The organism is Mesorhizobium sp. B2-3-11 (genome assembly GCF_006442215.1).
Classification (GTDB): domain Bacteria; phylum Pseudomonadota; class Alphaproteobacteria; order Rhizobiales; family Rhizobiaceae; genus Mesorhizobium; species Mesorhizobium salmacidum.
This window is the reverse complement of record NZ_VFVS01000023.1, coordinates 1-86311: the sequence shown is the minus strand read 5'-3', so window position 1 is coordinate 86311 and position 86311 is coordinate 1. Positions and strand designations below refer to the sequence as shown.

General features: G+C 60.8%; 78 protein-coding genes and 9 pseudogenes. 51 read left to right on the top strand and 36 right to left on the bottom strand.

Translation table 11 applies throughout. From position 1 onward, the window contains the following. The first annotated feature begins 103 nt into the window (after positions 1-103). Together glgX and FJ960_RS25875 are read left to right on the top strand one after the other, a co-directional pair. A complete protein-coding gene (gene glgX / locus FJ960_RS25880; protein WP_140717796.1) occupies positions 104-2101 on the top strand; it encodes a glycogen debranching protein GlgX in 1998 nt (665 codons plus the stop codon). After that, entirely contained in the window at positions 2102-3736 is a 1635-nt protein-coding gene (locus tag FJ960_RS25875; RefSeq protein ID WP_181174322.1) for an alpha-glucosidase family protein, read from the top strand. It begins immediately after the preceding gene. Between the two features lie 28 nt (positions 3737-3764). Here the strand turns inward: FJ960_RS25875 and FJ960_RS25870 are convergent, their stop codons facing one another. Together FJ960_RS25870 and FJ960_RS25865 are read right to left on the bottom strand one after the other, a co-directional pair. Further along, positions 3765-5522, bottom strand: coding sequence for a TadG family pilus assembly protein (locus FJ960_RS25870; protein ID WP_140508015.1), 1758 nt, complete (start codon positions 5520-5522; stop codon positions 3765-3767). Beyond that, a complete protein-coding gene (locus FJ960_RS25865) occupies positions 5523-5969 on the bottom strand; it encodes a TadE/TadG family type IV pilus assembly protein (RefSeq protein WP_140508017.1) in 447 nt (148 codons plus the stop codon). A gap of 282 nt (positions 5970-6251) precedes the next feature. Here FJ960_RS25865 and FJ960_RS25860 point away from each other — a divergent pair, with 282 nt between their 5' ends. The 4 genes from FJ960_RS25860 (at position 6252) to FJ960_RS25845 (ending at position 11683) form a co-directional block, all read left to right on the top strand. Further along, complete coding sequence (locus tag FJ960_RS25860) at positions 6252-7844, top strand: peptide ABC transporter substrate-binding protein (RefSeq protein WP_140508019.1); 1593 nt, start codon at positions 6252-6254, stop codon at positions 7842-7844. A 164-nt stretch (positions 7845-8008) separates the two neighbouring features. Further along, complete coding sequence (locus FJ960_RS25855) at positions 8009-8932, top strand: ABC transporter permease subunit (protein ID WP_140508021.1); 924 nt, start codon at positions 8009-8011, stop codon at positions 8930-8932. Beyond that, a complete protein-coding gene (locus tag FJ960_RS25850; protein ID WP_140508023.1) occupies positions 8925-10046 on the top strand; it encodes an ABC transporter permease subunit in 1122 nt (373 codons plus the stop codon). The genes FJ960_RS25855 and FJ960_RS25850 overlap by 8 nt, the downstream gene beginning before the upstream one ends. 17 nt (positions 10047-10063) lie before the next feature. Then, positions 10064-11683: an ABC transporter ATP-binding protein gene (locus FJ960_RS25845; RefSeq protein WP_140508025.1), complete on the top strand. Its 1620-nt coding sequence runs from the start codon at positions 10064-10066 to the stop codon at positions 11681-11683. Between the two features lie 28 nt (positions 11684-11711). Here FJ960_RS25845 and FJ960_RS25840 read toward each other — a convergent pair whose 3' ends face one another. The 5 genes and pseudogenes from FJ960_RS25840 to FJ960_RS25820 form a co-directional block, all read right to left on the bottom strand. Continuing rightward, a complete protein-coding gene (locus tag FJ960_RS25840; protein WP_140508027.1) occupies positions 11712-12056 on the bottom strand; it encodes a hypothetical protein in 345 nt (114 codons plus the stop codon). Positions 12057-12210: 154 nt separating this feature from the next. Beyond that, positions 12211-12654 carry a hypothetical protein gene (locus FJ960_RS25835; protein WP_246672956.1) on the bottom strand — a complete coding sequence of 148 codons (444 nt, stop codon included), beginning with the start codon at positions 12652-12654 and terminating at the stop codon, positions 12211-12213. Further along, positions 12651-12881 (bottom strand): hypothetical protein, encoded by a 231-nt coding sequence (locus tag FJ960_RS25830; protein ID WP_140508029.1) that lies wholly within the window; start codon positions 12879-12881, stop codon positions 12651-12653. The genes FJ960_RS25835 and FJ960_RS25830 overlap by 4 nt, the downstream gene beginning before the upstream one ends. A gap of 492 nt (positions 12882-13373) precedes the next feature. Continuing rightward, a complete protein-coding gene (locus FJ960_RS25825; protein ID WP_140717794.1) occupies positions 13374-13658 on the bottom strand; it encodes a hypothetical protein in 285 nt (94 codons plus the stop codon). Positions 13659-14230: 572 nt separating this feature from the next. Beyond that, a pseudogene (locus tag FJ960_RS25820) lies at positions 14231-14572 on the bottom strand (helix-turn-helix domain-containing protein); the annotation flags it as partial. A 202-nt stretch (positions 14573-14774) separates the two neighbouring features. Between FJ960_RS25820 and FJ960_RS25815 the strand changes: the two are divergent. Further along, complete coding sequence (locus tag FJ960_RS25815; RefSeq protein WP_027143995.1) at positions 14775-15050, top strand: hypothetical protein; 276 nt, start codon at positions 14775-14777, stop codon at positions 15048-15050. A gap of 158 nt (positions 15051-15208) precedes the next feature. Here FJ960_RS25815 and FJ960_RS25810 read toward each other — a convergent pair whose 3' ends face one another. Next, on the bottom strand, positions 15209-15616 hold the full coding sequence (locus FJ960_RS25810; protein WP_140717792.1) for a lysozyme inhibitor LprI family protein: 408 nt from the start codon (positions 15614-15616) through the stop codon (positions 15209-15211). A 470-nt stretch (positions 15617-16086) separates the two neighbouring features. On the opposite strand from FJ960_RS25810, the gene FJ960_RS25805 reads away from it, so the two are divergent. Continuing rightward, complete coding sequence (locus FJ960_RS25805; protein ID WP_140508035.1) at positions 16087-17121, top strand: YihY/virulence factor BrkB family protein; 1035 nt, start codon at positions 16087-16089, stop codon at positions 17119-17121. A 445-nt stretch (positions 17122-17566) separates the two neighbouring features. Here FJ960_RS25805 and FJ960_RS25800 read toward each other — a convergent pair whose 3' ends face one another. Then, complete coding sequence (locus FJ960_RS25800; RefSeq protein ID WP_246672955.1) at positions 17567-18877, bottom strand: tyrosine-type recombinase/integrase; 1311 nt, start codon at positions 18875-18877, stop codon at positions 17567-17569. 576 nt (positions 18878-19453) lie between these two features. Between FJ960_RS25800 and FJ960_RS29620 the strand changes: the two genes are divergently transcribed. The 13 genes and pseudogenes from FJ960_RS29620 to FJ960_RS25735 form a co-directional block, all read left to right on the top strand. Next, positions 19454-19612 carry a hypothetical protein gene (locus FJ960_RS29620; RefSeq protein WP_181166072.1) on the top strand — a complete coding sequence of 53 codons (159 nt, stop codon included), beginning with the start codon at positions 19454-19456 and terminating at the stop codon, positions 19610-19612. Between the two features lie 216 nt (positions 19613-19828). Next, positions 19829-20803 (top strand): glycosyl hydrolase family 8, encoded by a 975-nt coding sequence (locus tag FJ960_RS25795; RefSeq protein WP_140717790.1) that lies wholly within the window; start codon positions 19829-19831, stop codon positions 20801-20803. A 385-nt stretch (positions 20804-21188) separates the two neighbouring features. After that, a pseudogene (locus FJ960_RS25785) lies at positions 21189-21404 on the top strand (flavin reductase); the annotation flags it as partial. Between the two features lie 4 nt (positions 21405-21408). Then, positions 21409-21617: pseudogene (locus tag FJ960_RS25780) on the top strand (IS3 family transposase); the annotation flags it as partial. 203 nt (positions 21618-21820) lie between these two features. Continuing rightward, entirely contained in the window at positions 21821-22834 is a 1014-nt protein-coding gene (locus FJ960_RS25775) for a LacI family DNA-binding transcriptional regulator (protein WP_140717786.1), read from the top strand. Positions 22835-22979: 145 nt separating this feature from the next. Next, complete coding sequence (locus FJ960_RS25770; RefSeq protein ID WP_140717804.1) at positions 22980-24629, top strand: ABC transporter substrate-binding protein; 1650 nt, start codon at positions 22980-22982, stop codon at positions 24627-24629. Between the two features lie 32 nt (positions 24630-24661). Next, complete coding sequence (locus FJ960_RS25765) at positions 24662-25645, top strand: ABC transporter permease (RefSeq protein ID WP_140717784.1); 984 nt, start codon at positions 24662-24664, stop codon at positions 25643-25645. Beyond that, positions 25642-26532 carry an ABC transporter permease gene (locus FJ960_RS25760; RefSeq protein WP_246672954.1) on the top strand — a complete coding sequence of 297 codons (891 nt, stop codon included), beginning with the start codon at positions 25642-25644 and terminating at the stop codon, positions 26530-26532. The genes FJ960_RS25765 and FJ960_RS25760 overlap by 4 nt, the downstream gene beginning before the upstream one ends. Beyond that, on the top strand, positions 26529-27344 hold the full coding sequence (locus FJ960_RS25755; RefSeq protein WP_140717802.1) for an ABC transporter ATP-binding protein: 816 nt from the start codon (positions 26529-26531) through the stop codon (positions 27342-27344). The genes FJ960_RS25760 and FJ960_RS25755 overlap by 4 nt, the downstream gene beginning before the upstream one ends. Next, positions 27341-28276: an ATP-binding cassette domain-containing protein gene (locus FJ960_RS25750; RefSeq protein WP_140717780.1), complete on the top strand. Its 936-nt coding sequence runs from the start codon at positions 27341-27343 to the stop codon at positions 28274-28276. The genes FJ960_RS25755 and FJ960_RS25750 overlap by 4 nt, the downstream gene beginning before the upstream one ends. A 94-nt stretch (positions 28277-28370) precedes the next feature. Next, entirely contained in the window at positions 28371-28814 is a 444-nt protein-coding gene (locus FJ960_RS25745; RefSeq protein ID WP_140717779.1) for a RidA family protein, read from the top strand. A 15-nt stretch (positions 28815-28829) separates the two neighbouring features. Next, entirely contained in the window at positions 28830-30029 is a 1200-nt protein-coding gene (locus tag FJ960_RS25740; RefSeq protein WP_140717776.1) for an aminotransferase class V-fold PLP-dependent enzyme, read from the top strand. Positions 30030-30356: 327 nt separating this feature from the next. Beyond that, positions 30357-30575 (top strand): annotated as a pseudogene (locus FJ960_RS25735) (ArdC-like ssDNA-binding domain-containing protein); the annotation flags it as partial. Positions 30576-30647: 72 nt separating this feature from the next. Here the strand turns inward: FJ960_RS25735 and FJ960_RS25730 are convergent. The 9 genes from FJ960_RS25730 to FJ960_RS25690 form a co-directional block, all read right to left on the bottom strand. Further along, positions 30648-31448, bottom strand: coding sequence for an IclR family transcriptional regulator (locus FJ960_RS25730; protein WP_246672953.1), 801 nt, complete (start codon positions 31446-31448; stop codon positions 30648-30650). A gap of 75 nt (positions 31449-31523) precedes the next feature. Beyond that, the gene (locus FJ960_RS25725; protein ID WP_140717773.1) at positions 31524-32723 is read right to left on the bottom strand and encodes an aminotransferase class V-fold PLP-dependent enzyme; all 1200 of its coding nucleotides are present in this window, start codon (positions 32721-32723) and stop codon (positions 31524-31526) included. Positions 32724-32748: 25 nt separating this feature from the next. After that, positions 32749-33240, bottom strand: coding sequence for a RidA family protein (locus FJ960_RS25720; RefSeq protein ID WP_140717771.1), 492 nt, complete (start codon positions 33238-33240; stop codon positions 32749-32751). Between the two features lie 15 nt (positions 33241-33255). Then, positions 33256-34251 carry an oligopeptide/dipeptide ABC transporter ATP-binding protein gene (locus tag FJ960_RS25715; protein WP_140717769.1) on the bottom strand — a complete coding sequence of 332 codons (996 nt, stop codon included), beginning with the start codon at positions 34249-34251 and terminating at the stop codon, positions 33256-33258. Beyond that, entirely contained in the window at positions 34248-35255 is a 1008-nt protein-coding gene (locus tag FJ960_RS25710; RefSeq protein WP_210242192.1) for an ABC transporter ATP-binding protein, read from the bottom strand. The genes FJ960_RS25715 and FJ960_RS25710 overlap by 4 nt, the downstream gene beginning before the upstream one ends. Before the next feature lie 8 nt (positions 35256-35263). Next, complete coding sequence (locus FJ960_RS25705; protein ID WP_140717767.1) at positions 35264-36481, bottom strand: amidohydrolase/deacetylase family metallohydrolase; 1218 nt, start codon at positions 36479-36481, stop codon at positions 35264-35266. Continuing rightward, positions 36481-37344 carry an ABC transporter permease gene (locus FJ960_RS25700; RefSeq protein WP_140717766.1) on the bottom strand — a complete coding sequence of 288 codons (864 nt, stop codon included), beginning with the start codon at positions 37342-37344 and terminating at the stop codon, positions 36481-36483. Before FJ960_RS25700 ends, FJ960_RS25705 begins: the two co-directional genes overlap by 1 nt. Further along, positions 37344-38285: an ABC transporter permease gene (locus FJ960_RS25695; RefSeq protein ID WP_181174321.1), complete on the bottom strand. Its 942-nt coding sequence runs from the start codon at positions 38283-38285 to the stop codon at positions 37344-37346. The genes FJ960_RS25700 and FJ960_RS25695 overlap by 1 nt, the downstream gene beginning before the upstream one ends. A 105-nt stretch (positions 38286-38390) precedes the next feature. After that, complete coding sequence (locus FJ960_RS25690) at positions 38391-39920, bottom strand: ABC transporter substrate-binding protein (RefSeq protein ID WP_140717764.1); 1530 nt, start codon at positions 39918-39920, stop codon at positions 38391-38393. Positions 39921-40957: 1037 nt separating this feature from the next. On the opposite strand from FJ960_RS25690, the gene FJ960_RS25680 reads away from it, so the two are divergent. Further along, positions 40958-41269: a DUF736 domain-containing protein gene (locus FJ960_RS25680; protein ID WP_140717762.1), complete on the top strand. Its 312-nt coding sequence runs from the start codon at positions 40958-40960 to the stop codon at positions 41267-41269. A gap of 98 nt (positions 41270-41367) precedes the next feature. Here the strand turns inward: FJ960_RS25680 and FJ960_RS25675 are convergent, their stop codons facing one another. Further along, positions 41368-41895, bottom strand: a complete 528-nt coding sequence (locus FJ960_RS25675) for a MucR family transcriptional regulator (protein WP_140717760.1) — start codon at positions 41893-41895, stop codon at positions 41368-41370. Positions 41896-42315: 420 nt separating this feature from the next. Here FJ960_RS25675 and FJ960_RS25670 point away from each other — a divergent pair, with 420 nt between their 5' ends. Beyond that, complete coding sequence (locus FJ960_RS25670; RefSeq protein ID WP_140717758.1) at positions 42316-43527, top strand: DUF932 domain-containing protein; 1212 nt, start codon at positions 42316-42318, stop codon at positions 43525-43527. A gap of 214 nt (positions 43528-43741) precedes the next feature. Here FJ960_RS25670 and FJ960_RS25665 read toward each other — a convergent pair whose 3' ends face one another. Then, on the bottom strand, positions 43742-43957 hold the full coding sequence (locus tag FJ960_RS25665; RefSeq protein ID WP_140717756.1) for a helix-turn-helix transcriptional regulator: 216 nt from the start codon (positions 43955-43957) through the stop codon (positions 43742-43744). A 107-nt stretch (positions 43958-44064) separates the two neighbouring features. On the opposite strand from FJ960_RS25665, the gene FJ960_RS25660 reads away from it, so the two are divergent. The 9 genes and pseudogenes from FJ960_RS25660 (at position 44065) to FJ960_RS25625 (ending at position 51111) form a co-directional block, all read left to right on the top strand. Then, on the top strand, positions 44065-44343 hold the full coding sequence (locus FJ960_RS25660) for a DUF2285 domain-containing protein (RefSeq protein WP_140717754.1): 279 nt from the start codon (positions 44065-44067) through the stop codon (positions 44341-44343). 134 nt (positions 44344-44477) lie between these two features. Next, a complete protein-coding gene (locus FJ960_RS29615) occupies positions 44478-44687 on the top strand; it encodes a DUF6499 domain-containing protein (protein WP_181174320.1) in 210 nt (69 codons plus the stop codon). 196 nt (positions 44688-44883) lie between these two features. Then, a complete protein-coding gene (locus FJ960_RS29610; protein WP_181174319.1) occupies positions 44884-45276 on the top strand; it encodes a DUF2285 domain-containing protein in 393 nt (130 codons plus the stop codon). A 133-nt stretch (positions 45277-45409) separates the two neighbouring features. Next, complete coding sequence (locus tag FJ960_RS25650) at positions 45410-45691, top strand: helix-turn-helix domain-containing protein (protein WP_140717750.1); 282 nt, start codon at positions 45410-45412, stop codon at positions 45689-45691. Between the two features lie 23 nt (positions 45692-45714). Beyond that, positions 45715-46239 (top strand): annotated as a pseudogene (locus tag FJ960_RS25645) (replication initiator protein A); the annotation flags it as partial. A 161-nt stretch (positions 46240-46400) separates the two neighbouring features. After that, positions 46401-47165 (top strand): ABC transporter ATP-binding protein, encoded by a 765-nt coding sequence (locus FJ960_RS25640; protein ID WP_140717746.1) that lies wholly within the window; start codon positions 46401-46403, stop codon positions 47163-47165. A gap of 51 nt (positions 47166-47216) precedes the next feature. Further along, on the top strand, positions 47217-48275 hold the full coding sequence (locus FJ960_RS25635) for a porin (RefSeq protein ID WP_181174318.1): 1059 nt from the start codon (positions 47217-47219) through the stop codon (positions 48273-48275). A gap of 103 nt (positions 48276-48378) precedes the next feature. After that, positions 48379-49554 carry a serine hydrolase domain-containing protein gene (locus FJ960_RS25630; RefSeq protein WP_140717742.1) on the top strand — a complete coding sequence of 392 codons (1176 nt, stop codon included), beginning with the start codon at positions 48379-48381 and terminating at the stop codon, positions 49552-49554. A gap of 75 nt (positions 49555-49629) precedes the next feature. Continuing rightward, a complete protein-coding gene (locus FJ960_RS25625) occupies positions 49630-51111 on the top strand; it encodes a M81 family metallopeptidase (RefSeq protein WP_140717740.1) in 1482 nt (493 codons plus the stop codon). Between the two features lie 115 nt (positions 51112-51226). Here the strand turns inward: FJ960_RS25625 and FJ960_RS30020 are convergent. Both FJ960_RS30020 and FJ960_RS25615 read right to left on the bottom strand, forming a co-directional pair. After that, positions 51227-52298, bottom strand: a pseudogene (locus FJ960_RS30020) (IS3 family transposase); the annotation flags it as partial. A gap of 4 nt (positions 52299-52302) precedes the next feature. Beyond that, positions 52303-52884: an amino acid synthesis family protein gene (locus FJ960_RS25615; RefSeq protein WP_140717738.1), complete on the bottom strand. Its 582-nt coding sequence runs from the start codon at positions 52882-52884 to the stop codon at positions 52303-52305. A 162-nt stretch (positions 52885-53046) separates the two neighbouring features. Here FJ960_RS25615 and FJ960_RS25610 point away from each other — a divergent pair, with 162 nt between their 5' ends. From FJ960_RS25610 to FJ960_RS25575, 8 genes are all read left to right on the top strand, one after another. Continuing rightward, a complete protein-coding gene (locus tag FJ960_RS25610) occupies positions 53047-54843 on the top strand; it encodes a helix-turn-helix domain-containing protein (RefSeq protein ID WP_140717736.1) in 1797 nt (598 codons plus the stop codon). Positions 54844-54998: 155 nt separating this feature from the next. Continuing rightward, entirely contained in the window at positions 54999-55976 is a 978-nt protein-coding gene (locus tag FJ960_RS25605; protein WP_140717734.1) for a flavin reductase family protein, read from the top strand. Positions 55977-55998: 22 nt separating this feature from the next. Beyond that, complete coding sequence (locus FJ960_RS25600) at positions 55999-57510, top strand: aldehyde dehydrogenase (RefSeq protein ID WP_140717732.1); 1512 nt, start codon at positions 55999-56001, stop codon at positions 57508-57510. Between the two features lie 32 nt (positions 57511-57542). After that, positions 57543-58619: an LLM class flavin-dependent oxidoreductase gene (locus FJ960_RS25595; RefSeq protein ID WP_140717730.1), complete on the top strand. Its 1077-nt coding sequence runs from the start codon at positions 57543-57545 to the stop codon at positions 58617-58619. Between the two features lies 1 nt (position 58620). Continuing rightward, positions 58621-59448, top strand: coding sequence for an alpha/beta fold hydrolase (locus FJ960_RS25590; protein ID WP_140717728.1), 828 nt, complete (start codon positions 58621-58623; stop codon positions 59446-59448). 262 nt (positions 59449-59710) lie between these two features. Then, positions 59711-60544, top strand: a complete 834-nt coding sequence (locus tag FJ960_RS25585; protein WP_140717726.1) for a transporter substrate-binding domain-containing protein — start codon at positions 59711-59713, stop codon at positions 60542-60544. Between the two features lie 52 nt (positions 60545-60596). Beyond that, positions 60597-61571, top strand: a complete 975-nt coding sequence (locus tag FJ960_RS25580; RefSeq protein WP_140717724.1) for an amino acid ABC transporter permease — start codon at positions 60597-60599, stop codon at positions 61569-61571. After that, positions 61568-62311, top strand: coding sequence for an amino acid ABC transporter ATP-binding protein (locus FJ960_RS25575; RefSeq protein ID WP_140717722.1), 744 nt, complete (start codon positions 61568-61570; stop codon positions 62309-62311). The genes FJ960_RS25580 and FJ960_RS25575 overlap by 4 nt, the downstream gene beginning before the upstream one ends. 426 nt (positions 62312-62737) lie before the next feature. On the opposite strand, the gene FJ960_RS29605 is transcribed toward FJ960_RS25575, so the two are convergent. Next, complete coding sequence (locus tag FJ960_RS29605; protein WP_181174317.1) at positions 62738-63061, bottom strand: hypothetical protein; 324 nt, start codon at positions 63059-63061, stop codon at positions 62738-62740. Between the two features lie 556 nt (positions 63062-63617). On the opposite strand from FJ960_RS29605, the gene FJ960_RS25565 reads away from it, so the two are divergent. Both FJ960_RS25565 and FJ960_RS25560 read left to right on the top strand, forming a co-directional pair. After that, positions 63618-63881: a hypothetical protein gene (locus FJ960_RS25565; protein ID WP_140717720.1), complete on the top strand. Its 264-nt coding sequence runs from the start codon at positions 63618-63620 to the stop codon at positions 63879-63881. After that, the gene (locus tag FJ960_RS25560; protein ID WP_140717717.1) at positions 63881-64558 is read left to right on the top strand and encodes a nucleotidyl transferase AbiEii/AbiGii toxin family protein; all 678 of its coding nucleotides are present in this window, start codon (positions 63881-63883) and stop codon (positions 64556-64558) included. Before FJ960_RS25565 ends, FJ960_RS25560 begins: the two co-directional genes overlap by 1 nt. A gap of 41 nt (positions 64559-64599) precedes the next feature. Here the strand turns inward: FJ960_RS25560 and FJ960_RS25555 are convergent. Continuing rightward, a pseudogene (locus tag FJ960_RS25555) lies at positions 64600-64938 on the bottom strand (tyrosine-type recombinase/integrase); the annotation flags it as partial. Between FJ960_RS25555 and FJ960_RS25550 the strand changes: the two are divergent. Together FJ960_RS25550 and FJ960_RS25545 are read left to right on the top strand one after the other, a co-directional pair. Continuing rightward, a complete protein-coding gene (locus FJ960_RS25550) occupies positions 64909-65718 on the top strand; it encodes a DUF1403 family protein (protein WP_140717715.1) in 810 nt (269 codons plus the stop codon). The pseudogene FJ960_RS25555 and the gene FJ960_RS25550 overlap by 30 nt on opposite strands. Positions 65719-65720: 2 nt before the next feature. After that, positions 65721-66415, top strand: a pseudogene (locus tag FJ960_RS25545) (SMC-Scp complex subunit ScpB). A 42-nt stretch (positions 66416-66457) separates the two neighbouring features. On the opposite strand, the gene FJ960_RS25540 reads toward FJ960_RS25545, so the two are convergent. From FJ960_RS25540 to FJ960_RS25510, 7 genes are all read right to left on the bottom strand, one after another. Further along, positions 66458-66982, bottom strand: a complete 525-nt coding sequence (locus tag FJ960_RS25540; RefSeq protein ID WP_140717713.1) for an RES family NAD+ phosphorylase — start codon at positions 66980-66982, stop codon at positions 66458-66460. Further along, on the bottom strand, positions 66979-67365 hold the full coding sequence (locus FJ960_RS25535; RefSeq protein WP_140717711.1) for a DUF2384 domain-containing protein: 387 nt from the start codon (positions 67363-67365) through the stop codon (positions 66979-66981). The genes FJ960_RS25540 and FJ960_RS25535 overlap by 4 nt, the downstream gene beginning before the upstream one ends. 219 nt (positions 67366-67584) lie before the next feature. Next, on the bottom strand, positions 67585-68049 hold the full coding sequence (locus FJ960_RS30015) for a DNA methyltransferase (protein ID WP_246672957.1): 465 nt from the start codon (positions 68047-68049) through the stop codon (positions 67585-67587). Further along, entirely contained in the window at positions 68049-68348 is a 300-nt protein-coding gene (locus FJ960_RS30010) for a hypothetical protein (RefSeq protein WP_246672951.1), read from the bottom strand. The genes FJ960_RS30015 and FJ960_RS30010 overlap by 1 nt, the downstream gene beginning before the upstream one ends. A 374-nt stretch (positions 68349-68722) precedes the next feature. Next, the gene (locus FJ960_RS25525; protein WP_140717709.1) at positions 68723-69004 is read right to left on the bottom strand and encodes a hypothetical protein; all 282 of its coding nucleotides are present in this window, start codon (positions 69002-69004) and stop codon (positions 68723-68725) included. 690 nt (positions 69005-69694) lie between these two features. After that, complete coding sequence (locus FJ960_RS25515) at positions 69695-70645, bottom strand: OmpA family protein (RefSeq protein ID WP_140717707.1); 951 nt, start codon at positions 70643-70645, stop codon at positions 69695-69697. Further along, the gene (locus tag FJ960_RS25510; RefSeq protein ID WP_140717705.1) at positions 70549-73737 is read right to left on the bottom strand and encodes a DUF6212 domain-containing protein; all 3189 of its coding nucleotides are present in this window, start codon (positions 73735-73737) and stop codon (positions 70549-70551) included. Before FJ960_RS25510 ends, FJ960_RS25515 begins: the two co-directional genes overlap by 97 nt. A 235-nt stretch (positions 73738-73972) precedes the next feature. Between FJ960_RS25510 and FJ960_RS25505 the strand changes: the two genes are divergently transcribed. After that, the gene (locus FJ960_RS25505; protein ID WP_140717703.1) at positions 73973-74986 is read left to right on the top strand and encodes a glycosyltransferase family 2 protein; all 1014 of its coding nucleotides are present in this window, start codon (positions 73973-73975) and stop codon (positions 74984-74986) included. Between the two features lie 38 nt (positions 74987-75024). Here the strand turns inward: FJ960_RS25505 and FJ960_RS25500 are convergent, their stop codons facing one another. Both FJ960_RS25500 and FJ960_RS25495 read right to left on the bottom strand, forming a co-directional pair. Continuing rightward, a complete protein-coding gene (locus tag FJ960_RS25500; protein ID WP_140717701.1) occupies positions 75025-75315 on the bottom strand; it encodes a hypothetical protein in 291 nt (96 codons plus the stop codon). 145 nt (positions 75316-75460) lie between these two features. Further along, the gene (locus tag FJ960_RS25495) at positions 75461-78142 is read right to left on the bottom strand and encodes a DUF6212 domain-containing protein (RefSeq protein WP_140717699.1); all 2682 of its coding nucleotides are present in this window, start codon (positions 78140-78142) and stop codon (positions 75461-75463) included. 230 nt (positions 78143-78372) lie between these two features. Between FJ960_RS25495 and FJ960_RS25490 the strand changes: the two genes are divergently transcribed. Both FJ960_RS25490 and FJ960_RS25485 read left to right on the top strand, forming a co-directional pair. After that, positions 78373-78888: a hypothetical protein gene (locus FJ960_RS25490; protein ID WP_140717697.1), complete on the top strand. Its 516-nt coding sequence runs from the start codon at positions 78373-78375 to the stop codon at positions 78886-78888. 275 nt (positions 78889-79163) lie between these two features. Continuing rightward, entirely contained in the window at positions 79164-81653 is a 2490-nt protein-coding gene (locus FJ960_RS25485; protein WP_140717695.1) for a sulfatase-like hydrolase/transferase, read from the top strand. Positions 81654-82004: 351 nt separating this feature from the next. Here FJ960_RS25485 and FJ960_RS25475 read toward each other — a convergent pair whose 3' ends face one another. Beyond that, entirely contained in the window at positions 82005-83069 is a 1065-nt protein-coding gene (locus FJ960_RS25475; protein ID WP_140717693.1) for a UDP-glucuronic acid decarboxylase family protein, read from the bottom strand. Positions 83070-83559: 490 nt separating this feature from the next. Between FJ960_RS25475 and FJ960_RS29600 the strand changes: the two genes are divergently transcribed. Beyond that, positions 83560-83718, top strand: a complete 159-nt coding sequence (locus FJ960_RS29600; RefSeq protein ID WP_181174316.1) for a hypothetical protein — start codon at positions 83560-83562, stop codon at positions 83716-83718. 302 nt (positions 83719-84020) lie between these two features. Beyond that, positions 84021-84254: a NepR family anti-sigma factor gene (locus FJ960_RS25470; RefSeq protein WP_140717692.1), complete on the top strand. Its 234-nt coding sequence runs from the start codon at positions 84021-84023 to the stop codon at positions 84252-84254. Positions 84255-84279: 25 nt separating this feature from the next. Here FJ960_RS25470 and FJ960_RS25465 read toward each other — a convergent pair whose 3' ends face one another. Then, the gene (locus FJ960_RS25465; RefSeq protein WP_246672950.1) at positions 84280-85017 is read right to left on the bottom strand and encodes an alpha/beta hydrolase; all 738 of its coding nucleotides are present in this window, start codon (positions 85015-85017) and stop codon (positions 84280-84282) included. A gap of 222 nt (positions 85018-85239) precedes the next feature. Between FJ960_RS25465 and FJ960_RS25460 the strand changes: the two genes are divergently transcribed. Together FJ960_RS25460 and FJ960_RS29595 are read left to right on the top strand one after the other, a co-directional pair. Continuing rightward, on the top strand, positions 85240-85494 hold the full coding sequence (locus tag FJ960_RS25460; RefSeq protein WP_140717690.1) for a helix-turn-helix domain-containing protein: 255 nt from the start codon (positions 85240-85242) through the stop codon (positions 85492-85494). Positions 85495-85660: 166 nt separating this feature from the next. Beyond that, entirely contained in the window at positions 85661-85903 is a 243-nt protein-coding gene (locus FJ960_RS29595; RefSeq protein WP_181174323.1) for a recombinase family protein, read from the top strand. A 51-nt stretch (positions 85904-85954) separates the two neighbouring features. On the opposite strand, the pseudogene FJ960_RS30005 reads toward FJ960_RS29595, so the two are convergent. Further along, positions 85955-86269: pseudogene (locus FJ960_RS30005) on the bottom strand (PAS domain S-box protein); the annotation flags it as partial. Positions 86270-86311 lie beyond the last annotated feature (42 nt).

The following is an 86311-nucleotide window of genomic DNA, read 5'->3' as shown; positions in this document are numbered from 1 at the left end:
GAAAAGCCTCCAAAGCAACGAAAATGGCCGCCCTCAATCCTCACAACAAGCCTCCCGCAATATTGCGCAACGGGCCCACAAGGGGAGAAGGGAAGGCGCGCGCATGACGCCGCTCGGCGCCACCATCACCAGCGAAGGCATCCGCTTTGCCGCATGGTCCTCATCGGCCCATCGCCTCTGGGTTTCGATCTTCGACGAGCAGGGAAACCGTGAACTCGACCGGCTGGAGCTGACGCCGGATGGCGACGGCATGCATGCGCTTTTCGTCTCCGGCCTGGCCGTGGGCGCGCGCTATGGCCTGCGAGCCGACGGCGACTATGCACCCGAGCGTGGGCTGTGGTTCGACCCCGACAAGCTGCTGACCGATCCTTACGCCGTCGAGATCGACCGGCCCTATGCCTATCACTGGCGGCTCGCCGCGCGGCGCAATGAGGGCGCCGACACCGCGTCGGTGATGCCCAAGGCCGTGGCCAAGGCCTTGCCCGCGGCCCCACCGATCCTGCCGCCGCTGTTTCGTCCGGGCGGCCTGATCTACGAATTGAATGTCCGCGCCTTCACCAAGCTCCACCCGGATGTGCCCCAAGAACAGCGCGGTACGATCGCCGCACTTGCCCATCCAGCCATCATCGAGCATCTGCAAAGGCTCGGTGTCTCCGCTGTCGAACTGATGCCGGTGACGGCGTCGATCGACGAGCGGCATCTGCCGCCGCTGGGTTTAAGCAACGCCTGGGGCTACAATCCCGTGACCTTCATGGCGCTCGACCCGCGCCTCGCGCCCGGCGGCCTGACGGAATTGCAGGATACAGTCGCTGCGCTGCGCCGGGCCGGCATCGGCACCATTCTCGACCTCGTCTTCAACCATACCGGCGAAAGCGACAGGCTGGGGCCGACGCTCTCGCTACGCGGCCTCGACAACCAGGCCTACTATCGGCACCGGCCGGATGGCGTGCTGGTCAATGACACAGGCACCGGCAACACGATCGCTTGCGACCATCCGGTGGTGCGGGAAATGGTGCTCGACACTCTCCGTCATTTCGTGTGCCAGGCCGGCGTCGACGGCTTCCGTTTCGATCTGGCTCCGGTGCTGGGCCGGGTCGATGGCATGTTCGATCCGGAAGCGCCGCTGCTCCGGGCCATCATCCATGATCCGGTGCTCTGCGACCGCGTGCTGATCGCCGAGCCTTGGGACATCGGGGCAGACGGCTACCAATTGGGCAATTTCCGGCCGCCGTTCCTTGAGTGGAACGATCGCTACCGTGACGATATCAGACGCTTCTGGCGCGGCGATGCCGGCATGGTCGGTGCTCTCGCCACACGCCTTGCCGGTTCGTCCGACGCGTTCAACGTGGCACTGGGGCCGGCAAGCCGCAGCGTGAACTTCATTGCCGCCCATGACGGCATGACGCTGGCTGATATCGTGTCCTATGAGCGCAAGCACAACGGCGCCAATGGCGAGCAGAACCGTGACGGCCATAACGAAAACCTGTCCTGGAACAATGGCACCGAAGGCGAGACGCACGACGCGGCGATCACCAAGGCGCGCTTCGACGACCAGTGCGCACTGCTCGCCACGCTGTTCGCCTCGCGCGGCACCATAATGCTGACCGCAGGCGACGAGTTCGGCCGCACCCAGAAGGGCAACAACAACGCCTATGCGCAGGACAACGCCATCACCTGGCTTGACTGGCCAGCCCGCGACCAGGCGCTGGAGCGTTACGCATCGGCGCTCGCAGCTCTTCGCCAGGCGGTGCCGGCATTGTCGGACACGCGTTTCCTGACCGGGCAAGCGGTTGACGGTTCCGACATCCCCGATGTCTCATGGCTGACCGAGACGGGCGCTCCGCTCAACGAGAGCGACTGGAACGACTCCAGCCGGCATCGCCTCGTCATGCTGCTTGGCGGCGACGATGGCAGGCTTGCCGTCATGATCAACGGCGACCGCCGCCAATGCGTCTTCACCTTGCCAGCGCGAGATGGCTTCCTTTGGCGCCCGGCAATCGAGACGCAGGCGATCGACCTTCTACGCCCGCTCCCGGGTCGCGGCGTCAACTTCATGATCGAGGGCCGGACCGGAAACGGTGGCGCCGGGAAGGGTTCGTAAATGTCCGACGACAATGCCATGCAGAGGCCCGAATGGTGGCGAGGCTGCGTCATCTATCAGGTCTATCCGCGCTCTTTCCAGGACACCACCGGCGACGGCAGCGGCGATCTCAAGGGCATCACGTCACGGCTCGCTCATATCGCCTCGCTCGGCGTCGACGCTGTCTGGCTGTCGCCGTTCTTCAAGTCGCCGATGGCCGACATGGGCTATGATGTATCCGACTATCGCGACGTCGACCCGATGTTCGGCACGTTGGCGGATTTCGATGCGCTGGTTGCCGAAGCGCACAGGCTCGGCCTGAAAGTCGTCATCGACCAGGTGCTGTCGCATTCATCCGACAAGCACGAATGGTTCATCGAAAGCCGCGCCAGCCGCGACAACGCCAAGGCCGACTGGTACGTCTGGGCCGACGCCAGGCCGGACGGCGGCGCGCCCAACAATTGGCTGTCGGTCTTCGGGGGGCCATCCTGGGAATGGGACGCGACCCGTCGGCAATATTACATGCACAATTTCCTCGCCTCGCAGCCGGACCTCAATTTCCACAATCCGGAGGTCCAGGATGCGTTGCTGGGCACGGTGCGGTTCTGGCTAGAGCGCGGTGTCGACGGCTTCCGGCTCGACACGGTCAATTACTATGTCCACGACCACTGGCTGCGCAGCAATCCGCCCTTGGCTTCGAGCGTTGCCGGCACCAATACGGAGACCAGCACCTACCTCTATCAGGAGCATCTGTTCGACAAGACGCAGCCGGAAAACCTCCATTTCCTCAGGCGCTTTCGGGCATTGCTGGACGAGTATGAAGGCCGCGCCGCCGTCGGCGAGATCGGCGATGAAGGCCGCTCCTTGCAGACGCTGGCCGCCTACACCTCCGGCGCCGACAAGCTTCAGATGAGCTACACTTTCGACCTGCTCGGCTCGCAATTCTCCGCGGCGCATGTACGTGGCTGCGTCGAGGCCTTCGAAAATGCGGTTGCCGATGGCTGGGTCTGCTGGGCATTCTCCAACCATGACGTCGTGCGCCATGTCAGCCGCTGGACGAGGCCGGGTGGCGATCCCGATGCGGTGGCCAGATTCTCGATCATGCTGCTCGCATGCCTGCGCGGTTCGATCTGCCTCTATCAGGGCGAGGAGCTCGGCCTTGAGGAGGCGGAGCTTGCCTATGAGGATCTGCGCGATCCCGTCGGCATCCGCTTCTGGCCCGGCGTGAAGGGCAGGGACGGCTGCCGCACGCCGATGGTCTGGGAGGCGGGCGCCGACAATGCGGGCTTTTCCACCGCGAAACCCTGGCTGCCTGTGCCGGCAGGCCATCGCGCCCGCGCGGTCGATGTGCAGAACGGCGAGGAGCAATCGGTGCTGTCGGCCTACCGCTCGGCGCTCGCCTTGCGCAAACAGCATCCTGCGCTGGTCGGCGGCTCGATCCGCCTTCTCGATGCCGAGGACGACGTGCTCGCCTTCATCCGCGAGGATGGTGGGGAGAGGCTGCTCTGTGTCTTCAATTTCGCCGGAGAGCCGGCGACTTGGCCGTTGCCTGAGGATATCGGAACTGCCGCGGCTGTCCTGGGCGGCACTGCTTCCGTCGAGGAAAACGCGCTTTCGCTGCCGGCCCTCGGTTGCTTCCTCGGTCGGCTCGACTGATTGGCGCTTCGATTGTGGCCAAGCGGTCCTACTGAACGAGCACTGCCCGTCCGCAGGTCGCGCCGGTGACGCGCACGTCGGCCTGGCCGACACCGACGCCCAGGGCTGACAGCACATTGTAGAGCAAGTCGTCCACGGGCGCCGTTACAGTGTTGAGCAGGGCCACCACGGCTGGTTTGACCGTTCCGAGCAGGGTGGTCACATCGATCCCAAGACCAAGCAGATTGACCGAAAGCGAGAGGTTGTTGACCAGGGACGTGGTGAGCGACTGCGTGATGTTTCGCGTCGAAACGGTCTTCACCGTCTTGCTGGCGATGTCGGTCGCGTTGAAGGTCAGAGTCTGCGGGTTGTTGTTGGTGATCGCGGGCGCGGCCGAACCCATCACCTGGATCAACGGTATCAGCAGCAGCTTAACATCCGCAATGTCTGCATCCGTAAAGGTCTGCGGCTGGCTGAAATCGGCGAAGCCGGAAGGATTGTTGCTGTTGGCCAGGTTCAACTGGGCAATACCGGGGTGCGCGGCGATGGAAACGCTGATGCTGGACGGCCCTGTCGGGCAGGTGATGTCGGTCAACTTGGCCTCGGCATAGGCGACTTCCACATTGAGCGGCAGATTGACGGCCAGCAAGCTGATGCCGCCGGCCAGGCCGGGCGTGCCGATACCGACGGAGGCCGTCAGCTTGATGCGCGTCTGGGCGGTCCGCACGACAGTGCCGATACCATCGACCGCCAGCCAGGGCGAGGATTGCATCGGCTCCCCGATAGCGATGTTGAGCTTGGTGGAAAGCAGCCCCGGTATGGTGGCGCCGAGATCGATCGCGGCCTGGTTGGTGCCGTTTGCAAGTACGGCCGCCGCCGTCAGCATCCCCATGGCGCTGGCGTCCAGGCCAAGGCCGGACGGCTGTTGCCCGAGACCCAGGCTGCCGACGGAGCCAAGGTCGACAAGTCCGCTGAGTGGGATCTTGACGGTGCTGGTCGACTTGGAGGCGATGGTCTGCAAGGCGACCTTGGCGGCGTTGCCGAGGCCAGGAACATTGGCCATGGCAGTGGCGATCTGGCCGACGGTCGCCTTCGATGCCAGAACGTCGGAATAGGTGCCTGCCGTGACGTTCAGTTGTGTGCCGAGCGCACTGATGAAGGAAAGCACGCTGACATCGGCCGAGATCAGCCCGTTGTAATCCATGACGCTGAGCGAGATGTTGCCGCCGAGAAGTCCGCTCAAAAGTGCGTTGAGGATGCCGCCATTGACGCTAAGCAATCTCGACCCGACCGAGAACGTCGCCTGCGGCGTCATGCTGGCAGTGGCTTGGGTGTCGATGACGGGAGTGGGGATCAGCGAGCTTGCGAAGTAGCGCTGGGGAATTTTCGCCAAAGTCACCCGCGCCGCATTGTAAGGCGTCACGCCCGCCTGAAAGCGCTGGCTGACATTGGCGGTCGACGAGGCATATCGGCCCCGCGTGACCGTCACCACCGTCTTTCCGGCGGCCGCTGGGATGGTCTGGCCCGAAGCTTGAACAACGACACCCGGCATGCCGTTGTCGGTGAGCGTGGTGACGACCGCTGTGTTGACGTTGTTGATGTTCGAGGCGGCGGTGATCGCTGCCAGGTCGACCATCGCCTGGGCTTCCCGGCGCTCGGTATAGATGGAGGCCTCGTCTATCGCCACCGCGGCCAGCGCCAGCGCAACCGGCGCGCTCAATGCGGTCATGACGGCGAAGTTCGCCTTCTTGTCTCCCATCATCGACCGTGCAAGCCGGCCGATGCCCTTGCCCGCCCGCTGCAGCATTCAGATACCCCCGACCCTGATCGTTGACTGACGCTTGATGGTCGTCCCTGGCATGGCTATGCCCGGGAACAGATTCCAGATCGGCAGGTTGCGGGCATCATACGAGATGGACACCACGAACTGGCTTCCGTCGGCCACGCTGTCATTGGCCTGGTAGGTCAGCTTGCTAGCGTCCACGAAAGGGTAGCCGCCGGCGTTGTTGGTGAGATAGCTGGCCACGAGCGTTTGCCGCTCGGTCTGGTTCACCCCGGCGATAGCCGTCCGGGCGGCGTCGGCTGCGATTTGCTGGATCGAGTTGGCGGCACCAAAATAGATGCCGTAGGCAACCATTCCGAGCAAAAGAAGGATGAAAAGCGGTGACAACAGTGCGAACTCGACCGCTGAAGTTCCCGAATTGTCTGTTCGGAACTGGCGCCTTCGGGCCTTGGAAATGAGGTTGTGGACCATGGCACAAGCATGCTCAAGTTCGCATGCAGAAAGCGGAAACTCCGGGTGCAACCAAGGGATGTGCTCGATTGAAGCGTCTTTCTAATTTAGCCGTTGCTTCTGCGATAATGAGGATTGACTTAGGGTCAATCAGTACTCAGTTGAAAAGAGCTTACCTCCTGTCTAGTCTCCTGCCACCAGCCGCCGGAGGGAACCGGTGGCGCGCTCAAAGGAACCAGACATCGGTTCCGGGGCGTCAACACGCAAAGGCGCGCCGATGGCAGCGCCGACAGGGAGAACTTCATGCTGAAAAATATGCTGAAGGCGACGGTACTCGCCACGACCATGACCTTGGCTGCCGGCACGTTCTTGACGCCAGCCTTTGCCGAGACCGTCTATAACAGGGGCACCGCCGCTGAATCGGAGTCGGTCGATCCACACAAGACCTCGACGGTCTATGAAGCCAACGTGCTGCGTGACCTGTTCCAGGGACTGGTCATGCAAGATGAGAAGGCGAACCTCATTCCGGGCGCCGCCGAAAGCTGGACGGTGTCGGATGACGGCACCGTCTACACCTTCAAGCTGCGCAAGGACGGCAAGTGGTCGGATGGCAGCCCGGTGACGGCGGACGACTTCGTCTACGCCTTCCACCGGCTCGAGGATCCGGCGACCGGCGCGGAATACGCCTCGATGCTCTATCCGGTGAAGGGTGCGGAGGACGTCAACACCAAGAAGGGCAAGCCGGAGGACATGGGCGTCAAGGCGATCGACGCCAACACCCTGGAAGTGACTCTGAAGGCACCGACGCCATACTTCCTGGAGATGCTGACCCATCAGGCGACTTATCCGGTCAGCAAGGCTTCGATTGAAAAGCTCGGCGCCGACTGGATCAAGCCCGGCAATCTGGTTTCGAACGGCGCCTATACGCTGGCCGAATGGGTTCCCAACGACCACATGAAACTGGTCAAGAATCCGAAATTCTGGGACGCCGCGACCGTCAAGTTCGACGTCGTCAACTACATCCCGACCGAGGATCGTTCATCGGCTATGAAGCGCTTCGAGGCCGGCGAACTCGACAGCTATGATGATCTGCCGACCGAACAGCTCGCCGACCTCAAGACCAAGTTCGGCGACCAGATCCATGTCGGGCCGTATCTCGGCACCTACTATTATGCGATCAAGACCGACAAGGCGCCGTGGAACAACCCCGAGCTGCGCAACGCCATCTCGATGGCGATCGACCGTGACTTCATCGCTGAAAAGGTCTGGCAGAACTCTATGCTTCCCGGCTATTCGATGGTGCCTCCCGGCATCGAGGGCTACACGCCCGCAATGGCCAAATACGCCGACATGCCGCAGATCGACCGCGAGGACGCGGCCAAGAAAATCCTTGAGAAGCTAGGCTACACGCCCGAGCATCCGCTGAAGATGGAGATCCGCTACAACACCTCGGAAAACCACAAGAACACCGCTGTGGCGATCCAGGAACAGCTGAAGCCGCTTGGCGTCGACGTCACGCTGCTCAACACCGACACCAAGACCCACTACTCCTTCCTCGAGCAGAAGGGCGACTATGACGTGGCGCGTGCCGCCTGGATTGCCGACTACAAGGATCCGGAAACCTTCCTCGGCATCACGCGCAAGGCCAGCGGCAACAACTATTCGAACTACAACAGTCCGCAATACGAAGCGGCAATGGACAAGGCCGCGGCCGCCGGCGGCAAGCCCGACGAGCGCATGAAGGACCTCTCCGCGGCCGAGCGCATCCTCATCGACGATGTCGGCCAGATTCCGCTTCTCTACTACAGCTACCACGACATCGTTTCCTCGAAGCTGCATGGCTTCGTCGACAATGTGATGGACGTGCATCCGTCACGCTTCGTCAGCAAGGACTGATCCCTAGCCAAGCCGCCGCGCAAACGTATGCGCGGCGGCGCTGGTTTGCCATCGCATCGGCCCGGGAAGCGGAATCGATTCTCGGAAAGTTCGGTGCGAAGATTTGAAGGCTGGAGCGCAATCGTCCGGGTGGACGGGCGGGCTCCGGATCAAGCGGGGCACCGATGCTGCGATACGTATTCCGGCGGCTTTTGACCGCCATCCCGACGCTGTTCGTCATCGTGACGATGGCGTTCTTCCTGATGCGCGTCGCGCCGGGCGGTCCATTCAACCAGGAGCGGGGACTTAGCCCCGAGATCAAGGCCAATCTTGAAGCCCAGTTCGGTCTCAACGATCCGCTCTGGCTGCAATATGTCCACTATCTCGGCAATCTGCTGCGCGGCAATTTCGGCCCGAGCTACAACATGCCGGATTTCACCGTCACCGAACTGTTTGCCAAGGGCCTACCCATTTCCGTCCAACTCGGTGCCTCGGCGCTGATCCTGGCGCTGCTGCTCGGCAGCGTGCTCGGCACCATTGCCGCGCTCAACCAGAACAAGCTTGGCGACTATACGGTGATTGCGCTGGCGACCGCCGGCAGCACCATCCCCACCTTCGTCATCGCGCCGGTGATCCAGCTCCTGTTCGGGCTGACCTGGAGGCTGTTGCCGATCGGGGGATGGGGCGATGGCGCTTTCATCAACAAGGTAGGTCCGGTGCTGACGCTCGCCTTGCCGCAGATCGCCATCGTCGCCCGCCTGATGCGCGGCTCGATGATCGAGTCGCTGCGATCCCATCATATCCGAACGGCGCGAGCGCTCGGCCTCTCCGACTGGTCGGTGGTGGTCAAGCACGCCTTGCGCGGCGCCATCCTGCCTATCGTCTCCTTCACCGGCCCGGCGGCGGCGGCACTGCTGACCGGCTCGGTCATCGTCGAGACGATCTTCTCCATTCCGGGCGTTGGCCGCTATTTCGTCGATGCCGCGCTCAATCGCGATTACACTCTGGTGATGGGAACGGTGGTGGTGATCGCCATTTTCACCATCGTCTTCAACCTGATCGTCGACGTCATGTACGCGATCGTCGACCCGAGGGTGCGCTATGACTGACATCGCAGCCACCGCTCCCGCCATCGTCGGTCGCTCGCTTTGGGGTGATGCCTGGGCGCGCCTCAAGGCCAACCGCGCCGCCATGTTCAGCCTCTACTATCTCGTTCTGATCGGGGTCGTCAGCGTCTTTGGCCCGTGGTTCGTGCCGCATCAATACACGACCATCTACGCCGATTATGTGCGCATGCCGCCAAGCCTGTCGGCCTACCCGAAACCCGATATGATCGAGACCGCGCTCACCGAAGCGATCAAACGCATGCGCGTCGACATCAAGGAGTGGCACCAGGAGGGCAATCAGGTTTTCGTCACGGTCAAGTCGGCCAAGCCGATCGACGACCGCAACATCCGCTACCTCGACCGTTCTGATGCCTTCGACGACACCAAGATCGAGAGCAAGTCGCCCGACGGCCTCGAAGTGACGATGATCGCGTCGGTCAAGCAGCAGTATTTCCTGTTCGGAACCGACAACACTGGCCGCGATCTCTTGTCGCGCACGCTGATGGCCGGGCGCATCTCGCTTGCCATCGGCCTGCTCGCGGGCATCGTGGCGGTGGTGATTGGTGTGATTTATGGCGCCGCCGCCGGCTTTTCCGGCGGCAAGGTCGACGAGGTGATGATGCGCATCGTCGACGTGCTCTATTCCTTGCCGTTCATCTTCTTCGTCATCATGCTGGTGGTGTTCTTCGGCCGCAACTTCGTGCTGATGTTCCTGGCGGTCGGTGCCGTGCTTTGGCTCGACATGGCGCGCATCGTGCGTGGCCAGGCGCTGTCGATCCGCCGGCAGGAATATGTCCAGGCGGCGGAAGCCATGGGCATCGGCCAGCGCGGCATCCTGCTGCGCCATGTCATCCCCAACCTGCTTGGCCCCGTGGTGATCTACATGACGCTGCTGGTGCCGCAGGTCATCATCCTGGAGAGCTTCCTGTCGTTCCTCGGCCTTGGCATCCAGGAGCCGATGACCAGCTGGGGCGTGCTGATCTCGGTTGGCGCCAAGAACATCGGCACCGCCAACTGGCTGCTCCTGTTTCCCGCCTTCTTCCTCGTTTCGACGCTGTTCGCCCTGAACTTCGTCGGCGATGGCCTGCGCGACGCGCTTGACCCAAGGGATCGATAAAGATGGGGAACGCTGACATGGCCACTCCCGAAACGATCCTCAGGGTCAAGGACCTCCGCGTCCGCTTCCGCACGCTCGACGGTGCGGTCGAAGCGGTCAAGGGTATCAACATCCACGTGAATGCGGGCGAAACCGTTGCAGTCGTCGGCGAGTCCGGCTCCGGCAAGAGCCAGATGATGATGGCGGCGATGAGCCTGCTGGCCTCCAATGGCGAGGCGTCGGGCAGTGTCGACTATCGCGGCCGCAACCTTTTGACGCTGAGCAAATCCGAGCTGAACAAGGTCCGCGGCCGCAAGATCAGCATGATCTTCCAGGAGCCGATGACCTCGCTCGATCCGCTCTATTCGATCGGCAACCAGCTGATCGAGCCGATCCGCCGGCATCGGGGCCTGAGCGCCACGGAGGCGCATGATGAGGCGCTCAAGCTGCTGCGGCTCGTCCATATTCCCGATCCGGACCGGCGGATGAAATCTTATCCGCACGAAATGTCCGGCGGCCAGCGCCAGCGCGTGATGATCGCCATGGCGCTCGCCAACGACCCCGACATCCTGATCGCCGACGAGCCGACGACGGCGCTCGACGTGACCATCCAGGCGCAGATCCTGATGCTGCTGGCCGAGTTGCAGCGCAAGCTTGGCATGGCGATCGTCTTCATCACCCACGACCTCGGCATCGTCCGCCGCTTCGCCGACCGGGTCTATGTCATGCGCCAGGGGGAGGTCGTCGAGGAAGGGGAGGCGGAAGCGATCTTCGCCAACCCGCAGCATGCCTACACCAAGATGCTGCTGGCGGCCGAGCCGACGGGAACCAAGGCACCTCCGCCCGCCAATGCGCCCGTGGTGCTCGAGGGCAGGAATGTCGAAGTCACATTCAGGATCGGTGGCGGGTTTTTCGCCGGCGAACCGCTGATGCTGCGCGCTGTCGATCACATCTCGATCCGGTTGCAACGCAACCAGACCATCGGCATCGTCGGCGAATCCGGCTCGGGCAAATCGACGCTCGGCCGCGCCTTGCTGCGGCTTTTGCCGAGCGATGGGCTTATTCGGTTCGGCGATCGCGACATTTCCACTGCCAACCGGCAGCAGATGCGACCGCTGCGGCGCCAGATGCAGCTCGTCTTCCAGGATCCCTTCGGCTCGCTGTCGCCGCGCATGACCGTCGGCCAGGTCATCACCGAAGGGCTGCTGGTGCATGAGCCGAACCTTTCGGGAAAGCAGCGCGACCAGCGCGCGGTCGAGGCCCTGCGCGAAGTCGGTCTCGACCCCAACGCCCGCAACCGCTACCCGCACGAATTTTCCGGCGGACAACGGCAACGCATCGCCATTGCCCGCGCCATGATCCTGAAGCCGAAGATGGTCGTGCTGGACGAGCCTACCTCGGCGCTCGATCGCTCGGTGCAGAAACAGATCGTGGAACTGCTGCGCAAGCTCCAGGCCGACCACGAACTGTCTTACCTGTTCATCAGCCACGATCTCGCGGTGGTGCGCGCCATGGCCGACTACATCATCGTCATGAAGCAGGGCAAGATTGTCGAGGAGGGGCCGACCGAGGCCATCTTCAGCAATCCGCAAGCCCCTTATACACAGACGCTGATGAACGCCGCGATCGACGTCACGCGCTTCCGGTTGAGCGCGTGACAAGTCACTGTAGGTGAGGCCTGTTCGCTCAGCCGGCTGAGCTGGCGCACTTGCGTGCGCGCACGGCGACAACGGCATCCTGCTGTTGCTTCAACCGGTCGATCCTTGCCGTTTCACGGTTGGCGACCGCCATCTTCACGCGCGATCCGCCAGGCAGCCAGCGCGGCACTCTGGTGTTGGCGACTTTGCCGCGGGTGATCGCGGTTTGCGAGATGTCGCTCGCGCTGCTTCCCACGGCGCTGTTGAGCTCGGTGCAGCTCATGCTCTCGTATTTGGCCGGATCGGCCGTCCTGCCGATCGAGGAGCATCCGGCAACAAGAAACACCGTAGCCAGAAGAACCGGTGCCGATCCGGTCGTTGAGATCAAATTCATGTCCGCGTCCGGTTCGCCGTTTTACCGGCTCCCTCATATTCATCGATCAAAACTAGGGGCCGATGCCCATCTCGTCAAAGGTTGAGGGGCCGATAGCCCAGTGCTCGCGCTCTGCACTGGGGTATCGGCCCGTTTATTCAATGTCATCGAAATCTTACGCTGCTTCGGCGTCCAATCCGGTCATGGGGACACAACCACCACCGAGCACCATTTGGGCGACGTCCGTGGCATTCTCATCGACATGGGCCGTCACCAGCACAACTCCTTCGTCGACGCCTCTACGCTCAAACCTTCTGGCGCCCGCGGCCATGGCTCCGAACAACCCGCCGAGGATGCAGCCGCAGCCTATCAGGGCCGTCGCCGGCAGGCCGGTCGCAAAAGGATTGATGCCGTGGACAGCAAAAGCGCTCAGGCAAGCCAACAGCCCGGCGGCGGCGCCAAGCATGACAGCGGGAGATTTCAGGACACCGATTTCGTCATGGTAGGGCCCGATAATCGCGATCTGTACGCGAGGAACCCCGGCCGCCAAAAGGTTGCCGGCGATCCGGGCTGCTTCAGAATGGGATTCAAAAAGCCTGCTGATTGTTGGCATGGTCATTCAGGGCGCGTCGTGTCCGTCAGCACGTCGGTAACGAAGGATGCGGCGATCAAATCGTCGCCATAGATCCGGCCTTGACCGTCCTCCATTACGGCCGCGACCTTTTGGAAGGTCTTGATTTCGCTCTTGGTGATCCGCGCGTCGCGCATCCTGCTCCTGAGGTCTGCCACGCGCAGCTGCAAGGCATCGGATCTTGCGTTGTCACGATTCGAGATTGTCGTGGTCATCTACGTCCGCTTCTTTTTTGATGGTCCTCGCGCCCAGCCAACCGAACTCTGGAGGGCGGGCAAACGTTCCAGGGCTGGGCTTCGGTCTGGCGCGGTGCGGGACTTAGGTCTTGCCCCAAGACGTAATGGTCTTGCCGGCCGCGGCGCCCGGAACAGCCGCTGTTTGCCACCGTTTGTCCGCTACGAGATTATGGGAGGAAGCCGATGGAGAAGAGTGTTGGCCAGGCGCGCTGGTTGCTCGCACCGATCTTCGCTGTGGCTATTACCTTCATGGTGGCTGGAGTAGTCCTCAGCTGATTGATCACCAAGTTCCCCTTTGGTGCAGCAAGCCCCCTACAGGCCCGTCCGGCGTAGGATACGACGAATTGCCTGGGCTCACGGACCCAAGTTCGCGCAATTTAGTTCCGGCGATGACGAGATATCAGAATTGGCCCGGTTCTCTTTCGCAGCTGGTGGCCAGGCTTGATCGAGAGCCGGGCCACCAGTCGGCGATCAGTAGCCGCTGTTTTCCATCACCACCGGGTGATGATGACGGTGGTGAGTGGAGACGGAGCCGGTGACAACGACCGTATTCCGATGGTGGTGCCGGCGGCCATTATCGTAGAACGCGATCTGTCCATGGTAACGGTGATGAAGGCGCTGGCCCTCCTCATTGATGATCCTGACGTGGTTATGATGTCGATGATGGGTCTTGATGATAACGTCAGTCTGGGCGGCCGATGCCAAAGCAGGGAACCCCAGCGAAAGCGCCAAAGCGCAGATGGCCACTGTTTTCATTCCAATTTCTCCATTGCCTTGATTAGCCCTTCGTCGGGTACAACTGCCGCTGATCCCTTTGGTTCCGGGCTTCCCGGGACAGCTGGGACGTATGGTAAATCGAAGGGTTGGCTATCGGACGCGCGACCAGACCTGGAGAAAATTCGCAATATTGGCGACGGACTCCCATGAGTCCTCACCCGGGATGTTCGCGACATCGGCTCTTCTACAATTACGGTTGGTTCTCCCGGGCAGCTACGCCGCCGCATCGTCCGTCGTCCGGGCGGGCAGGCCAGCGCAACTGCCGCTGTGAGGACCAATCTGTCTCTGTCCCACAAAAGCAGTTTGCTTAGCTATTTCGAGATCCTGTCAGGCTACGGAACATTAGATAAGCCTAATGGTTTTATCTCCACAGCAGGCATCACAGTTTGAGGTCCGCTGAAGATCAGCAGGCAAAGGCTGATCGGCCCGCGTCCTCCGCCAGAGGCGCGGGCTCACCAGGCAGGCAACAGGAGAGAGATCATGAACAATATCATTTGGCTCATCGGAGCGGTGGTCATCGTGATAGCGATATTGAGCTTTTTCGGCCTCCGCTAGGCGGCGTGCACCGTGCCCTTGGGGGTGACGTTGGAGGAGCGAGGCGCATTATTGCCCATGTTCAGCAGCTCGTCCTGCTTTAGAATTTCGATGCTGCGCAAGCCGAGCAGGCGAATGACGCTTTTGTCCTTGAGGCGGGTGAAGACCCGCGACACAGTTTCGATGGTGAGGCCGAGATAGTCGCCAATATCCAGTCGCGACATCCGCCACTCAATCTTGCGCAGGCCTCCTTGGCGTTCCGTCATGTCGACCAGCAAGGCTGCGACCCGTTCGATGGCATTCTGGCGGCCAAGGACCAGGAGGTGTTCTTGTGCTCTGGTCAAACCCGTGAGTGCCAGCGCAGCAGGCGAGACATATCGGCGGCTGAGGTAATCCGAAAAAGGCAGTCCGCCGCGCGGCGCCATTCGTTTCAAGGATGTGATCGACTTGTGAAGCGACATCCCAACATTCGCCGTTTTTTAGATGTTGCTTATATTGCGTTAGAAACCGCACCTGATCGCAAACGACGGTCGGGGCACAAAAATAGGGAAGGATAATTTCATGAGCTTCAAAACTGCCTGTTTAGGCGCACTTGCTTTCACGATTGTTGGCGGCGCGGCGCTTGCCGGCGCGCTCGATGAACCCAAGATGATGGCCCCGTTCTTCACCGACGCGAGCATGAAGACGATGAAGCCCGACGCCGATATGAAAAAGGCTTGGGCTGCGATGGCCAAGGCTGATCAGGACAAGATGATGAAGGAATGCAACGACGCGGCGATGAGCAAGCCTCATGCTCAGTTCTGCGAGAAATTGAAGGCACTTGGCGGCTCCAAATAGGCCATCGCCTTTGCCAACAACCTTTGTGGCGGGTTATGCCCCGCCACCAGGCGCACCCCATCAGGCGAATCCAAAACGGCTTTTTTGAACGAAATTGTGCCGCAAAACCCAGCGAGTTTCTGGTTCCCGCTGCATTGTGATCAAACCAATTGTGGGCGTCAGTTCGCTGTTGGAACGGGGCAGCTCGCATCGCCTTCCTGGCAATTCAGGTAACCCTCGAAATTCTTGACACGGGATTGCGTCAAGCTGTCCATGCACATCGAGATGAGCATCGGTGCCATGCTTCCTCCAGCCGCCCCCGCAGCCTGGAATTGGCACTCCGCATCGCGAAATTTAACCCAGCCCTGCTGCGCTTGAACGAGAAGCTTCTTGGCATCCGCATCGTCCTTGAGGCGGGTTTCGATCTGCTTGTAGAGCTCGTTTAGCTCCTTGTCCGATTTCTTGAACGAAGCATCGGCGCACTGGTTCATGGTGACCTGATCCTTGGCGTCGGCGCATTTGTCCTTGGCAGAGGCAAAACACGGCATGGCCAGAACCACGGCGGCAGTCAGAATTGCGGTTTTCATCGATTGTCCTCCTGTTTGCCTGTGGGCGTCATCTCATTCCGCAACGGTTCCGGCGAAGCAGCTGGTCAGCTTTTTTCGATTTTTGCAACGCCACCGCGTGTTCCGCTCGTCGATCGCGTGAGCGATTTTCGCGGCGTTGAGGTGATGCTCCCGGAAGGCCCGCCGCCCACGCACCAGCAATTGAGAGCCGGATCAATGCTCTCGCCGCTCGCATCTGTGCCGGTGGCACCGAAGCAGTGATCCTGCGATGCCGGCACAAACAGCAGGCGTCAATGTGCTGACCTTTTCCTTCGAGCCCGCCTTGGGAACGCGGAGTTACGTCGCGAGTTGAAGCAAAGGGAGGATCGTGAGTGAAGCGCATGGAAGTGTGGACGGTGCCATGGTGACGAAGGTCATAATCCGTCCGCAAGATTGTCCGCCGGTGTTGCGGCGAACTCTCCAGCCGAGCTGCGAAAGTCTTGAGGCTAACAATGTCACGGTCGCTGATTGCGTTTTGGCACCTGCTGAGCGAGAGCATCCGCGGCTTCGTCGACGACAATTGCTTGAGCCACGGGGCGGCGATGGCTTTCTATGCGACCACTTCGCTCGCTCCAATCCTGCTGATCGTTGTTGCCATCGCCGGTCTGGGCTTCGGGAATGATGCCGCTCAGGTCGCGTTGTCGGCACAGATTTCAGGCGTCATGGGTCCTCAAAGTGCCGACCTGCTGCAAGCAACGATCGAAAGCGCCTCCCAGAGAACCGCAGGGACCTTGGCGACCATCTTGGGCTTGATCACTCTGTTTGTCACCGCATCCGGGGTGTTCGGAGAGATGCAGCTTTCACTGAACCAGATGTGGAAAGTGCCACCCACCGGATTTTCCATTTCGCGCTTGGTGCGGGCTCGCGCGGCAAGTCTGGGCTTGGTGGGAGCGCTGGGCTTTCTACTTCTGGTTTCGCTGGTTGCGAGCGCGGCGATATCGGCGCTTGCCCAAGTGATCAACGCTCACCTGCCTTTTGGCGAGTTTATCCTCGCCTCCATAAATACCATCGTCTCCTTTGTTCTGATCGCACTGATGTTTGCTGCCATCTACAAAGTTCTGCCGGACCGTTCACTCGAATGGCGTGATGTGGGCGTCGGCGCCGTGATCACGGCGCTTTTGTTCACCATCGGAAAGTCGTTGATCGGCTGGTATATTGGCACAAGCGCGGTTGCCTCCTCATATGGCGCTGCCGGGGCGCTGCTTGTGGTGCTGCTGTGGGTCTACTACTCATCGGAGGTCTTTCTACTCGGCGCGGAAATTACCCGCGCCTATTCGATCCGGCATGGCAGCCGGGCCGATCTGGCGCAAATCGTCCATTCGCGGACGCCACCGGCAACAGGCATCAAACATGATCGAAAGATATCGGAAAAAGAGATAGTTGGCTGGATCGTTTTCAGCAGCTTGGTCACAGCCCTGATTTCTATCGCGCCCTATCTCAAGAAGTCGGCTCTTCGCCACGGCAACGATCAAGGCACTGATAAATGATGGCTCGATTCGCAAAGCCATGCACGGCTCTCGAAAGGGCCGGGTACGCCCCCCGGAGCCTCGCCGATCCGGCTCGTCAGACGTGGAAAACCCGGTACCACTCGACGAACCACCTAACTCCTCGATGACAGAGGTGCGGTGGCGGTAGCCGATGCCGCTTGCAGCGCGAAGTGTCGGCGGAGATGTCGGCATGGCGCCGGCCTGCAGCGGCAGGATTTCGACGGCGGGGCGTGCGCCCTCTGGCGGGGACGCGCCCCGTAGACACATAGCTATTTCTGTCGGGATATCTGTGGGGTAGCCATCGTCGCGGCGCTAACCCATTGTTGTTTCTGGTCGGAGTGGCAGGATTTGAACCTGCGACCCCCTCGTCCCGAACGGGCGGGTTGGCCAGCAAAAGCCCGGATTTCCGGCGTTTCTCATCACGCTGGAGGGCCAATGTTCACGTTTATTTCCGGTATATCTGTGGGGTAACTGTGGGGTAGGCGGAAATGTTCTCTTTCTGTGCCGCGCGCATCCTGACTGTGTTTTTGGGTATGTTTGACAAGCGTGACTTGGAGACGATTGCCTCGGCGGCTTGGGCCTGAAAATCGGGGTGGTGATGACCATAAGTCTGAATGAGCACTTGGACGCTCATGCCCAGGTATCCGGCCGCCGCCCAGGGGTCGGACCCCCGCTGCATCAGCCAGGTCGCGGCCGTGTGGCGGAACACGTGCGGGGTGATGTCGGTGCGGAAGACGCGCCGGACGCTACCGTGCGGTGTCGCAACCTCCTCATACCAGCCCAGTCCGGCCGCCTCGACCACCGAGCGGAAGGCCTTCTTGATCGACTGCACCGGTTTGCCGTTCCACTCAACCACGTAGTCATGGGCGATCATGCGGCCAATGCTGGCGCTTTTTCCTCGGCCCTTGGTCTTGATTTCCAGCGGTGTGCTCGCCCAGCGGCGCACATGTGCCACGACGCGATCAGGCAACCTGACGGGCGGTTGACGCTTCTTGGTCTCGCGGCGACCGCTGGCGCGGCGGTAGAAAACGCCGCGTTCGATATCCACATGCCCCGCGCCTTCTGTTCGCCGGACGGCCGCGCCGCAGATCGCGGCGGAGCGCGTGCCAGTATAGAGAGCGACCAAGATGAAGCGCGCGACGTGGCATGCGGTGCGACGATCGCTTGGCCTTCCCTTCCACGACTGGCGCATGCGCCATGCAGCGCGAAGCAGGGCGGCTGCCTCGTCGCGGGTCAGCCAGCGGTCGCGCGGTGCTGCTTTCGCGGGCAGCACAATTGCTGGCGCAGAAGTTGCGTAGCCTTCGCGGTGATAATTGTTCAGCGCCGCTCGCAAATCCTCCAACTGACGCCTTGCGGCCGCGCCATTGCCGTGTGCCCTGGCGTAATCGCGGCACATTTTTCCATCGATGTCGCCGATCTTTGTGTCGCCAAACCACGTTAGGACAACGATCAGCCGGTCGGCGGTTTCTTTCGGCTTCGCGTGCGAAGGCGCGACGTCGGTAAGGTATACGTTTACTGCGTCAGCTAACGGGACCGTGGCGGGATCACGACCGCGCTCGCGGGCCGGCCGGTATTTTTCCGTGATGTGACTGGCGAGACGCTTTTCAGCGCGTTCGCGGTCGCGAGTGCCGCCACAAGCGCTGATGAAGGTTGCGCCATCGCGGATGAACCAGCCGGCTCCGCTGCGCAGCTTTCCGTCCGCTCTTCTGCTTTCGGCGCGCCAGACGAGGCGCGCCCCTTTCGACGTCCGCGGCATAGCTCTCTCATTTTTGCGATCGCTGCCAAAGTGACGTATTCCTTGCCTGCGATCAACTCTGTCTGAAGACGGTCAGCATCTCGCTCTTTTCGCAGACCTGCCGCACTCATAGAGCCGTCCGGAAAGGCGATTTCGGCAGCTATGTTGAGTCGTAGGGGCGTATGGTCGTCCAACTGCTCTGAAATGCTCATTGCTTGCCTTTCGGGAGACATTGGAGAAGAACCTGAACGTCATCGCATAGGGCTTACTTAAGCGATCATCCGATTGGAATGTACGGATCCAAGGGCGATGTGTGAATGACATCAGATCTATTCTGCGGTGATTGGGACACTCTGGCGTAGAAAACGGCGGTGCGCACAATAACCATCGTCAATCTCAGATCGGATGAGTATTCGCTCGAATGTGAATATATCGGCTGCGTCGCAGCCAAAAAGTTGGGTCGGCGACAAGGGACTCGAAGGAGCGCAAATATTGCGGCCGACTATCATCAGACAAGAGAGTGAGAGTTTGGATGAGCTTCCGTGACGGGCTGATAGCTGGGAGAGTGGCTCCCGGCGCCCGTCATGGAGACGACCCATGACGGTCTTTCAGACGCTGTTCCATAGCAGAACCAGACTATTACCCCCGATGATTCCCCCGCAAGAGAAAGTCGACGATATTGTCGTCATCGTCGCCGGGCAGATCCGCGAACGCGGCCTCCAGTTTGAGGCGATCAGTATTTATGGCTATTGGTGATGTTGCGTTGATATTTGGCGTTGTCCGGGATCGACGGCATATCATTCCCATTTCAATTGTTTAGACTGGACCTAACGCAGCGCCGGGGGACTGCTTCGTTGCCGGCATGTCACCAAAGGCGACTCGGTGGATTCTGGACGGCGCAGATGCAGACAGTCGCATCTCGCCATCGACGCGCTGCTCTCATGCGGGGGCACACCAAAAGTGGAGATAATCATGCGGTTCATGCATCTTACAGCGGCAGTTGGCACCTTGGCGATGGCAGGCGCAACGGTGCCCTCCGTGAGAGCAGCTGATTTCGCCCCTGTCCCTTACGTATCGGGCACCATCAAGCCAAATCACCGGAGCCAGACCGAACTCGACAAGGCGCTGGTCGATTTTTACAGGGCCTGGAAGTCGGTCTATGTGGTTCAGGACTGCGGGCCCGGACGCTATTTCGTCAAGGTGGATGCCGATCACAAACCGGTGGCGGGCGGAACTGCAGCGGGCACGATCACAGTTTCGGAGGCGCATGGCTATGGCATGCTGATCACCGCGATGATGGCGGGCGCCGACCCGCACGCGCAAAAGATCTTTGATGGCATGGTGCTGTATTTCAGGGACCATCCGGCCCGCAGCGACGCAAACTTCCTGGCCTGGAACCAGGTGGCCGGGTGCGAAAATGCAGGAGATGACGTCGGCGGCGACAATACTGCCACGGACGGCGACCTCGATATCGGCTACGCCCTGCTTTTGGCCGACGCGACGTGGGGCAGCGACGGAGCCATCGACTACCGCGCCGAGGCCGACAAGGTGATGACTGCCATCTTGAAGCACGAGGTCGATCCGACGTCCGACTTTCTGTTGATCGGCGACTGGGCCGGCAGGGGCGATGACGCTACCTATGCCGCCACGACACGCTCGTCCGACTTCATGATGTCCCACCTGGCCGCCTTTGCACAGGCGTCTGGCGACCCGCGTTGGCTTAGTGTTCGCGATCGCACCTATACCATAATCAATGCCGTGCGCGCGGGCTTTAGCCTGCGGACCGGCCTGATGCCGGACTTCATCGTCGGCCTGCCCCAATCTCCCGCACCCGCGCCGTCGGGCTTTATCGAGGGCGAAAGCGACGGCGATTACTCGTGGAATGCCGGACGTACCCCTGGAGGATCGGCCTCGACTATCTGCTCAATGGGGACCAACGGGCGCTGAACGCCGTCCGGCCGCTCAATGCCTGGGCCCGGCGGGCCACCGGGGGCGTTCCGCAGGAATTCGCCGATACCTATCGCGTGGATGGGAGCGTCCCGCCGGGGCACGGCAAGAATTCAATGGCCTTCGTCTCCTTGTTGGGAGTATCGGCAATGGCCGAGCCAGGCAACCAGCGGTGGCTTAACGCCATCTGGGACACGGTGACGGACAAGACTGTGTCGGATGAAGACTATTTCGGCAATACACTCAAGCTCCTGGCTATGATCTCGATGTCTGGCCACTGGGCCAGGCCCTAGGTTTCGTTCAGCCCCGGCGCGCTGACAAAGAACAGCGGCGCGTTGCTGGTCGCGGCTCCAGCGCTTTGGTCACACCAACAGGAGATCCTCCTATGGAGGAACTACCCGCTTCTCATGCCTATCGGCTGGTGGAACCTGGCCCCATCGTTCTCGTTGCGACAGCTCATGCTGGCAAGCCAAATGTCATGACGATGGGTTTCCATATGGTGGTCCAGCACAACCCGCCCATCTTGGGTTGCATCGTTGGTCCTTGGGATCACAGCTTCAAGGCTTTGCGCGCGACAGGCGAATGCGTGATTGCGATTCCGACCGTCGGGCAACGTCTGGAACAATGCTGCGATGGAGAGCTTCTTCTCCTCGCTGAAAACCGAGCGGACCGCCCCGCAAGGTCTACAGGAGGGACGACACCAGGGCCGACGTCTTCGATTACGTCGAGCGCTTCTACCAACCCTCTGCGACGGCACTCGACACTGGGATATATGAGCCCCCTCGAGTCCGAGGAGAAAGCTATGCTACCTTAACCTGTTGTCCGAAAAACCGGCAGCAGGCCAGGGAGTCGGTCTCTCGCGTAGGCGTCCCACGTATCCGATCGCTGGCCCAGAGGCTCGTCGCGATAGGCATGAGCAACCAAAGCGCAAATTCAGCGGCTGAACAATAGGGGCTTGACTTGATGTAACCAATAGCTCTTAAATGGGGGAACGTTCCCCTATGAGGCTTTTGTGCCGTGGCTGCGACAATTATCGACGTTTCAAAGCGGGCCAAGGTGTCGAAGTCGACTGTCTCTCGTTACCTCACAGGCCGTGGTTACGTGTCCGACAGCACAAGGGAGATAGTAGAGGCGGCCATCCGGGATCTGGGCTATCGCCCCAACGAAACGGCGCGCGGACTGCAGTCTAGTCGAAGCAACATTATTGGCGGAGTCGTTACCAACCTGACAAGCTCGTATTACGCGCGACTGGTGAGCGGAATACAGCAGGCATGCCGGTTTGCTGGTAAGGGGCTGCTGCTTGGAAGCGGCTTTGGTTACCCGCAGCAAGAGGAGCGGGCGACGCTGGATATGGTTGGTCGATCCTGCGACGGCCTGCTACTGAATCTCGAGTTCCCGCTTAGCGCCAGCGCGCGCGATATCCTGGAAAAGAGCGGGATTCCGGTGGTTCTAGTTGGATCTAGCGAGGGCGCCAGCGCCGCAGGCTCGGTGACGCTCGACAATACAGGCGGAGCAAAGGAGGCGATGAGGGTTCTTCTGCGCGCCGGGCATTGTCGTATTGTTCATATTGGCGGCATTCCAACCCATCACGATACGCATGCCCGCGTCGCGGGGGTCGCGCTCGCTTTGGCCGAATTTGGCCTGTCGTTGGACGACATAACAATAGAGTACGACAGCTTCACGGAAGAACATGGGTATAACTCGGTGAAGCGGCTGATCGCTCAGGGCCTGGACTTCACAGCTGTCTTTGCTGGCGACGATGAAATTGCTGCCGGCGCGATCGCAGCGCTCAAAGAGAGTGGGAAGCTAATACCTGAGGATGTCTCAGTCATCGGCTTCGATGATAGCTTTCACGCTCGTCACTTGGCACCAGCACTAACAACAGTCCGATTGCCGATCGACACCGTTGGGGAGCTGGCAGTTCAGATGCTCCTCGAGGTTATCGAAGGTGCACCACCTGCCGCCACCCACCTCGTGGTACCTGCCAAACTAATACAGCGCAATTCGGTGGCCAACGCGAGGGTCGCCTAGAATTCCGGCACGTAATGCCAAACGTCGTTCAGGTAAGGGAACGTTCCCACATGGCAACACAAAGAGGAGGAGGAAATAGAGCATGAAGAGAGATACCAAAGTTGGTGCGCAAGGCACCGAGCTGTCTCGCAGGACATTCCTGGCAATGACAGGGACACTGGCGCTAGGCGGTGGTGGTTTGCTGTCGAAATCTGCCAGCGCTGCAGCCGGAAATGCGCTTACGGTTCACATCGAGGAGCAGACCGGTTGGGTTAGAAACTTCAATCCGTTCGACGCGGCAGGGCGGCGGGCGAGTACTACTGACTTCATCTATGAGCCGCTGGTCATCTTCAATCAATTCGACGGCGGCAAACCGGTATTCCGCCTGGCGACCGCCTTCAGCTTCTCCGATGACCTTCTCGCACTTATCTTCACTATTCGCGACGGGGTGAAGTGGTCCGATGGGCAACCGCTCACGGCAGAGGATGTCGTTTACTCGCTTGAGCTTGCTCTCAACAATGCCGCGCTCGATCTAGTTGGTCTGAAGACAGCAGTTTCGGGGGTGGAACTGGTCGGCAGCTCTGACGTGAGGCTTACACTCAAGGCGATCAACTCGCTGCTTCCCGAAGCGCTGGGTGGCTTCTCCGTGGTTCCCAAGCACATCTGGAAGGACATTGTGGATCCTGCGACGTTCGCCAACGAAACGCCGGTGGGCTCTGGTCCGATGACCGAGATTCTGCGCTTTACCCCGCAGCTCTACGAACAGGCCCGCAACCCGCACTATTGGGATGCGGCCTCGCTCAAGGTCGACGTCATGAGGTTTCCACAGATTTCGGGCAACGATCAGATGCTTGCGGCACTGCCGACTGCCGGCCTCGATTGGTTTGGGTCGTTCCTGCCCGACATCGACAAGACCTTTGTCGCTCTCGATCCCGTGCACAATGCCTATTGGCAGCCGCCGGGCGACACCGTGTCGTTCGACGTGAACTGGAAGGCCACGAACCCGGGCAACAACGAAGCCTTCACCGACCTGAATTTCCGCCACGCATTCAGTTTGACGCTGGACCGAAAGTCCATGGTCGATATTGCGGGCTTTGGTTACCCTACTGCTAATAGCAGTGCGACGGGCCTTCCGCCGACGTTTGAGAGCTGGCGGAACGCCGATGTCGGAAAGGATGCCGACAAGTGGGTGACGTTCGATCTGGACGGTGCCAACAAGGCGTTCGATGCCGCGGGTTACGACAAGCGAGATGCCGAAGGGTTCCGGCTGACCAAGAGCGGCAAGCCCATCAAGTTCGCCATCATCGTTCCGACCGGATGGACGGACTGGATCGACGACGCGCAGATCGCAATCGAAGGCCTGCGCAAGGCCGGCATAAACGCCGACGTCGCGACGCCGCCGTTTACGCAATATGTCCAGCAGCTCCTCGATGGCAGCTACGACGTTGCCATGCATGCCCGGCCTGACGGTGCGACCCCCTTTGATGCCTACTACGGGGCTTATTCGAGCGACCTCGTTGGCAAGACGCGGCACAGTGGGTCGCGCTATGCTAACCCGAAGCTGGACAGCCTGTTTGCCGACTTCCGCGGAACTGCGGATGATGCGAAACGGCACGCCATCTTCAATGAGATCCAGGTCGTGATCGCCAATGATTTCCCTGTCATTCCGGCGTTCAACAATCCTATCTGGTACCAGTACTGCACCAAGCGCTTTTCCGGCTTCGTCAGCAAGGACACGCCGACGATGAATCCGGAAAATCACGACAACAACCACATGCGGCTGATGCACCTGCTGCAGCTGTCGCCGGTCGCCTAGAGCTAGTGTCGTTAGTTAGGATCATCGGGTCGATGCAGGCATTTCTTCGGCGGGCAGGCACGTATTGCATTGCACTTGTGATCGCGATTGCAGTGAATTTTGTGTTGCCCCGCCTGATGCCGGGAAGTCCGGTCGACTCGATGATTGCCCAGCTTGGGCAGCGGGCAACACCCGAGGTCGTTGCGGCTTTGCGTGCCAGGTTCGGCCAGATCGATCAGCCTCTCTGGGTCCAGTTCGGAAGTTACCTCAAAGGCCTTGCGACCTTCGATCTCGGAGTGTCCACGAACTATTATCCGATGACGGTCCTGGACGTGCTCGCCCGGCCGCTGATCTGGACGTCGTTTTTGATCACCACGACGGTCGTGTTCTCCTTCGCGATGGGAACGGTTCTGGGGGCGATGTCAGCATGGCGCCGCGGCGGCAAGACAGACTCGATCCTCTCACCGCTGGCCTTCGTCGTGAATGCCGTGCCTCCGGTGGTTTTCGCGCTGACGACCCTGTTCGTTTTCGGTGTCCTCTACCGCCTGGCTCCAGTGAGCTATGCTTATGACCCGAATCTCGATCCGGGGCTGAACGCAACCTTCCTCCTTAGTGTCGCGGCCCATGCCGCGCTGCCGGTGTTGAGCCTTGCGCCATATCTGATCGCCAGCTTCCAGAGCACGATGCGGTCGTCGATGATTTCTGTTCTGAACGAGGACTACGTGACGCTTGGGCGGGCCAAGGGCCTCTCGAACGCCGCCGTGATGTACAGCTACGGCGTCAGAAACGCCATGCTCCCGATGCTCACACATCTGGCGCTCATGTTGGGCGCCATATTCGGTGGATCGATCGTTGTCGAAGTCGTTTTCAACTACCCGGGTCTTGGGCTGACTCTCTTCACGGCAACTCTCGCCCACGACTATCCGGTGATCCAGGGCCAGCTGATGTTGATGACGGTGATAACATTGGGAGCCAACCTGCTGGTGGACATCATCTATGGCCTCGTTGATCCGCGTCTAAAAGGAGCATCACGTTGAGTTTTCTGTTTCACCAGAAGAAGGTCGTCGTCGGCGCCGCTATTCTCCTCGTCCTGGCCACGTTGGCGATCTTTGCACCGCTTATCGCGCCATACAGCCCCGAATACCGCGTGGCCCGCTCTCATCAGGCGCCGTCCGTCGAGCACTTCATGGGAACCACAAAAATGGGGCGCGACGTTTTCAGCCAGTTTGTCTGGGGCGCGCGGTCGACATTGTCTGTCGGCGTCGCCGCCGGAGTTGCGATCACAATGCTCGGCACGGTCGTCGGGCTGATCGGCGGCTATATGGGCGGTCGAGTCGATCGCGGTCTCGATCTGTTGACCAACGCCGTTCTCGTCATACCGAACCTGCCGCTGCTCATCTTCCTCGCGGCATTCGCAGGCACCGTTGGGCCAAGCGTGATCATCGTCATCATAACGCTGACGTCGTGGCCCTGGGGCGCCCGCCTGACCCGTTCTCAAACCCTGGCGATCAAGAATCGGGAGTTCGTCCTTGCGGCGCGAATGGTTGGGGAGTCGAAGCTCCGGGTGGCGTTGGTCGAGATATTGCCGAACCTGTTGCCGCTGATCGGAATCAACTTCGTCGGCAGCATTATCTTCGCGATTGTGACGCAGACGACACTTGAGTACCTGGGATTTGGAGACCCCCTCCACGTGACGTGGGGGACAATGCTCTACAATGCGCAGAACTCCTCGGCGATCCTGGTTGGGGCGTGGTGGGATGTTGCCGCCCCTTGCGCCGGCGTGGTGCTCGTCGGTCTGAGTCTCGCCTTGATCAATTTCACCCTTGACGAGATTGCCAATCCCCAGCTTCGGTCCGGGCCAGCTCTGAGCCGATGGTTGCGATGGACCCGGCTGCGGACCAGGGCGCTGCAGGTGCGGCGCTGATGGAGCCTCTGCTCGACATTAGAAATCTGAGCGTGGATTACCTGCTCGATCGCGGGAGCTTCAAAGCGGTCAAGTCGGTCAGCCTTAGCATTTCACGCGGCGAGATCTTGGGGCTGGCGGGCGAATCGGGGTGCGGCAAGAGCACAATCGCTTATGCAATCGCCCGGCTGTCGAAACCGCCCGCCTGGATCGCGGAAGGTCAAATCCTCCTCGAGGGGAGCGATCTGCTGCAACTGACAGAATCTCAGATACAGAAAGTGCGCTGGCGTCGAATTGGCATGGTATTCCAAAATGCGATGAACTCGCTCAATCCTCTCATGCGGATTGAGGGCCAGTTCCACGATGTTCTGCACCGACACCTTAACGCGTCTCGCGCTCAATCGCGGGAGATTGCAGCAAGCATGCTTCGTCTTGTCGGTATCGCCCCCGACCGACTTTCTGATTATCCACATCAGTTCAGTGGTGGGATGCGGCAGCGGATCGTCATTGCGATCTGTCTGGCACTCAATCCGGACCTCATAATCATGGATGAGCCAACCACGGCGCTCGATGTCGTCGTGCAACGGGAAATCCTGGAGCAGGTAGCGGAACTGCAAAAGGAACGGGGTTTCTCGATCCTGTTCATTACGCACGATCTCCATCTGATGGCGCAGATTTGCCACCGCATGGCGGTCATGCTGCGCGGAGAGGTGGTGGAGCTCGGCGACGTCGACCAGATGGTGAATAGCCCACGTCACAGCTACACAAAAGCGTTGTGGAACGCCGTACCAAGATTGCCTGCGGGTCGCGCGGAGACGGGGGCGTTCTCATGACCATATTTGATATCTCGTCGCACGCTGTCACGGACGGCCGGCCGCCGGTCGTGCAGGTGAGGAATGTAACCAAGAGCTTTGGATCGTTCGATGCACTGCGCGGGGTGTCCTTTGATCTAAGGGCGGGCCGCGGGTTGGCGCTGGTGGGGGAGTCAGGTTGCGGGAAATCCACTTGCGCGAACATTATTGCACGGACCATTTCGCCGACCAGCGGAGAGGTTCTGTTGGACGGCGCACAGATCCCATCATCGTTGGACGCGAAGAGTGAGAAAGCCTTTCGAAAGAAGGTTCAGATGATCTTCCAGGACCCGTTTGCATCGCTGAACCCGGCCTTTACCGTGCGCTATCAGATTTCGCGCGCCCTCAAGATACACGGCTTCGGTGGGAACGGCGCAGAACGACATGCACGGCTGCTGGAGTTGCTCGATTGGGTAGGTCTGGACGGCGAGACAACAGCGTCGAAATATCCGCACCAGCTGTCGGGAGGGCAGCGGCAGCGCGTGAATATCGCTCGTGCATTAGCAGTGCAGCCGGAGGTGCTGCTGGCCGATGAACCCACATCAATGCTCGATGTCTCCATCCGGCTAGACATCCTCGAGCTCTTGACGCGGGTAAAGCGCGAGCGCCAAGTGGCTTTGCTCTACATCACTCATGACATCGCCACAGCCTATCAGGTTGCCGAGAACATCGTGGTGATGTTCGCGGGCCAAATGGTTGAGTGGGGCAGCTCACTCACGGTTCTGTCAGATCCGCGCCATCCCTACACCAAGCTCATGCTTTCTGCTGTCCCCGAACCGGCAAAGCGCTTTCAGGTCGGTGGAAGCGCAGCCTTCTTAAGCGAAGCCAGCCGGATCCGGGCGATCAGTCGTCCATACTCAGAGGATGTCGTTACAATCGGAAATGATCACTTCGTGCGAAACATCGCAGCATGAATAGGGGGCCATTCTTGTCGCTCCTGGGCCGCCTTGATCTCGTCGGATGTTCCAACGGTCTATCGCACATGGCCGAGATTCACGGGGCATGCTGATGTCCTATCTGGAGCAGCTAAGAGCGCTCGGTTTGGATCTCCTGCCGGTGCCGACGCCGATCGGAAATTTCCGCAATGTCATTCGGATTGGAAAGCTAGTCTATGTATCGGGGCAGGGCCCTCGCGAGGTCGATGGCCTCGGTCGTGATGTACTGACGCAAGATGCATACCAGCATGCTCATCTTGTCGGTCTCAATATCCTGTCTGTTCTTGCGGACGCTCTGGGCGATCTTGGTCGGGTCGGGCGTGTTGTCAAACTGCAAGGATTTGTAAACGCAGACTCCGATTTTACGGAGCATCCCGCTGTGGTCAACGGCTGCTCGGATCTCTTTATTGCGGTCTTTGGAGATAACGGTCATCACGCCCGATCCGCTGTTGGCGTGGCCTCGTTGCCGAACAACATTACAGTCGAGATCGAAGCGATTTTCGAATTACGCCATTAGAAGGGGCCACGAGTGATGCTGTCGGATATCAACGAGCGGCTGTCGATCCGGGAGCGGCTGGGGCTGCGGCCAATCATAAATGTGTCGGGCACGATGACTGCATTGGGCGCCTCCATCATGGTGCCGGAAGCGATCCAGGCCATGGCTGAGATTGCTCCGGAATTTGTAGAAATCGACGATCTGCAGCGGAAGGCGAGCGACGTGATTGCCCGCCTTACAGGCGCCGAGTGCGGCTTTGTCACCGCTTCGGCGGCCGCCGGCATCGTCATGACAGTCGCCGGAGCAATGACGGGTCAGCGATTGCTTGCCATCGAACGTTTGCCCCTCGACACCGCAGGCCTACGAACTGAAGTCATCGTGCAGTGGGGGCACGTGGTTGGCTACGGCAATTCCATTGATCAAGCCATACGCCTGTGCGGCGGCAAGCCGGTACTGGCCGGGGCCGTAAGCTCCACTCAACCTTACCAGGTGGAGGAGGCCATCAACGAACATACCGCAGCAGGCATCTACGTGGTGGCCCATTCGACCATCGCCTACGGTATGCTCGCGCTCGCCGACTTTGCCGCCATCTGCCACGCCAAAAGTGTTCCGGTGATCGTGGACGCAGCATCCGAGTACGACTTGCGGTATTTCCTTGCCCAGGGCGCAGATGCCGTCATCTACTCGGGTCACAAGTTCCTCGGTGGCCCCACCACTGGTGTGGTTGCAGGGAGGACGGACCTGATACGTGCTGCCTATCTCCAAAATCACGGAGTGGGTCGGGGCATGAAGGTCGGAAAGGAGAGCATTGCTGGGGTCATGGCGGCACTTGAGGCGTGGGCCGTACGAGACCATGAGGCAATCAGAGCCCGCGAGCGCGCGGTGCTCGAACTGTGGCTGGCGTCTTTCAAAGAATTAAGAGGGATTGAAGCCCGTCTGGTGCCGGATCCCACGGGCAATCCTCTCGACCGCTTGGAAATCGGGGTGAAACCCGCCAGCGGATACTCGGCCGCGGGCCTAGCGATAGCGCTGGCGTCGTGCTCGCCCCCGATAATGGTGCGAGCTCACCAAGCCGAACTCGGCATTTTCTTCCTAGACCCGTGCAATCTGCATCCCGGCGAGGAACAGATTGTCGCCGATCGACTAGTTTCGCTTATCGACAGGCCTAGCTCAACCGCTGATGTAAAAGGCAGCCCAGAGAACTCGCCGGCTGGGAATCTCCGATGGCCCGACTAGGAACGAGCTGCGATTTCCAACGAGTATGTCGAGGCACCGATGTTCAATAACCGCTTCAGGCTCCAGCCGCAGAATCTGTTGATAAGGCGCGCTACCCCCGTCGGTCGCCGATCTCCACACGGTTCTGAAATCCTGACTTACGCATTTGCTCCTCTTCAGTTTCGCGGGGGAAGGCCTTCCCCTGCGGCCGATCCAAGATCTCGGCCGACCCTTATCTAGCGGGGAGACCGCGCAATGCCCCTAGAGTGCGGACCGAATTTGCCTGACGGGTTGAGAGCTGGAGGAGAGGCCTCCGGCGCCCGTCGCGGAGAGCTCCGATGTCCAGACATCACCGCCAAGCCTCGCGCCGGCACCGACCGGGCGAGGCTCTATGACGATATCACCGACAAGATCATCGCCGACCTGGAGGCCGGTCGCGTGCCCTGGGTGCAACCCTGGGGAACGGCGGCGGCGAAGGCGCCGCTCGCCATGCCGAGGAACGCCGCCACGGGCCGGCACTATTCGGGCATCAACGTGCTGCTCCTCTGGGGCGCCGCGGTCGAGTACTTAGTCCAGGTCGAGGCGCGGTTGCCAGCAATGACGGACGCGCGTGGAATGCCGATCGGTCGCCGTTGTTGGTCACCTTACACTGCGCCAGCCTAACCGGGATTCGATGCGCCTGGCGCTAGCTTTGACCAGATGGACCAGATCCGGGTTCTTCTGTTTCAGCTTGATATCGGGAACCACGATAGAGATCGTCGCCCTGCAAGCCCCCTCGCCGTCGCATATGGGGGCGGCGATGCAGGCCACAGAGAAGTCGGATTCACCGGCCTGAATCGAGAGGCGTTGTTCGAGCGCCGCGGCGGCCGTGCTCGCCAGCACCTTGTCATCCGTTTCGGCTCGGCCGGTCGGGGAAGCCGTTGCGGAGCGCGCAAAAATGGCGCGGCGTTCCTCTTCCGGCAAGTGGCCGACCAGCATGCGGCCCGAGGCGGTCCAGTTAAGGGGGCTGCGAGTGCCTACGCGCGAGGTCACCTGGAAGTGGTCCTTGCCCTCCTTCATGGCGAGCACCACCATGTGATCGCCATCGCGCCCGCAAATCTGGATGGTCTCGCCCGAGCTCTGGGCGAGCTCGTGCATCTCCTGGTTCGCGACGTTGAGCAGATCAAGGGTGCGCGCATAGGTCAAACCATAGTGGTAGAGGCGAGGCCCGAGCCACAGGAGGCCGTCCTGCCGGTCGAGCAACTCCTTCTCCACAAGGTCCTCAACGATCACATAGATGGTCGACAGCGGCGCGCCTATGTCGCGGGCGATCTCGTAGGCGGTCGCCGGTCGCTCCACCTTCTGCAGACAATCGAGGATCTGCAGCGCCCGGTCGATGCCGCTGGTGCGCGAGCGGCGCGGCTCAGGCGCCGCAATTGGCGCCGCTTCGATTTGGGCCACTATTCTGGTCATTGGTTCGGACATCTTTCTCAAGGCGAGTGTAGAACGGGATGGCTGTTTGCGATACCTGATATATCAATCCGGCCATTTCAGGATTGCCGCTTCCCGTGCGCGCAGGCGCTCCTCAAAGGACGTGGCGGCCATCACGTTCGACTTGCGCGCCTGATCCAGTCCCACGGCCAGCCGCTTTGCCACGACAAGCTCCTCACCCGGATGCAGATTGCAGGGGTCGAGGAAGAAATAGCCGTGCTCGACCTCATGGTCGCGCACGATGACCGGAGGGTCCCCGGCAGCCAGGCGGTCGGCCAGATCCCAGGCGGCAATGCGGGCTTCAGCAGGGTTGACCGAAACTTTCAGGCGATCGAGCGGATTTTTGGTCGGATCCGGGGCGATCTCGGCGATTATACCCGGTCGGCCATCGAGTGCCTCGACCCAGCAGTCGAGCGCCTTGCGTTCGCGGGCGCGGATGCCGTCATGGTCACGTGTTTTCCATGCCTGAAGTGCCGCCACAGCGCCGACGATGCCTTCCTTGCCCACCTTCATGCCGCGGCCAATGCCGCGATTTTGCAGATAGACGTCGCGCACCCTTGCCTTGGATCCGGCAACGATGCCCGAGGTCGGGCCGCCGAGAAACTTGTGACCGGAATAAAGAACCAGGTCGGCTCCATCGGCCAGGAAGCCCTCCAGGTCGTATTCCGACGCCGCATCGACGATCACCGGTACGTTGCGCGCATGGGCCACTTCGGCGAAAATCTTCAAGGGGATTTGCGCGTAGCCCACCACGTGGTGTGACACGACGTAGACGGCTGCCGCAGTGTTTTCGGTAAGAGCGCCGGCGAGTTGATAGGCCGCGGCACTTGTCGCCTGCCCGACCGGCACGACCTTGGCTCCGGCAATGCGGATCGCCTGCTCGATGGGCGCGCCGTAGCTCACCATATGGCCGGACTGGATGACCACCTCGTCCTTCAGCCCGGCCGTGTCGGGCAGTCGTTCGATCGCGACCAGATCAGGTCCGGTCATGCAGGCTGCCACCGCCAGGCTGATCGCCGCCGAGCAGGACGCCGTGACAAAGCCGGCTTCGGCGCCGGTCAGATCGGCGATAACGGTGCTGGCGCAACGTTGTAAGTCACCCATTTCGACGAATTCGGTCAGGATCGCCGCCACTGCTTCGACGGCATCCGGCACCACGATGGAGGCGCCGAGCCCAGTCATCGTGCCGGAAACATTGATGACCGGTCTCAAGCCAAGGCGGCGACGAATTTCCTCAATCGGCATGGCGGTGGTGCTCCTTAGTGGGAAGTCAATCGATGGCGATGATGGCCTCGATCTCGACGGTGATTTGGCCAGGCAGCGAACCGTGCCCGACGGCCGAGCGTGCGTGAATTCCGGCCGGACCGAAGACGTCGATGAACAGATCCGAGCAGCCATTGATGACGGCAGGATGGTCGGCGAAATCGGGCACGGCATTGACCATGCCGAGCAGTTTCACCACACGCCGCACACGGCTCAAGTCGTGAAGCGCGGATCGCATCACGGCAAGCAGGTTAATGCCGGTCAGCCGTGCATGTGCATAGGCCTGCTCCACCGTCACGTTGCCGCCGACCTTGCCGGTGTGCTGCATGCCGTCAGCCTCGATCGGCCCCTGACCGGACAGGAATAGAAGCTTGCCTTCCTGAACGTGGGTGACAAAATTGGCGATTGGAGGTGGTGCCTGGGGCAGGGTGATGCCCAGCGCCTTCAGTCGGTCATTGGGCGAGTTTTCCGATCGCTTCATCGGCTCGGAAAAAGTCATGTAAGCGAGCTCCAGTCAGTCATTTCTTTGGTCGTGGCGAATGCAGGCCACATGATGTCCGCCGCCGATAGGCGAAACCGGCGGGATGACCGCGGCGCAGGCTTCGATCGCTTCCGGACAGCGAGTGCGAAAGACACAGCCTGATGGCGGATCAATCGGGCTGGGAATATCGCCCAAGAGCGGGACCCGAACGCGCATGCGCGTTGGATCCGGCACCGGTGCGGTTGCCAGTAACGCCCTGGTGTAGGGATGCCGTGGCGCCGCATAGACCAGCCTGCTTGGCCCACGCTCCATCACCCGGCCGAGATACATGACGACGACTTCGTCGCACAAATATTCAACCACCGACAGGTCATGCGCGATGAACAGCAGCGTCAGGCCAAGCCGCTTTTGCAGATCGCCAATCAGGTTGAGCACTTGCGCCTGCACTGAGACGTCAAGCGCCGAAACCGGCTCGTCGGCAACAATGAATTCTGGTTCCACCGCAAGTGCCCGGGCAATGCCGATCCGTTGACGCTGGCCACCTGAAAATTCATGCGGGTAGCGAGAGGCATGATCGGATGAGAGGCCGACAAGGGCAAGAAGCTCGGCAATGCGGTCCTGCCGCGCCTTGCCACGCAAATAGCCGCGTGCGTCGAGAGCTTCGCCGAGTATCGCGCTGACACGCAGGCGCGGATTGAGGCTGGAGAAAGGGTCTTGAAAGACGATCTGCAGCTTTTGCCGATAAGCGCGCATCTCGCGTGCCGACAGCGAGAAGAGATCGACGCCATTGAACAGGGCTTTGCCGCTGGTCGGCTCGATCAGACGCAAAATGGCGCGACCGGCCGTGGTCTTGCCGGATCCGGATTCACCGACCAGACCGACCGTCGAGCCGCGCTTGACCTCGAAACTGACGTCCTCCACGGCGTGCACCACACGGCCGTTGCGCGCGGGAAACCGCTTCGTCAGTGCCTGGACGCTGAGCAGGGGGGCTGCTTGTGTCGTGTCGTTGGTTTCAGCGTCGGCAATCATAGTTCGGCGCTCCGGATGCAGCGGGAGAACCCTGCCGAGCCCGCCGGCATCAACGGTGGCGGGGCGGCCCGGCACGGGGCGATTGCGTAGTCGCAGCGCGGCTCGAAGGCGCAGCCGGGCGGCAGGGCGGTGATCGCCGGCACGCTGCCGGGGATGGAGTAGAGTATTTTGCGCTCGCCGGCCGCATCGACGTCGCGCGCTGCATTGGGAGTGCAGGCAAGCAGGCCGCGCGTATAGGGATGGCGCTGATGCGCGAACAGATCGTTGACGGGCGCCTGCTCGACGACGCGGCCGGCATACATGACCACGACATTGTGCGCGATCTCGGCGACCACACCGAGATTGTGAGTGATGAACAGGATCGACATCCCGATCTGCTGCTGCAGCCGTCGCAAGAGATCAAGAATTTGAGCCTGGATCGTCACGTCGAGCGCCGTCGTCGGCTCATCGGCGATCAGCAGCGAAGGATTGCAGGCAAGCGCCATCGCGATCATCACGCGCTGGCGCATGCCTCCTGACATCTGGTGCGGATAATCATCGAGACGCGATGCGGCATCGGGAATTTCCACATGCCGCAGCATCTCCAGCGCCCGCTTGCGCGCTTCCTGCCGGCCGACCGGTTCATGCAGCGCGATCATCTCGCCGATCTGGTCGCCGACGCTATAGAGCGGGTTGAGGCTGGTCATCGGCTCCTGGAAGATCATCGCGACCTCCTTGCCGCGGATGCGGCGGAAATCCTTCGCCGTGAAGCCTGCGAGATCGTCGACTTTGCCGGCCCGGTTGCGAAACAGGATTTTGCCGCCGGCAATACGGCCCGGCTTCGACAGCAGCCCCATGATCGACAGGCTGGTGACCGATTTTCCCGAACCGGATTCGCCGACCACGGCCAGCGTCTCGCCGCGCTTCAGGTCGAAGGTGACGCCGTCGACCGCCTTGGCGGTGACGCGCCGGGTCACGAACCAGGCCTTGAGGTCCTGGACCGACAGGATCGTGTTCTGGGCCAGCGCCTCGCTCAAGCTTTCCATCCGCAATGAGGACAAGCGCCGTCGCCGGCATGCGCCGATGGCACGTGCCGGTGGGCTTCTATCGCATTCGCTCCCAGGATCGCGTAGCGCGGTTCGAACAACTGGTTGAGCACGCTCGTCGCACCCTGGGAGTCTTTCACCGTCAGTTCGGCATCGACCAGTTCGAACAATGTGAATTCCGCCGGCTTGCCCTTTTCCAGCAAGCTGTCGGCTGGCAGTCGGATGGCCCGGCGTGGTGCCACAGTCGATGCCGTCACTACGTCCTCGAACGCCATGCCCAGCGACAGCAGTTTCGACATGGTCGTCGCCATGTCCCAGACGGAACCGTCGAGCGAGCGGTTGTGCAGATCGGTGGAAATTGTCTTCGGCGGCAGGCCGCGTTCCAGCGCCGCCTTGGCGACATCGAAGGAGAAGGATGCGCCGCCATGGCCGACGTCGAGCACGACGCCGCGAGCGGCCGCGTCCTCGGCCAGGCGGTAGAGATCGTCATCTTCGAGGATCGAACCGCCGGCCTTGCCGTTGAAGCAATGGGTGACGATGTCGCCCTCGGTCAGCAGCCCGAGAATGTCGTCATAGAGCGGCGGCGGCTCGCCGACATGCACCATGACAGGCAGCTTGACGATGCGGCCCAGCTTCTTGGCCAGCCTGACCGGCGTCAGGTCCCAACCGCCGGTGATGACGTGGCTTGCCCGCACCTTCAAGCCCACGATGACGTCGCGATTGGCCTCGATGGTGGCGATGGTGCGATCGATGTCGATCGAACGCATGTCGATCAGCTCGCTCACCCGGTTGCAGGCGACGAGGCCGATCGAGCCGATGTTGAGGAAGGCATAGACGTTCTCCTGTGCGGGCTCGATGACGAACTCGCGAAAGCCGTGGAAATTGGCCTCCCCGGCGGAACCGGCATCGACCATGGAGGTGACGCCGCGCGCCGCCCCGCATTGTTGCGGCCGGATCGAAATGTCGGTGCCGCCATACCAGACATGGACATGCAGGTCCGTCCAGCCCGGCGACAGGAAGGCGCCGTTCGCCTCCACCACCTTGACGTCGTCGCCGACGGCGATCCTCGAGCCGATCTCCGCGATGCGACCATCCTTGTCGACAAGCGCGTCGATGGCGGGACCGAAACGATCGCCGAAGGCGACCGGCCTGGCGCCCTTAATCAGCAATGGCTGTTTGGCCGCGTGAAAATTGTTGCCGAACATCAGATGTCCTTTGCCAGACGGGGATCGAGAAGGTCGCGCAGGCCGTCGCCGACCAGTTGCAGCGCCAGCACGGTGATGACGATGGCAGCGCCCGGGAACATCATGATCCAGCCGGCCTGGTCCATGTACTGGCGGCCGACCGCAATCATGGTGCCCCAGGTCGGGATATCGGGAGAGATGCCGACGCCGAGGAACGACAGGCCGGCTTCGGCCAGGATGGTGTTGGCGAAGATGAAGGTGCCCTGCACCAGGATGGGCGAGGTGACGTTGCGCAGCACGTGACGCACTAGGATGACCGGCGTCGGCACGCCGAGCGCGCGTGCCGCCTCGACATAGGGCAGTTCGCGGATCACCAGCGTCGAGGCCCGCACGACGCGGGCCAGCCTCGGTGCATAGACGATGCCAAGCGCCACGACGACGTTGATTGGCGTGGCGCCGAGTGCCGCCACCAGGGCAATGGCGAGCAGGATGTCGGGAAAAGCCATCATGGCGTCGATCAGCCGCGAGACCGGCGTGTCGAGTTTGCGGAAGAAGCCGGCCGTCAAGCCGAGCACAATGCCGACCACACCGGAGAAGACGACCACTGCGAAGCCGACCGAGAGCGAGGTGCGGGCGGCATAGAGCATGCGCGTGAACACGTCGCGGCCGAGATCGTCGGTGCCGAACAGATGCTGGAGATCAGGCGCATGCAGCCGCGCGGCGATCGAAAGTTTTGTCGGCGAATAGGGTGCGATCACGGGCGCCAGGATCGCCATCACGGCGATGATGACCAGAACAGCCAGCCCGGCCGCCGCCGTCGGGCGGCCGAGCAGCTGCGAGAAAAGGTTCGGCTCCTGCTGCAGCGGGGTGGCGATCGCGGCCATCAGTAGCGCACCCGCGGATCGATGAGGATATAGAGCATGTCAATGACGAAATTGACCAGCACATAGAGCCCGGCGATGACCAGCAGCGCGCCCTGGATGACCGGATAGTCGCGCCGCAGCACCGCCGAGACGACCAGGCTGCCGACCCCCGGCAGGCCGAACACGGTCTCGGTGACGACGGCGCCGGAAATCAGCAGCGCCGCCGTCAAGCCGATCACCGTGAGGATGGGGATCAGCGCGTTCTTCAGCGCGTGTTTCAGCACCACGCGCCATTCGCGCATGCCCTTGGAGCGGGCGGTGCGCACATAGTCGTCACTGAGGACGTCCAGCATCGAGGCGCGGGTGAAACGCGTGATCAGGGCCGAGCTGACCAGCCCCAGCGCCAGCGCCGGCAGCACCAGATGAGCGATGCGGTCACCAAAGGAGGCGCCGGGACCGCCATAGCCCGACGTGTCGAACCAGCCGAGCCTGACGGCGAAGAACTGGATGAACAGCAGGCCGAGCCAGAAGCTCGGCACGCTGGCCGCGAACATGGCGATGGTCGTTGCCGCCTGGTCGAACAGCGAGCCGCGCCTATAGGCAGAAAGGATGCCGACGGGCAGCGCGATCACGGTGGCGATCAGCAGCGAGAAGACGGTGAGAAAGAAGGTCGGTTCGGCGCGCTGCGCAAGTGCCGCGGTGACCGGTTCGTTGAGGAAGATCGACTGGCCGAAATCGCCCTGCACGACACCGACGACGTAGCGCCAGAACTGCTCGGGGATCGAGCCGTCGAGCCCGAGTCTGGAACGAAGTGCCGCGATGTCGGCGGCGGTGGCGTCGGGGCCGAGCATGACAGCGGCCGGGTCGCCCGGCGTCACCCGCACGATGACGAAGACGATGGTGGCGACCAGGGCCATCACCACGATCATGCCGAGAAGCCTGTTGAGAACCGAGCGCAGCATATGTGTTGATATCTCCTGTCCTGGCGGGCGGCCTGATCGCGGCCCCGCCCGGATCATGCCAGGTTGCCTTTCCCGCAAGCATAGCGGGAAAGGCAGGGGTTGGGCCTATTTGCCGTCGAGGTAGGCGTTCCAGAAATAGGGCCAGGGTGCCGGCGTGACGCCCTTGAGGTTCGGCGCTTCGGCGGCGAGCGCGTTGAAGTCGCCGACCTTGTAGATCGGCGCTTCGTCGTAGATCACCTTCTGCACATCCTCATAGAGCTTGGCGCGCTTGGCCGGGTCGCTCTCGGAGTTGAAGGCGTCGAGCACCTTGTGCTTGGCTTCGCTCGACCACCAGCCCGGCGTGTTATCCGACATGAAGCCGTTGAGCGACGGCTCGGCCAGGAACGGGCTGTGGGTGATGTAAATGTCCCATAGCGCCGGATCCGTGCGGTTCTTCGTCAGCGTCGCCCATTCGACGACGTCGAGTTCGACCTTGAAGCCGGCCTGTTCCAGATAGGCCTGAGCCACCTGCGCCATCTTGTAGTGGAATTCATACTGGCGGCTGGTCAGGATGCGCAGTGGCTTGCCGTCGTAACCGGCGTCCTTGAGCAGTGCGGCGGCTTTCTCGGTGTCGCCGTCGGGCTTGTAGGCCTCGGTGCCGACGTCCGAGTGCCAGATGAAGCCCTCCGGGTACATGGCGCCGTCGACGGCAAAGAAGTCTTTGGAACCGAAGGCAGCAAGCAGCATATCGCTTGGGGCCAGCGCGGCCTGGATCGCCCTGCGGATACGGATGTCGGAATTCAGCCCCTGTTTGGTGTTCATCACGAACACCGGCCAGCCGAACGGCTTCAGGATAAGCGGCTTGGTCTTGCCGGCGGAAACCTTGTCGTAGGATTCAACCGGAAGTGAATCGACATAGGCGAACTGGCCGGCGACGGCGCCCTCGACGCGCGTGTTGGCATCGGGCACCGGCACGAAGCGGATCTCGTCCAGATATTGCTTCCTTGCCCCGCCATAGCCGTTCGGTTCCCCGCCGCGCGACTTGTAGCCGTCGAAGCGGGTGAGCTGGATGAACTGGTCGGGCTTGCGCTCCTTGAGCATATAAGGCCCGGTTCCGATGAACTTGGTCAGCGGATCCTCGCCGGCGTTTTCGGAGGGGATGATGATCGCGGCGGCGTTGTTCAGCGAGAGCAGCGACAGCAGCGGCGCATAGGGTTTCTTCAGCGTGATCTTGACCGTGTCGTCGTCGACCGCGTCGATGGCGCTGATGACTTCCGCCGCCTGCTTGCCGCGTGTCGCCACCTTCATCCATCGGTTCAACGAGGCCAGGACGTCGGCCGAATTCATGTCGGAACCGTCGTGAAACTTCACGCCGGTTCTGAGCGCGATCGTGTAGGTCAGGCCATCAGGCGAAATCTTTGGCATGTCGGCGGCCAGAAGGGGCGTGATGCCCCATTTGCTGTCGAAAGTGTAGAGCGTCTCGTAGATGTGCTGGGTGATGATGCCGACCAGATCGGCGGTCGATGCCATCGGATCGAGCGTCGGCGGTTCGCCGATCGTGGCAACGTCGATCACGCCTCCCTTCTGCGGTTCAGCCCAGGCCAGCGCCGGCAACAATGCGGCGAGCGAGGCGACGACTTGCAATAAGCGCTTCATCCGTTCTCCTCCGGGTTCCATTTTTATGGAATATATAGCTTAGTTACGAACTAAGCTTACGCTGATGACTCGACGCGTCAAGCGGCGAAGCCCGACTTTGAAGGCGGCGACGGCTGGCGATCCGCTGAATATCGAAGCCGTGGACGCTATGGCGGACGAGCCTTCCGCAGCGGACCAAGTATCCTTGGTCGATGCAAATGCGGCCTCTGCCGAAGGCGGCGGTGCGAGCGAGGCAGCTGGGGGCTTCGACGTCGGCGCCGAATGAATGGCAGAACCCGGAGCCGCAAGGCGGCTCCGGGTTCTGCTCAATTTTCCGGCCACGCTGTTCAGCGTGGCCTGGGACCTCGACTGCACGACATAGGGGACAGAGCAAGGTATGGCAGCTCCTCTCATGGCGATGCCTCGTCCACCACATGTCTGTGTCTGCTTGAGGCGAATGGCACGACAGTCCATCGGTTCAGCTTGACGCGTATTCGCCGTGTTGCTGATCTCGACTATGCCCGCATTGCGAAATTCGGATGAGTCCCTTGGGTTGTTGAGAGGTTCGAAGCTGGGATCGTCTGACCCTCAGGGATGCCGTGTCTGCTCTTCATGCCGTGACTGACGGAGGAACCGCCAAGGCTGGTGTCTAGCCTTGGTTTTCATCCTCCAGGGGCGAGGGCAATCGCCGTCTTGCCGGCAAAGACGAGGTAGGTTCAGATCGGCCAAGGAGCGTGTGCGGTCCGGATGAGAAGCGCGACACGTGCCCATTGCGGCGCTTCCTCCTCATATGCGGCGGCCACGCCCACTGCGTCCTCGAATGGATTGGGTCTGACCGAAGACCGGCTTCGCCTCGATCGTCTTCCTGCAACGTCCAGCGCTAACTTTTTTCCGCCGCCGGCCCAAAGGCCGGCTTTGCATCGCGAAACAAAAAAGCCATCGCTTCCCGCCTTCCACTTCGTTCCAGCCCGGTGGGTGCAGGCCGATCGTCTCCGGTCTCAAGACCTCCATCGAGGTCGCGATGGGCGCGGCCCGATCAAATGGAAGGAACCCCCACAATGGCTACGATCGGCATGTTCACCAGCACCGCCAAGGGCTTCAAGGGCTCGGTCAAGACCCTCAACCTCAACGTCAAGGCGGTCGATTTCGTCCCCGCCGAAGGCGACAACGAAAAGGGTCCAGACTACCGCATCTTCGCCGACGCCACCGAGTTCGGCGCGGCTTGGAAGAAGACTTCGCGAGAGGGCCGCGACTACCACTCCGTCAAGCTCGATGATCCGAGCTTCCCCGCTCCGATCTATGCGAGCCTGGTCGAGACGGAAACCGAGGGCGAGTTCTCCCTCATCTGGTCCCGCCGCGCCGCCGAGTGAAATCGGCTCGAAGCAAAGAGAAGCCCCGTCTGCTGGACGGGGCTTCGCCATGTTCAGATCCGCCACCGTCCGAGAGATAGGCGATGCGACGAGGCCGACTAGCCCTTGGCAGAACTTTTGCGCGGTTTCTTTACGGGCGACTTCGCAGCCACCGGCGTGATCGCCGCGGCGGCCGCGCGAGGTGCACGTTTTGCTTTGGGCGCCGGTGCAGGCTCTGCAGGCTTGCGGCCGAGCCCAGCTGCCTTCGCCATAGCCGAGCGCGCAGCAGCATAGTTGGGCGCCACCATCGGATAATCGGAAGGCAGGCCCCACTTTACCCGGTATTCCTCAGGGCTGAGATTGTAGTGGGTGCTGAGGTGTCGCTTCAGCGATTTGAATTTTTTCCCATCCTCCAGGCAGATGATGTAGTCCGGCGTCACCGACTTGCGGATCGATACCGCTGGCTCCAGTTTCACCACAGGCTCGGCCGCAGGCGTTCCGATCCCCCGCAGCGCAGCATGAATGTCGCCGATCAGCTTGGGCAGTTCCGCGACCGGCACCGGGTTGTTCGCCACGTAAGCGGCGACGATATCAGCAGCGATGGAGACGAAATCAGCTTTGTCCTGCTGCTCGTTTGAAATGGTCATGGATCTCTTTCCTCTTGGTCATCCGATAGGCAAACGTGTTGGCGAAAAGGTCTATTCGTCAAACAAGAAAACAATTCGTTAGTCTCCCAACACTGCCCGTCACATTGTGAGATTTCAAGGCGGCAAGCTTCGCTTCCTTTGTTGGGATCGGCAACGGACGAACCTCACCCACAGCCTTCCGGGAAGCGAGGGGACTTTCCCTCGCTTCCCCGCCATTGCCGTCTGTTGCAGAGCAGGGCCGCCGGCTCGCAAAGCGGCTGACGGATCACACAACTCTCAATCAATTCCATCCGCTTCGCTCGACGGCGCAGCCCGGCTCCGCGCGACCGCACTGGCCCCCATCACTCCCGCGCGCTCACGCGCCCCCGGAAGGCATGCCGGGGGACATGCCTTCGGCTTTGACGGAAAGGAATGAGAGCAATGAACATGATCTCGAATACCAATGGCACCAACAACGGCCAGCAGCAGCCTGTTACCGGCGGCTTTCGCGTGGACATCTCGCGCGGCGAGCGCGTCGGGCGCGTGTCGTCGGAATGGTTTTCGCGCCCCGACGACGAACGCTATCTTTCGCTGACCGAGCTCTACGACAGCGTGCGCGCCCGTGCGGATCGCGCCACGGCCCGCACTGTGGAGAGCCGCGCGGTGAAGGTTGAGGCCAGCCGGGAAAATGCGGAAAGGCTTTCGCTCATTGTGCCCGGACAGGATCAGCCGATCGCACCCACACATTGGAGTTTTGGCCAATTGTGCAGCCTTGTCGGCGCACCGGCAACCTACATGCGCCAGCTTCCGGCGCCGCTCGCTGGCATCAACCTGCAGCACGGCCTGCTTTCCCATCGCGCCGAGCTTGTGAAAACCTTGGAGGCGGAAGACGGACGCATCGAGCTTCGCGCCGTCACCGGGCCGGACTATGGCCGTATTTGGGACCACGAGCTTGTCGCAGCCGTCATGAAGATTGCGGGCAACGGCACCGGTGACACAATGTGGAAAGTGCCGGGCGTGCTGGATTGGGCGACCATGAGGCACAATCCCTTCGTCGACATCACCAAGGACACCACCACGCTTTACGCCAGCGACCGAGACGTGTTCCTGTTTCTGGTGGACGATACGCACCCCATCGAGGCGGGACGGTTGCCTAACGGAGAGCCGGATTTGTATTTCCGTGGCTTCTATTGCTGGAATTCGGAAGTCGGATCGAAGACCCTCGGCATCGCGTCTTTCTACCTTCGCGCGGTCTGCATGAACCGCAACCTTTGGGGTGTCGAAGGTTTTGAAGAAATCAGCATCCGGCATTCGAAGTTTGCAGCGCAGCGTTTTGCGCATGAGGCAGCACCTGCGTTGACGAGTTTCGCCAATTCATCGCCCACGCCGTTCATCTCCGGCATCAGGGCGGCTCGCGAGAAGATCGTTGCCCGCAGCGATGACGACCGCGAAAGCTTTCTGCGCAAGCGCGGTTTCTCCAAGGCTGAAACCGGCAAGATCATCGAAGCAGTCTTGCAGGAGGAAGGCAGGCCGCCCGAAAGCATCTTCGATTTCGTGCAGGGGATGACCGCGTACGCCCGGACCAAATCCCATCAGGACAGCCGTCTTGACCTTGAAGGAAAGGCGAAGGCGTTGCTCGAAAAGGTAGCCTGACCGATCCGATGCTGCGCGGTCGGACAACCGGCCGCGCGGTTGAGTTGCCAATCGGCCAAACTCGGCGACCGACGCGGCCAAAGCATGGCCGCCGCTCGCCGGGCTCTGCCCGGCTCGCAATGCGACAGTTGTCATATCAGCTAGGAACACATTTTGGGCGTGGGCATCGTCCGGCCGATCACCGGCAATCCATCACGAGCTACCCGGCGCCGACTTACCTTTTTGAGATTCTGATGAGTTCGCACGGGTCCACGTGAAGCGCATCTGCGATTCTACCAAGAACAGTGACGCTAGCCGAAACGCGAGCACGCTCGATCGAACCGACGTAACGCATGCTGAGCCCAGAGCGGGCTGCCAGTTCCTCCTGCGTCACATCCTGATCATGGCGCAAACGACGCAAATTGATCGCCATGACCTCCTTGAGATCCATGACTGACTACGGACCAGAAGAGGAACTATCGTTCTAGGAATGATCGTTCCTATTCGCTATAGTCGGAACTCGATTTGAAAAATGGTTGGGAAGCGGATAGTTCGCACTTGCTTAAACCTCTGCTCGATCCCGATGTCGCCGACGTTGCGCCAGATGCCTCCATCCTGACCGGCTACGACGAGGAGCGGTTGCTCACCTACATCCGGCTTCTTGATGCGGCAGCCGAGGATGCCGACTGGCGGGAGGTGGCCAGGATTGTTTTGCACATCGATCCCGAGAAGGAGCCGGAGCGGGCATTCCGGGCATGGGAGACACACCTCGCGCGAGCACGATGGATGACCACCAACGGCTATCGCTATCTCCTGGCTGGCGGAGCACCACACTAAGCCTGTCGAAGCTGGAGCTGTGCTGATTCAGCAAACCGGTTTGCCGACTCTCCGACTACCCAAACGAACTGCCGACTCGGAAGCTGATCGCGACGCTTGCGATCGAACGCGAGCCTCTGATGAGGAGCGTTGCCATGTCGCGAAGCGATTGGACCGATCCGGCGGCATACGAGCACATGCGCGGCTACGAAGCCGACGAATTCGCCGCCGAGTATCTGATCCGGAACGATGACTTCGCCGTCGAATGCGACCGGCTGGCTTCGGCTGCACCGGAACGCGGAGAACTCATCGGCTCGCTGGACTTCGCCACTCGTTGGGGCGCGCGATTTCGCGATCGTTGGTGACCAGTCTCTATCACCAGAACAGATCGTCTGGACGGAAGAGGCCTCACCACGAGTTCTTCGCGCAACGCGGTTGAGAGCTGGCGCTGAATCCTCGCAGCCGGCTATTCGACTTACCCAACTCAGCACGGCAGACAGTTGGACCGAGGCCGAGCAAGTTCATGTAATCTGGCAATCGGCATGGGCAGTGCATCATATCTTGTCGGGGGACGCAGGTGGACTGCCCGACATCAACGCCCTGGTCCTGCCGCTCGACGATAACTTCGAAATACGGCTCGACGCCGCCCGTCAATTCTGGCGCGTGTTGAAAGGTCGACCGCCCGGCTTCCGCTACGGTTCCCTGCCTCAGCAAACCAGGCTGAGGCATATTATCAATCTCCGCGCCTTTGATGGAAAAAGCGCGGGGGCTCCGTACCGCCGGCTCGCCGAGGAACTGCTCTCGCGCGAGCCCATCCCTCCGCGCGACTGGCGCGATCATCACCTTCGCCACAAGGTGCGGGCGATCCTGCGGCGGACCAACCGCCTGGTCGCCGGTGGCTATCGCGACCTTCTCCTCTATCCCCAGAGCCGCAGCCGAAAATCCGACCGCTGAGATCTTTTTGGCAGGGGTGCAAAAACATGTCCCCCGATCTTTGCCCTCCCTCCCTTTTTCTCAATTCGGCCATCGTCCGTTTCGCGCGTCCCGGCAGGCCAGGGCGACAGCAGAACCGAATGGAGATCGAGCGATGTCGAAGGGTCCCGCGGACGCGCCCCAAAAATATCTTCGGACCAAGGAGGCCGCACCTATCGTTGGCCTCTGCGCCCGGACACTGGAAAAACACCGGACCTACGGCACCGGTCCCAAATACCGCAAGGTCGGCGGGCGCGTGCTCTACGACATCGACGACCTGCGAGCCTGGATCGAACTTGGCGCACGGACCTCCACCAGCGATACCAACGCCACCTATGTTCCGCCCGCCAAGCCGCATGCAGCCCGAGCGCCCGCCTATGCCGGCAAGTCGCGCTGAGACACCTGGTGAGGGATACGGGCATGCGGCCACCACCGACAGACCTGGAGCCGATTGGGCTGTTTCATGCTCGGCCCGGCAAGATGGCGTTACGCGACGCACAGGACCTGATGGCCTGGCCATTCTTCTCGCTGGCCAAATCGCGCCGCATCAGACCGATCGATTTCCGCATGGGTGAAATTGCCATTCGTGTCGAGGCGACCGTCGAGCATGGTATGGCGACGATCTGGGATGCCGACATCCTGATCTGGGCCGCCTCGCAGATCGTCGATGCCCGTGACAACGGGCTCCGAACCTCGCGTATGATGGCGGCAACGCCACACGAGATCCTGACCTTTGTCGGTCGCGGCACGTCAGCCCGGGAATATCTGCTGCTCAAGGCGGCGCTCGACCGGCTTCAGTCGACCACGGTAGCCACCTCGATCCGCCAGGCGACCGAGCGGTGGATGCACCGTTTCTCCTGGATCAACGAGTGGAAGGAGCGGACCGACCATCGCGGCAAGCCGCTTGGCATCGAGCTTGTTCTGCCCGACTGGTTCTATGCCGGCATCATGGTCATGTATGCCGGCAAAGTCGTCGAGCAGCTCAAGGCGTCGGAATTGAGCCAGGCCCAGCATCCCTACACGCGCGGGCTGCTCAACTGCATGCCAAAAATCGGCGCCGACCGTCACCCGCTGCCGGTGCTCGACCGTAAGCCGGAGTGGGCGCAATGACCGCAGCCATCACCATTTCCGACCTGGAGGTCACCTTCAACAGGTTTCGCGCGTTAAAAGGCGTGAGCCTTGTCGTGCAGCCCGGCGGATCATTCGGGCTTGTCGGCGAATCTGGCTCTGGCAAGTCGACGCTGCTGAGGGCTATCGCTGGGCTGGCGCCGATCACATCCGGAACTGCGCTGGTCCAAGGCCGGCCGCTTGGCCATCACCGCGACATAGCATTTTACCGGCAGGTGCAGATGGTCTTCCAGGATCCGTACGGTTCGCTGCATCCGCGCCAGACAGTCGATCGGCTGCTGCAGGAGCCTCTCGCGATCCATGGCATCGGCGATGGCGAGAAGCGGATCCGGCGAGCGCTCGACGAGGTCGGACTGGGCTCTGGCTTTCGCTTCCGCTACGCGCATCAGCTGTCCGGCGGCCAGCGCCAGCGCTTGGCGATAGCGCGCGCCCTTATCCTCGAGCCCTCGATCCTGCTGCTCGACGAGCCGACCTCGGCACTCGACGCCTCCGTCCAGGCCGAAGTGCTGAATCTCCTGCAGGACGTGCGGCAGCAGCGCAAGCTCACTTTCCTGATGGTCAGCCACGATCTCGGTGTGATCCACCACATGTGTGAACGGCTGATGGTGATGCGGAACGGCGAGAGCGTCGAAGAAGTCGCAGCTGAAGACCTCGTGGCCGGCCACGTACGCCAAGAATACACCCTCAATCTGCTTCGGGCCAGCAAAGGCTTCGAGCGCAGCCCGAAAGGCCTTTTGGACTGAGGCGCTTCGAGCCGAAATAGATCAATTCCATAACTAATAAGGTGGGAGATGATGAGACAGGGCCAGATCCTTGAAGGCCAAATTCTTGGCTGGATGAGTGCTTTACTGTTCGAAGTGCCGCTCGTTCACGCGACGGACGCCGTATCTCTCAGGGATTACGATCCCTCTCGAAATGTAAGTATTTGTGCTGCAATGGGGGAGGGGTTTGTCCAGCTCCCGCAAAGCCCCACCTGCGTTAGGATCGGCGGATCCGTCGAGTACGAAATCACAGCCGGCGCCGACCCTTCCTCTGGTGAGCGCCGAAAAACCTGGGGCCAATCTACCAGCGCAACCCTGTACGGTGATGTCCGGACCCAAACTGAACAGGGGATGCTGCGCGCATATTTCGAATTGGAATCCAACATCGTTGACGGCGTCAATGAAGGCGTCACCTTTTCTGAGGGGGTGATTGGCCTGGGTGGTATCCAAGTCGGCGCCTCCAGCTCGCAATTCGATAGCTGGCTGGATTCGGCCGGCAATGTTCTAGACGACGATGTCATCCCCTACGCCAGCGGCAAGACAAATCAGCTGAATTACACGGCCAGCCTCGGGGGTGGGATTTCAGCGATGCTTGGCGCCGAGCAAGGGGACGAAGGCGACGATGAAAAGGGCGATCAAGGGCATGCAATCGACAGCTATATGCCTCACCTCGTAGGCGGGCTGAAACTCGAACGGAACTGGGGGGCGATTGGCACGGTCATCGGCTACGACTCCGTGGCTGAGGAAGTCGCGGCAAAGGCGCGGCTGGACCTCAAGCTTGGCGACACCTTCTCAGTCTTCGCCATGGGTGGGTATCAATCGAACCCTGGAATCCCGAATTACTTTGGAGCGTGGAACGGGAGTTACGCGGCCTGGGGCGGCCTTTCCGTGTTCCTGTTGCCAAAGCTCACTCTCAATGGCCAAGCGGGCTATGAAGATGCCGGCACCTACGCCTTGGCGTTCAACTTTGACTACGAGATCGCTCCAAGGTTCACCGTAACGCCCGAACTCGATTACACCGTCTTCGGCAGCGACCCCTCCAAACCCAGCGACGCGCTGGGCGGCATGATCAGCATTCAGCGTGATTTCTGACGGGAACATGTCGCCAAGCGATTGCTCCAGTGACGCCATTGATGCGCGGACCGGCCATCAGAAAAATCAATCTGCCAGACACTTCAAGACAAGGAGAATGATCATGACCTCAACCCGGCGTTCGCTGCTTAAGATGGGACTGGCCGGCTTGCTTGTACCACAGGCGACGGTTGTTCTGGCGGATCAAAAGCCGAACCAGACCTTCGAGACCTGGCGCCGCAACTTCGAAGCCGGAGTTCCGGCACGCATTTCGGCGGCCAAGGTTCCAGGAGCCGCCGTGGGCATAATTTCGAAAAACGGCTCAACCAGCTATTCGGCCGGCTTCGGTTTTGCCGACATTCACCAACAACGGAAGTTCACTGCAGACACCCCAACGCATCTGGCATCGGTCAGTAAGTTGTTTACGGCCTCCGCCCTAGTCCAGCTGTTTGAGCGCAAGGATCTCGACCTGCATCAAGACGTGAACGAGTTCATCGACTTTTCCGTTACAAACCCCCACCATCCCAAGATACCGATCACGCCGCATCAACTCATCACCCACACGTCCAGCATCTCGGATGACGGATATGGGGACTACTCCGTCGTGGGAGATCCAACGCAAAGTCTGTCCAGCTTCCTTCGCGACTATCTTGTGAAAGGCGGGCACACCTACTCGCCGGGGAAATCGTACTACAAGGCAAAACCTGGCAAGAGGTGGTCCTATTCCAACGTCGCCGTTGCCCTCGCAGGTTATGTCGTTGAGTGTCTCAGCAAACAGGGCTTCTCCTCTTATGTCGAGAAGCAAATATTCGAGCCGCTCGGCATTCGAAACGCGCATTGGTATCTGAAGCAATTTGCCCCGGACGTGATCTCGCAGCCCTACAGGTTTGAAAAGGGCGCGTTCGTTCAACTGCCTCAGGAAGGATATCCAGATGTCCCTGCAGGCATGTTGCGCTGCTCGGTCAACGATCTTGCAAAGATGCTGCGTGCGATGCTCGGGGGTGAAACGGGCAGTCACGAAATCCTGTCACCAGCCGGCGTAGCCGCCATGCTGCGCGACCAGATCGACCCAGCGATCGTTCATTACCAGGGGCTTGGCTGGATCGAGGAGGAAATCAACGGGACACCCTTTGTTGGTCACTCCGGCAGCGATTTCGGCGCTTCCAATATGGTTATCCTGACGAAGGACCATGGCCACGCAGTCGCTGTGCTGATGAACATCGACGGGACGGAAAAGACCGACACATTCAGGAGTTCGATGATTGAAGATCTCCTAGTCGGCGCAAAACTTTCGGCGTGAAGCAATCCGGAAGCGAAGCCGACTCCGAATATGTAGCGGATTCTTTCCGCGATTGCTCCTTAAGAGGACGAGCAAATGACGCATTGTGTTTTGACCGCCGAATTCACCCACGAAACGAACACCTTCAACGTGATCAAGACGGACTATGAAGCCTTTCGGAGCAGCCGTATCCAGGAAGGCGAGGAGGCCATTTCGGCTCGCGGCGATGCCAATACCGAATTAGCCGGATTTCTGGATGTTGCGGCCAAATACCAGTGGGATCTGGTGCATGCGATCAGTGCCGATGCCGAACCTGCTGGTCCGGTAACGCGTGACGCGTTTGACCGCATCACCGGTAAGATACTGGCTAAGGCGGCGGCTTTGGGCGACAAGCTTGATGGCATTTTGCTTGGCTTGCATGGCGCCATGGTGACCGATTTTTCTTCAGATGGCGAAGGTGAATTGCTTGAGCGTTTACGTCGAGTGCTGAAGCGCCGCATACCGATCGCCGTCACGTTGGACCCGCATGCCAATGTTACCGCCAGCATGTGTGAGAACGCGGACGTCCTGATTTCTTTCAAAACGTATCCACATGTCGATATGCGCGAAACCGCTCGCCATGCCGCCGAGTTGCTGCACCAGGCAGTTCAAGGTTCCATCAGACCCAAGACTCTATTGGTGCGAAGGCCAATGCTGGAGGAGGCAAATGCCGGCCGCACGGATATCGGGCTCATGGTTGATTGGATAGAAGAAGCAAGGGAGCATGAAAGGAGTGCCGGTGCACTCGCGGTCAGCATTAATGGGGCCTTTCCAGGTGCCGATGTGAAGGAAGTCGGCCCCACTGTGGTGGTGAGCTATGACGGCGATCCCGACAGACACATAGCTTTTGCGGAGCGCATCGCCGACAAAATCTGGAACAATCGCGAGAATGTCCTCAACAAGTTCTACACGCCTAAAGAGTCGGCCGAGATTGCTCGCTGCTACAGGGGTGAACGGCCGCTAATCATCGCTGACTACGCCGATAATCCGGGAGCCGGCGCGTATGGCGACGCCACCGCACTTCTCGATGCGCTCCTGAAGGCGCGCGTTCAGAATGCGTGTTTTGGCCCTGTGGTTGATGCCGGGGCAGTTAAACAGCTATCCAATGCGAAGATCGGAGATACCGTTTCCGTTTCCTTGGGCGGCAAGATGGACCCGCGCTTTGGCGGAGCACCATTGCAGGTTGAGGCTAAGCTTTTGCGTCTAAGCGACGGAAAGCTTGTAGGCACCGGGCCGCAGTTGGGCGGGCTCCAATTCAGTTTCGGTCCCACGGCCGTCATCTCAGTCGGTGGAGTGAAGGTGCTCGTCGTCACTGAGCGCTCGCAGTTGCTGGATCAGGAGCAATTCCGAGCCTTTGGCATAGAGCCGACGGCACACGACGTCATCGTTGTGAAATCCCAACAGCATTTCCGCGCGGACTTTGAATCTATCGCTGGAGAGATCATCGTCTGCGATTGCGGTGCCCTGTCGACGATGGACTACGCCAAAATGCCGTTCAGGAACGTGCCGCGGCCGATTTACCCGCTCGATAAATTCTAGCGAGAGGGACGATCCCGAGCGCCGCTGCTACGTTAGGCGTGCTCGCGTGGTGCGCGGCGTAGAGCAGAAGGCTGGTTTCGCTCCCTGGCCTGCTGCCGGTTTTTCGGACACGAGGTTAAACTAGCATAGCTTGTTCCTCGAACTCGACGGGGCTCAGATAGCCGAGCGCCGAGTGCCTTTGCCGAGGGTTACAGAAGCGCTCGATGTAGTCGAACACATCCGCCCTCGCGTCATCCCTCGTCTGTAGACCTTGCGGGCTGTCCGCTCGATTTGAGCGACGAGAAGAAGCTTTCCATCGCAGCATTGTCCCAGACGTGGCCCGACCGGGTCATTGAGCAGGTGATGTGGTCGGCCATCAGTCGCTGGAACTGCTCGCTCGTATATTGCGGTCCCTGGTCGGAGTGGTGCAGCAGGCTATCGGGCCTGCCTCGGCGCCAGATCGCCATGATGAGGGCGTCGGTGACGAACCGGGCCGTCATCTCTGGCTTCATCGCCCACCCGACAACACGACGGGAGAACAGATCAACGACGGCGGCAACGTAGAGCCATCCTTCGGCGGTCCAGACGTAGGTAAAGTCCGCGATCCACTTCTGGTTCGGTGCAGCGGCCTAGAAGCTGCGATCGAGGAGGTTGGCCGACATGGCGGCTCGCTCTCCGGTGTCCTTCGGCAGTCCGCGGCACCGAGGCCGGGCCCGCAGCCCCGTTCTCCCGCATCAGCCGTTCGATGCGATGCAGGCCGCAGGAAAGCCCTCTGCCAGAACGTCATGCCAGACCCGACGCGCGCCGTAGGAGCGGTCGCTGCTCTTGAAGCTTCGGTCGATCCTGGAAACGAGGGTCTCGCCGGGAGCGAACGCTGGGGCTGCGGTCGAGCCAGGCATGGAAGTCCGAGCGGGACACATCCAGCGCACTGCACAGCCATGCCACCGGCCAGATGCCCCGGTGCCTCGCGATGAAAGCAAACCTCAGGTCGCTTCCCTCGCGAAGTAGGCTGCGGCCTTTTTTAGGATGTCGCGCTCCGCCTTCAACTTCGCCACTTCCTTGCGCAGCCGGTCAATCTCCAACTGCTCCGGCTTCATCTGTCCATGGCTGGGAAAGGCATGCTGCGGATCGGCCCATAGATCGCGCACCCATTTGCGCAGCACATTCTCGAGGAGATCGAGGTCGCGGGTCGCCTGGGTCACCGCGACGACGCTAAATTGCCGCCTCCTGCTCCAATTCCTTCATGTCCTGAAAACGGTCCGCAATCCGGGGATGAACCCGGCCGCCATCGGCCGCGCCGATAGCCACGACGATCTCGTCGGCGGCCGGGCCGTCAGCGATCTGGAAGTTGGCGGTGATGAAATGCGAGCGGCGGCCGTTCTCGCTCTTGTGCATCATCGGCAATGACAGAAGCGCGCCCGGCGCGCTGCGTGTGTTGCAAAATTCCAGATAGGTCGTGCCGCCGACGGCGTCGCGGAACACGTTGCCGAAGCGAAGCGTGTGGATCATTGCCGAGGCGTGTTCGATCTCGCCTGCGACCCCGACAGCAGCGGCCTTGCCGTAGCTCTCGATGCGCTCCGCAGGCATAAGCCCGAGCAGGCGGTGCGTGAGTTCATGCCCCAGCCGGGGCGCGATGGCCACGATCTCGGGTCGCAGGTTCTCGACGAAGCCGCGCCCGGCCCATGGGTTGCGCAGCACGGCGGCGACGACGATCGATGTTACTGGCCTGGCCGCCGCCTTACCGCCTTCTATGAGCACTTCCTCGATGAAGGTGCAGACTTTTCGCAATTCCATGATTTTGGGCCCTGTTGGTGGAAGCCCAGCCTAGTAAGGCCCAATGGACAGGTATTCCTCCGGTTCGTAGGAAGAATCGGCGTGCACCTCGCTTGGAAGCGGTGTAGCGTTCGTATATCTGCGACGGCTTAAATTGGCCCTTCGCGAGGCGGAAGACCGGGCGTGGATCACGAGTCGCAGATTCTCTCTTTGCGGGACGCCGCCAGCCTCATCAATTCGGGTGGCGATCTCCAGTCCGTGCTGCGCGACCTCGTGCTGGCAGCCTGCCGTCATGCCAAATGGACCCTGGGCTCGATCATGAGCATCGATGCGCCGCACGGCCACGCTTATGTCATCGTGCGCCATGACCCGACGCTCATCCAACGCACGCTGCCGGACCGTTGGGAACTCGCAACCAGCCCTTCGATCGTCGCGCTCAACCGCAACGAACCCGTCTACATCAGGGACGCGCGGGTGTCCGAGGAGTTTCCGGGCTATCGCCGCGAGGCGTTCGAGCGCGACTACCGCAGCGTCCTGGTGATGCCGATGAACTGCGTCGATGAAGACAGCCGGCCAATGGTGTTGACCGTCGTCTCGCGCGAGATCACCGAAGTGAGCGCCGAGGATATCGCCTTCATCGGCATGATCGTGCATCTGGGCGAGATCGCGGTGGAGAAGCAGCATCGCCTGCGCCAGGAGAAGCAAGCCGGCGAGCGCCTGCAGCGCGCTTTGCTGGCGCATACCACGCTTCTTCAGCAGGCCCTGTCGGAAGGATCGGTGGTCTCGCTAGCCGAGAAAGTCGGCGAGCTGTTGCCCAATCCGGTCGTGGTCATTGATTTCCACGCCAACCTGGTCGTGGCTGGCCGCTCGCCGAGCGAAGCGCATTTTGATGCAGTGACCTGGCAACAAGCCGTCAGCGGCGTGCTCAACCGGCAGATATTCAAGGTCGCGCGCGGCGCGTCCGAGGCGCGCCAGAGCGAGACGCTGTTCGTCGACGGCGGCAGGCACCGGCTAAAGCTTTCGGTGCGTTTAGAGCCGCTTACCATCGATGACGAAGTGGTTGGCGCGCTGATGATTTTTCCGACGCCGCAGCAGTCAGGCCAGCTCGATCAGATGCTGCTCGACAGCGCCAAGTTCGCGCTCAGCGTGCAGATGATGCGCAGCTTCGTCCGCTTCCGCTTCGAGACCAGATCGCTGACCGAGCTTTTCCTGGAGGTCGTCGAGCGCCGCTGGCGCGACGAGGCCGATATCGTCAATCGTGCCCGCCGCTTAGGGGTCAACCTGACGACGCCGCAAAGAATGATTGTGGTCGACTACGCCGACGAGGCCGGGAACGGCGGCAGCGGTCTTGCTGATCCGCATCATGGCCTTGTTCGGCTTCTGGAACAGGCAGGCATGGTGGGCACCGTTATCGCCATCGAAGGCGGCCTTGTCTGTCTAATTGCCGGCGATGCCGGGCAGGACATCCGCCTGGCGAAACTGCCGAACAGAATCGCCGCGGAGCTTGGGCGCTATTTCGAACGTGAGCCGGCAGTCCTCGTTTCCGAAATCTGCGCTGCGCTGGCCGATTACCCGATGGCGTGGGAGCGTTGCCGCCGCATGCTCCGCATCGGCCGCTCCTTCGGGCGCACCGGCGTCTTCGCCGGCCAGGATTTTGGCCCGCTGCCGATGCTGGTCGCCGCCGCCGATGTGCCCGACGTGCGCAACTTCGTTGACAAAAGCGTCGGCGCGCTGGCAGCGCATGACCGCGAGCACGGCACGCCCTATCTGGACACCCTATTTGCCTATCTGCGCGAAAGCTGCCGCAGCCAGGCCTGCGCCGACGCCCTCGGCCTGCATGTCACCACCTTGCGCTATCGCTTGTCGCGCGTGGAGGAGTTGTTCGGCATCCGGCTCGACACGCCCGAACAGCGCTTCGCGGTCGAGCTGGCGATCCGACTCAGCGGCATCATCGACAGCCGCGTGCCGACGGTCCGCTAGAACCGGTCCATCCCAACACTCCGCCGACATATGGTGCGTCGCGCTCGCGCTTGCTCGGGATGGCAGCAGACTGTCGCGAAGTCTTTCCTACAGATCGGAGGAAGAAGCCGTGGCGGCTCCTGCCTAGGTTCCATCCCGCAATGTGGAGGAAAGCGATGGCGTACGCGGTGGCACAAAGGATGATCGACCCGATCGCTTTGCGTCGCGCCTTCGGCACCTTCGTCACGGGGGTCACGGTGATCACCACGCGTGACAGCGACGGCAATCCACGCGGCATGACGGCCAATTCCTTTACTTCCGTCTCGCTCGATCCGCCGCTGCTACTGGTCTGTGTTGGCAAATCGGCGGCGAGCTTTCCGGCCTTCAGTGAAAGCCAATCCTTTGCGGTCAATTTCCTACATGAGGGGCAGGCCGATGTCTCATCGGTGTTCGCATCGAAGACTGCGGACAAGTTCCAGTCAGTGAACCATGATCGCGCCCACACCGGCGCGCCGATCCTCACCGACAGCCTGACCTGGTTCGACTGCACCGTTCACAATCGCGTCGAGGCCGGCGACCACGTCATTCTGATCGGTCAGGTGCAGGCCTTCGGAACCAGCCCGTCAGCGCCGCTCGGGTTTTGCCGCGGCCGCTACGCCAGCGTGAAGGATCCGCTGCCGGCCGGTTGGCTGGCCTCGCAAGACATGATCATCGGCTATCTGGTCGAGACTGGCGATCGCATCCTCTTGCGCAACGACGGTAAAGGCGGCTGGATGTTGCCGACGGCACGGCGCCGCAAGGCGGATAGCAACCTGATCCTAGATGGCGGCGAGGCGCTGAGCCTCGTTCCCGAAAACACCTTCCTCTATTCGGTTTTCGATGTCGCCGACAGCGATCCCGGCTACCTGATCTACCGTGCCGAGCTGAGCCGCGAGGGTGCTGAAGCCGCCCTGCCGGATGGCCACGCCTTCTTTCCAGTCAACATGCTGCCTTACGCGCAGATCGCTACGCACGAGCTGCGCGCCATGCTGCGTCGCTATGCGCGCGAGCGGCAGGACAAGCGCTTCGGCATCTACATGGACACCGGCGACGGCGGCCGCGTCGCCATGATCGACGGCCAGTCGCAATCGTGGACGCAGGCCGCGTCCAAATGACGAGACACGCAGGACAGACAGCATGAAAACGACGGCCGGATCGCTCGAAGGCTCGCGCCAGAACCTGTTCATCAACGGTGCGTTCGTGGCGCCGAGGAGCGGGCAGTATATCGACAGTTTCGACCCGACCACGGGCAGGCCCTGGTACCAGTTCGCCGAGGCCGACGCCGAGGATGTAGGCGCGGCTGTCGAGGTCGCGCGTGCGGCCTTCGCCAATCCGGCCTGGCGGCGTATGACCCAAACCGACCGCGGCAGGCTGGTGCGCCGCCTGGCGGAACTGGTCCTCGACAACGCCGACGAGCTGGCGCTGATCGAGACGCGCGACAATGGCAAGCTGCTCAAGGAAATGCGGGCGCAGATGCGCGCCATGCCCGACAGCTACACCTACTTCGCCGGCATGGCCGACAAGCTGCTCGGTGACACGATTCCCGTCAACAAGCTCGACATGCTCAACTTCAATCTGCGCGAGCCGATCGGCGTCGTCGGCATGATCACGCCGTGGAATTCGCCGCTGATGCTGCTCACCGGCACGCTGGCGCCCTGCCTTGCACTCGGCAACACAGTGGTCGTCAAGCCGTCCGAGCATGCTTCGGCCTCGACGCTCGCTCTGGCGGAGTTGATCATGGAAGCCGGTTTTCCCGCCGGGGTCGTCAACGTCGTGACCGGCACCGGCGCTGTCGCCGGCGACGCGCTGACCAGGCATCCAGGCATAGCCAAATTCGTCTTTACCGGTTCGACCGCAACCGGGCGGCGCATTGCCGCCAATGCGGCGCAGAACCTCATTCCCTGCTCGATGGAGCTTGGCGGCAAATCCCCTCACGTCGTCTTCGGCGACGTCGACATCGATCATGCCGTGAACGGCGTTGTGTCCGGTGTCTTCGCGGCCGCGGGCCAGACCTGCGTCGCCGGCTCGCGCTGTTTCGTAGAGGCGAGCGTCTATGACCGCTTCGTCGAGGCGCTGGTCGAACGCACGAGGGGGGTGCGGGTCGGGCTGCCGATGCTGGAGGACACCGATATCGGCCCCCTGGCGCTGTCGGCGCAGCTTGCCAAGGTGGAAGGCTATGTCGCTTCCGGTGTGCGCCAAGGCGCGCGGATCGCGGCCGGCGGCAAGCGTCCGCAGGCGGACGAGCTTGCCGGCGGCTGGTATTTCGAGCCGACGGTGATGACTGCGGCCGAGAACGGCATGGAGTTCATGCAGGAGGAGCTGTTCGGCCCCGTCGTCGGCGTCATCCCGTTCTCGTCGGAAGACGAGATGATCCGGCTCGCCAACGACACGCGCTACGGGCTCGCCTCCGGCATCTGGACACGCGACATCAACCGCGCACTGCGCTTCGCCCGTGATGTCGAGGCGGGCACGGTCTGGATCAACACCTATCGCGCCTCCTCCTTCATGTCCGCCAATGGCGGCTTCAAGGAGAGCGGCTACGGGCGGCGGGGCGGCTTCGACGCCATGGAGGAGTTCTCGCGCCTGAAGAACGTCGTCATCGACTATTCGGGCGCCATGCAGGACCCGTTCGTCATCCGCCTTCGCTGACCAAGACCCGACGCAACGACCGGGAGACCGACATGAAATTCGCCGTATCGCTGACCATGGAGCGCTTCTCGCCCGATATCCCGATGGAGCGGGTGAAGAGCAATCTCTTGGATCTCGCGCGCATGGCTGACGAGGGCGGTTTCGAAACGCTATGGACGGCGGAGCATCATACGATCGAATGCACGATCTCGCCCAACCCGCTGATGACGCTGACCTGGCTTGCCCAGCACACCGAACAGATCCGGCTCGGCACCTCGACGCTGGTCGCGCCCTACTGGAGCCCGATCCGGCTGGCGGGGGAGGCCGCGCTTTGCGACCACCTGACCGGCGGGCGGCTGGAATTCGGCATCGCGCGCGGCTCCTATCAGTATGAATTCGACCGCATGGCCGGCGGCATGCCGCAGCAGGAAGGCGTCGCCTATCTCAAGGAGTTGGTGCCGGCGGTGAAGAGGCTGTGGGCCGATGACTATGCCCATGATGGTCACTACTGGAAGTTTCCTGCGGCCGCCGGCGTGCCGAAGCCGCTGCAGAAGCCGCACCCGCCGATCTGGGTGGCCGCTCGAGACCCGGGCACATTCGACTGGGCGGTCGGCATCGGCGCCTCGATCCTGTCGACGCCGCTCTCGCAGCCGGCGGCGGAGATCGCCGTGCTCGGCGAGAAATTCCGCAAGGCCGTCGCCGATCATCCGGAGGTGGACCGGCCGCGCCTGATGATGCAGCGTCGCACCTGCGTCTACGAACGGGCGCAGGACTGGGAGATCGCGGTCGGGCATGCCATCGACTATGGCCGCGCTTTCGAGAACCTATTCCAGAACATCGGCACGGTGCGCAGCGGCTTTCCCGAAGCCGTGCCCTACGACAGCGTCAAGGGCAAGGACAACTACAATCCCGAAAACATCCGCCGCAACCTCATGTTTGGCACGCCGGACGAGGTAGTCGAGAAGCTGCTCGACTATGAGGCGGCGGGCGTCGACCAATATTGCCTCGGCCTGACGTTCAACCTGCCGTTCGAGCTGCAGAAGAAGACGATCAAGCTCTGGGTCGACGAGGTGATGCCGGTCTTTGCCGTGCGCGAGCGCGACAAGACGCGCCAGGCGGCGAGGGCCTGATATGGCGCGCTCCGGCCAACTCGACGTCGAAGGCGTGCTGCTCAACTGGCGCCTCGAAGGCGAAGGCGGCGTGCCGCTGGTCTGCATCCATGGCGTCGGCTCCTACCTTGAAGCCTGGAATGGCGTGGCCGAGCGGCTGAAAGATCGCTTCGCGGTCCTTACCTTCGATTTGCGCGGCCACGGCCGCTCAAGCCGGGTCAAGGGCCGCTACGAGATCGATGCTTTCGTCGGCGAGACGCTGGCGTTGGCCGATCATCTGGGGTTTTCCACCTTCAATCTGGCAGGGTTTTCCTTGGGCGGTTTGATCGCGCAGCGCCTCGCGCTGTCGCATGCCGAACGCCTGCAAAAATTGATGCTGCTGTCGACGGTCGCAGGCCGGACGCCAGAGGAGCGAAACGCCGTGCGCGGCCGGCTGGCGGCGCTGATGGCGAGCGACGCCTCGGCGCATCACACCGCCTCGCTGTCGCGTTGGCTGACGGAGGATTTTCAGAACAGGAACCCTGAGATCATCGCGGAACTGCGCCGGCGCGACGCCGAGAACGACCGTGAGTGCTATGCCGCTGCCTACCGGGTTCTCGCCGAAACCGATTTCGGTGGCATCCTCGACCGCATTACCTGCCAAACCCTGATCGTGACAGGCGCCGACGACCAGGGGTCAAGTCCGCGCATGGCGCGGCTGATGCACGAACAGGTCCAAGGTTCGCAAATCGCCATTCTGCCCAGGCTTCGCCACTCGATCCTGATCGAGGCGCCGGCCCTCGTCGCGGAAACGATGGCCGACTTCCTGCTGGGCGTCGATCGCGCGAGAGGAGCTGTTGCGCATGGTTAGCGGTCTTCGCGGAGCTGGTGAGGGTGTTTTGTTCAAAGCGCCGGGCGGCACTTCGCTAGCAAGAGGCCAAAGCTTTCCCCGTGAGCGAGGGAATGACGGCTGCAGACATCCTCCGCGGCAGCGGAAGACCGGACCGGCGCTGGCATCACTAAATCCGAGAGCCATCCGGAGGATGCCGATCTCGTCGGCAAGGGATTGCGAAGTCATGACCGTCTGAACGGCCATGAGCGCATGGACTGAACAACAACAAGGGAACACGCAAATGACATTCTGGAACAGACGACAAATGGCGATGGCCACGCTGGCGCTTGCGTTCAGCGCATATCCTGCCCACGCCGGCGCGGTGCTTGACCGCGTGACCGCGGCAGGCACGCTCAAGGTTGCGACGGACGCCAACTGGGCGCCACAATCCTTCGTGAACGCCAACAATGAACTCGACGGCTTCGACGTCGACGTGGCCAAGGCGATCGGCAAGCATCTCGGCGTCAAGGTGGAATTCGTCACGCCTGGCTGGGACATCATCACCGCCGGCAACTGGGCGGGGCGCTGGGACATGCATGTCGGCTCGATGACGCCAACCAAGAAGCGCGCCGAAATCTTCGATTTCCCGGCGGTGTACTACTACACGCCGGCCGCGGTCGCCGTGCACAAGGACAGCAAGGCCAAGACCCTGGCCGACCTCGACGGCAAGGTGGTTGGCGCCACCAGCACGTCCACCTTCGAAGCCTATGCGAAGAAGGATCTGACGCTCGACGCCGCCGGCGCGCCGGCCTTCGAGTACAAGCTCAACCCGAAGGAGGTCCACTCGTACGAGAACTCGACGACGGCCTTCGACGACCTTCGCCTCGGGGACGGCGTGCGCCTGGACGCGGTGGTTTCGTCGCTGCCATCCATCCTCGACGCGGTGAAGGCCGGCTATCCGATCAAGCAGATCGGCGATCCGGTGTTCTACGAGCCACTGGCGATCGCCATTGAGCATGGCGATCCGGAACTGTCGGCCAAGATTGCCGACGCCGTGAAAGCGATGAAGGAGGACGGCACGCTGAGCAAGCTCTCGGAAAAATGGTACGGCCAGGATTATTCGAAGACGAACTAGCCCTTCAAAGGCGGCCATCCGTGGCAGGCCGCCGAACCGCCGGTGCTCAAAGATGCTCTATCCGGATACCGTCGAGGCCGAAGTCCTCGTTCACAAGCCCTGGTTCGTGGCGACGATCTTCGGCATCGTTCTGCTCGTCTTCATGGCTTTCAACATGTCGGGCACCAGCTTTGCCGAACTCATGCGTCCGGTAATCGGCGAACCGTCGACGAGCGGCCTCTACGGGCGCTTTGCCATTGGCTTCGCCATAGCGGTGATCTTCACGTTGAACGTCGTGCTAATCGGCTTCGCGCCGCTCAAGCTGCAGATCGGCATCGTCTGGCTGGAGCTGCTGCTGCTGTTCATCGGCTTCTTCGAAACGTTCCATCTCAGCCTGCCTTTCATCCGCGAGAAACTGCCGTTCCTGATCAGCCAGGGCGTCGTCACCACGCTCTATGTCTCGGCGATTTCCATCGTCATCGCTTCGGTCATCGCGGTGGGGGGCGCCGTCGCCAAGCTCTCGAACAATGGCTTTGCCTACGCCATCGCCAGCTTCTACACCTCCTTCTTCCGCGGCCTGCCGCTGCTGATGCAGGTCTACCTGATCTATCTTGGACTGCCGCAGCTTGGCTTCGTGATCAATGCGGTTCCTGCCGGCATCCTGGCGCTGTCGCTCTGCTACGGCGCCTACATGACCGAGATCTTCCGCTCCGGTATCCAGAGTATCGATCGCGGCCAGTGGGAGGCTTCGCGCTCCATGGGGTTCGGTTTCGCCTTGACCATGCGCCGCATCATTCTGCCGCAGGCATTGCCGGTCATCATTCCGCCGACGGGCAACCAGTTCATCTCGATGCTGAAGGATTCCTCGCTGGTATCCGTCATCGGCGTTTGGGAATTGATGTTCTTGGCACGCACGCTCGGCCAGAAGACCTTCCAGCACATGGAAATGCTGATCTCGGCCGCCATGATTTATTGGATGCTGTCTATCTGCCTCGAACTCATCCAGTCCCGGATCGAGCGTCACTATGCCAGGAGCAAGGTGCGATGACCGCCCAAGCCATCATTGAAGCCAGGGCCGTGTCCAAATGGTACGGCCAGTTCCACGCGCTGAAGGAGATCAACCTGACCGTCCACAAAGGCGAACGCATTGTCATCTGCGGACCATCCGGTTCGGGCAAGTCGACACTGATCCGCTGCTTCAACCGCCTCGAGGCGCATCAGGCCGGCCATATCGTCGTCAACGGCGTTGCCCTGCATGGCAAGATGGGCAACGTCGCGGCCGTGCGCTCGAACGTCGGCATGGTCTTCCAGCACTTTAATCTGTTTCCGCATATGACGGTTCTGATGAACTGCATGGCCGCGCCAATGTGGGTCAAAGGCGTTTCGGCCGCGGAAGCGCGCAAGACCGCTCTCCAGTTCCTGGAACGGGTCCGCATTCCAGAACAGGCGAACAAGTTCCCCGTCCAGCTCTCCGGCGGCCAGCAGCAGCGGGTAGCGATCGCCCGCAGCCTGTGCATGAAACCCGATGTCATGCTGTTTGACGAGCCGACCTCCGCTCTCGACCCGGAAATGGTCTCGGAGGTGCTTGAGACGATGACCGGGCTGGCCCGCGATGGCATGACCATGGTTTGCGTGACCCATGAGATGGGCTTTGCTCGCGCCGTGGCCGACCGCGTCATCTTCATGGATGCTGGGCAAATTGTTGAACAGGGCACGCCTGACGAGTTTTTCGCCCGACCGCGCCACGATCGAACGAAGTTGTTCCTAAGCCAGATCCTGAAGCATTAGCCCTCTAGGAGAAGTCTGCTTTCGGAAAACTGATAGTCCGCTTGCGGCTCCATCGCAGTCGTTTCCTTGCCCATATGAACTCAATGCGATCGGTAGGACCTCAGTATCCGCCACGCGGCTAAATGCCTGAAAAAAGTTTGAGTAGTCGAGATCTTCCGTTAGATTCTTTGATTCTTTCACGAAGCCGCACTACGCCAAGATACCCAAACTGCTCGACAAAAGGGAGAGACGTGGTCGCTCGCTTTGCGTCGGATGTCGCATATCGATAATTCATGATCTTGTCCCAATAATATTCCAACGATGCGACATGTGCTGCCTTAAACAGCCCCTTTTCAATCATTGCGTCGATTTGGTCGAGGTGATCGAAGAAACGATCGAATGAGTATCGGTATATAAGCCCATCAGGATTATTTAAGGTCTCAAGGTTTAGTGCTGGCTCAAGTGCTTCTCTAAAACCCCCGGGCCATGTCTGATAGTTCTTGAATTACAAATGACTGTGAAGCGATTAGGGACAGTTAGCGGTCCGACGCTGCAGTCCAAAGCATGACAGGCGAAGGACAATTCCGTATTTTTGAGCGGCCACGGGATAAAGCCGATCTCGCGCCGGCCGCGATCCTCAAGGTCGTGGATGTCGAAGGCCCAGTGCGCAAAGATGCGGTCGGCGGCCGCACTCGATCGCTCCCAGGCAACAAAAAAGCGGTTTTCGCGCGGCACGAAATCGAACCCCTCGGGATTGGCGTCGAAAAACACGGTGTCGCGCGTGCCGTCTGCCCCGACCTGGCGGAAGACACGGTTTTCCAGCTCGGCCGCTGCGCCTCGCGCAGCTCGCGCTCGATGCGCGTCCGGCGCGACAGGAAACTGCGCATGTGGACGATGCCGCCGCCGGAGCGGCCGCGCACCCGTAGACTGGCCCTGCGAGCTGTTGTGTCTCGACCGCGGAACCGCGCAAAACCCAGGTCGGCTCGAACAGATCGTCGACTTTGCCGGGACGATAGTCGGGATCGACCACCGCGCCGGCCAGAAACTCGATCTCGCGGCCGAGCCAGATCTGCACGAAGTCGGCGACTCCGGGACCGGTCGGGCCAAAGGCGGAGGCGGTGATGCCCCGTCACTCTCGGGCTCCGGTCGGTGGGAAATCCGCGCTTTTTTTCGTCAAGGGAACGCCGTGCGTCGTCGTCGGAGATCTTGGAGGCGATTTTGGCTGATTTCGCTCACGAGAACAACGCTGACGTCGCAGACCGCCGGTGGGTGCGGAAGAGGGTGGCAACTTGCGACAAGGCTGAAACGACTATATCTTGCACGCATCATGAGCAAGCATCTAGGTTCAGTCCTGACGACGGTGAACGCGCCCTACAGTGATCAACTGGACGACGTGGCGCTGGCGCATTGCCTTGCTGATATCGATCTGGCCAAGCAGCATCCCGGCCATATTAGCGCCTTTCTCGGCGAGGTCCCTCTTGCCCAGCAAGTCGAGTTCGCAACCGCGCACCACATCGCGGTCGACGACCTGAAGGCGTTTGCCGCCAAGTTCTCTGCCTGGTCCGGCGAGAGCTATCCGCTCGCCGCGTAATGGCTGGACGCGACAGCCGGCGCCCTTCCGAATGGCGGCGGCTTTTTAGCATCGCCGTAGATCTGATTGACCAGCTTCGGGAGAATGCCCGCGGTTACGACTTCGAATGGTCGTTTGGCGGTGGGACGGCTATGATGATCCAGATCAGCCATCGCGAAAGCCACGACATCGATATCTTCCTCGACGATCCTCAATTGCTCGGATTCGTTGACCCTTCCAGGAGCCGTCTGCGCTTTGACCTGATGCCATCGGACTATCAGGGTGACGGGCTGCGATATCAAAAGTTCGCCTTCGAAGGAATCGGCGAAATCGACTTCATCGTTGCCGGCGCGCTGACAAAGGCCCCATTCGATACGCGCGACGTTGAAAGCAGGACGGTGCGGCTCGAGACCATTCCCGAAATCATTGCCAAGAAGGTCTACTATCGTGGATCCGAAGCCAGGCCCCGCGACATCTTCGACATTGCAGCAGCAGCCCGGTCGCAACGAGGCGCAGTCGTCGATGCCTTGCGCGTGTTTCCGCAACAGGTCGCGCGCACCAGGGAACGGTTGGAAAGGCTTAATCCGGAATTCGTTAGCCGGGCCATCGCGCAGTTGATGATCATGCCAGACTACGAAGCGTCGGCCGCCGACAGTCTGGACGCCGCGATCGCTGTGCTTGACGACGCGTCGATCTGATCGCCTCCCCTACGGGTCGCTGCGGGGAGGGTGGGGCTTTTCTAGAGTCCCGACGCCTTGGTGAGGTTTACCCGAAAGCGGTCGCGGCGCCGCTGATACTTGCGCGTCATCTCGGCGGAGGCATGGCCGAGTTGCTTTTGAACGTAGCGTTCATCCACCTCTGCCGAGGAGGCAAGCCCGGCGCGCAGCGAATGGCCGGCGAATTTTCGCCCGCGCTCGCCCTCCGACAGATCGCCACGCACACCGGCGGCCAAAGCCGTGCGCTTGACCAATCGTGCAACTTCCTGGTCGTTGAGCCGCTCGGCGCCAACCGACTTGCCCTGGCCGGTGACCCGACGAAACAGCGGCCCATGGCCGATGCGGGCCAGCTTCAGCCAGGTCGACGGCTGGCGCTTAGCTGCGCCGCCGCCAGCATGCGGCTCGCTGGCCGGGCCGAGGATGCGGCCGCCTTGCGCGATGCCTGGCATTTGCGTCCCCCAGGTGCTGATCCCGGTCCCGCCGGCGCCGTCTTTGGCGCCTGGCGGCAGTTGGCCAGGCAGCCGCCCGCCGCTACGCCCGGCCGGCTCGGGAAGATATTCGACCAGCTTGGCCTCCATTGGGACGGCGACGCGCTCGCCGACCTCTGCACGCAGATCGAAAAACTCGCGGTATCCCAGCGGTCGGCGCCGTTCGACGCCGCGGCGATCGCCGCTGAGGTCGTCGCCATACGTCCCGATGCCGAGCTCTTTGGCTGGTGGCTCGCCGACCTGGTACTGGCGCAACGCCTAGGCTGGCCGCGCCCGCTGCCGCTCCTGATGGGGCAGGTTTTTGAGCCGGCCTTCCGTGGCGGGGCCGGTGGTGGCCGGCGCATCCGGCCCGGAGACAAGAATTTTGAGCGAGCGGTTTGCATCGCGCTCGTTGCGGCCGCCGCGGACGCTTGTCGGTTGGCCGCCGAGTTGTCGCATCGTGCCGAAAGGCTCATCGCCATCGCACCGAGGCTCAGGGCAAAGGGGGCGGGCGATGTGATCCAAAGACTGCTCGACGACGACGCCGTCTCCGGATCGCTGACGACCAAAAACCTGTCCCGCTTTGCGGCGCGCCGTCTGTTCGATCGGCTGCAACAACTCGAGGCAGTGCGCGAGCTCTCCGGCCGCACCAGCTTTCGGCTGTTTGGGTTGTAGGGATGAGCGAAGCGTCTGCCCACCGGAAGCCAAACGTTCAGCCGGCACTGCTTGACACCGAGCTCGAGCACCTGCCGTCGGAACTGCACTGGCGCGAATGGATGGGTCGGGTCGAAGCGGTGATTTTTTCCGCCAGCGAACCGGTGACACGTAATGTCCTCGCGCGGGTGGTGGGAAGAAACTGCAATATCGAGCTGATCATCGAGGACATTCGCGCCGAGCTCGCCGGCCGCCCCTATGAGCTGGTCGCGGTCGCCGGCGGCTGGCAGCACCGGACCAGAAAGGTTTTTGGCGACGCCATCCATGCAGCCTTCGGCACGGCGGGGCAGGGGACAAAAGAACTGTCGCAGTCGGAGGTACTCGTGCTGATGTGCATTGCCTATTTCCAGCCGATCACCCGTGGCGAGCTGTCTTCCTTCTTCGGCAAGGAGGTGTCGCGCGATCTGATCGGCGTGCTGCGCGCGCAGGACCTCATCGCTTCGGGGCCGCGCAGCCCGCAGCCGGGCGCTATACCTATGTGACGACGAAAACCTTCCTGTCCCATTTTGGCCTCGACACGCTGCGCCAGCTGCCGGATTTCGAGGCGCTCGAGGACGCAGGACTGCTGTCGAAGGAGAAGCTGCTCGCCGGCGGTATTCCAGCCGGGTTGGCGAATCGGGAGGGCGAGGACGATATCGTTGAGGACCAGGTGCCATGAGCGGGGCGTTGTCGCGATGCGACCACAGAGACAGTCGATGACTCAGGACCAGGACGACTGGTCATGCGGCAGCCGGTGATCGGGATCGTGAACCGCGACATGATCGCCGTCGACAAGATTGGCCGGAAAGATCACCAGATTGGTGCCGCCGGCGTGACGCAGCGATGGGAACAGGATGCCGCGAAGCCCGGCCGTGACGACCAGGTCCGCGAGCTTCCACGATGGCGGGATCTTCTTGTCGATGCGAGCGGCCTGGCGCCAGGCACAATCCCACTCCTTCCACGAGCCATCCCAAGTATCCGGGTCGAACCCCTGTGAAAGGTCGACCACCTCGGCGAGCGTGATCTTGTACGCCGCAAGGGTGGCTGGCGGCGTGATGCTGGCGCCCTGCTTGTATTCCTCCAGCGCTGTCTGCGTCGAACGGGACAGGTAAAGTGCTTCGATGCCGGGTCGGTTGAAACGACCGCCGTCCATCGCCGCGCCTGCACCGCTCGTGGGCAGGAAAGCCCATTTGGGTGTCAGATAGCGATGGAAGATCTCGGCGGGGCCGACGCGGGTAACTTTCACCCGCGCGCCCCATTCTCGAGATCCCGGATGAAGGCCAGAACCGCTTCGACCTCACCGTGAGCGACGAGTTCGGCCGCCGTGCGATGGCCATAGTCGGCGATCGGTTCGTTGCGATACCAGTAGATCGCCTTGTCGACGTCGCCAGTGAGTTCCGTCGCAGCCGAGATCACCTTGACCATTTCGCGCATCCGACCCTGCAAGCGCTCCGATGACGGATTACGAAGCGTGTTGCGGTGGACGCCCGTCAACTGGGCCAAATTGGCGACCTTCACGCCCAGCGCCTCCGACAGGCGCTTCGGCGAGATATAGGGTGTGCGCGGCTCCTGCAAGCTATCGACAAAGCCCGAGATCACCGTGGAATGTGCTAGCTGTGCGTGGGCCATGACAATTCTCCGACCGCTCATACGCACAATATATGCACATTTCAACGCATAGCAAGTGAACGGAAGCCTGGCCCCTTCCAGCGCACTGCCGTCCTTCCTCATTCTCGAAGCGGTTGCTAACGGCAGTGACGCGCATCTCGGTCACTTCACTGGCGTTTTCCGCCTACCAGACGCGGACATAGCTGCCTCAACACCTAGGCGCCGCGCGACATGCTATGCTCATAGCGCCGATGATTCTGCACAGGAGGCAACGCTGCGATCAGGGACGAGACGCGACCGCGCACACGGCGCGGAAGGCTCACTAACCGAGCGCAAGTCGAAGCGCTTCAGCCTCTTGGCTATCAGATTGTCGAGCCGATACCGTCGCCCGTCCTTATCAACGTGTACAAACTTGGTCGCGATGTAAGCAGGGTTATTGGGGCGGTATTGCCTGTGAAACGGCGTCTGGCGAGACCGCGCGTAGAACAGCAGTACGTCATGGCTGACCCCGAACCGGATTGCAGCGTTGTTGGTTTCGCCGCGTCCGGCTTTGCACTTCCATACGATTTCGTTCCGGTAGCACTCGTGCCCAAATATGGAATCGAGCAGAAGCTTTAGGTAGTGGCTCGCGGTTGGATCGCAGTGAAGGTAGAGCGACCCGCTTGGTTTTAAGACCCGACGTAATTCGACCAACCGGACGGCCATCATTGCCAGATCATTGCGTTGTCGCCGAGCCATGCGCGAAACGATCTAATTAGCAGCCCGGTATCCCCGCCGCCGCGCACAACTTCATCATATGCAACAGCGGCTGTCGGACCCCAACCCCAAGTATCTCTGAATGCCTCCGCTTGGGCTTCCGATGGTATGCCCTCGCGCTCTTTGAACAGCACGTTGTAGGTGGCATTCGAATTAAATGGCGGATCCATGTAGACAAGATCAACGCTCTCATCTTTGATTTGACCACGCAAAACGTCAAGGTTATCGCCGAAGAATAACTTGTTCATAGCAATACTCCCCGGCAATAGAGTTGCAGGCTGTGGTTAAATGTTTGAGAAGGTTGATTTATTAACGGAAGCTTACGCGGTGGAACACTCGGCAGTGCCGGCATTCACCCTTCCTTCATCATATCAGCACATGCTCATAAGCGGACATGCTGATGTATCTCGTACATGCCTAAAGGCCCCGGTGCAGACCCAAGTGCCGGGGCTTTCCTTTCTGGGCCTACGGGACGATAGCGCCTGACTTGGCGGCAAGCCTGTCTAGCAGCTTGCGGGATTCCTCGATTATGCGGCGCGTCTCTTCGATGTCTGAGCGAAGATTGTCAATATGTACCACCGCCCGTTCCTGATATAGGCGCGCGCTTATGTTGAAGTAGTCGTCAGGTTCCCACGGTTCCATGGTCTGGCGAGGGTGGTGGCGCCGACAGACGCCCCGTTTCAACCTCAAAAAGGATGCTGGCTCGAAAAACCAAATCACCGCCGCCATCTTTGACTACGATCACCAGCTTGTGGTCATCGCCATCCGGAAGCGCGTTTCTCGTCATCTCTGCTAGTAAATTGATTGCTTCATCCCTGACAACGGCAACGTCCTGGCACTCTGTGCCCCCATCGTCAGGGAAGCTCGTTCCGTTGTTGTCGAGGTGGAAATAATAGAGCGCCATTCCGCCCCACCTAGAGCGGCGTCATGGATTTCCTAGAGGATAACGCGGGCTTGGTATAATGCGTACAAAATTGCCGGCCTGGCAGGATCATATTCCTATCTCACTTTGGGTTTTTCAACCAGATAATCGCCATTTTGGCTGACATAGGCAGAGACAATGTCTGCCGTCAGCGCGACCAGATCGGCCGTCACGCCTTCGTTTTGATCACTCAATTATTCGCTCCCTGGTATTGGGTCAAATTGTCAAATCCGCTTCGCCCATTGTATATCGCAATTGTGAGCGATGCCGGGATAAATACTATTGCGGAAGCTGTGAGATTGGGCTCTGGCGAGCGGCCAACCCCAGAGGGCATCTAATCCGCCTGGGCCGCCGAGCTGGTGATAGTTGGCGAACGGCGGTCACGCGGCCGGTTGAACAGGCCGCGCGGAGAGGTGGATTTGGTTACATGCGTCAGACAACGCCTCGCAGAAGTTAAAGCTGGTCCTGCTCTTCGCAGCCGCCCAGCGTTGGGATTGGCATTCGCGAAGACAGCTGTCCGTTGCCCCGAAGCTATTTGCAGCAATGAGTTTCAGCAAGCGGTTGCTGGTCCTCGTTCATCTAGACTAATGGAAGGTGAGAGAACCGTGTCGGACCGTGAGTGTGTTGGTGTCGACTGCGACGCCCGCCGATAGGCAAGGCACGCCAATGGACCTACATCAGCGATGCTGTAGCCATGCGGTTTTTCGCGGTGTTCGGCTTCTTGTCGCCGACATAGTCCACATTCGTGTCGATCAGCCGATCGCTCTCGATGCCGGCAGCGGTCAGGATGTCCATGATTGCCTTGACCCGTTGCTTGGCCAGCCCCTTGTTCGTCTTGGCGGCATCGGTGCCGGCGATTTCCTTAGCGGCCATTGCCGTCAGTTCCACATTGCAGCGCGTATCCCTGATGCTGGCAGCGAATTTATTGAGGGCGCGTTTGACCTTTGATGAAATCACCGACGATTTGCTGTTGAAGAAGAGCGCGATCTGGACAGGGCTGCGTTTTTCATACTGCCGGCACGAAATCCCTTGCTTCGGCAGAGTATACAGGATGGCGCTCCGCGCCTGGTTCGTATCGGCGACACTGTCGTCGACCCAATGCGAAAGCGCCAGCACCATCTCAGGCTTAACGCCCTGGTCTTTGAGGAAGTCGCGGGTCGCACTAAGCCTGCGACCGGCGATGCCGTCAGCCTTGTCGTAGCCCCCTTCCTTGCTCGCGGTCGCATAGAGTCTGTAGCCGCAATCATGCCCCGTCTCCTTGACGAAGGCCGCCAGGCCCTTTGCGGTTTCGTCGGAGATCTTGCCATCATCCTTCTTGAACAGGACGCGGTACGAGTTCCACTCGGTGCATTTGGGTCCGAGATCACGCTCCTGCGCCGCCGCCGTGAAGAATGAACCGCTGATCGCGACAAAGAGCAGACCAAGGGAAATACAGATAACGGCTCTCATTCGTCTCCACCCTCCACGCTTGCGCGCTCTGTTATTCTTCAAGCCCCGGTCACGGTCGCGCGATTGACGACCGCTCGTCAATCCCAGATCAGCAGCAGTTTGCGCCAGAACGCATTGGACGGCATCGGTTTCGAACCACGCGGCAGCCGGACGGCCAGATAGATCGTCAGCCATTTGCGATCGATCTCGCGGACTGAAACCTTCAGATCATGCAACTCGAACGGTCTCGAAACGCGCGTCCATCCGGAAAACGCCAAGGCGCCGACCGGGGCGTCATGTTTCCAGACCAGTTTTTCTTCCTGTTTGCCAAGCGCCATGGCGAACTCGAAAGGCGACGCATCCTCGTGAGCGATTTCCACCGTTGCGATGACACTCCTGGCAAAAGCCGGAAACGTGGAATTTAGCGCGGCCACCACGGGACCATGCGTGCTTGGCCGCAGGAAGATGCCGCCATCCGATACGAGCAGCACCGGCAACTCCGTAGGATAGTTGGTCACAAGCGTACAACGCTTCAACTCGTCACCGATCAGCCGGCGCGCGCGTTGCCGCTGCTGCGGCGCGTTGAGGCGCGGGTGCTTCGCGCCGGTCGAGACGACATTGCGGAAGTGGATGGCCGAAAAGCCTCCAAGCACCTTTGCGTCCGGCCGATTGCCGACGCATCTGACGGCAAGCAGCAGGTCGCGTCTGCTGGCTGCGGGAGAATTGAGGACCGCCGCGATCTCGCGGGCTTCGTGCGGGCGGCTGATGTCGGCCCAACCGTTCCCGCCACCATCGTCGAGGAGGCGGGCGAGTTGGTCGAAAGTCTCGTTTTCAGCGTCCACGATTGCGATCTGAAACTGCGCGGGTCCTGTCAGCGCCTCGTCGAGATAGATCCAACAGTTCGCACTGATCGTGCCGGCCGGACATACGCCCTTCAGCAGCGCCATTGAGACGGTGTTCCCTGTGGCCTGAACGAACAGCTGGTCCGGCGATTGTTCGACATAGCTCAGCAGATCCGCATCGGTATGTGGATGCGAGCCGACATGGGCGCGGCGCAGCGCTTCGGCCGACAGGTAGCGCTCGCTGTAAAGCGAGGAATGGAGTTCCGGCACTGTCTCCTCGGCGGCGGCATTGAGCAGGTCGACGACGCCCAGCGTGAAATCGGAGCGCCCAGCGCGGGCGAGCAGCGAAATCGCCGTATCGGTCCTGCCTTCCCGCGCCGCTATCTCCGCCAGCAGTTGCATCGCGTCCGCCGAGTTGGCGGAAGCGGCGCTCAGCCGCAGATACCGGTCGTCGTTGACCCGCAGTTCGAGGTTCCAGAGGTTGAGATCTTTTTCGTGATTTGCGGTGTTCGAGCTGATGCCGAGTTGAACGAACAATTCGGTATGCGCGAAATTATGCTTTCTGAACACATTGATGATCGGCCGGCGGTTCCTCAGCCACCCGGCATTGCGGTTCATGCCCGTCGGCGATGACCGGTACCAATAGAGTGGCTCCGGGACCGTGACGATCTCGAGGCCCGCCAGATCGGCGCGCAGGAAGAATTCCCAATCACTCGCCGAAAAGCCGCGCTCCTCGTTGAGGTACCCGATCTTGTCAAATACCTCGCGCCGGAACATCGCGTTGGCGTCGCCATATGGATTGGTGATCAGTGCGATGTCCGGCGGGCCGCCGACCGGGAAGTAGAGCATATAGCCGCTCTGGGTGTCCGGCGGCACGAAGGGCTCGTTGAGCCATTTGGCAAATGTCGTGCAGATATCTGCACCGGACTTTAGCATGCCGGCCACCAACGTACTGACCGCCTCCGGGAACAGCGCGTTGTCGTCGTCAAGAAACAGCACCAAGGAGCCCTTGGCGGCGCGAATGCCGGTGTTGCGGGCCTTGCCGAGGAAGCCGTTCTTCTGCCGGATGATGCGCCAGCCGCGCTGCTCGAACTCGGGTTCGACTTCCGCGAGCAGGCGGATTGCTTCCGGATCGGTGCTGCCGTCGTCGACGACGATCAATTCGATATTGGGGTAGTCCTGACGTCGGACCGATGCGATCGCCTGCGGCAAAAGCCGCGCCCGATTGTAGTGCGCCGTGATGATCGAGACGAGCGGCAGGCGGCTCCGGCCGCGGCCGGCCGCTTTGGCGGGCTGCCGGCTAATCATGACGTGAAGTTTGCTCCACGCCTTCTCGCGCGCGTCCCTGTCATGCAAGGGCTTCGCCGGACCGAACGCGCCGCCCTCCAGCACTGACGCGATCTTGGCCGCGATCGCTGACGGCGACGCCTGCATCATGACGGCGTCGGCGGATTTCGGCTGAAGCAGCCCCCTTATGCTGCCGACATCCGTCGCGATGAAGGGGATTTCCTCGTCGAGGCACGTCACCACGTCCAGCGGAAGCTGCGCGGCCGAGTGCGTGATAGCCACGAGCGCATGGCTTTGCCGTAGATAGCGGAAGATCTCGGACTCGTCACGAATTGGCAAGAGATTCAACTTGAACGGCCATTGCCGGGCGCGACGCACGATCATGCCGCCAGAATGTTCGCCGAGCACATGACCGAACGCGCCGACGATCGTCACGGTCAGGTCGGTCACGCCGCTGTCGGCCAGCCGGTCGACCGCGTCGCAGAACAGCGTCAATCCACCCCGCGCCTCGGTTCCCGAGAAATGGATCACTTCGGCGGCGGGCCGTTGCCGTGGCCTGTATTGATCGGTGAAGTTCGAACGCCACTCCTCCGGTTCCAGCGGCGTCGCGAGGTGATGACTGGCCGGCAGTTCCCATCCCGCCTTGGTCATCCAGTCCAGCAAGGACTGGCCGGTGACGACGAGATGGTCGCAGGTCTCGGCGGAAGTCCTTTCCATATGCGCGACGGTCATTTGCTCCTTGCGTTCGACCGCCTTGACATTCGCCTCCAGATTCCACATCAGCGGCTCGTGCGCGAGCACCACCAGAGTGGGAGGATCGGGAAAGACACCCGTGCGCTTGGCAACTGTCGGGAAATGCGCCAATCCACCTTCAAGCGCGAAATAGACGACGTCGAAAGGGTTCTGCTTGAGGTAGTGATACACGGCTACCGAATTCTTGTCGCTGGACTCCAGCCCGCGCAGCAATTCGGGGGAGGGCGGCAGCAGTTCGAGCCGTACTAGGAAATTATTAAAACACCATTTGGCAATCCTTGCGATTTCCTGGTCGTCAGGCTGGCCGCCAAACGGGGTCGGCACCCACAACAATGTGACGGTGTCGCCCATTCTCGCCAGATGCTGCGCCAGCGCATATGTCGCCGACGCTGGATCTGCGGTCACAGTCGAGCCGAACTCGACTTCGGAAACGACACACACCCTGCGGGGTTTCTGGCTTGACTTCCGCTTCGGCGCGGACGTCGCGCCTGCCTTTGAATCAACGCTCAATCAGTCCCCCTTGATCATTCGCCGCAAGTCGGCAGTCTTGCCAACAGGAGGATAACACTTTGATAATTGTCTATCGGGGATAATTGCCGGCGTTCGCTTGCCTCCTCGCAATCCGGATTGACGACGTTCCATGCTTGCCAATCGATCTCCAAAACACCTTGAACGGCTGGACGATCGTCCCATTGACATGCGGAAGGAGGAGATCCTGTGCTTCGTTGCGCTACGCAACGAATCGATATTGCTGCCACATCTTCTCGCGCACTATCGCGGCCTCGGAGTCGATCGGTTCTTCTTTCTCGACAACGGCTCCATTGATGGCACGCGAGAGCTGATACTCGAGCAGCCGGACAGCCACTGCTTCCATACTGGAGGCTCGCATTTCGCCGAGAACATCACCCCGCCGCATTGGATCAACACCCTGATGCGCGTCTATGGTTCCGGCCACTGGTGCCTGTCGGTCGATGCCGACGAACTTCTCGTCTATCCTGATTTCGAACGCGTCGACCTGCGCCGGTTTCTCAGCTACCTCGATTCGACCGGCGCCGAGGCGGTGATCGGGTCTATGATCGACATGTATGCCGACGGCCCGCTGGCCGATTGCAGGTACGATGGCAAGATCCCTCTTGTAGATGCTTCCCCTTTTTTCGATCCGGAGCCGGGATGGCTGCGCGCGCGAGACGGCCTGTATCCCCCGGAACAGATGTTCGGCGGGGTCCGCGAGCGCGCTTTCTGGCAGGGCCGCTTCAAGCAGACTTTTCCGCCGTGCCTGACCAAGGTCTCGATCGTCCGGTGGAGTAGGAGCACTTATTACCAAGCGGCCCAGCACACCATTACCAAGGTACGGTTCAGCGAACTGCGTGTCGCTCTCTTGCACTTCAAGTTCGTCTGGGGTTTCCACCAGAAATCGGCGTCCTCGCTGACTGAGAACGTGCAACTGAAGGAAAAAACGCTCGAAGAGCGCGCTGCCTATATGGAAGCTCTAGAGCGCGATCCGAAACTCTCGCTTCGAAACAGCCGGTCCGTCCGCTACCGAGGCGACGCCGCGCAACTTGTTGAACTCGGCTGGATGAGAACTTCGGACCGATACGCCCACTACGTCGCGCAAATGGCTGAGCCGCGGTCACGCGGCACCGCGTCCACCTAAACGTGACGATTTGTTGAGCCGCAAGCTGCGGACGACGCTCAACCGCCGTAGCGGTGTCCGCCGTCCCCGCCACCGTTGTGGCCGCCACCCGCCGCAAATTGCGACAGGCTGTTGAGAGCCAGCGCTTTGCAAGCCGTCGGTGCGTTCGGATAACGGTGCAAATAGTCTTCGAGCGCCTCGATGGTTCCGATTTTTAGAGCTTGCTCGCAAGCGAGTTCTGCTTCCTTGACCGGAGCAACTTCAATTTGTGCCTGCGCCGCGTTGGAAAAAGCGACACTAATCCCGAGAATACTTAGGCCGCCCAACAACAGCGATTGGATTTTACGCATGACATACGCCTTTCGCCACATACCCCAGCCGATGAGTATATTAGCTGTTAGTAATTTGTCAACCTTACCGGGAGGTTACCGAGGTGCATCTGGGGAGTTACATGCCGTTAAGCTTAACAACGGCAATGTCGGCCTGGCGGCGCGTTCAGTTGCTGAAAAGCGTCAGTTGTCGAAAAAAGGCATTGGTCGGTCCCTTGGGAATACCCGCGAACCGAACCGCCACGATGATCGACAGCTGCATCTTGCGCCGCACGCGAAGCGCTGCGGTCAGACTGTGGCGCGCGAACTTATCCTCAACGGTCGTCCACCCGGAAAAAGCGATCGTTTGGGCTGCGATGTCTCGGCTGCAGTCGATGATCAGATCGGGCCGGGCGAGGGCCAAGCCAAAGTCGATCGCCGGAGCATCGGCATGCGCGACTTCCACAATCGCTTCCAGCCTGCGGAAGAAGGATGGGAACCGAAGATCGAGCGATGCGGCGACCGGCCCATCCTGATGTGGGCGCAGGAATATGCCGCCGTCCCCCGGCGCCACGAGCAGCAGCGGAAGTTCCGAAATACGGGGCGTGAGCAATCTGGCGCTCGACAGCGCCTGATGGGCGAGGCTGAACGAGCCGACCCCCTCGGTCTCTTCGATAATGTCTTCACCTGCCTTGGCCGGGGCTTCTCCCAGCAAGGCCTCCACAGTGCGGGATCGGCCTGTAGACGCGGCAATGGCGGCGAGTTTGCGGATCGCCGCGTCGCTGTTGGGTTCGAGATCGCAGAGCGCGAGATAGTGTCGATTGGCAGGGTTGTATTTGAGGTTTTCTCGCGCGCTTTCGATTTCGGAGGATGCCGTGTTCTGGGCGACGGCCAACTGATAAAGCTGCCCGGCGTCAGCAAACCGGCTTGCCACGAACGCTTCGATGATGGGACGGCGATTGTCCTGCCAGTTCGAGGTTCGGAACATTCCGTCCGGCTTCGAGCGGTACCAGTAGAGCGGTTTTGGAATCGGCCTGATCTTCAAACCGGCAAGTGATGCTCGCGCGAAGAACTCCCAGTCGTGCATGGCATAACCGGGCTCTTCTCTTAGGAAACCGATCTGCGAGAAAACGGATCGCCGCACCATCGCATTGGCATCGCCGTACACATTCTCGATCAGGCCGAGCGCGTCGGGACCGCCGAGCGGCAGGTATTGGATCAGCCCATCGGCCCGATCGTCGGGCACGAAATCTTCGTAGAAGATCAGCTGGAATGCGGTGCAGATATCCGCGCCCGACTTCGCCATGGCGCCTACGAAATGGTCGACGGCTTCCGGAAACAGCGCGTTGTCATCGTCGACGAATAAGATGAGTTCCCCACGCGCAGCGCGGACGCCTGCATTTCGCGCGGCGCCCAGATGTTTGTGGGGCCGGCGCAGGATCTTCCATCCGCGCTGGCAGAATATCGGCTCGAGTGCGTCCAGCAATTCCCTCGCCTGGTCGAGATCGCTTCCGTCATCGACAAGCACCAGCTCCAGCCTGTCGTAGGTCTGTGCTTCGACGGCCGCGATTGCCTGTTTCAAGTAGAGCGGCCGGTTGCGATGAGCAATCACGACCGAGACCAGCGGTGACGTCGCCGGCTGTCTGCGTGTTTTCCGCGACAGCGAAATATTGCGTGTATCCAGCCAAGCTTGCCGGCGGTGGCCGAGCGTACCAATCCGCCGCGGGCGCGGCGGCTTGTCGAGCGCGTCCCGGATCGCCCCCGCCAGGTGGACGGCGTCAGGGTCGACCGGTTGCGGTTGTCTTGCCTCCGCGCTCCACGCCTCGGAATTGGCGCCGACGTTGGTCGCGACAAACGGCACTCCTGCCGCGATGCATGCGGTAACGATCTCGCCGGTCGGTGCGGCCAACGCAGGTATGACGGCCAGGGCGCCGCACCGCAGCGCGTAATCGAGCTTCGCCTCCAGGGCCGCGGCAGGCAGAAGCCGAAGCTTGAATGGCCATCGTTCGGCGCGGCGCAGCAGCAGCCCGCCGCTGTGCTCGCCCATGATCTTGCCGAACGAACCGAACGCCGTGACCGTGAGGCCTTCAGGCGCCGACGGTGCGAGGATGTCCATCGCGTCGCAAAACAGCGTCGGGCCATCGCGGAGCCGCTGGGCGGAAAAAACGACGAGTTCTCGCCCGTTCTCGCCTTCGGAGGCCGGCCGCGAGCTTTGAGCGATGCCGGGCCCAGTCGGCAGCATCGGCATCACGGTCGACTTCCTGACCTTCCAGCCCTTTGCCAGCATCCATTTGCGCAGCGCGGCCGAGGCACAGAGCGTCCTATCGGCCATCTCGGCGCAGTATTTCTCCATGTAGGCAATGGCGAGCGCCTCGGTGCTGCCCATGAATGTTTTGTCGGCCTCATGCGCCCATTCTTCCGGGGTGCGAGCGATGACGACGACCGGGGGCGCCGCGAATGCGCCGGTCTCGGCCGCCAGCAGGGTGAAATAGGCCAGCCCGCCCTCGAGAGGCGCATAAACCAGATCATGACTGGACTGCTCGAGATAGTGCAGCAATGCCGCCGAGCGGCTCTCGGGCGTCGCCAGCGAGGGCAGCAACTGGTCAGACCGGTCGAGGACCTCGAGCTCCACGGAGGCGGCGTCGAGATCTTTCCGGTGCGCCGCTAGCTCGCCCAGGGATAGCTTTTGCCGGCCGGCAACCCACAGCAGAGTAACGTCGTTTCCGTCTTTGGCGAAGAGCGCAGCCAGATCGCGAAGTGCTGTGGTGTCTTCGGCGTCGCGGCGGCCGATCGCCTGCGTCACCATGCAGATGCGCCGACGTGCTGCTCCCGGCATCAGCAGCGTCCTCGGTTTGCTTTCCACCGCCATTGAAGCTTCCCTTAACCAAGTCCCGATAGCAACGCCGTCACGCTCACCTTATTCTATTCTCGCGCGGATTTACTTTTCAGTGATCATCCTTTTGCATCTTTGGTAAACCAAGGCCGTCAACCAGTCTTCAAACCGCTGCGCAATCAATCGACTGTTACAAATTTATCGACACGGCATAACCAATCTTTACCCCTCCCGGCTAACCGTTCCCGCCATAGCAGGAGGCACAAATGAAAACGATAACGAAGTTTCTCGCTGCACTCGCTTTGATGGGCGCGTTGATTCCAGCGAGCTCGGCGCAAGAGTTGCTGCGTCCGCGCATCCACCCCGGCGCGGCCAATGTCAAGACGATCAGCGGTGATCGCGGCGGCTATGTGATAGAATACGCCATCCGCGTGCTGAAGATGCGCCGCAGCGGCGGCTTTGTTCGCTTCAGTGGTGCGTGTGACTCCGCCTGCACGCTTTATTTGTCGATGCCCATGAGCAAGGTCTGCGTCACGCAGGGAGCTTCGTTCGGCTTCCACCTGCCATATGGCGCCGACGCGCGCGGCAATCAGGTGGCCGCGAACTTCATGATGAAGAACTATCCTGCCTGGGTTCGCGGATGGATCGCTAAGCGCGGTGGGCTGAAGAATTCCATCGCCACTATGACATACGCCGACGCCAGCCGCTTCCTCCCGACCTGCCCGTCCGAGCAGCGTTTGAGCGTCGCGAGCCTCAGCCCGACGCGCCTGCGCGGCGGCTGATCCTCGTCACCAGTGCTGGAATAAGCAATGGCGGGCGTTTCACTGCGCCCGCCATTGCCGTTTAAGACGGTCGCCTGTCCGGCAAATTCTGTGGCTTCCAATCGTTCTGAGTTAACCAGTTCTGAAGAGATATAGTTAACTCACAGTTGATTTCGTTGACTCTTTCTTGGCTGGGGTCGATTTATGAGCGCGGGTTTGAAAGCGCAGGCCGGTTTCTGGCTGGTGTGCGTGCGCGATGTCTTCCAGCAGGTCGTCGGCGGTGGCGGGTAAATTCCATGAGTATCGGTAGCAGCAAGGTGGCGAGCCGGGCTGAACGCGGCCCGATGGAAGCAAAGACAAAAGCGGCTTTGACGCGGGATGTGCGTTTCCGGCGCATGTCGCTGCGCATCCTTTGCACGAGCCTGTTTTCATGGCTGCTTCTCGGAGCCTACCGAGGTGTCATCCTCGATCGGCAAACGACGTTTCAGGGTGTTCTGAGCTCCATTCCTGTTGGATTGGCGGCCAGCTACTATGACCTGGTCCTCATCGCATCGCTGACAACAGTAACGCTAATCCTGCTTTTCCTTGCCAAGGCGGGTCGGCTCGCGTCAACGGCGATCGTCTTGCTTTTCTATCTTGTGGTGGTGGTGGCGCTGGCTTGGGGGTTTGCCAACATCAATCTCGTCAAGATGCTCGGTGAGCCATTTACGTTCCAATGGCTGGTCTACGGCGACTTCCTGCAGAATGAAGACGCCAAGAACGCCATGGGCGATGCCCTCAATGCGACGGACGCGGCTATTCTTTGCGGGTCAATCGTGGTGGTACTGCTTCTTGGCTATCTCGGAGGCAGGCTTTCCCAGCGGCTCGGCTCGGTGGGTCACAAAGCTATGCTGGGCCTGCTCGTCGCTGTTGTAGGCGTGGCCTTGGTCGGCACGGGCTATCACGTGAGTGAGGAAGGGCTACCGGCGTCCAAGATCCAAAATCCAATCGTCTATTTTGCCCGCTCGGCCTGGTTCAGCGCGACGCCGGTTTCGTTTGCCGTGAGTGCTGGCACCGATGATCCTGATGTCGCCAGCGTCGGCGAGCGCCCTCCGGAGACGTCAAGCTTCAAGGCGCCTGCGCCGAACCCGATCAAGAACGTGCTGATTTTCATGATGGAGTCAGTGCCGTCGAAATACATCGAGACCTTTGGCGGGCGGTATCCGGTGACGCCGAATATCAACAGCTACGCCGCGGATTCCATTCGGTTCGACAAGATCTACGCGCATGCGCCTTCCACGCATTACTCGATCTTCTCGCTGCTGACCTCGATGTACAACGACATCTCGTTCTACGGGATGACAGCCAAATATCCGTATCTGCCGCTGGATACGATTTCCAACACGCTGTCCAAGCACAATTTTCGAACCGGCTTTTTTTGGAGCGCGGATTCTCGCTTTCAGCGGGTGAACGAGTTTCTACTGAACAAAGGTCTGGATGTCATCCAGGACTTCCGTGGGCAGAAATGCACCACCCCGACCTTCAAGCTCAGCTCCGACCAATTGACGAATATGGATTACAACAGTGATCTGTGCACCGCACAGTCGATCATCGACTGGATGAACAAGGATTCGGAGAAGCCCTTCTTCGGCATCATGTTCACGGCGATGACGCATTATCCGTACATCACCGACAGCCCGATGTTCTCGAAGAAGATGACCCCGCCCTCGCACGACCAGGAGCTGGTGCACTATTCGGATGACGAGAAGTTCAACGCCTATCTCAATGCGCTCAGAGTTGGCGACGCCGCGCTCGGCGAAATTCTTGCATCGCTCAAGCAGTCCGGCAACCTGGATTCCACCCTCGTTGTAGTGCTCGGCGACCATGGCGAGGCGTTCGGGGAGCATGGCGACTATATCCATGCGACCGCGATCTACGACGAGAACGTCCACATCCCGCTGATCATGATCAACAAGCACATCTTCCATGATCAGGTCGCGCATCCGGTCGGCGGCATCATCGATATAGCCCCGACGATCTTGGACATACTCGGACGTCCTCTGCCCAAGCAGTGGCAGGGACGCAGCCTTTTCAGCGAGCAGCGGCCGAACAAGACCTTTTTCTTCAACCCCTGGGCCGGGTCCTTGCTCGGCTACCGCCAGGACGATCGAAAGGTAATTTTCAACGCGACCACCGGCAAGGTCGAAGAATACGACCTCAAGACCGATCCCGGTGAGAAGACGAACCTCTTCAAGGAGGATGCAAGCGACCGGAGGGCGCTGCTGCAGCCCATCGCGGGATGGGTCAAGTCGCAGAAGCGGCGCGTGGCCAACCTAGTCGCGGCCACACAAAGCGATGCGGGGCATTGCAACGCCGCAAGCCTGGAGATCAATGCGGCCGGCACCGAGTACCAGGGACCGCCCCACTTCGACGTCTTCGTTGACGGCAAGCGGCTGGCCGAAATCTCGGTCCAGGGGAAGGAAAGCAAGGCGTCGACTGGTGAGGAGCGCGTTGCGGAGCTGAAGGAGGCGGCCACCAACGCGCAACCGTTTCGTGTCGACCTCAGCGGCACGCCCAATCCAAAGTCGATCGAAATTCGCTATGTAAACGACCAGTGGGCCGGAGATGGATTGTCCGGCGATCGCAACCTGTTGATCAAGAGCATTAAGGTGAACGGGCAGCTTGTGCCTGACAGCAAGCTGCATGTCGACCAGCAATCCCATGGCTTTACCGATGACAGCGGGACCGCCATGTACACTAATGGCTCGCTGTGGGTCAGCGGCCCATTCATCGAAGGATGCATGTAGAGCAGAGGATCGCTAGCCGAGCGCTATTGGATATCGCCTAATGCGCGGCGGCTTTTGGCAACGACGTGTATCATTGGTCGCGTAATAATCCGCCGGCTCGCTGACCGACTCGCCGACATAGGCGAGGGCGCGAAATGGACGATCGCCTGCGGCCGGTGAGTGCCGATCGCCTCCTGCAGCCCGTCGCGGTCGCGCATCGCCGACGACCAGCGGACCCCAGGCCACGCCCCTTTCATTACCGCAACTCAGATTGTCATGGGTTACCGGCCAGGTAGCCCGCGGCAGAAAGCTGCTCGCAGGTGTGGCTGCTGATGAGGCCGGCGCCATCCGTCACGAGGACGGGTAGGCGCGTCATAACGCCACTACCTCTCTTACGGACGCGGTCCGAGCGCGCTGCGAGGTGGCGAACTTGCGGCCGCCCAGCAATGCGTCGAAATAGGCCGTGGTGTGCGCAAGTCCCTCGGCGAGCGCGACCTTTGGCTCCCAGCCGAGGTGTTCTCTGGCGAAGGAGATGTCGGGCTTGCGCTGCTTGGGGTCGTCGACCGGCAGTGGCCGGTGCACGATCCGTGAGCGGGAATTCGTATAGTCGATGACAAGCTCGGCAAGTTCCATGATGGTGAACTCGACGGGGTTGCCGATATTGACCGGATGCTGCGGCGCCTCCGGCGCATTCACCAGCCGGATGAAGCCCTCGATCAGGTCGTCGACGAAGCAGAAGGATCGCGTCTGCGAGCCGCTGCCATAGACGGTGATGTCGTCGCCCCGCAACGCCTGGACGATGAAGTTCGACACCACGCGACCGTCGTCGGGCTGCATCCGCGGACCGTAGGTGTTGAAGATGCGCGCGACGCGGACATCGATGCCGTATGTCCTCGAATAGTCGTAGAACAATGTCTCAGCCGAGCGCTTCCCTTCGTCGTAGCAGGAGCGCGGGCCATGCGTGTTGACGTTGCCGAAATAGCCTTCGGGCTGCGGATGCACCAGCGGATCGCCATAGACTTCCGAGGTCGAGGCCTGGAAGATCTTCGCCTCGTGGCGTCGGGCGAGTTCCAGAAGATTGATCGATCCGAACACGTTGGTCTTAAATGTGTGGATGGGATCAGCCTGGTAGTGCGGTGGAGACGCCGGGCAGGCGAGATTGTAGATTTCGTCCACGACGAGGTCCTGCGGCAATGCGTCGACGACGTCGTGTTTGATGCAGCTGAATGCGGCGTCGCGCTCTATTCCGGCGAGGTTGTATTTTTTGCCGGTGTGGAAATTGTCCAATGCGATCACCTCGTATCCATTGCCAAGCAGTCTTTCGCACAGATGCGAGCCTAGAAATCCCGCTCCGCCAGTGACCAGGGCGCGGCCCCGGTCGGCGCGCCTCCGTCCCGACTTGGTGTCGAGCCTCAGAACCTTGATCACCCTACCCATGATTGCCCCTTACGCTCATGCGTTGCCCCTCTGGTCGAACGCGTGTTCAACCAGATCCAAAACACAGCGATCCCCCTTTAGGCGGGATCAGTCATAACCGATGTGCGTCGTAAAGAGTTCGCGGAGTTGTTGCCGTACGGCTATTTGCTGCCATTCAGCGTTGCTTCGCCCCTACTCTCGATCCGCGAAGATGATTGCCACCGTCGCGGACTGCTCGCCCAAATTGCACGCCCAACGCATATAAAATATACCTGCACGAAAAGCAGTCAACTAAATTAGCCCATTCTTAACCTCACTCGTTTGCGATTGGTTAATCATCGGCCGTGCGGGGCGATGAACCACAGCCGTAAGGGTCCCAGATGACGACGATATCCACATCGCGGGCACAGAGAGTGGCAAATGGACGAGCTTTGCCGACCGAGCCGCCCAGCCCCGGCTAACAGCAACGGTGTCGCAGCGCTGTTACTATTCGCCTTTTGGAAGGTGACGCATGACGCCGTTCGACTTCAAGATCACCGGCAATGCTACGGTCGAGCGGTGGGCGGATGAAGCCGCCATGGTCGTCTATCTCGGCGACAAACGCTACAGGTCGCCTGGTCTCCAAACCTCGACTCAAAGGCGCGATCGTCGTGGCGCAGACCTGCCGTGACAACGCTGCCAATTGGTACGAACTAGTGAAGGACATGGATCTAGATGAATGACAGCTCTGCCATCCAAAGGTGTATGTTGCCAATCTATTTTAGATAGAGCTTAATGAAGGTCTGCACCGGGGTGGACTGGTCCCCTCCAAGTACCCCCGCGAAGATGGAGGTCGATTGGGCTCCTGGCCTAGTCGGCCTTCTTCGCATGGTCAATCGCATAGGGCCGAAAGTCCAACTTCAATTTCGATTCAATTTCGGAACGATTCGCCGGCTCAGGTGAAGGGCGGAGATACTGCGGGACAAATCCGACATGAGCTATCGTGACAGTGCGAACGAGCAGACGACTCTAGCTGCGTCTGTCAACGGTCAGATCAGCTCAAAGGCATTGAAGCACTATACGGCGATTTTGCCCATCTTCCAAGTTGACGAAACCATCCCGGATCGGTTCAAAGAACTCCTTGAACGGCTGGACCAAGCAGAAGCCAGCCTCCACGAGGAACCTCCCCGATGGCACTTCGATGGTTTAGTCCTGCAGTCCCTGTGACCACGGGTGAGATGGGCTTCACATATCACTGCTCCAACGTCGAGGGCGCTGCTGCCGAGTTAATGAAATGGAGCATACGCGGCCCGCATTGGGAGCGAGCAGTCCGCGTCTGCATGGCCTGGAATAGCAGCAGCCATTTGTCTACCCGCCTCGACCGGGCAAACTCGATCGCGAACGTGCATAACAAGTGTTGGTACCTTGACCTTCGGAAGAGTTCGCGAACATCGAGATCACCGACGACTTCAAAATACTGTGCTGCGCACTCAGGCGAGATCGTCCGTCGTTGCAACTCATTGAAGGCTTCGATCTGCTCTTTGGTGCCTTCAGGGAGAAACTGTGACGAAAACAATTGACGAAGCGTCGGTTCGTCCGATCCCCATCCTAGACGCATCAAGGTCGTCATAGCATCGCGTTTCTGGCGCTCCTCGGGCGAGCGCTTCCGTCCGCCCAATGCAAAGCCGCCGTAGAGGATGAGATGTGACACCTTTTTGGGGTGGCGCACAGCGTAGGCAATCGAAACGGCACATCCCTGCGATGCGCCGAATAACGGGAAGCGCGTGAGACGTGCCGCATTAGCAACGGCTTCCAAATCGCTCACCCAGTTTTGAAGTGAAAGCTCGTCCACATTCCTATCCGACATTCCATTCCCTCGCGCGTCATAGCGGATAAGGGTGTGTTCGCTTGCAAGCCCCTCTAGTAAATGATGCCAGACAGGACTCTCCCAATCATACTCCAAGTGGTTCAGCCAATTGGCGGCCTTCATGAGAGGTGGTCCGCTCCCAACCTTAGCCCACGCAAGCTGAACACCGTCTTTCGCGTGGCAGGGGCGGTTCTCACGAAGGGTGCGATGAAACGCAGCGCAGCAAGCTTGCCCGCCCGTCGGTGGTATTGAGCGACCCCAGTCGGTGGTCAACTCGCCTTTTTATACGCGATGGCGTATATCACTACTTTATACGCTACCGCGTATCACTGCTGAAGGCTTACCATGATGGATGTTATCGCGCGCAACGAAAAACAGCTTGGCGCCATACTACGCCGAGCCCGCCGGAAGGCTGGCCTTACGCAAGGTGCGCTTGGAGATCGAACCCACCTTCGCCAAGGCACTATATCGCACCTCGAAGCGGGCAAGCCTGCAGTGCAGTTGCGTACATTGATGGCGGCACTCTCCTCCCTCGATCTTGAACTCGTCGTCCGTCAGCGCAGCAAAAGCAGCGCCGCTGACATCGAGGATTTGTTCTGACGAGACCGTACGCGGTCCCAATATGCCTGTATCGTCAATTCTGGATAACGTATATTAATCGAAACCATTATGTTTCGACATATCTCGGACTGTAGCCTGCTGAGGGGTCACTATAGTGACTGAGCTCACAACTGATCTCCGAATTCCTGCAGCTCAGTACATTCGCATGTCGACCGAGCATCAGCGGTATTCATTGGACAATCAAATCGCGGCCATTGCTGAGTATGCTGAAGACAGAGGCTTTGCGGTTGTCGAAACCTATGCCGACGCAGGTAAGAGCGGGTTGAGCTTGAAAGGAAGAGATGGCCTGAAGAAGTTGCTCACCGACGTCGTGACGGGCCAACGGGCCTACGCCGCGATACTGGTATTGGACGTAAGCCGGTGGGGCCGATTTCAGGACTATTTGTGAGGCGCCCAGCGCCACTTGCAGGCGACGCTCGCTTTCCGACAGCGCTGCCTCAGCGCGTTTTCTGCGGTCGATATCCACCGCCTGCACAGAGAGGTAACGAACCTGGTCCTCGTCGCCATCCATCAGGGTCACGGAAGTCAGCGCCCAAATGGTCTCGCCGTCCTTGCGGATGTAGCGTCGCTCTGCCTGATAACCCTGGATCTTTCCGGTAATCAAATCTTCGGTCTGCGTGCGCGCCGTCGCCAAGTTGTCGGATGAATTATTGTCGTGAAATGGATGCCGACACACTCGCCGGCCGTGTACCCAAGCACATGGCTTCCGGCCCGATTGGGATCGTGTCCCGCGGCGTGGTGTAGCTGGCGGCATTGGTCGCCGTGCTCTCCGGCATGGGCCGGGCTGATCAGCGCG

What these genes read in the sequence shown, in the direction of transcription:
- FJ960_RS25625 (WP_140717740.1), top strand. Translation starts at nt 49,630, where the DNA reads ATGACGCATTGTGTTTTGACCGCCGAATTCACCCACGAAACGAACACC.
- FJ960_RS25825 (WP_140717794.1), bottom strand. Translation starts at nt 13,658, where the DNA reads ATGAAAACAGTGGCCATCTGCGCTTTGGCGCTTTCGCTGGGGTTCCCT.
- FJ960_RS25715 (WP_140717769.1), bottom strand. Translation starts at nt 34,251, where the DNA reads ATGATTGCCGACGCTGAAACCAACGACACGACACAAGCAGCCCCCCTG.
- FJ960_RS25565 (WP_140717720.1), top strand. Translation starts at nt 63,618, where the DNA reads ATGAGCAAGCATCTAGGTTCAGTCCTGACGACGGTGAACGCGCCCTAC.
- FJ960_RS25605 (WP_140717734.1), top strand. Translation starts at nt 54,999, where the DNA reads ATGGCGTACGCGGTGGCACAAAGGATGATCGACCCGATCGCTTTGCGT.
- FJ960_RS25550 (WP_140717715.1), top strand. Translation starts at nt 64,909, where the DNA reads ATGGCCGATGCGGGCCAGCTTCAGCCAGGTCGACGGCTGGCGCTTAGC.
- FJ960_RS25585 (WP_140717726.1), top strand. Translation starts at nt 59,711, where the DNA reads ATGACATTCTGGAACAGACGACAAATGGCGATGGCCACGCTGGCGCTT.
- FJ960_RS25815 (WP_027143995.1), top strand. Translation starts at nt 14,775, where the DNA reads ATGAGCTTCAAAACTGCCTGTTTAGGCGCACTTGCTTTCACGATTGTT.
- FJ960_RS25770 (WP_140717804.1), top strand. Translation starts at nt 22,980, where the DNA reads ATGACAGGGACACTGGCGCTAGGCGGTGGTGGTTTGCTGTCGAAATCT.
- FJ960_RS25490 (WP_140717697.1), top strand. Translation starts at nt 78,373, where the DNA reads ATGAAAACGATAACGAAGTTTCTCGCTGCACTCGCTTTGATGGGCGCG.
- FJ960_RS25675 (WP_140717760.1), bottom strand. Translation starts at nt 41,895, where the DNA reads ATGACCATTTCAAACGAGCAGCAGGACAAAGCTGATTTCGTCTCCATC.
- FJ960_RS25680 (WP_140717762.1), top strand. Translation starts at nt 40,958, where the DNA reads ATGGCTACGATCGGCATGTTCACCAGCACCGCCAAGGGCTTCAAGGGC.
- glgX (WP_140717796.1), top strand. Translation starts at nt 104, where the DNA reads ATGACGCCGCTCGGCGCCACCATCACCAGCGAAGGCATCCGCTTTGCC.
- FJ960_RS25500 (WP_140717701.1), bottom strand. Translation starts at nt 75,315, where the DNA reads ATGCGTAAAATCCAATCGCTGTTGTTGGGCGGCCTAAGTATTCTCGGG.
- FJ960_RS25560 (WP_140717717.1), top strand. Translation starts at nt 63,881, where the DNA reads ATGGCTGGACGCGACAGCCGGCGCCCTTCCGAATGGCGGCGGCTTTTT.
- FJ960_RS25745 (WP_140717779.1), top strand. Translation starts at nt 28,371, where the DNA reads ATGTCCTATCTGGAGCAGCTAAGAGCGCTCGGTTTGGATCTCCTGCCG.
- FJ960_RS25830 (WP_140508029.1), bottom strand. Translation starts at nt 12,881, where the DNA reads ATGACCACGACAATCTCGAATCGTGACAACGCAAGATCCGATGCCTTG.
- FJ960_RS25590 (WP_140717728.1), top strand. Translation starts at nt 58,621, where the DNA reads ATGGCGCGCTCCGGCCAACTCGACGTCGAAGGCGTGCTGCTCAACTGG.
- FJ960_RS25800 (WP_246672955.1), bottom strand. Translation starts at nt 18,877, where the DNA reads ATGCCGCGGACGTCGAAAGGGGCGCGCCTCGTCTGGCGCGCCGAAAGC.
- FJ960_RS25535 (WP_140717711.1), bottom strand. Translation starts at nt 67,365, where the DNA reads ATGGCCCACGCACAGCTAGCACATTCCACGGTGATCTCGGGCTTTGTC.
- FJ960_RS25765 (WP_140717784.1), top strand. Translation starts at nt 24,662, where the DNA reads ATGCAGGCATTTCTTCGGCGGGCAGGCACGTATTGCATTGCACTTGTG.
- FJ960_RS25630 (WP_140717742.1), top strand. Translation starts at nt 48,379, where the DNA reads ATGACCTCAACCCGGCGTTCGCTGCTTAAGATGGGACTGGCCGGCTTG.
- FJ960_RS29595 (WP_181174323.1), top strand. Translation starts at nt 85,661, where the DNA reads ATGTCGACCGAGCATCAGCGGTATTCATTGGACAATCAAATCGCGGCC.
- FJ960_RS25700 (WP_140717766.1), bottom strand. Translation starts at nt 37,344, where the DNA reads ATGGCCGCGATCGCCACCCCGCTGCAGCAGGAGCCGAACCTTTTCTCG.
- FJ960_RS25465 (WP_246672950.1), bottom strand. Translation starts at nt 85,017, where the DNA reads ATGAAGGCCGCCAATTGGCTGAACCACTTGGAGTATGATTGGGAGAGT.
- FJ960_RS25695 (WP_181174321.1), bottom strand. Translation starts at nt 38,285, where the DNA reads ATGCTGCGCTCGGTTCTCAACAGGCTTCTCGGCATGATCGTGGTGATG.
- FJ960_RS25720 (WP_140717771.1), bottom strand. Translation starts at nt 33,240, where the DNA reads ATGACTTTTTCCGAGCCGATGAAGCGATCGGAAAACTCGCCCAATGAC.
- FJ960_RS25835 (WP_246672956.1), bottom strand. Translation starts at nt 12,654, where the DNA reads ATGACCATGCCAACAATCAGCAGGCTTTTTGAATCCCATTCTGAAGCA.
- FJ960_RS25665 (WP_140717756.1), bottom strand. Translation starts at nt 43,957, where the DNA reads ATGGATCTCAAGGAGGTCATGGCGATCAATTTGCGTCGTTTGCGCCAT.
- FJ960_RS25855 (WP_140508021.1), top strand. Translation starts at nt 8,009, where the DNA reads ATGCTGCGATACGTATTCCGGCGGCTTTTGACCGCCATCCCGACGCTG.
- FJ960_RS25750 (WP_140717780.1), top strand. Translation starts at nt 27,341, where the DNA reads ATGACCATATTTGATATCTCGTCGCACGCTGTCACGGACGGCCGGCCG.
- FJ960_RS25725 (WP_140717773.1), bottom strand. Translation starts at nt 32,723, where the DNA reads ATGCCGATTGAGGAAATTCGTCGCCGCCTTGGCTTGAGACCGGTCATC.
- FJ960_RS25810 (WP_140717792.1), bottom strand. Translation starts at nt 15,616, where the DNA reads ATGAAAACCGCAATTCTGACTGCCGCCGTGGTTCTGGCCATGCCGTGT.
- FJ960_RS25650 (WP_140717750.1), top strand. Translation starts at nt 45,410, where the DNA reads ATGTCGAAGGGTCCCGCGGACGCGCCCCAAAAATATCTTCGGACCAAG.
- FJ960_RS25575 (WP_140717722.1), top strand. Translation starts at nt 61,568, where the DNA reads ATGACCGCCCAAGCCATCATTGAAGCCAGGGCCGTGTCCAAATGGTAC.
- FJ960_RS30015 (WP_246672957.1), bottom strand. Translation starts at nt 68,049, where the DNA reads ATGGCCGTCCGGTTGGTCGAATTACGTCGGGTCTTAAAACCAAGCGGG.
- FJ960_RS25460 (WP_140717690.1), top strand. Translation starts at nt 85,240, where the DNA reads ATGATGGATGTTATCGCGCGCAACGAAAAACAGCTTGGCGCCATACTA.
- FJ960_RS25705 (WP_140717767.1), bottom strand. Translation starts at nt 36,481, where the DNA reads ATGTTCGGCAACAATTTTCACGCGGCCAAACAGCCATTGCTGATTAAG.
- FJ960_RS25850 (WP_140508023.1), top strand. Translation starts at nt 8,925, where the DNA reads ATGACTGACATCGCAGCCACCGCTCCCGCCATCGTCGGTCGCTCGCTT.
- FJ960_RS25475 (WP_140717693.1), bottom strand. Translation starts at nt 83,069, where the DNA reads ATGGGTAGGGTGATCAAGGTTCTGAGGCTCGACACCAAGTCGGGACGG.
- FJ960_RS25670 (WP_140717758.1), top strand. Translation starts at nt 42,316, where the DNA reads ATGAACATGATCTCGAATACCAATGGCACCAACAACGGCCAGCAGCAG.
- FJ960_RS25600 (WP_140717732.1), top strand. Translation starts at nt 55,999, where the DNA reads ATGAAAACGACGGCCGGATCGCTCGAAGGCTCGCGCCAGAACCTGTTC.
- FJ960_RS29620 (WP_181166072.1), top strand. Translation starts at nt 19,454, where the DNA reads ATGACGGTCTTTCAGACGCTGTTCCATAGCAGAACCAGACTATTACCC.
- FJ960_RS25860 (WP_140508019.1), top strand. Translation starts at nt 6,252, where the DNA reads ATGCTGAAAAATATGCTGAAGGCGACGGTACTCGCCACGACCATGACC.
- FJ960_RS25640 (WP_140717746.1), top strand. Translation starts at nt 46,401, where the DNA reads ATGACCGCAGCCATCACCATTTCCGACCTGGAGGTCACCTTCAACAGG.
- FJ960_RS25580 (WP_140717724.1), top strand. Translation starts at nt 60,597, where the DNA reads ATGCTCTATCCGGATACCGTCGAGGCCGAAGTCCTCGTTCACAAGCCC.
- FJ960_RS25485 (WP_140717695.1), top strand. Translation starts at nt 79,164, where the DNA reads ATGAGTATCGGTAGCAGCAAGGTGGCGAGCCGGGCTGAACGCGGCCCG.
- FJ960_RS29615 (WP_181174320.1), top strand. Translation starts at nt 44,478, where the DNA reads ATGTCGCGAAGCGATTGGACCGATCCGGCGGCATACGAGCACATGCGC.
- FJ960_RS25740 (WP_140717776.1), top strand. Translation starts at nt 28,830, where the DNA reads ATGCTGTCGGATATCAACGAGCGGCTGTCGATCCGGGAGCGGCTGGGG.
- FJ960_RS25805 (WP_140508035.1), top strand. Translation starts at nt 16,087, where the DNA reads ATGTCACGGTCGCTGATTGCGTTTTGGCACCTGCTGAGCGAGAGCATC.
- FJ960_RS25615 (WP_140717738.1), bottom strand. Translation starts at nt 52,884, where the DNA reads ATGGAATTGCGAAAAGTCTGCACCTTCATCGAGGAAGTGCTCATAGAA.
- FJ960_RS25840 (WP_140508027.1), bottom strand. Translation starts at nt 12,056, where the DNA reads ATGAATTTGATCTCAACGACCGGATCGGCACCGGTTCTTCTGGCTACG.
- FJ960_RS29600 (WP_181174316.1), top strand. Translation starts at nt 83,560, where the DNA reads ATGACGCCGTTCGACTTCAAGATCACCGGCAATGCTACGGTCGAGCGG.
- FJ960_RS25495 (WP_140717699.1), bottom strand. Translation starts at nt 78,142, where the DNA reads ATGGCGGTGGAAAGCAAACCGAGGACGCTGCTGATGCCGGGAGCAGCA.
- FJ960_RS25470 (WP_140717692.1), top strand. Translation starts at nt 84,021, where the DNA reads ATGAGCTATCGTGACAGTGCGAACGAGCAGACGACTCTAGCTGCGTCT.
- FJ960_RS25595 (WP_140717730.1), top strand. Translation starts at nt 57,543, where the DNA reads ATGAAATTCGCCGTATCGCTGACCATGGAGCGCTTCTCGCCCGATATC.
- FJ960_RS30010 (WP_246672951.1), bottom strand. Translation starts at nt 68,348, where the DNA reads ATGAACAAGTTATTCTTCGGCGATAACCTTGACGTTTTGCGTGGTCAA.
- FJ960_RS25525 (WP_140717709.1), bottom strand. Translation starts at nt 69,004, where the DNA reads ATGGCGCTCTATTATTTCCACCTCGACAACAACGGAACGAGCTTCCCT.
- FJ960_RS25875 (WP_181174322.1), top strand. Translation starts at nt 2,102, where the DNA reads ATGTCCGACGACAATGCCATGCAGAGGCCCGAATGGTGGCGAGGCTGC.
- FJ960_RS25845 (WP_140508025.1), top strand. Translation starts at nt 10,064, where the DNA reads ATGGCCACTCCCGAAACGATCCTCAGGGTCAAGGACCTCCGCGTCCGC.
- FJ960_RS25795 (WP_140717790.1), top strand. Translation starts at nt 19,829, where the DNA reads ATGCGGTTCATGCATCTTACAGCGGCAGTTGGCACCTTGGCGATGGCA.
- FJ960_RS25870 (WP_140508015.1), bottom strand. Translation starts at nt 5,522, where the DNA reads ATGCTGCAGCGGGCGGGCAAGGGCATCGGCCGGCTTGCACGGTCGATG.
- FJ960_RS25865 (WP_140508017.1), bottom strand. Translation starts at nt 5,969, where the DNA reads ATGGTCCACAACCTCATTTCCAAGGCCCGAAGGCGCCAGTTCCGAACA.
- FJ960_RS25635 (WP_181174318.1), top strand. Translation starts at nt 47,217, where the DNA reads ATGAGACAGGGCCAGATCCTTGAAGGCCAAATTCTTGGCTGGATGAGT.
- FJ960_RS25505 (WP_140717703.1), top strand. Translation starts at nt 73,973, where the DNA reads ATGCTTGCCAATCGATCTCCAAAACACCTTGAACGGCTGGACGATCGT.
- FJ960_RS25515 (WP_140717707.1), bottom strand. Translation starts at nt 70,645, where the DNA reads ATGGCTGACGATCTATCTGGCCGTCCGGCTGCCGCGTGGTTCGAAACC.
- FJ960_RS25690 (WP_140717764.1), bottom strand. Translation starts at nt 39,920, where the DNA reads ATGAAGCGCTTATTGCAAGTCGTCGCCTCGCTCGCCGCATTGTTGCCG.